Source organism: Terrabacter koreensis (genome assembly GCF_054783315.1).
The window spans coordinates 223,944-336,782 of sequence record NZ_BAAGQU010000005.1; the positions used below are offsets into that span (position 1 = coordinate 223,944).

Annotated in this window: 106 protein-coding genes (2 of these 106 running past the window's edge); 53 read left to right on the forward strand and 53 right to left on the reverse strand. The window is 72.0% G+C overall.

What is annotated here, in order from left to right:
* The 3 genes from ACYVNR_RS13320 to ACYVNR_RS13330 form a co-directional block, all read left to right on the forward strand.
* Positions 1-132, forward strand: the 3' portion of a protein-coding gene (locus tag ACYVNR_RS13320; RefSeq protein ID WP_461048503.1) for a VOC family protein. Its footprint begins 279 nt before the window's first position; the window shows 132 of its 411 coding nt (coding positions 280-411); its start codon lies beyond the left edge, outside the window; its stop codon occupies positions 130-132.
* Between the two features lie 122 nt (positions 133-254).
* Positions 255-1,376, forward strand: coding sequence for a peptidase (locus ACYVNR_RS13325; protein ID WP_461048505.1), 1,122 nt, complete (start codon positions 255-257; stop codon positions 1,374-1,376).
* 45 nt (positions 1,377-1,421) lie between these two features.
* A complete protein-coding gene (locus ACYVNR_RS13330; RefSeq protein ID WP_461048507.1) occupies positions 1,422-2,018 on the forward strand; it encodes a dihydrofolate reductase family protein in 597 nt (198 codons plus the stop codon).
* A gap of 1,027 nt (positions 2,019-3,045) precedes the next feature.
* Here ACYVNR_RS13330 and ACYVNR_RS13335 read toward each other — a convergent pair.
* Both ACYVNR_RS13335 and ACYVNR_RS13340 read right to left on the reverse strand, forming a co-directional pair.
* A complete protein-coding gene (locus ACYVNR_RS13335) occupies positions 3,046-4,032 on the reverse strand; it encodes a sugar phosphate isomerase/epimerase family protein (RefSeq protein ID WP_461048509.1) in 987 nt (328 codons plus the stop codon).
* Positions 4,033-4,098: 66 nt separating this feature from the next.
* Complete coding sequence (locus tag ACYVNR_RS13340; protein ID WP_461048511.1) at positions 4,099-5,280, reverse strand: Gfo/Idh/MocA family protein; 1,182 nt, start codon at positions 5,278-5,280, stop codon at positions 4,099-4,101.
* A gap of 137 nt (positions 5,281-5,417) precedes the next feature.
* On the opposite strand from ACYVNR_RS13340, the gene ACYVNR_RS13345 reads away from it, so the two are divergent.
* Positions 5,418-6,410: a LacI family DNA-binding transcriptional regulator gene (locus ACYVNR_RS13345; protein WP_461048513.1), complete on the forward strand. Its 993-nt coding sequence runs from the start codon at positions 5,418-5,420 to the stop codon at positions 6,408-6,410.
* Positions 6,411-6,431: 21 nt separating this feature from the next.
* Here ACYVNR_RS13345 and ACYVNR_RS13350 read toward each other — a convergent pair whose 3' ends face one another.
* The 3 genes from ACYVNR_RS13350 to ACYVNR_RS13360 form a co-directional block, all read right to left on the reverse strand.
* Complete coding sequence (locus ACYVNR_RS13350) at positions 6,432-7,286, reverse strand: alpha/beta fold hydrolase (protein ID WP_461048515.1); 855 nt, start codon at positions 7,284-7,286, stop codon at positions 6,432-6,434.
* An 85-nt stretch (positions 7,287-7,371) separates the two neighbouring features.
* On the reverse strand, positions 7,372-8,130 hold the full coding sequence (locus ACYVNR_RS13355) for an alpha/beta fold hydrolase (RefSeq protein WP_461048517.1): 759 nt from the start codon (positions 8,128-8,130) through the stop codon (positions 7,372-7,374).
* A 23-nt stretch (positions 8,131-8,153) separates the two neighbouring features.
* On the reverse strand, positions 8,154-9,182 hold the full coding sequence (locus tag ACYVNR_RS13360) for a LacI family DNA-binding transcriptional regulator (protein ID WP_461048519.1): 1,029 nt from the start codon (positions 9,180-9,182) through the stop codon (positions 8,154-8,156).
* 117 nt (positions 9,183-9,299) lie between these two features.
* Here ACYVNR_RS13360 and ACYVNR_RS13365 point away from each other — a divergent pair, with 117 nt between their 5' ends.
* Both ACYVNR_RS13365 and ACYVNR_RS13370 read left to right on the forward strand, forming a co-directional pair.
* The gene (locus tag ACYVNR_RS13365; RefSeq protein WP_461048521.1) at positions 9,300-10,331 is read left to right on the forward strand and encodes a Gfo/Idh/MocA family oxidoreductase; all 1,032 of its coding nucleotides are present in this window, start codon (positions 9,300-9,302) and stop codon (positions 10,329-10,331) included.
* Entirely contained in the window at positions 10,328-11,140 is an 813-nt protein-coding gene (locus ACYVNR_RS13370) for a TIM barrel protein (protein WP_461048523.1), read from the forward strand. The genes ACYVNR_RS13365 and ACYVNR_RS13370 overlap by 4 nt, the downstream gene beginning before the upstream one ends.
* Before the next feature lie 74 nt (positions 11,141-11,214).
* Here ACYVNR_RS13370 and ACYVNR_RS13375 read toward each other — a convergent pair whose 3' ends face one another.
* Positions 11,215-12,393, reverse strand: coding sequence for a phytanoyl-CoA dioxygenase family protein (locus ACYVNR_RS13375; protein ID WP_461048525.1), 1,179 nt, complete (start codon positions 12,391-12,393; stop codon positions 11,215-11,217).
* Positions 12,394-12,512: 119 nt separating this feature from the next.
* Here ACYVNR_RS13375 and ACYVNR_RS13380 point away from each other — a divergent pair, with 119 nt between their 5' ends.
* The gene (locus tag ACYVNR_RS13380) at positions 12,513-13,565 is read left to right on the forward strand and encodes a LacI family DNA-binding transcriptional regulator (protein ID WP_461048527.1); all 1,053 of its coding nucleotides are present in this window, start codon (positions 12,513-12,515) and stop codon (positions 13,563-13,565) included.
* Positions 13,566-13,569: 4 nt separating this feature from the next.
* On the opposite strand, the gene ACYVNR_RS13385 is transcribed toward ACYVNR_RS13380, so the two are convergent.
* The 3 genes from ACYVNR_RS13385 to ACYVNR_RS13395 all read right to left on the reverse strand — a co-directional run bounded on the left by ACYVNR_RS13385 (position 13,570) and on the right by ACYVNR_RS13395 (position 15,224).
* Complete coding sequence (locus ACYVNR_RS13385; RefSeq protein ID WP_461048529.1) at positions 13,570-13,824, reverse strand: hypothetical protein; 255 nt, start codon at positions 13,822-13,824, stop codon at positions 13,570-13,572.
* A 73-nt stretch (positions 13,825-13,897) separates the two neighbouring features.
* Complete coding sequence (locus tag ACYVNR_RS13390) at positions 13,898-14,632, reverse strand: sulfite exporter TauE/SafE family protein (protein WP_458799286.1); 735 nt, start codon at positions 14,630-14,632, stop codon at positions 13,898-13,900.
* 82 nt (positions 14,633-14,714) lie between these two features.
* Positions 14,715-15,224 (reverse strand): MarR family winged helix-turn-helix transcriptional regulator, encoded by a 510-nt coding sequence (locus ACYVNR_RS13395; RefSeq protein WP_461048532.1) that lies wholly within the window; start codon positions 15,222-15,224, stop codon positions 14,715-14,717.
* A 39-nt stretch (positions 15,225-15,263) separates the two neighbouring features.
* Here ACYVNR_RS13395 and ACYVNR_RS13400 point away from each other — a divergent pair, with 39 nt between their 5' ends.
* The 7 genes from ACYVNR_RS13400 (at position 15,264) to ACYVNR_RS13430 (ending at position 22,075) form a co-directional block, all read left to right on the forward strand.
* A complete protein-coding gene (locus tag ACYVNR_RS13400; RefSeq protein ID WP_461048534.1) occupies positions 15,264-16,373 on the forward strand; it encodes an EamA family transporter in 1,110 nt (369 codons plus the stop codon).
* Entirely contained in the window at positions 16,271-17,572 is a 1,302-nt protein-coding gene (locus ACYVNR_RS13405; RefSeq protein ID WP_461049382.1) for a dihydrolipoyl dehydrogenase family protein, read from the forward strand. The genes ACYVNR_RS13400 and ACYVNR_RS13405 overlap by 103 nt, the downstream gene beginning before the upstream one ends.
* Positions 17,573-17,716: 144 nt before the next feature.
* Entirely contained in the window at positions 17,717-18,574 is an 858-nt protein-coding gene (locus tag ACYVNR_RS13410) for an HAD family hydrolase (RefSeq protein ID WP_461048536.1), read from the forward strand.
* 20 nt (positions 18,575-18,594) lie between these two features.
* Positions 18,595-19,503 carry a hypothetical protein gene (locus tag ACYVNR_RS13415; RefSeq protein WP_052677171.1) on the forward strand — a complete coding sequence of 303 codons (909 nt, stop codon included), beginning with the start codon at positions 18,595-18,597 and terminating at the stop codon, positions 19,501-19,503.
* 65 nt (positions 19,504-19,568) lie between these two features.
* A complete protein-coding gene (locus ACYVNR_RS13420) occupies positions 19,569-20,000 on the forward strand; it encodes a YciI family protein (protein ID WP_458799561.1) in 432 nt (143 codons plus the stop codon).
* 155 nt (positions 20,001-20,155) lie between these two features.
* Positions 20,156-21,382, forward strand: a complete 1,227-nt coding sequence (locus ACYVNR_RS13425; protein ID WP_045189746.1) for a sigma-70 family RNA polymerase sigma factor — start codon at positions 20,156-20,158, stop codon at positions 21,380-21,382.
* 72 nt (positions 21,383-21,454) lie between these two features.
* A complete protein-coding gene (locus ACYVNR_RS13430) occupies positions 21,455-22,075 on the forward strand; it encodes a hypothetical protein (RefSeq protein WP_461048538.1) in 621 nt (206 codons plus the stop codon).
* 48 nt (positions 22,076-22,123) lie between these two features.
* Here ACYVNR_RS13430 and ACYVNR_RS13435 read toward each other — a convergent pair whose 3' ends face one another.
* From ACYVNR_RS13435 to ACYVNR_RS13465, 7 genes are all read right to left on the reverse strand, one after another.
* Positions 22,124-23,167, reverse strand: a complete 1,044-nt coding sequence (locus ACYVNR_RS13435) for a TerC family protein (protein ID WP_458799291.1) — start codon at positions 23,165-23,167, stop codon at positions 22,124-22,126.
* A gap of 174 nt (positions 23,168-23,341) precedes the next feature.
* On the reverse strand, positions 23,342-24,034 hold the full coding sequence (locus ACYVNR_RS13440; RefSeq protein ID WP_461048541.1) for an NADPH-dependent F420 reductase: 693 nt from the start codon (positions 24,032-24,034) through the stop codon (positions 23,342-23,344).
* A gap of 96 nt (positions 24,035-24,130) precedes the next feature.
* Entirely contained in the window at positions 24,131-25,579 is a 1,449-nt protein-coding gene (locus tag ACYVNR_RS13445) for a HAMP domain-containing sensor histidine kinase (protein ID WP_461048543.1), read from the reverse strand.
* Positions 25,576-26,322: a response regulator transcription factor gene (locus ACYVNR_RS13450; protein ID WP_461048545.1), complete on the reverse strand. Its 747-nt coding sequence runs from the start codon at positions 26,320-26,322 to the stop codon at positions 25,576-25,578. The genes ACYVNR_RS13445 and ACYVNR_RS13450 overlap by 4 nt, the downstream gene beginning before the upstream one ends.
* Before the next feature lie 35 nt (positions 26,323-26,357).
* Positions 26,358-26,846 carry a DedA family protein gene (locus ACYVNR_RS13455; protein WP_461048547.1) on the reverse strand — a complete coding sequence of 163 codons (489 nt, stop codon included), beginning with the start codon at positions 26,844-26,846 and terminating at the stop codon, positions 26,358-26,360.
* Positions 26,847-26,901: 55 nt separating this feature from the next.
* Positions 26,902-27,471 carry a cysteine hydrolase family protein gene (locus ACYVNR_RS13460; RefSeq protein WP_045189656.1) on the reverse strand — a complete coding sequence of 190 codons (570 nt, stop codon included), beginning with the start codon at positions 27,469-27,471 and terminating at the stop codon, positions 26,902-26,904.
* An 85-nt stretch (positions 27,472-27,556) separates the two neighbouring features.
* On the reverse strand, positions 27,557-27,982 hold the full coding sequence (locus tag ACYVNR_RS13465; RefSeq protein ID WP_045189655.1) for a VOC family protein: 426 nt from the start codon (positions 27,980-27,982) through the stop codon (positions 27,557-27,559).
* 83 nt (positions 27,983-28,065) lie between these two features.
* Here ACYVNR_RS13465 and ACYVNR_RS13470 point away from each other — a divergent pair, with 83 nt between their 5' ends.
* The 4 genes from ACYVNR_RS13470 to ACYVNR_RS13485 all read left to right on the forward strand — a co-directional run bounded on the left by ACYVNR_RS13470 (position 28,066) and on the right by ACYVNR_RS13485 (position 31,138).
* Positions 28,066-28,893, forward strand: coding sequence for an AraC family transcriptional regulator (locus tag ACYVNR_RS13470; RefSeq protein ID WP_461048549.1), 828 nt, complete (start codon positions 28,066-28,068; stop codon positions 28,891-28,893).
* Positions 28,894-29,055: 162 nt separating this feature from the next.
* Positions 29,056-29,484 carry a DUF2000 family protein gene (locus ACYVNR_RS13475; RefSeq protein ID WP_461048551.1) on the forward strand — a complete coding sequence of 143 codons (429 nt, stop codon included), beginning with the start codon at positions 29,056-29,058 and terminating at the stop codon, positions 29,482-29,484.
* A 30-nt stretch (positions 29,485-29,514) separates the two neighbouring features.
* The gene (locus tag ACYVNR_RS13480) at positions 29,515-30,372 is read left to right on the forward strand and encodes a TrmH family RNA methyltransferase (RefSeq protein ID WP_461048553.1); all 858 of its coding nucleotides are present in this window, start codon (positions 29,515-29,517) and stop codon (positions 30,370-30,372) included.
* A 130-nt stretch (positions 30,373-30,502) separates the two neighbouring features.
* A complete protein-coding gene (locus tag ACYVNR_RS13485) occupies positions 30,503-31,138 on the forward strand; it encodes a VOC family protein (protein ID WP_045189646.1) in 636 nt (211 codons plus the stop codon).
* A gap of 91 nt (positions 31,139-31,229) precedes the next feature.
* Here the strand turns inward: ACYVNR_RS13485 and ACYVNR_RS13490 are convergent, their stop codons facing one another.
* The 4 genes from ACYVNR_RS13490 to ACYVNR_RS13505 all read right to left on the reverse strand — a co-directional run bounded on the left by ACYVNR_RS13490 (position 31,230) and on the right by ACYVNR_RS13505 (position 34,593).
* Positions 31,230-33,584, reverse strand: coding sequence for a heavy metal translocating P-type ATPase (locus ACYVNR_RS13490; protein ID WP_461048556.1), 2,355 nt, complete (start codon positions 33,582-33,584; stop codon positions 31,230-31,232).
* On the reverse strand, positions 33,581-33,796 hold the full coding sequence (locus tag ACYVNR_RS13495) for a heavy-metal-associated domain-containing protein (RefSeq protein WP_461048558.1): 216 nt from the start codon (positions 33,794-33,796) through the stop codon (positions 33,581-33,583). The genes ACYVNR_RS13490 and ACYVNR_RS13495 overlap by 4 nt, the downstream gene beginning before the upstream one ends.
* A 40-nt stretch (positions 33,797-33,836) precedes the next feature.
* A complete protein-coding gene (locus tag ACYVNR_RS13500) occupies positions 33,837-34,118 on the reverse strand; it encodes a metal-sensitive transcriptional regulator (RefSeq protein ID WP_386054373.1) in 282 nt (93 codons plus the stop codon).
* 64 nt (positions 34,119-34,182) lie between these two features.
* Positions 34,183-34,593, reverse strand: coding sequence for an MmcQ/YjbR family DNA-binding protein (locus ACYVNR_RS13505; protein WP_461048560.1), 411 nt, complete (start codon positions 34,591-34,593; stop codon positions 34,183-34,185).
* Between the two features lie 176 nt (positions 34,594-34,769).
* On the opposite strand from ACYVNR_RS13505, the gene ACYVNR_RS13510 reads away from it, so the two are divergent.
* The 3 genes from ACYVNR_RS13510 to ACYVNR_RS13520 are packed head-to-tail and all read left to right on the forward strand — an operon-like array spanning position 34,770 to position 38,384.
* Complete coding sequence (locus ACYVNR_RS13510; RefSeq protein ID WP_461048562.1) at positions 34,770-34,988, forward strand: heavy-metal-associated domain-containing protein; 219 nt, start codon at positions 34,770-34,772, stop codon at positions 34,986-34,988.
* Positions 34,985-36,016: a hypothetical protein gene (locus ACYVNR_RS13515; protein WP_461048564.1), complete on the forward strand. Its 1,032-nt coding sequence runs from the start codon at positions 34,985-34,987 to the stop codon at positions 36,014-36,016. Before ACYVNR_RS13510 ends, ACYVNR_RS13515 begins: the two co-directional genes overlap by 4 nt.
* Positions 36,000-38,384 (forward strand): heavy metal translocating P-type ATPase, encoded by a 2,385-nt coding sequence (locus tag ACYVNR_RS13520; protein ID WP_461048566.1) that lies wholly within the window; start codon positions 36,000-36,002, stop codon positions 38,382-38,384. Before ACYVNR_RS13515 ends, ACYVNR_RS13520 begins: the two co-directional genes overlap by 17 nt.
* A gap of 112 nt (positions 38,385-38,496) precedes the next feature.
* Here the strand turns inward: ACYVNR_RS13520 and purB are convergent, their stop codons facing one another.
* The 3 genes from purB to ACYVNR_RS13535 form a co-directional block, all read right to left on the reverse strand.
* Positions 38,497-39,909: an adenylosuccinate lyase gene (gene purB, locus ACYVNR_RS13525; protein ID WP_461048568.1), complete on the reverse strand. Its 1,413-nt coding sequence runs from the start codon at positions 39,907-39,909 to the stop codon at positions 38,497-38,499.
* Positions 39,910-40,017: 108 nt separating this feature from the next.
* A complete protein-coding gene (locus ACYVNR_RS13530; protein WP_458799304.1) occupies positions 40,018-40,788 on the reverse strand; it encodes a VOC family protein in 771 nt (256 codons plus the stop codon).
* A 26-nt stretch (positions 40,789-40,814) separates the two neighbouring features.
* On the reverse strand, positions 40,815-41,369 hold the full coding sequence (locus ACYVNR_RS13535) for a low molecular weight protein-tyrosine-phosphatase (RefSeq protein ID WP_045189736.1): 555 nt from the start codon (positions 41,367-41,369) through the stop codon (positions 40,815-40,817).
* A gap of 173 nt (positions 41,370-41,542) precedes the next feature.
* Here ACYVNR_RS13535 and ACYVNR_RS13540 point away from each other — a divergent pair, with 173 nt between their 5' ends.
* The gene (locus ACYVNR_RS13540) at positions 41,543-41,959 is read left to right on the forward strand and encodes a YybH family protein (RefSeq protein ID WP_045189631.1); all 417 of its coding nucleotides are present in this window, start codon (positions 41,543-41,545) and stop codon (positions 41,957-41,959) included.
* 9 nt (positions 41,960-41,968) lie between these two features.
* Entirely contained in the window at positions 41,969-43,360 is a 1,392-nt protein-coding gene (locus ACYVNR_RS13545) for an MFS transporter (RefSeq protein WP_461048571.1), read from the forward strand.
* Between the two features lie 145 nt (positions 43,361-43,505).
* On the opposite strand, the gene galE is transcribed toward ACYVNR_RS13545, so the two are convergent.
* From galE to ACYVNR_RS13580, 7 genes are read right to left on the reverse strand one after another with little or no spacing between them, the layout of a single operon-like run.
* On the reverse strand, positions 43,506-44,522 hold the full coding sequence (gene galE / locus ACYVNR_RS13550) for a UDP-glucose 4-epimerase GalE (RefSeq protein WP_461048573.1): 1,017 nt from the start codon (positions 44,520-44,522) through the stop codon (positions 43,506-43,508).
* 32 nt (positions 44,523-44,554) lie between these two features.
* Positions 44,555-45,451, reverse strand: a complete 897-nt coding sequence (locus ACYVNR_RS13555; RefSeq protein ID WP_461048575.1) for a M56 family metallopeptidase — start codon at positions 45,449-45,451, stop codon at positions 44,555-44,557.
* Between the two features lie 3 nt (positions 45,452-45,454).
* Positions 45,455-45,868, reverse strand: coding sequence for a BlaI/MecI/CopY family transcriptional regulator (locus ACYVNR_RS13560; RefSeq protein WP_458799314.1), 414 nt, complete (start codon positions 45,866-45,868; stop codon positions 45,455-45,457).
* Between the two features lie 12 nt (positions 45,869-45,880).
* Entirely contained in the window at positions 45,881-47,680 is a 1,800-nt protein-coding gene (cydC, locus tag ACYVNR_RS13565; RefSeq protein WP_461048578.1) for a thiol reductant ABC exporter subunit CydC, read from the reverse strand.
* A complete protein-coding gene (gene cydD / locus ACYVNR_RS13570) occupies positions 47,677-49,311 on the reverse strand; it encodes a thiol reductant ABC exporter subunit CydD (protein ID WP_461048580.1) in 1,635 nt (544 codons plus the stop codon). The genes cydC and cydD overlap by 4 nt, the downstream gene beginning before the upstream one ends.
* A 19-nt stretch (positions 49,312-49,330) precedes the next feature.
* On the reverse strand, positions 49,331-50,380 hold the full coding sequence (gene cydB / locus ACYVNR_RS13575; RefSeq protein ID WP_461048582.1) for a cytochrome d ubiquinol oxidase subunit II: 1,050 nt from the start codon (positions 50,378-50,380) through the stop codon (positions 49,331-49,333).
* A gap of 16 nt (positions 50,381-50,396) precedes the next feature.
* Positions 50,397-51,872 (reverse strand): cytochrome ubiquinol oxidase subunit I, encoded by a 1,476-nt coding sequence (locus ACYVNR_RS13580; RefSeq protein WP_461048584.1) that lies wholly within the window; start codon positions 51,870-51,872, stop codon positions 50,397-50,399.
* Positions 51,873-51,988: 116 nt separating this feature from the next.
* Between ACYVNR_RS13580 and ACYVNR_RS13585 the strand changes: the two genes are divergently transcribed.
* Positions 51,989-52,369, forward strand: coding sequence for a GntR family transcriptional regulator (locus ACYVNR_RS13585; RefSeq protein ID WP_461048586.1), 381 nt, complete (start codon positions 51,989-51,991; stop codon positions 52,367-52,369).
* Positions 52,370-52,683: 314 nt separating this feature from the next.
* Positions 52,684-53,241, forward strand: a complete 558-nt coding sequence (locus ACYVNR_RS13590) for a hypothetical protein (RefSeq protein WP_461048588.1) — start codon at positions 52,684-52,686, stop codon at positions 53,239-53,241.
* 98 nt (positions 53,242-53,339) lie between these two features.
* Here the strand turns inward: ACYVNR_RS13590 and ACYVNR_RS13595 are convergent, their stop codons facing one another.
* The 5 genes from ACYVNR_RS13595 to ACYVNR_RS13615 all read right to left on the reverse strand — a co-directional run bounded on the left by ACYVNR_RS13595 (position 53,340) and on the right by ACYVNR_RS13615 (position 58,041).
* Entirely contained in the window at positions 53,340-53,789 is a 450-nt protein-coding gene (locus ACYVNR_RS13595; protein ID WP_052677169.1) for a nitroreductase/quinone reductase family protein, read from the reverse strand.
* A 117-nt stretch (positions 53,790-53,906) separates the two neighbouring features.
* Positions 53,907-55,226 carry a phenylacetate--CoA ligase PaaK gene (gene paaK / locus ACYVNR_RS13600; RefSeq protein ID WP_461048591.1) on the reverse strand — a complete coding sequence of 440 codons (1,320 nt, stop codon included), beginning with the start codon at positions 55,224-55,226 and terminating at the stop codon, positions 53,907-53,909.
* A gap of 105 nt (positions 55,227-55,331) precedes the next feature.
* Positions 55,332-56,189, reverse strand: coding sequence for an amino acid ABC transporter ATP-binding protein (locus tag ACYVNR_RS13605; RefSeq protein ID WP_461048593.1), 858 nt, complete (start codon positions 56,187-56,189; stop codon positions 55,332-55,334).
* Positions 56,189-57,142 (reverse strand): amino acid ABC transporter permease, encoded by a 954-nt coding sequence (locus ACYVNR_RS13610; protein ID WP_458799325.1) that lies wholly within the window; start codon positions 57,140-57,142, stop codon positions 56,189-56,191. The genes ACYVNR_RS13605 and ACYVNR_RS13610 overlap by 1 nt, the downstream gene beginning before the upstream one ends.
* Positions 57,139-58,041 carry an ABC transporter substrate-binding protein gene (locus ACYVNR_RS13615; protein ID WP_461048595.1) on the reverse strand — a complete coding sequence of 301 codons (903 nt, stop codon included), beginning with the start codon at positions 58,039-58,041 and terminating at the stop codon, positions 57,139-57,141. The genes ACYVNR_RS13610 and ACYVNR_RS13615 overlap by 4 nt, the downstream gene beginning before the upstream one ends.
* Positions 58,042-58,465: 424 nt before the next feature.
* Here ACYVNR_RS13615 and ACYVNR_RS13620 point away from each other — a divergent pair, with 424 nt between their 5' ends.
* Positions 58,466-60,070, forward strand: coding sequence for a DEAD/DEAH box helicase (locus ACYVNR_RS13620; protein ID WP_461048597.1), 1,605 nt, complete (start codon positions 58,466-58,468; stop codon positions 60,068-60,070).
* Between the two features lie 169 nt (positions 60,071-60,239).
* Here ACYVNR_RS13620 and paaI read toward each other — a convergent pair whose 3' ends face one another.
* Entirely contained in the window at positions 60,240-60,674 is a 435-nt protein-coding gene (gene paaI, locus ACYVNR_RS13625) for a hydroxyphenylacetyl-CoA thioesterase PaaI (protein WP_458799328.1), read from the reverse strand.
* Positions 60,671-61,903, reverse strand: coding sequence for a 3-hydroxyacyl-CoA dehydrogenase NAD-binding domain-containing protein (locus ACYVNR_RS13630; protein ID WP_461048599.1), 1,233 nt, complete (start codon positions 61,901-61,903; stop codon positions 60,671-60,673). Before ACYVNR_RS13630 ends, paaI begins: the two co-directional genes overlap by 4 nt.
* Before the next feature lie 82 nt (positions 61,904-61,985).
* Here ACYVNR_RS13630 and paaN point away from each other — a divergent pair, with 82 nt between their 5' ends.
* Positions 61,986-63,710, forward strand: a complete 1,725-nt coding sequence (gene paaN / locus ACYVNR_RS13635; protein WP_461048601.1) for a phenylacetic acid degradation protein PaaN — start codon at positions 61,986-61,988, stop codon at positions 63,708-63,710.
* Positions 63,711-63,764: 54 nt separating this feature from the next.
* Complete coding sequence (locus ACYVNR_RS13640) at positions 63,765-65,090, forward strand: MFS transporter (protein ID WP_461048603.1); 1,326 nt, start codon at positions 63,765-63,767, stop codon at positions 65,088-65,090.
* 87 nt (positions 65,091-65,177) lie between these two features.
* Here ACYVNR_RS13640 and ACYVNR_RS13645 read toward each other — a convergent pair whose 3' ends face one another.
* The 5 genes from ACYVNR_RS13645 to ACYVNR_RS13665 all read right to left on the reverse strand — a co-directional run bounded on the left by ACYVNR_RS13645 (position 65,178) and on the right by ACYVNR_RS13665 (position 71,565).
* Positions 65,178-65,558: a DUF1304 domain-containing protein gene (locus ACYVNR_RS13645; protein ID WP_461048605.1), complete on the reverse strand. Its 381-nt coding sequence runs from the start codon at positions 65,556-65,558 to the stop codon at positions 65,178-65,180.
* A 230-nt stretch (positions 65,559-65,788) separates the two neighbouring features.
* Positions 65,789-68,782 (reverse strand): AAA family ATPase, encoded by a 2,994-nt coding sequence (locus ACYVNR_RS13650; RefSeq protein WP_461048607.1) that lies wholly within the window; start codon positions 68,780-68,782, stop codon positions 65,789-65,791.
* Position 68,783: 1 nt separating this feature from the next.
* Positions 68,784-69,980, reverse strand: a complete 1,197-nt coding sequence (locus ACYVNR_RS13655) for an exonuclease SbcCD subunit D (protein WP_461048609.1) — start codon at positions 69,978-69,980, stop codon at positions 68,784-68,786.
* A gap of 114 nt (positions 69,981-70,094) precedes the next feature.
* Positions 70,095-70,472, reverse strand: coding sequence for a phage holin family protein (locus tag ACYVNR_RS13660; protein ID WP_045189596.1), 378 nt, complete (start codon positions 70,470-70,472; stop codon positions 70,095-70,097).
* A gap of 4 nt (positions 70,473-70,476) precedes the next feature.
* Complete coding sequence (locus ACYVNR_RS13665; protein WP_045189594.1) at positions 70,477-71,565, reverse strand: 6-phosphofructokinase; 1,089 nt, start codon at positions 71,563-71,565, stop codon at positions 70,477-70,479.
* Between the two features lie 147 nt (positions 71,566-71,712).
* Here ACYVNR_RS13665 and hisC point away from each other — a divergent pair, with 147 nt between their 5' ends.
* The 4 genes from hisC to ACYVNR_RS13685 all read left to right on the forward strand — a co-directional run bounded on the left by hisC (position 71,713) and on the right by ACYVNR_RS13685 (position 74,718).
* On the forward strand, positions 71,713-72,828 hold the full coding sequence (hisC, locus tag ACYVNR_RS13670; protein WP_045189591.1) for a histidinol-phosphate transaminase: 1,116 nt from the start codon (positions 71,713-71,715) through the stop codon (positions 72,826-72,828).
* Between the two features lie 63 nt (positions 72,829-72,891).
* Positions 72,892-73,569: a hypothetical protein gene (locus ACYVNR_RS13675; RefSeq protein ID WP_461048612.1), complete on the forward strand. Its 678-nt coding sequence runs from the start codon at positions 72,892-72,894 to the stop codon at positions 73,567-73,569.
* A complete protein-coding gene (locus ACYVNR_RS13680; RefSeq protein WP_461048614.1) occupies positions 73,566-74,252 on the forward strand; it encodes a hypothetical protein in 687 nt (228 codons plus the stop codon). Before ACYVNR_RS13675 ends, ACYVNR_RS13680 begins: the two co-directional genes overlap by 4 nt.
* Positions 74,253-74,310: 58 nt before the next feature.
* Complete coding sequence (locus tag ACYVNR_RS13685; RefSeq protein WP_045189583.1) at positions 74,311-74,718, forward strand: glyoxalase superfamily protein; 408 nt, start codon at positions 74,311-74,313, stop codon at positions 74,716-74,718.
* On the opposite strand, the gene ACYVNR_RS13690 is transcribed toward ACYVNR_RS13685, so the two are convergent.
* Positions 74,702-75,148, reverse strand: a complete 447-nt coding sequence (locus ACYVNR_RS13690) for a nitroreductase/quinone reductase family protein (RefSeq protein ID WP_461048616.1) — start codon at positions 75,146-75,148, stop codon at positions 74,702-74,704. The genes ACYVNR_RS13685 and ACYVNR_RS13690 overlap by 17 nt on opposite strands.
* 115 nt (positions 75,149-75,263) lie before the next feature.
* Between ACYVNR_RS13690 and ACYVNR_RS13695 the strand changes: the two genes are divergently transcribed.
* The 4 genes from ACYVNR_RS13695 (at position 75,264) to ACYVNR_RS13710 (ending at position 80,566) form a co-directional block, all read left to right on the forward strand.
* The gene (locus ACYVNR_RS13695) at positions 75,264-76,685 is read left to right on the forward strand and encodes an AAA family ATPase (protein WP_461048618.1); all 1,422 of its coding nucleotides are present in this window, start codon (positions 75,264-75,266) and stop codon (positions 76,683-76,685) included.
* A gap of 237 nt (positions 76,686-76,922) precedes the next feature.
* On the forward strand, positions 76,923-78,077 hold the full coding sequence (gene pdhA / locus ACYVNR_RS13700; protein WP_461048620.1) for a pyruvate dehydrogenase (acetyl-transferring) E1 component subunit alpha: 1,155 nt from the start codon (positions 76,923-76,925) through the stop codon (positions 78,075-78,077).
* Positions 78,077-79,063, forward strand: coding sequence for an alpha-ketoacid dehydrogenase subunit beta (locus ACYVNR_RS13705; RefSeq protein ID WP_461048622.1), 987 nt, complete (start codon positions 78,077-78,079; stop codon positions 79,061-79,063). Before pdhA ends, ACYVNR_RS13705 begins: the two co-directional genes overlap by 1 nt.
* A 15-nt stretch (positions 79,064-79,078) precedes the next feature.
* On the forward strand, positions 79,079-80,566 hold the full coding sequence (locus ACYVNR_RS13710) for a dihydrolipoamide acetyltransferase family protein (RefSeq protein ID WP_461048624.1): 1,488 nt from the start codon (positions 79,079-79,081) through the stop codon (positions 80,564-80,566).
* Positions 80,567-80,692: 126 nt separating this feature from the next.
* Here ACYVNR_RS13710 and ACYVNR_RS13715 read toward each other — a convergent pair whose 3' ends face one another.
* Positions 80,693-81,526 (reverse strand): oxidoreductase, encoded by an 834-nt coding sequence (locus tag ACYVNR_RS13715; protein WP_461048626.1) that lies wholly within the window; start codon positions 81,524-81,526, stop codon positions 80,693-80,695.
* Positions 81,527-81,553: 27 nt separating this feature from the next.
* Positions 81,554-83,677 carry an MDR family MFS transporter gene (locus ACYVNR_RS13720; RefSeq protein WP_461048628.1) on the reverse strand — a complete coding sequence of 708 codons (2,124 nt, stop codon included), beginning with the start codon at positions 83,675-83,677 and terminating at the stop codon, positions 81,554-81,556.
* Between the two features lie 74 nt (positions 83,678-83,751).
* Between ACYVNR_RS13720 and ACYVNR_RS13725 the strand changes: the two genes are divergently transcribed.
* The gene (locus ACYVNR_RS13725) at positions 83,752-84,360 is read left to right on the forward strand and encodes a TetR family transcriptional regulator (protein ID WP_045189571.1); all 609 of its coding nucleotides are present in this window, start codon (positions 83,752-83,754) and stop codon (positions 84,358-84,360) included.
* A gap of 6 nt (positions 84,361-84,366) precedes the next feature.
* Here ACYVNR_RS13725 and ACYVNR_RS13730 read toward each other — a convergent pair whose 3' ends face one another.
* The gene (locus ACYVNR_RS13730; protein ID WP_461048631.1) at positions 84,367-84,723 is read right to left on the reverse strand and encodes a helix-turn-helix transcriptional regulator; all 357 of its coding nucleotides are present in this window, start codon (positions 84,721-84,723) and stop codon (positions 84,367-84,369) included.
* Positions 84,724-85,025: 302 nt separating this feature from the next.
* On the opposite strand from ACYVNR_RS13730, the gene ACYVNR_RS13735 reads away from it, so the two are divergent.
* Complete coding sequence (locus ACYVNR_RS13735) at positions 85,026-89,765, forward strand: multicopper oxidase domain-containing protein (protein WP_461048633.1); 4,740 nt, start codon at positions 85,026-85,028, stop codon at positions 89,763-89,765.
* A 76-nt stretch (positions 89,766-89,841) separates the two neighbouring features.
* On the opposite strand, the gene ACYVNR_RS13740 is transcribed toward ACYVNR_RS13735, so the two are convergent.
* Positions 89,842-90,207 carry a TraR/DksA family transcriptional regulator gene (locus ACYVNR_RS13740; protein ID WP_461048635.1) on the reverse strand — a complete coding sequence of 122 codons (366 nt, stop codon included), beginning with the start codon at positions 90,205-90,207 and terminating at the stop codon, positions 89,842-89,844.
* Between the two features lie 38 nt (positions 90,208-90,245).
* On the opposite strand from ACYVNR_RS13740, the gene ACYVNR_RS13745 reads away from it, so the two are divergent.
* From ACYVNR_RS13745 to ACYVNR_RS13770, 6 genes are all read left to right on the forward strand, one after another.
* Positions 90,246-91,709 (forward strand): hypothetical protein, encoded by a 1,464-nt coding sequence (locus ACYVNR_RS13745; RefSeq protein WP_461048637.1) that lies wholly within the window; start codon positions 90,246-90,248, stop codon positions 91,707-91,709.
* A gap of 64 nt (positions 91,710-91,773) precedes the next feature.
* Positions 91,774-93,033 (forward strand): Nramp family divalent metal transporter, encoded by a 1,260-nt coding sequence (locus tag ACYVNR_RS13750; protein ID WP_461048639.1) that lies wholly within the window; start codon positions 91,774-91,776, stop codon positions 93,031-93,033.
* Between the two features lie 108 nt (positions 93,034-93,141).
* Positions 93,142-94,290, forward strand: coding sequence for an acyl-CoA dehydrogenase family protein (locus ACYVNR_RS13755; protein ID WP_461048641.1), 1,149 nt, complete (start codon positions 93,142-93,144; stop codon positions 94,288-94,290).
* Entirely contained in the window at positions 94,290-95,399 is a 1,110-nt protein-coding gene (locus ACYVNR_RS13760; RefSeq protein WP_458799351.1) for an acyl-CoA dehydrogenase family protein, read from the forward strand. Before ACYVNR_RS13755 ends, ACYVNR_RS13760 begins: the two co-directional genes overlap by 1 nt.
* Entirely contained in the window at positions 95,396-96,133 is a 738-nt protein-coding gene (locus ACYVNR_RS13765; protein WP_461048643.1) for an enoyl-CoA hydratase-related protein, read from the forward strand. Before ACYVNR_RS13760 ends, ACYVNR_RS13765 begins: the two co-directional genes overlap by 4 nt.
* A 93-nt stretch (positions 96,134-96,226) precedes the next feature.
* Positions 96,227-97,426, forward strand: coding sequence for an MFS transporter (locus tag ACYVNR_RS13770; RefSeq protein ID WP_045189554.1), 1,200 nt, complete (start codon positions 96,227-96,229; stop codon positions 97,424-97,426).
* A 144-nt stretch (positions 97,427-97,570) separates the two neighbouring features.
* On the opposite strand, the gene ACYVNR_RS13775 is transcribed toward ACYVNR_RS13770, so the two are convergent.
* Both ACYVNR_RS13775 and ACYVNR_RS13780 read right to left on the reverse strand, forming a co-directional pair.
* On the reverse strand, positions 97,571-99,316 hold the full coding sequence (locus ACYVNR_RS13775; RefSeq protein ID WP_461048645.1) for an MDR family MFS transporter: 1,746 nt from the start codon (positions 99,314-99,316) through the stop codon (positions 97,571-97,573).
* A 1-nt stretch (position 99,317) separates the two neighbouring features.
* Positions 99,318-99,839 carry a MarR family winged helix-turn-helix transcriptional regulator gene (locus tag ACYVNR_RS13780; protein ID WP_461048647.1) on the reverse strand — a complete coding sequence of 174 codons (522 nt, stop codon included), beginning with the start codon at positions 99,837-99,839 and terminating at the stop codon, positions 99,318-99,320.
* A gap of 260 nt (positions 99,840-100,099) precedes the next feature.
* Between ACYVNR_RS13780 and ACYVNR_RS13785 the strand changes: the two genes are divergently transcribed.
* Complete coding sequence (locus ACYVNR_RS13785; protein WP_461048649.1) at positions 100,100-100,828, forward strand: ANTAR domain-containing protein; 729 nt, start codon at positions 100,100-100,102, stop codon at positions 100,826-100,828.
* A 142-nt stretch (positions 100,829-100,970) separates the two neighbouring features.
* Here the strand turns inward: ACYVNR_RS13785 and ACYVNR_RS13790 are convergent, their stop codons facing one another.
* Positions 100,971-101,651, reverse strand: a complete 681-nt coding sequence (locus ACYVNR_RS13790; RefSeq protein WP_052677165.1) for a sigma-70 family RNA polymerase sigma factor — start codon at positions 101,649-101,651, stop codon at positions 100,971-100,973.
* 276 nt (positions 101,652-101,927) lie between these two features.
* A complete protein-coding gene (locus ACYVNR_RS13795; RefSeq protein ID WP_461048651.1) occupies positions 101,928-102,791 on the reverse strand; it encodes a maleylpyruvate isomerase family mycothiol-dependent enzyme in 864 nt (287 codons plus the stop codon).
* A 26-nt stretch (positions 102,792-102,817) separates the two neighbouring features.
* On the opposite strand from ACYVNR_RS13795, the gene ACYVNR_RS13800 reads away from it, so the two are divergent.
* Both ACYVNR_RS13800 and ACYVNR_RS13805 read left to right on the forward strand, forming a co-directional pair.
* A complete protein-coding gene (locus tag ACYVNR_RS13800) occupies positions 102,818-104,902 on the forward strand; it encodes a cytochrome c oxidase assembly protein (RefSeq protein WP_461048653.1) in 2,085 nt (694 codons plus the stop codon).
* Between the two features lie 42 nt (positions 104,903-104,944).
* Positions 104,945-105,172, forward strand: a complete 228-nt coding sequence (locus ACYVNR_RS13805; protein WP_461048655.1) for a DUF6767 domain-containing protein — start codon at positions 104,945-104,947, stop codon at positions 105,170-105,172.
* Here ACYVNR_RS13805 and ACYVNR_RS13810 read toward each other — a convergent pair.
* Positions 105,144-105,788 carry a MerR family transcriptional regulator gene (locus ACYVNR_RS13810; RefSeq protein WP_461048657.1) on the reverse strand — a complete coding sequence of 215 codons (645 nt, stop codon included), beginning with the start codon at positions 105,786-105,788 and terminating at the stop codon, positions 105,144-105,146. The two genes, ACYVNR_RS13805 and ACYVNR_RS13810, sit on opposite strands and share 29 nt — an antisense overlap.
* Positions 105,789-105,918: 130 nt before the next feature.
* Here ACYVNR_RS13810 and ACYVNR_RS13815 point away from each other — a divergent pair, with 130 nt between their 5' ends.
* From ACYVNR_RS13815 to ACYVNR_RS13840, 6 genes are all read left to right on the forward strand, one after another.
* Entirely contained in the window at positions 105,919-106,725 is an 807-nt protein-coding gene (locus tag ACYVNR_RS13815; RefSeq protein WP_461048659.1) for a carbon-nitrogen family hydrolase, read from the forward strand.
* Positions 106,722-108,584 (forward strand): NHL domain-containing thioredoxin family protein, encoded by a 1,863-nt coding sequence (locus tag ACYVNR_RS13820; RefSeq protein WP_461048661.1) that lies wholly within the window; start codon positions 106,722-106,724, stop codon positions 108,582-108,584. The genes ACYVNR_RS13815 and ACYVNR_RS13820 overlap by 4 nt, the downstream gene beginning before the upstream one ends.
* A 59-nt stretch (positions 108,585-108,643) precedes the next feature.
* Entirely contained in the window at positions 108,644-109,522 is an 879-nt protein-coding gene (locus tag ACYVNR_RS13825) for a hypothetical protein (protein ID WP_461048663.1), read from the forward strand.
* Positions 109,523-109,590: 68 nt separating this feature from the next.
* Entirely contained in the window at positions 109,591-109,884 is a 294-nt protein-coding gene (locus ACYVNR_RS13830) for a DUF6458 family protein (protein WP_045189533.1), read from the forward strand.
* Between the two features lie 82 nt (positions 109,885-109,966).
* Positions 109,967-111,340, forward strand: coding sequence for an acyltransferase family protein (locus tag ACYVNR_RS13835; protein ID WP_461048665.1), 1,374 nt, complete (start codon positions 109,967-109,969; stop codon positions 111,338-111,340).
* Positions 111,341-111,473: 133 nt separating this feature from the next.
* Entirely contained in the window at positions 111,474-112,478 is a 1,005-nt protein-coding gene (locus ACYVNR_RS13840) for a GNAT family N-acetyltransferase (protein ID WP_461048667.1), read from the forward strand.
* A 102-nt stretch (positions 112,479-112,580) separates the two neighbouring features.
* Here ACYVNR_RS13840 and ACYVNR_RS13845 read toward each other — a convergent pair whose 3' ends face one another.
* On the reverse strand, positions 112,581-112,839 hold the final stretch of the coding sequence (locus tag ACYVNR_RS13845) for an acyl-CoA dehydrogenase (RefSeq protein WP_461048669.1). The gene runs 1,604 nt beyond the window's last position; the window shows 259 of its 1,863 coding nt (coding positions 1,605-1,863); its start codon lies beyond the right edge, outside the window; it ends in the stop codon at positions 112,581-112,583.

Consider the following 112,839-nt stretch of genomic DNA (forward strand, 5'->3'; position numbering starts at 1 on the left):
CCGCCCAGCTCGCCGGACGGATCGGGTGATTTCTCGACGTCGTGGCTCACGGACCCCGACGGCTACCGCATCGAGCTGGTCCAGTGGCCGCCCGGCCACGCGGACGGCATGAGCGAAGCCGACTTTTGGTGAGCGGTTCCCGGCGCCCCGGCTGACCTGGTGCTTTTATTACTTTTGCGTATTTCGACGCGTTCGTCGGGACGATCGCTGATACTCGTGGCTCGGCAGTCAGGGACCGGTGCAACGGGGGCGTCATGCAGGAGAGCGTGGAGATGGTCCACGTGGGTCGTGCGGTGCGGTGCGCGTGCGGGGAGGACCTGCGCCCCGGCGAACGCGCTGGGCAGCTCGGCGGTCGATCCGAGCTCGTGTGCCTGTGGTGCCTTGCCGACCTGCAGGCCGGGCGCCAGCGACCTCGCGCCCGCCGCGTCGAGACGACATGGCCCGCGGCGCCCGTCGCGCACTCGCCGACCCGTCGCCGGAGACGGCGTCCTGCATCGACGAGACGGCTGCGCGGCTCCGCGGCCGCGCCCCTGGTCGTCGCCCTGCTCGTTGTGGCGGCCGCTGTGTACCTCCACCCGGCATTGTTCGGGAGGTCGGGGAGCAACGTTGCCGCGGACGGGGCGCCCATCGCTGGGGGCGACCTGCCCAGCTGGTTCAAGGGCGTGCCCATCACCGGTGGCAGCCCGGGCGACACCCGGGACATCTGGCCCCCGACGCCGCCGGATGCACGCACCAAGCCGCTCGGCACGCCCGGTCCGTCCCTCTCGTCGTCCACTGACTACGCCTTCATGCACACCATCCCCGAGCTCGGTGGCCGGCCCGTGGCCTGGGACCCCTGCCGTCCGATCCGTCTCGTCGTCAACGACGCCGCGGCGCCACCCGGGGCCGACGAGCTGCTCCGCGAAGCCGCCCGCTCGGTCAGCGCCGCGACGGGACTGCACTTCGTGATCGAGGGCCCCACGACGGAGACGCCGGCAACCCGCCGGCCCCCGATCGACAAACATCTCTACGGCAACCGGTGGTCACCCGTCCTCGTGGCGTGGACCGACCCCACGGTCGTGCCCGAGCTGGAGGGACGGGTGGCCGGAATCGCCGGACCCGCGGGGGCCCCGTACTACACCGCTTCGCAGCAGCATTGGGTCAGCGGCACCGTCAATCTCGACGGACCCCAGTTCCGCGAGGTCCTGCGGCGAGCGGACGGCTGGGCCGGTGCACGCGCGATCGTCATGCACGAGCTCGCTCATCTGACCGGCTTGAGCCATGTGCCTGTGAAGGACCAGCTCATGTTCGAGGCGAGCGTCGGGCAACGCGACTTCGGGGCCGGTGACCGCGAAGGACTCAGACAACTCGGCTTGGGCACGTGCTTCACGAGCTAGACAAGGGAAACACCGTGCCGACCCTGTGTCTGCCAGTCTCGAGGGATGGCAACAGTGGTTCTGCACGCAGTGGTGTCGGTCGACGGCTTCATCGCCGGCCAGGACGACGACCCGGGCCCGCTCTTCGACTGGTACTTCAACGGCGATCAGCCAATCGCCGACGAGGCCGGTGAACGGCAGCACGCTCGGTTCCGGGTGAGCGCCGCCTCCGCGGGGTACACCCGCGCGTTCTGGGACAGCATCGGCGCGACGATCATGGGCCGGCACCTGTTCGACCTCACCAACGGCTGGGACGCCAATCCGCCGGCGGGCGAGCACCTCGTCGTGGTGTCGAACCGGCCGAAACCCGAAGGGTGGCACCCCCAGGCCGACGTCCCCTTCTTCTCGGACGTGACCGAGGCGGTCCAGGAGTCCAAGCGCCGCGCCGGCGACCGGGTCGTCGCCATCTGCGCCGGCGACGTGGGCGGGCAGGCGCTCCAGCTCGGGCTGGTCGACGAAGTCGCCATGGACGTCGTCCCCGTGGTCATGGGCGCGGGCAAGAAGTACTTCGGCGGGCTCACCGGCCAGCACCTCCTCGAGGACCCCTCGGTCGTCATCCAGGGCGACCGGGTCCTGCACCTCCGCTACCCTGTCCGCCGCTGAGACGAAGACATCCCCGCACGACGCTACCCAAGGGGGACTCGCGGCGGATGGACGCGGTTATCTCGCTCGCGCTGGCGCGGTCTGCAGTCCGAGTCTCATCGGACTTGTCGGTGTTAAGGCGCCCTCCGAGGGCGCGGCACGTCTACTCGGTGGCGAATATGGAGACTGGTGATGCCGTGCCGCGTGGTGGGTAGGTGAGTGGCACGCCCCGGCCGTGTGACACCTCGCGCAAGGTGTCGAGTGCGGCCGGGGCGCTTTTGGTCACGGGACTGCCGTTCTGGCGGCTGCCTTGCGCTGAAATTCCTTCCGGAAAGCCGAGCGTGCTGTTCGGGGCGAACTGCATCGGCGTCGATGTTCCCGGAACGTGAGGCGGGTCGGGCCGCCTTCTATGGCGGACGCCGCCTGCGTGGGCTGGTGCTCGACCGGCAGTCATGTGTCACTGTCGCTTGCCGTCGGCGTGGGCCGCTCTGGCCCCGCTCACCCGACGGCGAGCGGGGCTGTTCGTCGCGTGGAGGCGGTGGGCGTGTGGAGAACACCCGGAAAGGCCTGCGTCGCCCTCGCGTGGGGAGGAGAATCGGGACGTGAAGATCTGGCCCCTTTCGTGCCACGTCATGGGGTGGCACCAGTTCCGCAGGAAGCCTGGGGACAAGGAGATGCTGGTCTGCCAGAGGTGCGGCAAGCAAGAGCTCGTGTGGACGAAACGCATGCGTGACAAGGCCGACAACCCCTGGTCCTGACCGTGCTGCGGGCGGCGACGGCCTCGTGCTCTCGCCGCGCAGCGCCATCATCCGCGCGAGCGCAAGGTCCGGTGCTCACCGAAGGCCCGATGCGGCATACGCGGCCTCGATCATCGCGGCATTGCCGACCGCCCCCTCGGCGTTCGTCGTGACCGCCCGGCCGTTGCGCCCGCGCTGGCGAACGCCTCGACGTGGCCGCGGCCGGCTCGACGATCGACGGGGGAGCGAGGCGTGACGCTCCGAGGACCCCGATCCGCAGTGCGGCTCTGCCACGACCTCCGCCATGGTGCTCAGATACCCCTTTCCGCCTCGACCAGGGTGTTCGCCGCGAAGCGCAGACCCTCGAGCTGGTCGAGCTCCTGGTCCTCGTGCTCGATGTTGACGGGCATGTCCGGGTCGATCTTGTGCAGGGCGCGCAGGAACTCGGTCCAGTACGCCGTGTCGTGGCCGCGCCCGACCGCGACGAAGTCCCACGACGCCGTCCTCGGCCAGCCCGACAGCGTCGAGCCGCCGCCGAGCGGCAGGTAGCCCGGCTCGCCCTCGGCGACGCGGTAGAAGCTGTCGTCGATGACGCCGTTGACCTTCGCGGCCTCGTTGATCCGGGTGTCCTTGGCCGCTGCGACGTAGACGAGCGAGCCGAGGTCGGCCACGGCGAGCACCGGGTCGATGCCCTGCCAGAAGAGGTGGCTCGGGTCCATCTCGGCCCCGACGTGCGTGGCGCCGACCTCCTCGACGAGGCGGTGCAGCGTGCGCGGGTTGAAGACGACGTTGCCCGGGTGCATCTCGATGGCGACCTTGACGTCGGCGTCGGCCGCACGCGACTGGATGTCCTTCCAGTACGGCACCGCGACGCTCCACTGGTGGTCCTGAACATCGAGGAACGGGCTCCACCACGGAAGCGGGTTCCACACGGGCACAGAGGTGCCCGGCTCACCGCCAGGCGCGCCCGACATCGTGATGACACGTGGGACGCCGAGCAGGGCGGCGAGCTCGATCGAATCGATGAGGTCCTGCGAGTGCGGGAAACCGGCTGCCGGGTGCAGCGGGTTGCCGTTGCAGTTGAGGGCCGTCAGGGTCAGGCCGCGCGAGCTGAACTCGCCGAGGTAGTCCTGTCGGGCCTGCTCGCTCGACCGGAGCTCGTCGACGGGCAGGTGGATCGGAGGCAGGAAGCCGCCTGAGTTGATCTCGACGCTGGTGAGCCCGAGGCTCGCGATCAGGTCGAGGGCCTCGGGGAGGGTCTTGTCCGCGAGGCAGGCGTTGTAGGCGCCGAGCTGCATGGTGGTGGTCCTTTCGTGACGTCGTCGTCGACGGGCTTGAGGGAAAGTCGTTGAGGGAGAGGGGGTTCAGGGTGCAACGGAGATCGTCGCGCCCCCGGCTGCGGCCGACCGCGACACGGCGTCGATGATGCGGAGGTCGCGCACCCCGTCCTCGAACGGCGCGACCGGGGGCAGGCCCTTGATGCCGGCGACCTGCTCGAGGAAGGCGCGGGCCTGGTAGCCGAAGAGGTCGCCGACCCCGTAGGAGACGCCCGGGAAGTCCATCGGCAGACCGCCCTTGACGTAGGGGTGGGCGGGCCCGGCGAGCACCTGGTTGTAGCCGTCGAAGCCGTCGTCGCGCAGCTTGCGGATGACGCTGAACTCGGCGGGTCGGTCCATGTCCCACTTGACCCCGCCGTGCTGCGCCATGATGTCGAAGGCGAGCGAGTTGGCGTGTCCGGGAGCGATGCGCGAGATCGAGAACGTGCCGACGGCCCCGCTCTCGAAGTGGGCGGTGAAGGTGGCGACGTCGTCGTTCTCGACCGGCTCGCGCACGTCGGACAGCTCGGCCTTGGCGTGGCCGTAGGTCGTGCCGAGCGGCACCGCGCGCTCTGCCACCTTCGTCGTGAACGTGCCGCCGCTGACCGAGGTCATGGGGCCGCACAGGAACTCGGACAGGTCGATGAGGTGGCTGCCGATGTCGGCGAGGGCGCCGGTGCCGGGGCCACCCTTGTAGCGCCACGCCATCGGCACCTGCGGGCTGAGCGCGTAGTCGCACCAGTAGCGCCCGTTGAAGTGCGAGATCTCGCCGAGCTCCTCGCGCAGGAGGTCGCGCGCGGCCGCGACGGCCGGCTGGCGGCGGTAGACGAAGCCGACGCCCGTCACCTGGTCGGGGTGCGCCTGCGCGGCGGCGACCATGGCCTCGGCGTCCTCGAGGCTCGCGGCGAGCGGCTTCTCCGAGAGCACGTGCTTGCCCGCGGCGAGCAGCGCCTCGGTGATCTCGCGGTGCAGGTGGTTCGCGACGACGACACTGACGACCTGCACGCCGTCATCGTCGAGCAGGTCGCGCCAGTCGGTGCTCGACCGCTCGTAGCCATAGCGGGTCGCCGCGTCTGCGGCCACGTTCGCGTCGGCGTCGACCACGGCGGCATACCGGATGGGCGGCAGCGGCGGGTCGAACAGCGTGGGTGCGGTGCGGTAGCCGGCGCAGTGTGCGCGGCCGGCCATGCCGGCGCCGATGACGGCGACGCCGATGGGGGACGTGGTCATGATGTGCCTCTCTGAACACCGTGTGCGTGCGCTAGCCTTAAAGCGCTTTAAGAGAGTGTGCTGGGCAGTCCTCCGCGCTGTCAACACTTTGTGCTGACAAACTGTCGTCACCTTCCGTCCCGAGCCCGAGGAGCCGAATGCCGTCCCGCCCGTCGCGCCCGCGTCTCGACGACGTGGCCTCCGCCGCCGGCGTCTCCACCGCCTCGGTCTCGCTCGTGCTGCGCGGCCGACCCGGTCCCTCGGAGGCGACCCGCGAGGCCGTGCTCCGAGCCGCGTCGCAGCTCGGCTACCGGCCGGACCGCACGGCCAGCCTCCTCGCCCGGAGGCGCACCCAGCTGCTCGGCGTGACGATGGACGTGAGCAGCCCCTTCCACGCCGAGCTGCTCGAGGACCTCCAGGCTGCCGCCGACGAGCGCGGCTACGACCTCGTCGTCAGCCCGCTCACCCGCACACGCGACGAGCGGCGCGCCGTCGAGATGCTCCTCGACTTCCGCTGTGAGGCGCTGCTGCTCCTCGGCCCGACGTCGTCGGAGACCGCTCTCGCCGAGCTCGCTCGCGACCACCACGTCGTCGCCCTCGGCCGGCGCGTCGACGTGCCGGGTGTCGATGTCGTGCGCGCCGCCGACGACGTCGGTGTCGGCCTGGCCGTCGAGCACCTCGCGGCGCTCGGGCATGCATCGGCCGCCTTCGTCGACGGCCCGCGCGGCGCGATCGCCACCCTGCGCAGGCAGGGGTTCCGCACGGCGACCCGGCGACTCGGCGTCACGGCATACGTCGTCGGCGGAGGAGCGACGGAGGAGGCGGGGCGGGCCGCGGTCGCCGAGCTGCCCGACGCCACCGGCCTCGTGTGCTTCAACGACCGCGCAGCGCTCGGCGTGCTCGCCGGACTGCGTGCGCAGGGTCGCGACGTGCCGGGCGACGTGTCTGTCGTCGGCTACGACGACAGCCCGGTCGCGCGGCTCGCCACCATCGACCTCACCTCGGTGAGCCAGGCCACCGAGCCGATGGCGGTCGCCGCCGTCCAGGCCGCGACGCAACGCCTCGACGAGGGGCGGGACGAGGCCGTCGACATCGTGCTCGAGCCGCACCTGGAGGTGCGCAGCACGACCGGTGCTGCACCAGCGACCTGATCCCCCGACCCCGAGTGCTCGTCAGCTGGTCAGCGCCTCCGTGACGAGGGCGGCGAAGAGCGCCGGGTCGTCGACCCACGGGAAGTGGCCGGCGCCCTTCTGGACGACGCACCGGCCGTCGCCGAAGAGGTCGGCGATCCGCCGGCCGGTCGCGGGTCCGGGCGCGAGGTCGAGCTCGCCGACGACGACCCGGACCGGTGCCTCGACCGCCCCGAGTGCGCGGTTGCCCTCGGCCGGGTCGGGCAGCCCGGCCCAGAAGGCCGCCGTGCCCTCTGCGTTGCGCTGCGCGCCGTCGGACTCGGCGTGCCGGCGTGCGGCGTCGGTCCACTCGCAGTAGAAGAACGGCGACATCGCCTGCCGGGTGGCGGGAGTGGGGCTCTCGGAGGCGAGCGCCGCGCTCGCCTCACCGAACCACGGCTCGTGCGCCCGCAGCTGCACCCGCTCGGCCCACTCGGCCTCGGTGACGTCGATGCCGCTGGCGGGTGTGACGAGTACGAGCCGGCGGACGCGCTCGGGGTGCCGCGCGGCATACAGCTGGGCGACGAGGCCGCCGGCCGAGTGGCCGAGCAGGTCGAACGTGTCGAGGCCGAGGTGCCGGCGCAGCGCCTCGAGGTCGTCCGCAAGACGCGGCGCCGCGTAGGCCGTCGGGTCGCCCGGACGGGGGGATGCGCCGGTGCCGCGTGGGTCCGGCACGACGAGCGAACGCCCGGCTCTGACGGCGAGGCCGCCGAGCGTGCCGACGGGGCCGAGGCCTTCGGGCGTGTCGAGGTAGGCGGGGTCACGGGCCGGACCGCCCGGCCAGACGACGAGCGGCTCTCCCTCCCCTTCGATGCGGTAGGCGAGCTCGGTCCCGTCGTACGACGTGTAGGTCGGCATGCGTCAACCGTGCCAGACCCACGGATCGCGCTCTCAGCCAGGGGTTTCCGCTGTCCGATGGGCTCGCTGCAGGATGCCCCCCGGGTCAGCGTGCGACGTCGGCTGCGGCGAGAACGACGAGCTCGGCGACCTCTTCGGGATGGGTGAAGAGGTTGTTGTGCGACCCGTTCAGCAGCGACGTGCGCACGCTCGGTGCCTGGCGCGCCGAGCGTGCGAGCAGGTCGAGCCAGTCGACCGGTGCGAACGCGTCGTCGACACCCGCGGTGAGCGTCAGCGGGAGACGTAGGTCGGGGATGCGCTGCTCGATGGCGTCGTGCAGCCCTGAGTGGAGCATCGCGACGATGCCCGTGCGGCCGCGGTAGAGCTCGGTGGGGTCGACCTCGTCGGGCCGGTCGTGGCGGTACGCCCGCGGCACGGCCGCCGCGAGCCGGACCAGCCGCCGTTGGTCCGGGGTGAAGGTCGGGCCGGCCATGACGAGGGCGACGTCTCGTCGGCGTGCGCTGAGAGCGAGCGCAGCAGTGAGGGCGGCCTGGGCGCCGGTCGAGTGCCCGAGCACGAGCACCGGGCGGTGTGGCGCCTGCAGCTCGATCCACCGGGCCGCGGTCATCCCGATGGCGTGGACGGTCGGACGCGTCGGCCGCGGCCGGCTGGAGCCGAACCCGGGCAGGTCGAGCACGGTGCACTTCAGACCCCGCGCTGCAACGGTTCGTGCCGTCGGCCGCGTGTAGAACGGCAGGCCGAGTCCGGGGAGGATGACGACGAGCGGACTCGTGTCCGTCAGGTGCTGGCCGAAGGCCATCGAGTGGACGATGCGCCCGCGGACGTCGGAGTGCTGGTCTCTCACGTCTGCGACGACATCGGAGGGCGTCACGAGGCCTCGCCCTGAGGAGGCGCTGCAGTGCTGCGGCGCACGACGAGCTCCGGCTCGACGACCGCGCCGTCCGGCGTGGGGCCCCCCTCCGGCCCGGTCGCACCGTCCAGTCGCGACGTGACGGCCCGAACGGCCTCGGCCCCCAGCCGCGCGGCGTCCTGGCGCACGGTCGTCAAGGCGACGTGGGGGTAGGCCGCCTGCTCGATGTCGTCGAAACCGACGACCGAGACGTCCTCGGGGACTCGTAGTCCGGCCTGCCGCACGACGTCGACGAACCCCAGCGCGCACCGGTCGTTGAAGGCGGCGACGGCGCTCGGCCGCTCGCCGCCGAGCGCGAGGAAGGCCGTGGCCGCCCGTGCCCCGTCGAGCTCGGTGAGGCCGCCGTCGAGCACGACCTCGTCCAGCCCGGGGCTGACCCGCAGTCCGCGCCGATAGCCGTGTCGCCGCTCGGCGGCGCCCGGCGCCCGGCCCCCGTCGAGCAGGGCGATCCGCTGGTGGCCGAGGCCGCGCAGGTGCTCGACGGCGAGCCGCAGCCCGAGCGCGTCGTCGGTGCGCACGACGTCGACCTGCGCCTCGCGCACGGGGCGCAGCAGGCTGACGACGGGCAGCCGTTCGCCCAGTCGCCGCAGGTCGGTCGAGGCCAGGCCGCTTCCGACCAGGACGAGCCCCTCGCACCGCTCGGCGAGCAGGGTGTCGACCGCCGCCCGGTCGTCGCGGACCGGGGTGACGCCGCTGAGCACGATCTCGTACCCTGCCGAGTCGGCTTCGGAGTAGAGGCTGCCCAGGATCTCGCCGTGGAACGCGTGCCCGACGGCGAAGGTCACACCGAGCATCCGGGTGCGCCCACGACCGAGGCGGCTCGCCCGTGTGTCGGGCCGGTAGTCGAGCTCGCGCGCCGCCTCGAGCACCCGGGCCCGCGTCTCGTCAGAGGCGCCGGTGACGCCGCGAAAGACGATCGAGACGAGCGCGCGCGAGACGCCCGCCCGCGCAGCGACGTCCTCCATCGTCACCCGTCTCCCCGTCATGGGTCCAGAGTCTAGAGCGCTCCAGAGATTCTGCGCAGAATGCTTGACGAACAGTCGGGCGAGGCTCTTCACTGGACTACTAGAGCGCTCTAGTCAGCGTGAACCGAAGGAGCTTCCATGACCACGCCCGCCCCCGTCCGCATCGGCCTCATCGGCTGCGGCCGCATCGGGACCCACCACGCCACGACCTTCTCGCTCCGGCTGTCCGAGGCCGAGCTCGTCACGGTCGCCGACCCGTTCGAAGCCAACGCCCGACGACTCGGCGACGACCTCGGCGTCGACTGGCTCACCGACCCCCAGGCCCTCATCGACGACGAGCGCATCGAGGCCGTCGCCATCACCTGCGCCAGCACTGCGCACGCCGACCTCGTCGTGGCCGCCGCGCGAGCAGGCAAGGCCGTCTTCGTCGAGAAGCCGATGGCGATGACCCTCGCAGACGCCGACCGGGCGATCGCAGCGGCCGAGGCGGCCGGCATACCTCTGCAGGTCGGTTTCAACCGGAGGTTCGCCCGGGACTTCGCGATGGCCCACGAGGCGGTCGCGGCGGGGCGCATCGGCACGCCCCAGCTGCTGCGCTCGCTCACCCGGGACCCCGGCCTCGCCGACCCCGGGGCGGTGCCGCCGTGGACGATCTTCACGCAGACGCTCATCCACGACTTCGACGCGCTCAACTGGTTCAACGCCGGCGCCCGCGCGGTCGAGGTGAGCGTCATGGCCGACGCGCTCGTCGCGCCGCACTTCAAGGACGCCGGGCTGCTCGACACCGCCGTCGTCACGATCCGCTACGACAACGGCGCCATCGCGGTCGCAGAGGCGAGCTTCTCCGCGGCCTACGGCTACGACGTGCGCGGCGAGGTCTTCGGCTCGGCCGGCATGGTGCAGGCCGGCAGCCCCGCGCACCTGACGACCTCCCTCTGGACGGCCGACGGCGTCGCCGCCCCCACCGCGCGCCAGGACACCGACCTCATGGACGACGCGTATGCCGCCGAGCTCGCCGCGTTCTGTCGCGCCGTCCGCGCGGGCGGGCCCACGCTCGTCGGCGGACAGGATGCCCGCGCTGCCCTCCGGGTCGCCCTCGCCTGCATCGAGGCCTGCGAGACCGGCTCGACGGTCGCCGTGCGCGACGCCGACCGTGAGGTCGTCGCATGAGCGCCCCTGCGCCACAGTCCGGTTCTCCCTTCACACTGGCCGTCAGCTCGGAAATGGTCTTCGTCGACCTGCCCGTCGTCGAGCGGGTGCGCCGCATCCACGAGCTCGGCTTCGCTGTCGAGATCTGGGACTGGACCACGCACGACATCGACACGCTCGTGGCATTGCGTGACGAAGGCGTCGTCTACTCGTCCATGACGGGCTACGTGCGCGGACGCCTCGCCGACCGTGAGGGCGCCGACGAGCTGCTCGCGACCGCTGCCGAGTCGGTGCCGGTCGCCCAGCGCCTCGGCATCCCGCGGCTCAACCTGCACGGCACCGGCCTCGACGGCCGCGGCCTGCCCGTCGTGCCGTCCGCCGAGGTGACCGGGCCGATGTGGCTGCGGGCCCGCGAGACGCTGGGCCGGATCGCCGAGCTGGGGGAGCGCGAAGGGGTGCAGTTCGTGCTCGAGAACCTCAACACCGAGGTCGACCACCCCGGCACGCCGTTCGCGCGGGCGACCGACTGCCTCGCGCTCGTCGAGTCGGTCGGGAGCCCGCACCTTCGCCTGATGCTCGACCTCTACCACGCCCAGATCGGCGAGGGGAACCTCATCGAGCTGTGCCGCCGGGCCCTGCCGTGGATCGGCGAGATCCAGGTCGCGGACGTGCCCGGGCGATGCGAGCCCGGCACCGGCGAGATCGCGTACCCCGCGGTCGCCCGCGCGCTCGCCGACATGGGCTACCGCGGCACCGTCGGGCTCGAGGCCTGGGCGTCCGGCGACCCGGAGCTGGCGCTCACGCGTTTCCGCGACGCCTTCACCCTCTGACCCCGCCTGCCGTTCGAGGTATCTCCGCGTCACATCTGACGCGCACATACCTCGAACGGGGCTGGGGTCGGGGGTCAGTGCGTGCGGCGCGCCTCGGCCTGGGCCTCGAGCCGTCGGTGCAGCTCGTCCGCGCACGTCCCGTCGGCCAGGGCTGCCAGCACCACGTCGGCCTGGCTCGGCGGTGCGAGGCCGCCGATCGGCTGGTCGCGGTCGAGGTTCGTCGGGAACGCGTAGCCCTCGGCGCTCGCCGCCACGACGTTCGCGACCTCCGCCCCGGTGAGGCGTCCCGCCCGGGCCGCCACCAGCGGCGGGAACACCGCCTCGACGACGCGCTGCCGGTCGACGCTCTCCATGGCGCGCCCGAACGCCGACGAGATCTGGAGCAGGTTCGCCATGCGGCGGATGTCGCGGGAGTGGTTGGAGCCGGCGGCGTGGAAGAGCGCCGGGTTGAAGAAGACGGCGTCGCCCTTGGCGAGCGGCAGCTGCACGTGGTGCTCGACGAAGTACGCCTGGAACTCGGGGCGCTGGTACGCGACGTAGCCGTGCGCGTACTTCTGGCTGTGCGGCAGGTAGAGCGTCGGCCCCGACTCGACGGGCATGTCGCAGTGGGCCACGGCTCCCTGCAGCGTCAGCACCTGTGACAGGGCGTGCACGTGCGCCGGATAGCGGGCGCACACCTCGTCGCTCTGGAAGCCGAGGTGGTAGTCGCGGTGCACGGTCTGGCCGGCGCCGCCCGGGTTGACGACGTTGACCTGCGACGTGACCTGGTAGCCGGGGCCGAGCCACGCGGTCGCCGCGAGGGCCACGACGTCGTTGGCGTAGTAGTCGACGAAGGCCTCGGGGTCGGTGACGGCGAGCTTCTCGAGCGCGTTCCAGACGCGGTCGTTGGCGCCGGGCTTGCCGAAGTGGTCACCGGACTGCATTCCGGCAGAGCGCTGCTCGGCGATCATCCCCTCGAAGGCCGCGGTGACCCGGTCGACCGTCCCGGCGGTGAAGGCGTGTTCGAAGACGACGATGCCCGGCCCGTCCGAGAGGGCGCGGGCCAGCTCCGCGAGCAGGTCACGCCGCGCTGCCGCGTCATGGCGTATGCCGTCGAGCCCGGTCATGTCGTAGACGACCACGTCGCGCTCGAGCCGGGTCGCGTGCGGGTAGTCGCCGGGTCGCGTGCGGTCTGCGAGGACCGCGAGCAGGTCCTCGAGGCGACAGTGCTCGGGGAGCAGCCAGTGCGGGCTGTGGCGGCTGGTGGTGGTCACGACGTCCTCCTCGACGGGTGCGGGCCCGGTGGTGGGCCTGCTCCCAGCATGCGAGTCAGGTGCTGGCCTGCGGTCGCGAGAACCCATCAAAAACCCATCAGGCGCCATAGCCTCGGCTCATGGCCCCACGTCCGTCCCGACCTCACCGCGTGCGCGACATCGCAGAGCAGGCGGGCCTGTCCGAGGCGACGGTCGACCGGGTGCTCAACGGCCGAGGCACCGCGAGCGTCCGCGCGGTGCGCTCCGTCGAGCAGGCGCTCCTCGACCTCGACCGGCAGCAGTCGCAGGTGCGCGTCGCGGCGAGGACCTTCATCGTCGACGTCGTGATGCAGGCGCCGGAGCGCTTCTCGGCAGCCGTCAGGGCGGCGCTCGAAGCCGAGCTGTCGGGCGCGCGGCCCGCAGTCCTGCGGGCCCGGTTCGACCTGCGCGAGAGCGCCGACCCGGCGGCAGCGGTCGCCTCGCTCGATGCCGTCGGACGCCGGGGCCGCCTCTCGCACGGCGTGCTGCTCAAGGCGCCGGACGACCCGGACGTCGCCGCCGCGGCCCGCCGGGTGGCAGCCCGTGGCATCCCCGTCGTCACTCTGGTCACCGACGTGCACGACTCCGGGAGGGCGGCCTACGTCGGGCTGGACAACGCCGCCGCGGGCCGGACGGCCGCCTACCTCGTCGCACGCTGGACCGGGCGCTCGCGCGGGACGGTGCTCGTGACGATGAGCCGGTCGTCGTTCTACGGCGAGCGCGAGCGTGTCGAGGCGTTCGTCGGTCAGCTTGCTCGGGAGGCGCCGACGCTGCGGACCACCGTCGTCAGCGACACCGACGGCCTCGACGTTACGCTCGCGCGGGCGGTCCGGGAGGCGCTCGCCCGGGATCCGCGCCTCTGCGCCGTCTACTCCGTCGGCGGCGGAAACCGAGCCATCGCAGCCGAGTTCGAGCGCATCGGTCGTGAGTGCCGGGTGTTCGTGGCGCACGACCTCGATGTCGACAACGTGGACCTGCTGGCCGGCGGGATGCTGCACGCCGTGCTGCACCACGACCTCCGCGCCGACATGCGCCGGGCCCTGCGCCAGGTGCTCCGGGCCCACCGGGTGCTTCCCGGTGCGCCGACCTCGGTGGCGGCGAACGTCGAGGTGGTGACACCGCACAACCTGCCGGCGCGTCTGCTGCCGACGTGACCGGTCAGGCCGTCCGCTCCAGGGCGACCGCGACGCGTTGGGCGGCCTCGCGCCAGTGCTCGTCGCTCCACACGGCGCTCGTCGAGTGGCCGTCGCACACGCCACACGGCTCGCCGCCGACCTCGCCTCGTCGGGGCGGCTCGGGCACGACGCGGGGCGCCGGCGCCCGGGACGCGAGTGGTGGTGCCCACGGCAGCGTGTCGAAGCTCGTCGGCGCGAGGCTGCTCGTCGGGACGGTGGTCTCGATGTCGTTGCCCATGCCTCGAGCATCGCGCCGGGCGCACGAGCCGCACTTGATCGTTCTCGCCCTCTCGCAGACCCGGCGCGAGGGCTCAGCGGACGACGAGGGCGATGGCAGAGACGACGGTGGCGGCGAGCACCGCCTGGTCGAACCGGCTCTGGCTGAGGCGCCGCGCCGTGTGCAGCCCCAGCCAGGTCCCCACGAGCACGAAGGGAACCAGCAGGGCGGTGCGCCGCACCGTGTCGGCATCGAACAGCCCGAGCCCGGCGCTGAAGGGGAGCTTGCACAGGTTGACGCCGAAGAAGAAGAGCGCGCTCGTGCCGAGGAACCGCAGCTTCTCGACCCCCTGTGCGACGAGGTAGAGCGTCATCACCGGCCCCGCGGCGTTCGCCGTCATCGTGGCGAACCCGGCCGCGGCCCCCGTGCCGATGGCCGCGGCGCGTGAGGCGCCCACCCTCGAGGTGTCGGTCGAGCGCCAGGTGAGCACGAGCTGCAGGGCGGCGAGCACGAGCAGGAGCACCCCGATCGAGCGCCGCAACATCGTGTCGTCCACCCAAGCGAGGAAGAGGGCGCCCAGCGCGAGCCCGGGCAGCACGGCGGGCACGAGCTGCCGGATGAGCCGCCAGTCGGCGTCGTGTCGGTAGTGCCACACCGCGACGGCGTCGCCGACGATGAGCAGCAGCAGGATCGCGGCGGTCGACTCCCGCGTGGGCAGCACGAACGCGAAGATCGCGACCGCGATGCTGGCGACGCCCCCGATCGCGGTCTTGGCGAAGCCCACGAGCAGCGCGGCCACCGCGAGCAGCACCAGCGCCGACACCGTCATGGCACGCGAGCGTATGCCGCCCTGCCGTCCTCGTGCGGCGCCGTCCACCCCTGGAGGCGGCCTTGCGGCGACGGTCCGGACGTCACACCCCGAGCGGTGCGCCGAGCTTGGCGAGCAGCCTCGCCAGCGTCTTGCGCTCGGTCTCGGTGAGGGGCTCGAGCAGGCGGGCCTCGTTCGCGAAGTGCTCGGGCGCGGCCCGGTCGATGAGCTCGCGGCCCTTGTCGGTGAGCACGACGATGCGGCTGCGCCGGTCGTCCTGGGCGACCCGCCGCGAGACGAGGCCGGCGCCCTCGAGCCGGTCGAGCCGCTTGGTCACGGCGCCGGAGGTCACCATGGTCTGGTCCATGAGCCCGGACGGGGTGAGCTCGTACGGCTCGCCAGTGCGCCTCAGGGTCGCGAGCACGTCGAAGTCGCCCTCGCCGAGGCCGTGCGCGTTGTAGACCTTCACGAGCTCGGTGGTCAGGGCTAGTGCCACCCGGTGGAGCCGCCCGATGACGAGGACCGGGCTCGCGTCGAGGTCGGGCCGCACCGCCGCCCACTGATCGACGACGTGCTGGGCGTGGTCCGCGGCGGGTGGGGCTGTGGCTCGCATGGCTGGAATATATCTTCTCTGGAAGGTATTTTATCTTCCATGGAAGACAGTCGCGTGGGCTGGGGCACCGTCGCCCTCACCGCCCTGCCCGCCGCCATCTGGGGCTCGACGTATGCCGTCACACAGCAGTGGCTGCCGCCGGGACGCCCGCTCTTCGCCGCGACGGTGCGAGCGCTCCCGGTCGGTCTGCTCATGCTCGTGTGGCTGCGCCGCCTGCCCCGCCGGGACTGGTGGTGGCGCTCGCTCGTGCTCGGCTCGCTCAACATCGGCCTCTTCTACGCGCTGCTGTTCGTCGCCGCCTACCGCCTCCCGAGCGGTCTGGGCGCGACGCTCGTCGCCACCGCCCCCATGGTCACCATGGCGGTCGCCCGGCTCGTGCTGGCCAGCCGTCCGGCGCGGATCTCGTTGGCCGCCGGTCTCGTCGGGCTGTTCGGTGTGGCGCTGCTCGTCCTGCAGAACGGCCTCGACAGACCGCTCGACCCGGTGGGGCTCGCAGCCGGACTGCTCGCCGTCGTGCTCTCGTCGTTCGGCTTCGTCCTGACGAAGAAGTGGGCGCCGCCGGCCGACGTCGTGACGGTGACCTCGTGGCAGCTCGTCGGGGGCGGACTCGTGCTGCTGCCCATCGGACTCGCGGTCGAGGGCGCGCCACCGGCACTCGACCTCGCTGCGGTCGGCGCGCTGCTCTACCTCGGGCTCGTCGGCAGCGGGCTCGCCTACGTGCTGTGGTTCCGCGGCCTGACCGTCCTCGGTCCGACCGCAGCCTCGATCATCGGCCTCGTCAACCCCGTCGTCGGTGTGCTGCTCGGCGTCGTGCTGCTCGGTGAGCACTTCGGTGCCGTCCACCTCGGCGGGTTGGTGCTCGTCGTCGCCAGCGTCGTCGCCGCCCAGGACCCCGTGAGGGCCCGCCTCGCCCGCCTGGCGCACCGACCGGCATACGGCCGGGGACTGGCCAGCGCGACACGACCGGGTAAGGCTGAGGCATGGCCACGGACTCCGACCACACCTTCGACGTCATCGTCATCGGCCTCGGCCCCGGTGGTGAACACGTGGCAGGCACCCTGGCCCAACGCGGCCAGCGGGTGCTCGGCGTCGACAACCGCCTCGTGGGCGGTGAGTGCCCCTACTGGGGCTGCATCCCGTCGAAGATGATCATCCGGGCCGCCGACGCGCTGGCGGAGGCCCGGCGGGTCGACGGCCTCGCCGGCACCGTGGGCGCGGTCGCCCCCGACTGGTCGGTGGTCGCGACCCGCATCCGCGACGAGGCCACCGACGACTGGGACGACCAGGTCGCGGTCGACCGGCTCACCGGCAAGGGCGCGACCTTCGTCCGTGGCACCGGCACCATCGCCGGCCCCGGTCGGGTCGATGTCGACGGCACGACCTACACCGCCACCCGCGGCATCGTCGTCAACACCGGCACGAAGACGGCCCTCCCGCCGGTCGAAGGGCTGGCCGAGACTCCCTACTGGAGCAACCACGAGATCATCGAGGCCAAGGAGCTGCCGGGCTCGCTCGTGATCCTCGGTGGCGGCGCCGTCGGCTGCGAGCTCGGCCAGGCCGTGGCCCGCTTCGGCGTCGAGGTCACGATCGTCGAGGCCGCCGACCGCATCGTCGCCCGTGAGGAGCCCGAGGCGTCGGAGGCGCTGCGCCAGGCGCTCGAGGCAGACGGGGTCACGGTCCGCGAGGGTGTCGGCGCCGAGAAGGTCACCCACGACGGGTCGACGTTCACCCTCACACTCGCCGACGGCTCGACCCTCACGTCGGACGAGCTGCTCGTGGCCGCCGGCCGGAGCGCCGACCCCGCCGCCGTCGGTCTTGACCGCGTCGGCGTCGCGAAGGACGCGCGCACCGCACCCGTCGACGACCGCTGTCGCGTCGCCGACGGGGTCTGGGCCGTCGGCGACATCACGGGCAAGGGCGCGTTCACACACGTCTCGATGTACCAGGCCGGAGTCGTCATCCGTGACGTCCTGGGGGAGGGCGGACCCCCCGCCGAGTACGCGGCTCTTCCGCGCGTCACGTTCACCGACCCCGAGGTGGGCGCCGTCGGCCTGACGGAGGCGCAGGCCCGTGACGAGCTCTCGAACGTCGAGGTCGGGCTGACCCCACTCGGCGAGACCACGCGCGGCTGGATCGCCAAGGCCGACGGGCTGATCAAGGTCGTGGCCGACGCCGACCGCGGAGTGCTCGTCGGCGCGACGGTCGTGGGTCCGGCCGGCGGCGAGGTGCTCGGCGCGCTGGCCGTCGCCGTGCACGGGCAGGTGCCGATCGACCGGCTGCGCTCGATGATCTACGCCTACCCGACCCTGCACCGTGGCATCGAGGACGCCCTCGGGCGCCTGGCCTGACGGCGCACGCCACGTCACTGTCGCGCCCGACGGAACGGTGACGCGGTGTCCGGCGCGTGACGTGTCGGTGCCGGCGGGTGGCGGGCGGGTGACGAGGGCCCCCGGGCCGTGAGAGCGCCACGAACCGGGCGATACGGTGAGCGCATGGCTCAGCGACTGCTCGCCCTCGACCTCGACGGCACCACCCTCAACCACATGGGCGAGCTGTCCGACCGTGTGCGTGACGCGGTGCGCGCCCTGCCCGACGACGTCGCGGTCGTCGTCGCCACCGGCCGCTCGATCATCGCGACCACCCCGGTGCTGGAGGCGCTCGGCCTGCGCCAGGGCTACGCCGTCTGCTCCAACGGCGCGCTGACCCTCCAGCTCGATCCCTCATCGCCGCAGGGCTACTCGATCATCGACATGGTGACCTTCGACCCCCGCGCGGTGCTCGAGAAGATGCGCGTCGCACTGCCCGACGCGCTCATCGCCGTCGAGGAGCCCGGCGTCGGCTTCAAGGTGAGCAAGCACTTCCCCGACGGCGAGCTGATGGGCGAGTCCCGTGAGGTCGACTGGGACGAGCTGATCGCGCACCCCGTCACCCGCGTCACGCTGCGCCAGCCCGAGGCGACCGCCGAGGAGTTCATGGAGCTCGTCGAGCGCGCCGGCCTGCACGGGGTGTCCTACGCCGTCGGATGGTCCGCGTGGCTCGACATCAACCCCGAGGGCGTCTCCAAGGCCAGTGCCCTCGAGCTCGTGCGGCGGCACCTGCAGGTCGAGCCGATCCACACCGTCGCCTGCGGAGACCAGCGCAACGACCTCGAGATGCTCCACTGGGCCGCGTGGGGCGTCGCCATGGGCAACGCCCCCGACCAGGTCAAGGCGATCGCCGACGAGGTCGCCGGACACGTCGACGACGACGGTCTGGTGCCGGTCCTCGAGGACGTCGCGCAGGCCGCCCGCGATGGCGTGCCGTTCCGCGAGGGCGTCCAGTCGGCCGCCACGGCCCGGCTCGAGCTCTAGCCCGGCGGGAGTACGCGCTCGTGCCGATCGTCTTCGTCCACGGTGTCGCCGTGCGCGACGTCGACGAGCAGCCGCCCGAGCTCGCCCGCGCCACCAGGGCATTCGGTGAGGTGGCCTGGCCCACGATCCAGGGCCACCTCCGCGAGCACGTGGCGCCGGCGATCTCCAGCGACCCTGCCGGCGTGCCGATCATGCGCGTCTACTGGGGCGACCTCGGCGCGCAGTTCGCCTTCGGCGGCCGGTCCCTCGTCTCGCGCCCCCAGGACCTGCCGGACGCCGCGGTGGAGGCGGTCGAGGAGGGGCTCGAGGCGGTTGCCGGGAACGAGCCACGCGGCATCCGTCGCCTGCGCGACATGGCCACGACGCTGCGTCGCCCCGTGGAGGACTTCGTCCCGGTCTTCCTCGGCGACGTCATGACCTACGTCGCGACGCGCGGCACGGCGCAGGCCCCCGGGCCCATCGTCGAGCGCGTCCTCGCCGGGCTCGAGGCCGCAGCGTTCGCCGCCGAGAGCCGCGAGGAGCCCCTCGTCGTGCTGACGCACAGCATGGGCGGGCAGGTCGTCTACGACATCGTCACCCACTTCCTGCCGCGGATGCCCGAGCACCACGGCGTGCGCATCGACTTCTGGTGTGCGGCGGCGTCGCAGGTCGGCTACTTCGAGGAGCTCGGGCTCTTCCTCGAGAGCGCGACCGACCGCGGACCCGGCCCGACGGCCTACCCGCCCTCGCAGCACCTCGGCGGCTGGTGGAACGTGTGGGACCACGCCGACCTGCTCAGCTTCCGCGCCGAGGGCATCATCGAGGGTGTCGACGACTCGGCCTTCTTCGCGGCGGGCACCCTGGCGACCGACCACTACCGCTACCTGCGGAACGTCGACTTCTATCGCACCCTCGCGGGAAAGCTGAGAGCCGTGTCGAAGCAGGGCTGAGCCGTTCGACGTAGGGGTGACGCGGGAATGGTCCCGCACCGACGGAGGAGTACACCGTGCGCTTCATGATCATCGTCCCGTCCAACGGCGAGACCGAGCAGGGCCTCAGCGGGTCCGAGCAGCAGTTCGCCGACATGCAGGCCTACAACGAGGAGATGCTCAAGGCCGGCGTCTTCGTCGACGGGCAGGGACTGCACCCGTCGGCCAAGGGTGCCCGGGTCACCTACGAGGACGGGGACTGGGTCGTCACCGACGGGCCGTTCGCCGAGGCCAAGGAGCTCATCGCCGGCTTCACGATCATCGACGTCAGCTCGCGCGAGGAGGCGCTCGAGTGGCTCAAGAAGTGGCCCGTCTCGTGCGCTCCCGACGCGGGGCAGGCGCTCGAGCTGCGCCAGGTCTACGCCCCCGAGGACTTCGCCGACGTGCTCACGCCCGAGATGATCGAGCGCGAGGAGCAGATGCGCGCCGAGGCGGCCCGCAACGCCGCCGCCGGCTGAACGAGGCGACCCGCCACCCCGGCGCTCACGAGGCGTGCCAGAGTGGCGGGGTGTCGACCGAGGCCATCCCTGACGACCCCTCCGCGCCCACCGAGGCGAAGGCGTACGCCGTCTCTCCCGACGACGTGCAGCGCACGCTCGCCGCTGTCTGGCGCATGGAGGCGGCCAAGGTGACGGCCGTCGTCGCCCGCGTCGTCGGAGACGTGGGCCTGGCTGAGGACCTCGCGCAGGACGCCTTCGTGCAGGCCCTCGAGCAGTGGCCGCGCGACGGCATCCCGAGCAAGCCCGGCGCCTGGCTCACGTCGACGGCGCGGCGGCGGGCCATCGACCGCATCCGTCGCGACGTCAACCTCGCGAGCAAGCTGCAGCAGGTGGGGCACATGGAGGAGCTGAGGGTCGCCGACCTGGCCGAGGCCGACTTCGACGCTGCCCTCGAGGACATCGACGACGACGTGCTCGGTCTCGTCTTCGCCGCCTGCCACCCCGCGCTGACGGCCCAGGCGCGGATCTCGTTGACGCTGAGGATGATCGGCGGACTCACCACCCGTGAGATCGCCAGGGCGTTCCTCACGAGCGAGCCGACGATCGGGCAGCGCATCTCGCGGGCGAAGAAGACGCTGAGTCAGGACGGCGTCACCATCGAGGTGCCGTCCGGCGCCGACCTCGCGCCCCGCCTGGCCTCGGTGCTCGAGGTCGTCTACCTCATCTTCAACGAGGGCTATGCCGCCACGTCGGGCCGCGACTGGGTGCGCGGCGACCTGATGGAGGAGGCGATCCGCCTCGGTCGGGTGCTGGCCGCGCTCGCGCCCGGCGAGCCGGAGGTGCACGGGCTGCTCGCGCTCATGGAGATCCAGGCGTCACGCACGCGTGCCCGCATCGGGCGCGACGGCGAGCCGGTGCTGCTCCTCGACCAGGACCGCACGAGGTGGGACTGGGGACTCATCCGGCACGCCCTCGCGGCCCTCGACCGCGCGTCGTCGCTCGTCGCCGCAGCCGGGTCGGCCCCCGGCCCGTACCTGCTCCAGGCGGCCATCGCGGCGGTGCACGCCCGCGCTCGCACCGCCGAGGAGACCGACTGGTCGCAGATCGTGGCGCTCTACGAGCGGCTCGGCACGGTGCGACCCTCGCCCGTCGTCGACCTCAACCGCGCGGTGGCGATGTCGTATGCCGACGGACCGGCCGACGCGCTCGTCGTCGTCGATGCGCTGGTCGCGGCCAACGCCCTCGAGGGCTACCACCTGCTGCCGAGCGTGCGCGGCGACCTGCTCGCGCGGCTCGGGCGTGACGAGGAGGCCCGGGCCGAGTTCGCCCGGGCCGCAGAGATGGCCCAGAACGACGCGGAGAAGGCGCTGCTGCTGAGGAGGGCTGCCGGCGAGGCCTGACGGAGCGGGCCCGAACACGATCCGAACACGACCCGGACCGGGCCTTCACCTGCGTGCGCGAGCGTAGGCGTCATGAACACCGACATCCGCCGGACCACCGGCCTCAAGCGTTCCACCACCGCCCTCGGTGCGGCCGTCCTCGTGCTCGCGAGCCTGGCGCTCGGTGCGTGCTCGAAGACCGACGCCACCGGCACGGCGAGCAGCGCCATCGGTGCGGCGGTCGAGCCCGGCGCGGCACCTGCCGGCCAGGCGGCCGCCGACGGCGACACCATCGACCTCGTCAGCGCCACGCTCGAGACCCCGGCGACGACAGACGGTGCCCGGGCTTCGGGCGACCGGAAGGGTCTGCGCGCCAAGCTCCTTCGCGCCCTCCACGCCAGCTGGGTGACGGACGGGGCGAGCGGTCCCGTCACGCACCAGGCCGTGCGGGGTGAGGTCACCGCGGTCTCCCCGACCTCGATCACGGTCAAGGCGAAGGACGGCTTCTCCCTCACGTACTCGGTCACCAAGGACACTGTCGTGCGCGAACGGGCGAAGGGCCACGGGTCGGCGTCGTCGATCGGTGGCGTGAAGGTGGGCGCCAAGGCCCTCGTCGCCGGTGTCGGTGCGACGAACCCGGCGGCACGCGTCGTCGTCTTCAGGAGTACGACCGCCACGCCCGCCGCGTCCCCCACCCCGAGCGCGACGAGCTGAGGCCGCCGCACCCGGCCCGTGACGGGCCGGGTGCGGGTCGCTGGGCGTTCAGTGGCTCGTGACCTCGGCGGGCTCGTCGTCGTGGTCGCCGGAACCGTCGCTTCGCCGGTTCGAGACGAGGCTCGTCACCGTCACGACGGCGAGGATGCCGACGATGACTCCCAGCGAGAGCAACGTCGGGATCTCCGGCACGCCCGGCCAGACGCCGTGCGCCCAGTGCAGCACGAGCTTGACGCCGATGAACGCGAGGATGAGCGACAGGCCGTGGCCGAGGTGCACGAGCTTGGCGAGCGCGCCCTCGAGCACGAAGTAGAGCGCCCGCAGGCCGAGCAGGGCGAACGCGTTGGTCGCGAAGACGAGGTACGGGTCTCCGGTGATGCCGTAGACCGCGGGCACCGAGTCGATGGCGAAGACGATGTCGGTGCCGAGGATGGCCACGGCGACGAGCGCCAGCGGGGTCAGGGCCCGCCGACCGTCACGCTGGACGGTGAGGTTCGTGCCGGCATACGCGTCGGTGACGGGGTAGAAGCGGCGGATCAGCGTGACGCTGCGCAGCCGGTCGACGTCGATGCTGTGGTCGGCGTGCGAGAGCGCGTCGCGGCCGACCTTGATCGCCGTGGCGAGCAGGATCGCGCCGAAGAGCAGGAACGTCCAGGAGAAGCTGGCGATCATCTGCGCGCCGAGGGCGATGAAGATGCCACGCAGCACCAGGGCCCCGGCGACGCCGATGAGCAGCACCCGCTGGCGCAGCTCGCGCGGCACGGCGAACGCCGACAGCAGGATGATGAAGACGAAGAGGTTGTCGACCGAGAGTGACTTCTCGACGATGTAGCCGGTGTAGTACTCGACTCCCTGCTGCGAGCCGTACTGCCACCAGAGCCAGCCGCCGAAGAGCAGGGGGATGGCGATGTAGAAGGCCGACCACCCGAGCGCCTCGCGCATGCTCGGGTCGTGCGGGCGGCGGGTGATGAGGAAGTCGACGACGAAGAGGGCGAGCACGCCGGCGATCGTCGCGATCCAGAGGGTGGGTGAGCCGATGGACTCGGTGGGGGCCACGGGTGCAGTGGCGGCGGGCGCCAGGGCAGTGAGCATGGGTCTCCTCAGAACGATGAACGTCTGAGGTCTCCTTCACCGGCGATGCCGGCCGCGGACCGGGGCAGCCATGGGACCGCCGTACTGACCGGAACGCGCGAGGAAGTACTCCCCTCGTCTCCCAGTGTAGGTGCCCTCCGGCCGGCGCCCAAATACCTTGTCCAGGGTGGTCGCTCAGGCCCCGCGGGTGGCCTGCGCAGCGAGCCCGGCGAGCTCGTCCCCTGCCACCCGGCGTGCGCCGGCGGCCCAGTCGTTCGCGTCGAGGGCGTACTGCGTGCCGTACGCCGGCTGCCCGGGCTGCGTGCGCCATCCCTCGGCGAGCGGGCCGAGGTCGAGCGTGTCGTAGCCGAGCGCGTCGAGCGCTCTGCGCACGGTGTCCTTGGCGGCGGCGTCGTCGCCCGCGACCGCGAGGGTGCTGCGCTCGTCGGAGCCCGCCGCATCCCCGGGTCGGGCGAGGTCGCGCAGGTGCTGGAAGAAGATGTTGTTGAAGCCCTTGACCACGTGCGAGTCCGGCAGGTGGGCCTGGAGCAGCTCGGAGCTCGTGGTGGAGCCGTCGTCGAGGGCGTCGATGTGGCCGTCGCGCTGCGGGTAGTAGTTCATCGTGTCGACGACGACCTTGCCGGCGAGCTCCTCGACGGGCACCTCGCGGTAGGCCTTGAGCGGGATCGTCACGACGACGATGTCGCCGGCGCTCGCCGCCTCTCGCGCTGTCGCGGCCCTGGCGCCGGGGCCGAGCTCTGCGACGAGGTCGGCGAGGGTCTCGGGGCCACGGCTGTTGCTGAGCACGACGTCGTGTCCGGCCGCGACCGCGAGCCGGGCGACGGTGCTGCCGATGTTGCCGCTTCCGATGAATCCCCAGGTGGTCATGGGGTCGTCAACCGTCGAGGCGTGGTCGACATTCCGCGGGATCGGCCGGAGGGCCTTCTGGCGTATGCCGTCTGCCGCGTCCGCGACGGTGAGCCGTCAGAGGGTGGTCGGGTGGGGGAGGCGCAGGGTGAAACGGGCGCCGCCCTCGGCTGCGTGCCCAGCCTCGACGGTGCCGCCGAGCACCTCGGCCAGCCGACCGACGATGGCGAGGCCGAGCCCGGTGCCGACCGGCCGCACCCCGCGGTAGCGCTCGTGCAGCACCGACGGCTCGAAGGCGACGGCGAGGTCGTCGTCGGTGAGGCCCGGGCCCCCGTCGCGCACCTCGACGACGTCGGCCTGCGGTTCGGCCCGCACCTCGACGACGATCGGCCGTCCGGTCGGGGTGACACGCAGGGAGTTCTCGAGCAGGCCGTCGACGAGCTGGCGCACGCGTGCAGGGTCGGTGACGGTCCAGACGGCGGGGGCGCCGGCGACGAGGGTGAACGGCACCCCGACGGCGCCGCACCGGCGCCCCCAGACCGACTCGACCTCACGCCCGAGGGCGACGAGGTCGGTGCGCTCCGGGGCCACGCTCGGCTGGTCCGCGCCGAGGCGGGCGAGGTCGAGCAGGTCGCCGACCAGCCGCTCGAGCCGCTTCGCCTCGGTGAGCACCACGCCGCCGACCCTGGCCGTGTCGTCGGGCGGGACGACCCCGCTCGCGAGCGACTCCGCGTAGCCGCTGATGCCGGTGAGCGGCGTGCGCAGGTCGTGCGAGACGGAGAGGAGGAAGTCGCGCTGCCGGGCCTCGGAACGCGACAGCGACCCGGACAGGGTGTTGAGGGCGCTCGCGACCTCTGCGACCTCGTCCGGGCCCTCGACCGGCACCCGGACCTCTCGCTGCCCGGCGGCCAGGGCGTGGGCGGCGTCGGCGGTGCGCCGCAGTGGCCTCGACAGGCGCCGCGCGATGGCGACGCTGACCACGACGGCGACGACCACGGCGATGACGAGGGCCAGGAGCACCCGACGCACGAGCCGGTCGGAGTCGGCGGTGGCGTCGCTGCGCCGCTGGACGAGCACGATCCCGCCGGCGTCGGTCGGCCGGCCTTCGACGAGGACGGCCGTGCCGTCGATGTCGTCGCGAGCCGACACCCGCCCCCGTGCGAGGAGCTGCTGCTGCCGGGCCGGTGTCAGCGCCTGCCTGGCGATCCGGCTGGTCGAGGTGACGGCTCCACCGCGCCCGACGCTCGCCGACTCGATGCCGAGGACTCCGAGGGTGCGCACCGTGCGGGTCTGCGAGGTGCGCGCCACGACACCGGCGTCGGCGCGGTCGGCAGCGGCGTCGGCGATCTGTGCCAGCGTGCGCCGGGCGCTGTCGTCGGCCGACGTGCGCGTGAGCCCCACGGCCAGCAGGCCCGCGAGCAAAGCCGTGAGGACGGCGATCCCCACCGCCAGCAGGACGATCCGCCGCGACAGCGACCCGCCGGGCCGCCCGGGCCGCCCGGGCCGCCCGGGCCGCTCGGGCCGCCCGGGCTGTCCGGACCGCCCGAGCTGTGCGTGGATGCTCACGACGTGCCCGACGGGGCACCCGGGCCACCGTCCCGGGGTGGCCGCTCGGCGGCATACCCGACGGAGCGGACGGTGCGGATCGGGCTGGCGTCGCCGAGCTTGGCGCGGACCTGCGCGACGTGGACGTCGACGGTGCGCCCACCCGCGGTGGCGGCATAGCCCCACACGTCGCTGAGCAGCTGCTCGCGCGTGAAGACGACGCCCGGCCGGCGCATCAGGTGTGCGAGCAGGTCGAACTCCGTGGCGGTCAGGGCGATCTCTCGACCGGCGGCGCGCACCTCGTGGCTGGTGAGGTCGACGGTGAGGTCACCTGTTCGAAGCACGTCCGGCGCACCGGCATCCCCTCGCGTCCGCCTGAGGACGCCGCCCAGTCGGGCCACGAGCTCACGCGGCGAGAACGGCTTCGTGACGTAGTCGTCGGCGCCGAGCTCGAGGCCGAGGATGCGGTCGACCTCGTCGTCGCGGGCCGTCACGAAGAGCACCGGGGTCCAGTCGCCGCGGCCCCGCAGCTGCCGGCACACCTCGATGCCGTCGAGGGTCGGCAGGCCGATGTCGAGCACGAGGGCGCTCGGCCGGAGGGTGCGGGTCGCCTCGAGCGCGGCGGCCCCGTCACCGACGACCTCGACGCCGTAGCCGGCGGCGCGCAGGTTGAGGCGCAGCACGTCGGCGATCGCGGGCTCGTCCTCGACGACGAGCACGAGGCCGCGGCCGGGATCGGCGCTCGGGCCGGGCACGCTGGGCACGTCTCGCAGCGTAGTGAGGCGGACCTCTCGCCGAGTCACACCGGCGTCACGCGCACGTCAGGATCGTGTGAGGACGCGCGCCGGCGCCGGACCGCGACCCAGACGACCACACCGACGAGTGCGAGCGCGACCAGCGCGACGCCCCACCACGAGCCCGCCTCGGCCGCGAGCCAGGCCTGCACGACGGCCAGCCCGACCGTCGCGTAGAGCACCGCCCACACGACGGAACCGACGACCGCCGCCGGCACGTACCAACGCAGCGGCATCCGCATGACGCCGGCCGTCAGGTGGATCGCGGTCTGGATGCCGACGGTGAGGTAGGAGAGGGTGACCGCGGCCGGCCCGAGCCGGCGCAGCAACGCCTCGGCGCGCGCCGTCGGCTCGCCGTGCGCGCCGCGGTAGCGCCGCCAGCTCGCGATCGCGCCACGGCCGACCCAGTGGGTGCCGTTGGAGCGCACCATGGCGCTCGCGAACAGCGCGAGGAACGCCTGCCAGAAGGGCAGCTCGGCCAGCCTGTCGAGCATGCCCACACCCTAGGCCGGACCGTTCACCCGTCGGGCACCGAGGTGCCTGCCTCGCTCATCCGCCCCGACGCGTACCGAAGTCGACCTCGGCCGCCGGCGTCACGTCGCCCTTGCGACCGGGAGCCTCGGACCAGCTCCAGTACGTGTTGGTGTGCGCGATGACCTGCTCGGGGCTGACGGGCACGCCCCACTGCCGGAGGTCCTCGGTGGTGTGAGCGTCCTCGACGAGCGTCGCGTCGTAGCCCCGGACGAGCGCGCCGTGCAGCGTCGAGCGGATGCAGGCGTCGGTCTGCGCCCCGGTGACGACGACGCGGCCGACCTCGTGCCGCGCGAGCAGCGACTCGAGGTCGGTGTCCTCGAACGAGTCACCGAAGCGCTTGTGCACGACCGGCTCGGACTCCTCGCGTGCCAGCTCGGGGACGTACTGCCAGCCGTCGGAGTCGACGGGCATGTTCTCGTCGGAGTGCTGCACCCAGATGACGGGCACGTGCTCGTTGCGCGCCTTGTCGACGAGCGAGCCGATGCGGGCGATGACGCCGTCGCGGTCCCACGCGTCGGCGACGACCTGGTTCTGCACGTCGATGACGAGGAGCGCGGTGTTGGGTCGTCCTTCGAGGGTCGTCATGGTCCGACGCTACGCCGCGGCACCGACACCGCGGCGGCGCAGCAAACCGAGGGTTCAGCGGGCGCCGGGTCAGCGAGTGCCGGGTTCAGCCGGCGACGAGCAGGCAGAACGGGTGCCCCGCCGGGTCGGCGAGCACGACGAGTGCCTCGTCGGGGTCAGCCGTGCGGTCGAGCCGCAGCTCGGCGCCCAGGGCCAGCGCCCGGTCGCGGTGCCGCTCGAGCTCGGCGAAGGTCGGCACCGCGTAGTCGACGTGCAGCTGCATCGGCACGTCGTGCGCGGGCCACGTCGCGCGTGGCAGCGGTGCGTCGACCTGCTGGAACGCCAGCCGTCGCACCCCGTCGGCGTCGAGCAGCACCAGCCAGTCCGAGTCGTCGTCGCTGCCGTCGGGCGGCGGCTCGTCGCCCGGCCGGTAGTGCAGCCCGAGCAGCTCGCGGTAGAACTCCGCCAGGCCACGGGCGTCCTCGGTGTCGAGCGCCGTGTGCATGAGCCGTGGGTAGCCCTCTTCGGTCATCGACGCTCCTCGCTCGAGCCGGCCGTACGCGGACGCGTCCAGCCTAGGAGCCCGTACCGGCTCGACCGGGTTACCGTGCCGTTGTGGAGCCCCTGACCGACCGCACGGTCTCGTGGCGGCCCGCGGTCGCGGGCGTCGCGGAGGTCTTCCACGCGCAGTGGCACGACCACGCCTACCCGGGTCACACCCACGACACGTGGACGCTGCTCGTCGTCGACGACGGCGTCATCGGCTACGACCTCGACCGGCACGACCACACCGCGGTCCGCTCGGGTGTCACGCTGCTGCCACCGCACGTGGTGCACGACGGCCGGGCCCTGACCGCGGGCGGCTTCCGCAAGCGCGTCGTCTACCTCGAGGAGGACGTCATCGCACCGGCCCTCGTGGGCCGCGCCGTCGACGCGCCGCTCGTGCCGGTCGCCGACCTGCGGCACGGGGTGTCGCTGCTCGACCGGGCCCTCGTCGCCCGCGACGACCTCGAGGCCGAGTCGCGCCTGGCCCTCGTCGTCGAGCGGCTCACCACCCATCTCGTATGCCGGGCGCCTGAGCCTGCGTCCCCCGCGGCGTCCCTCTCGGCGTCCGCGCGCGGCGCGCGTACCGGCCGCGTGGCGGCACTCGCGCGAGAGGCGTTCGACGCCGACCCGGTGGGCACCGACGGTGTGGCAGCCGTGGCTGCCTCCCTCGGGGTCACGACAGCACACCTCGTGCGCTCCTTCGTGAACGCGTACGGCATCGCACCGCACCAGTACGTCGTCGGCCGCCGACTCGACCTCGCACGTCGCCGGCTGCGCGACGGGGTGCCCGCGGCCCTCGTCGCGACCGAGGCCGGCTTCTACGACCAGGCCCATCTGACGCGCCACTTCAAACGGTTCCTCGGCACGACGCCGGCCCGCTACCAACGCAGCGCCTGACGCCACGGGCGTCGAGGACCCTGCCGTGCGGCTTACGGGCTCGGGCGTGTGATCGGGCGCTCGCTGGCGTGAGACGACTCCACCTGCGCGATCTCGTGACCGATCTGGCATGACATCAACGACGTACAAGACGCGACCCTGCCCCGGCCGGACGATCGAGGCATGAGTGACCTGCTGACCCCGCCGTTCGACACCAAGATCGCCGTCCTCGTGCGCGACGACCTCGAGGCCTGGCAGCGCCTCAACGTCTCCGCGTTCCTCGTCAGCGGCGTGACGGCGGCGCACCCCGAGCTCGTCGGCGAGCCGTACGCCGACGCCGACGGCCGCACCTACCTGCCCCTGCTCGGCATGCCGGTGCTCGTCTTCGGGGGCGACGCCGCAGCCGTCACCGCCTCGCACGAGCGGGCCCTGCGCCGCGGCACCCCGGTGGCCGTCTACACGCGCGACATGTTCGCCACCGGCCACGACGCGGACAACCGCGCGGCCGTCGCCGCCGTGCCGACCGCCCACCTCGACCTCGTGGGCCTCGCGCTGCACGGCCCGAGGAACGCCGTCGACCGCATCCTCAAGGGCTCGCGCCTGCACCCCTGACGTGCGGGCGGATGCGATGCTGGGCCTGCCATGACGAACCCGACCCACCCCTCCCGCGAGCTGACCATCACGTCGGCCGCCAACCCCCGCCTCAAGGGCCTGCTCGGCCTGCGCCGCCGCCGCACCCGCGAGGAGACGGGGCAGACCCTCGTCGAGGGCTACGAGGAGATCGGCCTCGCCCTGTCGGCAGGGGTGCGACCGGGCACCGTCTACGTCTGCGAGGAGCTCTTCAGCCCCGCGGGCCGCGCCGGCAGCCAGGACATCGGTCACCAGACCGACCTGCTCGCCCGGCTGCGAGACGACCGCGTCGAGGTCGTGCACCTGAGCCGTGGCGCCTTCGAGAAGGTCAGCTACCGCGAGGGGCCCGACGGTCTGCTCGCCGTGGTCGACCGCGTCGGCGTCACGCTCGACGACCTGCGTGTCGACGGACCCGACCACCTCACCCTGCTCAGCCAGGGCGTCGAGAAGCCCGGCAACCTTGGCGCCATGCTCCGCACCGCCGACGCTGCCGGGGTCGACGCCGTCGTTGCGGCCGACCCCGTCACCGACTGGGGCAACCCCAACGTCGTGCGCGCGAGCAAGGGAACGGTCTTCGCCGTGCCCGCCGCGAGCGCGACGACCGCCGACGCCCTCGCATGGCTCGAGGTCAACGACATCCGCCTCGTCGTCACGACCCCCGAGACCGACCTGCTCCACACCGACGTCGACTACACGGGCCGCGTCGCGGTCGCCGTCGGCAGCGAGAAGCACGGCGCCGACCGCACCCTCCTCGAGGCTGCCACGCACCGGGTGCGGATCCCCATGCACGGCAAGGCCAACAGCCTCAACGTCGCAGCCTCCGCCGCCATCGTGCTCTACGAGGCGGTGCGCCAGCGCGACCTGCGCTGACCCTCCCGAGGTGGCGTGACGGCGTACGCGATGACGGCCGGGTTACGCGCGTGTGACGCGTGAGGTGGGCGTCGAGGGGCAGGGGAGGGGTGGTCAAGAGCACCCCTTGGCGTGTGTCACGATGTCTTGTATGCGAGTTGACCACGTCTCCTATGCAGCAGAGGCCGGTGGCCTCAAGGCCACCGCCGACCGGCTGTCGAAGCTCATCGGCGTCCCCGCGGTCGACGGCGGGGTGCACCCCCGTTTCGGCACGCGCAACGTGATCTTCCCCCTGGCCAAGGACCACTACCTCGAGGTCGTCGAGGTGCTCGACCACCCGGCGTCCGACAAGGCCCCGTTCGGCCAGGCCGTGCGCGCCGCGTCCGAGGCCGGCGGCGGCTGGCTCGGGTGGGTCGTCGCGGTCGACGACATCTCCGTCGTCGAGCAGCGCCTCGGCCGCGAGTCGGTCCCGGGCAACCGGCACCGCCCCGACGGCACCGAGCTCAAGTGGCGCCAGCTCGGCATCAAGGGCCTCATGGCCGACCCGCAGGTGCCCTACTTCATCGAGTGGGACGACATGACGGTCCACCCGTCGGCGGGTGCCGACACGGCCGTCTCGATCGACAACCTCCAGATTGCCGGTGACCCCAAGCGCGTGCGCGAGTGGCTCGGCCCTGAGGACACCTTCGACAAGGGCGGCATCGACTTCACGTTCGTCGCGCCGCACGGCACGCCCGGCCTGCTGTCGGTCACCTTCGACACCCCCGACGGCAAGGTCACCATCTGACCCAGCCCCTCAGCTCGCACGCGACGGCGGTCACCCCACGGGGGTGGCCGCCGTTGGTCGTTGCGAGACGACCCGGCAGGGCGTACGCCGGTCAGCGGGGCCAGCGCTTGAGGCGCAGCGAGTTCGTGACGACCAGGACGGACGAGAGGGCCATCGCAGCGCCGGCGACCATCGGGTTGAGCAGCCCGAAGGCGGCGAGCGGGATCGCAGCCGTGTTGTAGCCGAACGCCCAGGCGAGGTTCTGCTTGATGACGCGCAGCGTCTGCCGCGAGAGACCGATGGCGTCTGCGACCGCGTCGAGGTCGGTGCGAACGAGCACGATGTCGGCGGAGTCCATCGCGACGTCGGTGCCCGAGCCCATCGCGAGCCCGAGGTCGGCCTGCGCGAGCGCGGCGGCGTCGTTGACGCCGTCGCCGACCATCGCGACCACCCGGTGCTGCTGCTGCAGCTCGGTGACGATCCGGTGCTTGTCGGCGGGCATCACGTCGGAGCGCACGTGGGAGGACGGGATGCCGACCTGCTCGGCGACGCTGCGCGCGTTGGAGGCGCTGTCGCCGGTGAGCAGGTAGGGGGTCAGGCCGAGCGCGCGCAGGCGGTCGATGGCGGCCTTCGACGTGTCGCGCACGGTGTCCTCGACCGTGAGGGCGGCCTGGGCGACGCCGTCCCAGCCGACGAAGACGGTGGTGCCGGCCTGGCGCGAGGCGTGCTCGACGAGGGCGGGGTCGACGCTCTCGAAGAGTGCTGCCTTGCCCACCGTCACCTCGGTGTCCTTGATGCGTGCGCTCGCGCCCTCGCCGGGGTTGGACTGGAAGTCGCGGATGCGCGGCAGGTCGATGCGGGCCAGTGCCGCGCCGTCGACGATCGCCCGGGCGATGGGGTGCTCGCTGCCCTGCTCGACCGCCGCCGCAGCAGTGAGGGCAGCCTTCTTCGAGAGCCGGCCGCGCACCGCGATGCGGCGCAGCCGCAGCTCGCCGGTGGTGACGGTGCCCGTCTTGTCGAGCACGACCGTGTCGACGCGGCGGGTGTCCTCGAGCACCTGGGGACCCTTGATGAGGGTGCCGAGCTGCGCGCCGCGGCCGGTGCCGACGAGCAGCGCGGTCGGCGTCGCGAGCCCGAGCGCGCAGGGGCAGGCGATGATGAGCACGGTCACGGCGACGGCGAGCGACCGCGAGAGGTCGTGGCCGGTCGCCAGCCAGGCGACGAACGTGACGAGCGCGATGGCGAGGACGGCCGGGACGAAGACGGCCGACACGCGGTCGGCGAGCCGCTGCACCTTGGCCTTGCCCGTCTGCGCGGTCTCGACGAGCCGCTGGATGCCGGCGAGCATCGTCTCGGAACCGACCCGGCGGGCCTCGACGACGATGCGCCCGGTGGTGTTGACGGAACCGCCCGTGACGGCGTCGCCCGGGCCGACGTCGACGGGGGTGGACTCGCCCGTGACCAGGCTGGCGTCGACGGCGCTGGACCCGTCGAGCACGACACCGTCGGTCGCGACCTTCTCGCCGGGGCGCACGATGAACTGGTCGCCGACGACGAGCTGCTCGACGGGCACCCGGGTCTCGCTCGTGGTGCGGGTCTGCGGGTCGATGCGCAGCACCGCGACGTCCTTGGCGCCGAGGTCGAGCAGCGAGCGCAGGGCGTCCTTGCCGGAGTCCTTGGCGCGCGCCTCGAGGAAGCGGCCGGCGAGCAGGAACGTCGTCACGACGGCAGCCACCTCGAAGTAGAGGTGCGTCTCGTCGCCGGTGCCCGTCAGCAGCTCGACGACGGAGTAGCCGTAGGCCGCCGCGACCCCGAGCGACACCAGGGTGTCCATCGTCGAGGCAAGGTGGCGGGCGTTGACGGCGGCGGCGCGGTGGAACGGCCAGGCGCACCAGAGCACCACCGGCGTCGACAGGAGCAGCTGCAGCCACGGGCTCGCGGCGAGCGAGGGCAGGAAGGTCGCGAGCACCAGCACCGGAACGGTGAGCGCCACCGCGGCGACGAGGCGCGGCCGGATGACGTCCTGGGCCGGGGTGTGCTCGAGGTGGTCGGCGGGGTCTTGCGCGTCGTGCCGCTCGTGCCGCTCGTGCCCGTCGTGGTCGTGGCGGACCTTCTGCCGCGCCAGCTCCTGGGCGCGCAGCTTCTCGAGCAAGGCACCCGCCGCTGGGCGCGCGGTCTCGGACGGGGCGGCATACGGGCTCGGGGACGTGGCGGCACCGACGACGGTGGCGCCGTAGCCGGTCTTCTGCACCTCGGCGACGATCTGGTCGACGGTGACCGGTGCCGAGAAGGAGACGAGGGCCTTCTCGGTGGCGAGGTTGACGGTCGCGGACTCGACGCCGGCGACCTTGGACAGCTTGCGCTCGATGCGCGCGGAGCAGGAGGCGCAGGTCATGCCGGTGATGGCGAGCCGGACCTCCTCAGGGGGCCGCTCGTCGGGCGTCACCGGTGCCCGCCCCTCGGTCATCGGACGCTGTAACCCGCCTCGGCGACGGCGTCGGCGACGACCACCGGGTCGAGGGGGGCCTCGCTCGTGATGGTGACGGGAGAGTCCTCGCCGGGGTGCAGGTCGACCGCGACCGCCACGACGCCGGGCAGGGCCGACAGCTCCTGGCTGACCGCTGCGCTGCAGTGCCCGCACGTCATGCCTGCGACGGTGATCTCGGTCTGGGTGCTCATCGGGTGCCTCCTCGGCGGTCGGGCTCGGTTCTGGGGTGCCTCAGCTGCGGACGAGGCGGGCGATGGCGTCGGCGGCCTCTCGCACCTTCTCCTGGGCGGCCTCGTCGGACTCGCGGGCGGCGTCGACGACGCAGTGGGACACGTGGTCCTCGAGCAGGCCGAGGCTGACGGCCTGGAGGGCCTTGGTGATGGCGCTGACCTGGGTCAGGATGTCGATGCAGTACGTGTCGGTGTCGACCATCTTCTGCACGCCGCGCACCTGCCCCTCGATGCGGCGCAGCCGCTTCAGGTAGTCGTCCTTGCTGCCGGTGTATCCGGGCACGTCGCCACCTCCTCTCCGTCGACAACAGCATACCCAGGTGGGGTATTCCGCACCACGTCGCGACTCACCTCTGCTCCTCGGTGAGGGTGGCGGCGAGCCGCTTCGGCGCCTTGGTGAGCCAGGCGTCCGTGAGCACCTCGCGCAGCTCGGCCACGGTCACCTGCGGCAGGTCGCGCTCGAGGAGGAGCACGGCGTTGTAGCCGTTCCAGTGCGCGGTCGTGAACCACGGGCTCGCGTCGTCACCGACCATGGCCTCCTTGTCCTCCGCCGTGCACGAGAAGGCCAGCACGTCGTCGTAGAGCTCGCCGGTCTCGGGGTCGAAGGCGTCCTTGCGGGGGCCTCTGGCGAACGCGAACGTCCTGCCCCTGACCTGGTATGCCGGCCGGCCGCCCTTGGGTGGGTCGCGCGTGACCTCGGGCAGGGAGAGGGCGATCTCGTCGAGATCGGCCAACTGGGCCCTGCGGGATGGCGCCATGCCACAGCACGGTAGCCGGGAGCGCACGCGCGCGACAGGAGCGACGCGGCCTGCCGTCGGGCCGAAGGCCCTCGGATACCCCTGGCGGGTATGCGCGGCATCGGTTATGGTGACATCGAGATACCCCCCGCGGGTATCGACACAGAAACCTCACTGCAGCCGGAAGGACCACCACCATGAGCCAGACCACCAGCACCTGGACCGTCGTCGGGATGACGTGCGGCCACTGCGTCTCGTCCGTCTCGGAGGAGGTCGGTGCTCTCGCCGGGGTCGAGCGCGTCGAGGTCGACCTCGAGACCGGCCGGCTCACCCTGACCTCCGCCGGCGTCGTCGACGAGGCGGACGTGCGCGCCGCCGTCGAGGAGGCCGGCTACGAGCTCGCGGGTGCGTCATGAGCGTCGGCGAGCGAGTCGCCCGGCTGGGCACGCCGTCCCGGGTCGCCGGCTTCGTGCTCGGCCTGGGCGCGCTCTTCGGCGGGGCCCTTGCGGTCGGCTCGGCCGTCGGGCCCACCGATGCCACGACTACTGCTGCTCCCCATGCAGCGGGCGGGCACGGCGCCGCCTCGACCACCGGTCACGGCTCGGCCGGCTCCGAGCCCGGGTCGCCGGTCTCGTCCGCGCTGCCCGGCGGGCTCACCGTCGCCCAGGACGGCTACGCGCTGCGCCTGGCCTCCGCGACTGCCGTCGCGGGCCGGGCCGTCCCCGTGTCTTTCACCGTGACGGGGCCGGGCGGGACCGCGGTCACGGCGTTCGACGTCCAGCACGAGAAGCGGCTGCACCTCATCGCGGTGCGCCGCGACCAGAGCGGCTTCCAGCACGTCCACCCCACGCTCGCCGCCGACGGCACGTGGACGACGGCCCTCGACCTGACCCCGGGCACGTGGCGGCTCTTCGCGGACTTCAAGGCCTCGGGCGGGCAGGCCCTCACCCTCGGCAGCGACCTGTCCGTGGCCGGCGCCTTCACGCCGGTCAGCGCGGCGCCGGTCTCTCGCACCGCCGTCGTCGACGGCTACACCGTCACGCTGACCGGTGACCTCGTCGCGGGCCGCGACGCCCGCCTCGGCCTCGCCGTCACCAAGGACGGCCGCCCGGTCACCGACCTCGACCCCTACCTCGGCGCGTACGGCCACCTCGTCGCCCTCCGCGACGGCGACCTCGCCTACCTGCACGTCCACCCGGACGGCGAGCCCGGCGACGGTCGCACCACCGCCGGCCCCGCGGTCGTCTTCCACACGACGGTGCCGAGCGCCGGCGGCTACCGCCTCCACCTCGACTTCCAGCACCACGGCGTGGTGCGCACCGCTTCGTTCGTCGTGTCGGCCGCCGAGGCCGCCGAGGCCTCCGAGGCCCCCGCGCCCGAGCCGGCGACCGACCCCACCTCCGAGCCGACGCAGACAGGAGACTCCGATGGCCACGGCCACTGACCCGACGCCCGTCCTGGGCTCGCTGCGCCTCCCCGACGCCACCGGGGCTCCTGGCACGCCGACCCTGCCCGGCGCGACGGTCGAGCTCGACGTCACGGGCATGACCTGCGCCTCGTGTGCCAACCGCATCGAGCGCAAGCTCAACAAGCTCGAGGGCGTCACCGCGACGGTCAACTACGCGACCGAGAAGGCGCGCGTCACGGTGCCCGACACCGTCTCGGTGGCCGACCTCGTCCGCACCGTCGAGGCGGCCGGCTACGGCGCGACGGTGCCGGCGCCGCCGGCGACCACGTCGCAGGGGCAGGGCGACGAGGCCGGCGTGGGCGCCGAGGGGAACGACCCGGCATACGACCGCGCGCGTCGGCTGCGCGAGCGCCTCCTCGTGTCCACGGTGCTCACCGTTCCGGTCATCGCGATGTCGATGGCGCCGGCGCTGCAGTTCACCTACTGGCAGTGGGCCTCGCTGACGCTTGCGGCGCCCGTTGTCGTCTGGGGAGCGTGGCCGTTCCACCGCGCGGCCTGGACGAACCTGCGGCACGGCACCACGACGATGGACACGCTCGTGTCGATGGGCACGATCGCGGCGTTCGGCTGGTCGCTGTGGGCCCTCTTCCTCGGCGAGGCCGGCGTGCCCGGCATGGTGCACCCGTTCGAGCTGACGGTGGCGCGTTCCGACGGCTCGGGCAACCTCTACCTCGAGGTCGCGGCCGGTGTCACGACGTTCCTGCTCGCCGGACGCTACGCGGAGGCACGCTCGAAGCGGCAGGCCGGCGCGGCCCTGCGGGCCCTGCTCGAGATGGGCGCCAAGGACGTCGCGGTCCTGCGGCCGGGTCTCGACGGACGTGAGGTGGAGGAGCGCGTGCCGGTCGGGTCCCTCACCGCCGGAACGCGGTTCGTCGTCCGGCCGGGTGAGAAGGTCGCGACCGACGGCGTCGTCGAGGACGGCTCGTCGGCGGTCGACGCGTCGATGCTCACGGGCGAGTCGGTGCCCGTCGACGTCGGCCCCGGAGACGCCGTCGTCGGCGCCACCGTCAACGCCGGCGGCCGCATCGTCGTGCGCGCCACCCGGGTGGGGGCCGACACCCAGCTCGCCCAGATGGCCCGCCTCGTCGAGGACGCCCAGAACGGCAAGGCCCAGGTGCAGCGGCTCGCCGACCGGGTGTCGGGCATCTTCGTGCCGGTGGTCATCGCGATCGCCGTCGCGACGCTCGGCTACTGGCTCGGCACGGGGAACGGGACCGCGACCGCCTTCACCGCAGCCGTCGCGGTTCTCATCATCGCCTGCCCGTGCGCCCTGGGCCTCGCGACGCCGACGGCGCTCATGGTCGGCACCGGCCGCGGGGCCCAGCTGGGCATCCTCATCAAGGGGCCCGAGGTGCTGGAGTCGACGCGCCGGGTCGACACCGTCGTGCTCGACAAGACGGGCACGGTGACGACCGGCCGGATGCAGCTGCGGGACGTCGTGCCGACCGGGGGCGCGTCGGCCGACGAGGTGCTGCTGCTCGCGGGCGCCGTCGAGGACGCGTCCGAGCACCCCGTGGCCCGGGCCGTCGCGTCGGGCGCCCGCGACCGGCTGGACGGGTCGGCGGCCCTGCCGACCGTGACGGACTTCGCGAACAGCGAGGGCCTCGGGGTCCGGGGCGTCGTGACCGTGGACGAGGCGGCTCACGAGGTCGTCGTGGGGCGCGCGTCGTTCGTGGAGCAGCGCGGCGTCGACATGCCGGTCGAGCTGGCCACCGCGATGCGGCGGGCCGAGGAGTCGGGTGGCACGGCGGTCGTCGTCGCCTGGGACGGGACGGCGCAGGGCGTGCTCGTCGTCGCCGACACGGTCAAGCCGACGTCGGCGGAGGCGATCAGCCGGCTGCGCGGGCTGGGCCTGCGGCCCGTGCTGCTCACGGGCGACAACGCGGCGACCGCGCGCGCCGTCGCCGCCGAGGTCGGGATCGCCCCGGAGGACGTCGTCGCCGAGGTGCTGCCTGCCGGCAAGGTCGACGTCGTCAAGCAGCTGCAGGACGAAGGCCGGGTCGTCGCCATGGTGGGCGACGGCGTGAACGACGCCGCGGCGCTCGCCCAGGCCGACCTCGGCCTCGCGATGGGCACCGGCACGGACGTGGCGATCGAGGCCGGCGACCTGACGCTCGTGCGTGGCGACCTGCGCGTGGCCGCCGACGCGATCCGGCTCTCGCGGCGCACGCTGGCGACCATCAAGGGCAACCTGTTCTGGGCCTTCGCCTACAACGTCGCCGCCCTGCCGCTGGCCGCGGCCGGTCTGCTCAACCCGATGCTCGCGGGCGCGGCGATGGCGTTCTCGTCGGTCTTCGTCGTGACGAACAGCCTGCGCCTGCGCGGCTTCCGCCCCGGCGCCTGAACGGGGATCCCCCCGTCGATGCACGAACCCCGCCTCCCGGTGGGCCACCCTGCGTGGGTGGTTCGCTCGGGGCGGGGTTCGTGCGTCCGGCCGGGAACCGGGGCGCAGGCCGTCAGGCGAGGTGGTCGTCGACGAGGCGGCTCGCCAGCGCGGTGTAGGTCTGCGGAGTCAGCGCGACGAAGCGGGCCTCGACGTCTGCCGGCAGCCCGAGGCCGCGCACGAACTCGCGCACCTCGTCGCCGCCGACGCGGCGGCCACGGGTCAGCTCCTTGAGCCGCTCGTAGGGCTCCTCCATGCCCGGAACGCCCTGCGCGCCAAGGGCCCTCATGGCCGACTGGATCGGCTCGCCGAGCACCTCCCAGTTGGCCTCGAGGTCGGCGGCCATGCGCTCGGGCACGGCGTCGAGCCCGGCGAGGCCACGCGCCACGTTGTCGAGAGCGAGCATCGAGTGCCCGAACGCAGTGCCGATGTTGCGCTGCATCGACGAGTCGGTGAGGTCGCGCTGCAGACGGCTCTGGACCAGCGTGCCGCCGAGCACGTCGAGCAGCGCGTTGCTCACCTCGAGGTTGGCCTCGGCGTTCTCGAAGCGGATCGGGTTGACCTTGTGGGGCATCGTCGAGCTGCCGACCGTGCCCTGGCCGCGCACCTGGGCGAAGTAGCCCATCGAGATGTAGGTCCACACGTCGGTGCAGAGGTTGTGCAGGATGCGGTTGAAGCGCGCGACGTCGGCGTAGAGCTCGGCCTGCCAGTCGTGGCTCTCGATCTGGGTCGTCAGCGGGTTCCACGTGAGGCCGAGGCCCTCGACGAAGGCGCGCGACACGGCGGGCCAGTCGACATCGGGCAGCGCGAGCGCGTGGGCGCCGAACGTGCCGGTGGCGCCGTTGAACTTGCCGAGGTACTCCTGCTTGTCGATGCGCCGCAGCTGACGGCCGAGACGGTGCGCGAGGACGGCGAGCTCCTTGCCCATCGTCGTCGGCGTGGCCGGCTGGCCGTGGGTGTGGGCGAGCAGCGGGACGTCCTTGAGCTCGCGCGCCATCTGCGACACCTGCTCGACGAGCGACTGCGCCTGGGGCCGCCACACCTGCTCGACGGCGCCCTTGACCATGAGGGCGTAGGAGAGGTTGTTGATGTCCTCGCTCGTGCAGCCGAAGTGGATGAGCTCGGCGAGGCCCTTGTCGGCCTCGGCCGGGGCGATCTCGGCGAGGCGCTTCTTGAGGAAGTACTCGACCGCCTTGACGTCGTGCACCGTGACCCGCTCGATCTCGCCGAGCTCGGCCACCTCGTCGGGTCCGAAGTCCTCGACGACCGCGCGCAGCGCCGCCACCTCGTCGTCGCTCAGCTTGCGCACACCCGGCACGACGCCGTTGGTCGTCTGGTGCACGAGCCACTCGACCTCGACGTGCACGCGCTGCCGGTTGAGGGCCGCCTCGGAGAGGTGGTCGACGAGGGGCGCGACGGCGGCGCGGTAGCGGCCGTCGAGCGCCCCGAGCGCGATGGGCGGGGTTGCGTCAGCAAGCGAAGCCATGCCGACATCCTCCCAGAGCGGGAGGAGTGGTTCGTATGCCGTCCGCCGCGCTCGGGAGGCGACGTGCAGTCCCGGCCACACGGCATACGCCACCGGTCTGTGCGAGCGTCAGTCCAGGTCGGGCACGAGGAGTGAGAAGACCTCTCCCTCCGGCCCGCTCAGCACGGCACCGAGCCCGAACGGCCCGTCGAACGGCGGCTGCAGCACGGTGGCGCCGTTGACGAGGGCCCGTTCCAGCGAACGGTCCACGTCGTGCGTGGCGAACGACGCGACCCAGTGGGAGGGGATCGTCGCCGGCCAGTCGTCGCTGATCTCGGAGAGGCCGTATGCCGGGTTGCCGTCGCCCGTGTGCGCGGTCGACCAGCGCGGGCCGTCGGGCTCGGTCTCGTCGGTGAACTCGTGGCCGAAGACGGCGTGCTGGAACGCCTGCACCTGGTCGTAGGCGCGGGTCAGCAGCTCGTTCCACGTCAGCGACCCGGGCTCGTCGAGGAGGCCGCTGCCGGGCAGGTCGCGCGGCTGCCACACCCCGAAGTACGTGCCACCGGGGTCGACGGCGATGAGGGTGCTCGCCAGGGCGCCGAGGGGGACGGGCCGACCGATCGTGCGGCCGCCGTAGGTGTTGATGGCCTGCGCGGCGACGTCGATGTCACCGACGCGCAGGTAGGTGGTCCACTGGCTGGGGATCGGGGCGTTGTCGGGCTTGCGGCTGATCCCGGCGACGGGGTGGCCGTCGAGCAACGCCATCGTGTAGCCGCCGGTGGCGGCGTCGCCGGCGATCCACTGCCAACCGAAGAGCTCGGTGTAGAAGCGTTTCGCCTGGGGGACGTCGCTGACGAGCAGGTCGACCCAGCAAGGGGATCCATAGGGATAGTCGGGCACAGTCAGGCTCGGGTCTCGCGTCGGGGTCAGGGCCGACCGGTCTCAGGCCGGTCGTCGAGGACGCCCGGTCGACCGTCCAGCCGGCGGTCCAGCTGGTCCCTGACGTGGTGAAGGATGCCACGGCAGGCCGCCTCCACCTCAACGAAACACCGGGCGAAGTGGTCCTCGCCGCCGTACCAGGGGTCGCCGGTCTCGAGGGTGCCCGCCGCGACCGCCTCGGGGTCGAACTCGCGCACGAGCCGGATCTTGCGGCGGTTGGCCTCCGTGCGGGCCAGCCGCTGGAGCGTGCGCACGTGTCCCTCGTCGGACGCCAGGACGAGGTCGACGTCGTCGAACTCGGCAGGGTCGAACTCGCGAGCGCGGTGCCGGCTGCCGTCGTAGCCGTGCCGGGCCAGCTCGGCGACGGTGCGGGGGTCGGCGTGCTCGCCGACGTGCCAGTCACCGGTGCCGCTCGAGCTGACCGTCACGTGCTCGCGCAGACCGGCGTCGTCGACCATCCGCTGGAGGATCACGTGACCCATGGGCGACCTGCAGATGTTGCCGCTGCACACGAACGTGACGTGGACGGGGCGAGGCGACATGATCCCCATTGAACACCGCGAACGTCGGCGGGAAGGCCGAAGCGATCCGACTCGTCGACCGGACATTCCGGACAGTCGTGCACGGCCCGGTGGCGGGGTGGCTGCGCGCCCCGTCGCAGTGGCGGACGAGCGGTGTCGGGGCCGGTGTCGGTGGGGGATGACATGGTCCTCGCATGACGACGACACCGCAGGCGGCACAGGGGGCGGGCGCCCCGGAGGCGCTCGAGGCCCGTTTCGTCGAGCTCGCGCTGGCCCGTGACCTCGACGGCATCGTCGGGCTGTATGCCGCCGACGCCGTCGTGAGCCTGCCGCTGGGCCGCGAGGCGGCCGGGCACGAGGCGATCCGCGCAGCCTTCGCCGCGGCGCTCGCGGCCGAGGCCCTCGGGCCGTTCGACGGCGCGGTCCTGTCGCGGGCCGTCGTCGCGGGTGACCTCGCGATGACCACGTCGTCGTGCAGCGACGGCTCGGTGCGCACCCAGGTCGCGCGTCGCACGTCCGACGGGCGGTGGGTGTGGGTGCGCGACGGCTCGCGGCTGCGCGGCGTCCCGGCGTGCCTGCCCGTCGACTCGGCGCCCCTCGCCGTGGCGTAGCGTCGCTCTGTGACTGACGCCTCCCCCGGACCGGACACCCGTGTCGAGGCCGCCGCACCCGGGCGCCGGTCACACCTCATCGACCTCACCCCGCTGCGTGTCAGCCCCGCCTTCGCGCGGCTGTGGTTCGGCAACACCCTCGCCGGCATCGGCACCTTCGTCACCAACACCGCCGTCGGCCTGCACATCTACGACCTGACGCGCTCGACCTTCATGGTCTCGCTCGTGGCGTGGTTCTCCCTGCTCCCGATGGTCGTCGCCGGGCTCTACGGCGGGGCGATCGCCGACCGTTTCGACCGGCGCACCGTCGCGTTGTCCGCGTCGACCGTGGCCTGGGCCTCGACCGTGGTCCTCGCGACGGTCGCGTGGCTCGGGGCCGAGCACGTCTGGATGTTCTACGTCATTACGACGGTCAACGCCGTCGCCGCGACGATCGCGTCAGCGACGCGGCAGGCGATCACCCCACGGCTGCTGCCCAAGGAGCAGCTGCCGAAAGCCGCTGCGCTGCTTGGTATCTCGGCGGGCGTGATGGTGACGGTCGGGCCGGGTGTCGCGGGGGTGCTCGTCGCCCGCGCCGGCTACGCCTGGACCTACACGATCGACGTCATCCTCTTCCTCGCCGGGTTCTTCGGCCTCTGGACGCTGCCCCGCATCCGGCCCGAGGGCGACCGGCCGGCGGCCGGGGGGTTCCGGTCGGTCGTCGACGGGCTCGCGCACCTGCGCCGGGCGCCGAACGTCCGCATGAGCTTCGTCGTCGACATCATCGCGATGACCTTCGGGCAGCCCATGGTGCTCTTCCCGGCGGTCGGCGCCATCGTCATCGGCGGCGGCTCGGTGACGGCCGGCATCCTCCTCGCGTCGTTCGCCGTCGGCGGCATCCTCTCCAGCCTCGGCTCGGGGCGGGTGACCGGGCTGCGCTGGCAGGGCAGGGCGATCCGCGACTCGATCGTCGCGTACGGCCTCGGCATCCTCGGCTTCGGCACCGTGCTCGCGGTCACGACCCTCAGTGGCTCCGCCGTCGCGTCGATGGACTTCGGCGACGTCAACCGGTGGGCGCTCGCCGGCGCGGCCCTGTGCCTCGCCGTCTCGGGGGGGCGCCGACAACATCAGCGCGATCTTCCGCCAGTCGATCCTGCAGTCGGCCGTGCCAGACCAGCTGCGGGGGCGCACTCAGGGCGTCTTCACCGTCGTCGTCACCGGCGGGCCACGGTTGGGCCAGATGTTCGCCGGCACGGTGGCCACCCTGACGGCGACGTGGGTGCCGTCCGTCGTCGGCGGCGTCCTCGTCGTGGTGCTCGTCGTCGTCACGGTCGCCCGGGTCCCGTCGTTCCGCGACTACGACGCCCTCGACCCGCGTCCCTGACGCGGCGCCCCGGCGTGGGGCTCGGCGTCCCGACGTGAGTGCCGCCATGGATTGCTCGGTTCCCGACGCCATCAGCGCATCGAGTGCTCGGTTCGTGACGCGGAGCGTGGCGGGAAGTGAGCACTCGACGGGCGGCCTGGCGCTCGGGGTCGGCAGCCGCGTACGGCCTCGGGACCGGAGGGGTCAGGCGTCGGGGTAGCCGGTGGGGTTGGCCTGCTGCCAGCGCCACGTGTCGGCGCACATGTCGTCGATGGTGCGGGTCGCGACCCAGCCGAGCTCGCGGTTCGCCTTGGCCGGGTCGGCGAAGGAGACGGCGACGTCACCGGGGCGGCGCTCGACGACGCGGTAGGGCAGCTCGCGGCCGACGGCCCGCTCGAAGGCGTGCAGCATCTCGAGCACCGAGGTGCCGTGGCCGGTGCCGAGGTTCCAGGTGCCGACCGGCTCGTCCATCGTCTCGAGCCGGTTGAGCGCGGCGAGGTGGCCGGCGGCGAGGTCCTCGACGTGGATGTAGTCGCGCTGGCCGGTGCCGTCGGGCGTCGGGTAGTCGTCGCCGTAGACCGAGAGGTACTCGCGGCGGCCCACCGCGACCTGCGCGATGTAGGGGACGAGGTTGTTCGGGATGCCCTGCGGGTCCTCGCCGATGGTGCCCGACGCGTGGGCCCCGATCGGGTTGAAGTAGCGCAGCAGTGCGATGCGCATCGACGGGTCGGCGACGGCGACGTCGCGCAGGATCTGCTCCTGCATCACCTTGGTCCAGCCGTAGGGGTTGGTCGCGAAGGTGCGGCGCTCCTCGGTCGCGGCCTCCTGGTCGGTGCCGTAGACGGTGGCCGACGAGCTGAAGACGAGCTTGGTCACGCCGTGGCGGCGCATCGCGCGCACGAGCGAGAAGGTCGAGCCGAGGTTGTTCTCGTAGTACTCGAGGGGCAGCTCGACGCTCTCGCCGACGGCCTTGAGGCCCGCGAAGTGGATCACCGCGTCGATGGGCTCGTTGGCGAAGAGGTGCTCGGTCTTGTCGTGGTCGGTGAGGTCGAACGAGTGCACCGGCAGGTGCCGCCCGGTGAGCGCCTCGAGCCGGTTGACGACGCTCGGCTTGCTGTTGCCGAAGTTGTCGACGATGAGCACGTCGTGCCCTGCCGCGACGAGCTGGACCACCGTGTGCGAGCCGATGTAACCGGCTCCGCCGCTGACGAGTACGCGCATGCGCCCACCCTATCGAGGGGGTGCCGGGGGCGTCAGACGAGCGACAGCTCGGCGATCGCGAGGCCGTAGAGCGCGAGCGGGACGGCCACGAGGACGGCCGAGGCGGCATACATGGTCGCGGCGACCACGCCCACCGGGAGGCCGGCGATGCGGTCGGCGTCGAGCAGCTGGATGCGGGCGCTCGCGACGCGGGTGCTGTCGGCCATCGCCATCGCGCCCACTGGCTTGGGGCCCCCGGCCATCGCCACGATGGCGCGCCCGGTGTTGACGGCGCCGGCACGGCGCACGGCGGCGCGGTCGGCGAGCACCTCGATGAGCAGGTGCACCTCGCGCAGCGCCGCCTCGGAGCGCAGCCACGGCGGCATCGCCTCGTGCACGACGGTGAAGAACTCCATGACGAGGTCGTGCCGGGCGGCGAGGTGGGCGCGTTCGTGGGCGAGGACGGCGGTGAGCTCGTCGGGGCCGAGCCGGTCGAGAGTGCCCTGGGTGAGCACGACGCGGCGCCGCACGCCGGGCACGCAGTATGCCGTCGGGGTCGTGTGCTCGAGCACCCGCATGTGGCGGTCGGTCCCCTCACCGGGCGTGCCGAGCAGGTCGACGAGGTCGCGGTGGCGGCGTCGCGCCGCGCGCAGGTTGCGCCCGACCCGGTCGCCCGAGAGCAGCAGCCGCACCGCGACGACGGCGCTGAGGAGGGCGGCGACGGTGACGGTGGGCCAGCTCTGCGACAGGCGCACCTCGCGCCCGAGCAGCGCCGGCAGGGCTGCAGGTGCGGCGAGCAGGGCGGCGAGCACCGCCGCCACGGCCGTCGACTGCCACAGGACGAGCGCCGCGCGCGGGGCACGACGGAGGCTGGTCACCCGGGCGAGGGCGCGGGGGACCGGCCAGGCGAGGAGGACCGCCAGGGCGACGAGTCCCGCGACGACGAGCACAGGTCAGGCTCTGCGCTGGTCGGGTCGGCGCGCCTCGAGCTCGGCGAGGGCGGCCTTCAGCTCGTCGATCTCCTCGGGGGTCGACTCGTCGAGGAAGTGCAGCAGGGCCGATCGGCGCGTGTCGCCGGCGAGCTCGCCGAGGGTGTGGTGCAGCGACTCGGACGTCAGCTCGGCGCGGCTCGACGCGGGCGTGTAGCGCCAGGCGCGGCCGTCGCGCTCGCGCTGGACGAGGTCCTTCTTCGCCATGCGGTCGAGCACCGTCATGAGGGTCGTGTAGGCGAGGCCGCGCTCGACGCCGATGGAGTCGTGGACCTCACGCACCGTGCGGCCCTCGGGGTGGGCGTCGGCGGTGCGCCAGAGCTCTTCCATGACGGCGCGCTCGAGGTCGCCGAGGCGGTTGCGGGGTGTGCTGGGCATGGCGGTTCCAATCTATCGGCCGGTGCGGCCGCTTCCGTGCGTGCGGTCGCCCGGCTGGGTGACCGCGGTGGGTGCCATCGTCGCCGATGGCCGGCGCCGCACCTCGACGACACGGTCGAACAGGTCGGCGCCGTCGTCGCGGTGGGTCACCATGATGATCGTCCGGGGAGTGCCGTGGGCGCCCGGCCGGTTCGTGAGGGACGTGAGGTCCTCGACGACGGCACGGGCCGTGGGCGGGTCGAGGTGGGCGACCGGCTCGTCGAGCAGCACGAGCGGCCGCTCGCTGAGGTGGGCCCGCGCGATGCCGAGGCGGGCGCGCTCGCCGCCCGAGAGGCCGCGTCCCCCGGCGCCGAGGGTCGTGTCGAGGCCGTCGGGGAGGCTCGTGCGGAGGGCGGTGAGGCCGGCGGCCGCCAGGGCGGCGTCGACGGCGTCGTCGGTGGCGTCCGGACGGGCCAGCACGAGGTTGTTGCGCAGGCTCGTCGCGAGCACGTGGGTCTCGTCGTCGACGACGGCGACCTGCGAACGAGTCTGTGCCAGAGGGAGGTCGAGCGCGTCGACGCCGTCGAGGTGGTAGGTGCCGCTCGTCGGGTCGAGGTGCCGGGCGAGCACGGCGAGCAGGGTCGACTTGCCGCTGCCGTTCGCGCCAGTGACGGCCACCGACGTGCCGGGCTCGACGACGAGGTCGGTCGGGGCGAGGTCGGTGCGTTCACCGGTCCACGACGCCGTGACGTCGCGCAACTCGACGCCACCGCGTCCGTATGCCGTCGCGCCGGGTCGGGCGGCCACGGTGACGTCGGTGTCGGCGGCGGTGTCGCGCACGGTGTCGGCCGCGGTGTCGGCCGCGGTGTCGGCCGCGGTGTCGGTGGTGCGGTCGACGACGGCGGGGGAGAGGCCGAGCAGGGCGTCGACGCGGCGCTCGCTGCCGCGGGCCCGGGCCAGCGCGCGCATGGCGTCGACGAGCGGGGTGACGGCGTCCGAGACCGCGACCGGCGTGAGCACGAGCAGCGCCTTGACCGGCGTGGCGACGTCGAGGTCGCGCGTGATGACGGCCGCCACCGCCACGGCCGCGCCCACGGCCACGAGGTAGAGCGACGCAGCGAGCGAGCGACCCGCGCTGATGCGCCGGGTGCTGCGGGCCAGGGTGGCGTGGGCCCGGTCGAGCCAGGTCATGGCGGTCGCCCAGCCCCCGACGGCCCGCAGCTCACCGGACTGGCTCGCGACGAGCTCGCTGACCCGGGTGACCTCGGCGCGTGCAGCCAGCAGCTCGGGGAGAGAACGGGACTCGAGCGCGGCGGCGAGCGCGCTGACGAGGACCACGACGCACCCGAGCGCGAGCATCACCAGTCCGACCGGCATCGAGAGGGCCATGGCCAGGGCGACGACGATGCCTCCGGCGACCGCCGTCGACAGGACGGGCACGGTGACGCGCACCTGCGCGTCGACGGCGTCGGTGAGGTCGTCGACGACGCCGGTCAGCACGTCCGCGCGGCGCCGTCGGCCGAGCCTCGCCGGGGTGAGGGGGATGAGGCCCTCGTAGGCCCGGGTGCGACGGTCGGCGAGCAGCCGCAGCGCGGCGTCGTGGCTGACGAGCCTCTCCCAGTAGCGGAACACGGGCCGGGCCATGCCGAACGCGCGCACCATGACGATGGCGGTGAGCAGGGTGAGGATGACCGGCCGCTCGGCCGCCCGGACGATGAGCCAACCGGACGTCGCGGTCAGGGCCATGCCCGAGGCGGTCGCGATGCCGCCGAGGAGCCCACCTCGCAGGGTGCCGGCGGTGGGCCACCAGACGGGCCGGGTGTCAGCGCTCATCGGACGGACTCCTCGGTGTCGAGCAGGGAGCCTGCGGCGTCGGGGCGCCTCACCACGACGTGCTGGTCGGCGTGGGCGAGCAGCTCGTCGCGGTGCGTGACCGCGATGACGACGCGTCGCTCGGCGAGGTCGGCGACGACCTGGGCGAGGTGCGCCGCCCCGTCGGGGTCCAGGTGCGCGGTCGGCTCGTCGAGGAGTAGCACCGTCTCGGGGGCGAGCCAGGCCCGGGCGAGCGCGAGGCGCTGTCGCTGGCCCGCGGAGAGGCCGAAGCCGTCGTCGCCGAGGTCGGCCGAGAGCCCGCCGGGGAGAGAGGCGACGACCCCGTCGACGCCGACCGCGCGGAGCGACTCCCACAGCTGCTCGTCGGTCGCAGGGTGTCCGATGGTGAGCGCCTCGCGCACCGAGCCGGTCGCGAGGAACGGCCGCTGCGTGACGTAGTGCGCACGCGGTGCGGCGACGGTGCCCGCGGTGGGCACCCGCAGCCCCGCGACGAGGTCGAGCAGCGTCGACTTGCCGCCGCCGGAGGGCCCGGTGACGACGGTCAGCCCGGGCCCGGCCACGAGCGAGAGGTCCCGGGTGACGGGGACGGGCGAGCCGGCATACGCGTAGGTGACCCTCTCGAGTCGCACCTCCCCACCCACCCCGAACGCTGCGTTCGGCGAGCAATGGGTGGCAGGGGAGGGGGAGGACGGCTGGGCGTGGTCGAGCTCGGCGAGGATGGCGTCGAGGGCGACGGCGCCGTCGGCGGCGGAGTGGTACTCGGCACCGACCCGGCGCACCGGCCAGTACGCCTCGGGCGCGAGGAGGATCGCGACGAGCCCGGCGCCGAGGGCCATCGAGCCGTGCGAGAGCCGCAGGCCGACGGTCACGGCGACGATGGCGACCGAGATCGTCGCCAGCAGCTCCAGGGCGGCCGACGAGAGGAAGGCGATGCGCAGCGTCTCCATCGTGGCGCGGCGGTGCCGGTCGCTCACCGCACGCACGGTCTCGACCTGGCGTCGTGCCCGCCCGTAGGTGACGAGCGTCGGCAGGCCGCGGACGACGTCGAGGAAGTGACCGGAGAGCGCGGCCAGCGCGGACCAACGCCGCTGCGTCGACTCCTCCGTGGCGCGGCCGATGAGGGCGGCGAAGAGCGGGAGCAACGGCAGCGTCAGCACCACGACGAGGGCGCTCGGCCAGTCGACGACGACGAGCGTGCCGACGGCGAGGGCCGGCACGACGGCGGCGTGCACGAGCGTCGGGAGGTAGCGGGCGGCATACGGCTCGACGGCGGCGGCGCCGGAGGTCGCGAGCGACACCGCGGTGCCGGGGTCGGGCCGCGAGTCGGCGTCACGGGTGCCCCACGCGCGCAGCAGCGACGCCCGCAGGGCCGACGACACCGAGACCCCGGCCCACGCCCCCACCCACTCGGTGGTGGCGGCGAGGGCGGCTCGCGCGACGAAGAGCGCGAGCAGCCAGCCGAGGGGCTGCGTGAGGTCGCCGCGCTCGACCACCGCCACGACCACCGCCGACAGCGCGAACGCCGTGGCGATGGTCGCGACACCCGTCAGCACACCTGTGGCGGCGAGCACGCCGACGGGCCTCCGGGCGGCCGGGACCGCCCGGAGGAGTCGTGGGTCGAAGGGCTTCATCGGCTGGCCTCGGGCATCGTCAGTGGTGGGCGGTCTCGAGCGGCGCGTCGTCGGGAATGTGCTTGGTGCCCAGACGCTTCCGGAACACCCAGTACGTCCAGCCCTGGTAGAGCAGCACGATCGGGGTGAAGACGAGCGCGACGACCGTCATGACCGCGAGCGTGTACTCCGTGCTCGAGGCGTTGTCGACGGTGAGGCTCCACGCGGGGTTCGTCGACGACGGCATGACGTTCGGGAAAAGGGTCAGGAAGTACGTCGCGACGGCCATGGCGATGGTGACGGCGGTGCCGATGAACGCCCAGCCCTCGCGCCCGGCCCGGTTGGCGGCGAGGCCACCGAGCAGGGCGACCGCGGCGACGACGGTGGTCACCCAGGACGCGGCCTTGCCGTCGGTGAACCCGAGCCAGAGCAGCAGGGCCACGGCGAGCACGGCGGCGAGGCTGCCCACCCGCTCGGCGATCGAGCGGGCCTCCTGCCGGATGCGGCCCTCCGTCTTCAGCGCGACGAAGATCGCACCGTGCGTGAGGAAGAGGGCGACGAAGACGAAGCCACCGAGCAGGCCGGCCGGGTTGAGCAAGGTGAAGACGGTGCCGGTGAACTCCTTGCTCGCGTCGATCGGCACACCGCGCACGATGTTGGTCAGCGCCACACCCCAGAGGAAGGCCGGAACCAGCGAACCCCAGAAGATCGCGAGGTCCCAGCGCGCCTTCCACTGCGCCTCGGGCCGCTTGTGGCGGTACTCGAAGCCGAGGTTGCGCAGGATGAGCGCGACGAGGATGACGAGCAGCGGCAGGTAGAAGCCGCTGAAGAGCGTTGCGTACCAGTGCGGGAAGGCGGCGAAGGTCGCGCCGCCGGCCGTGAGCACCCACACCTCGTTGCCGTCCCAGACCGGCCCGATCGTGTTGAGCAGCACGCGGCGGCGCTTCTCGGCGTCGGCGGCGTCGGTGGCGTACCTCTTGCCGCCGAGGACGGGAAGCAGCATACCGACGCCGAAGTCGAAGCCCTCGAGGACGAAGTAGCCCGTCCACAGGATGCCGAGGACGATGAACCAGAAGGTTGCGAGATCCATTGCGGTCCAGTGCCTTTCAGTAGGCGAAGGCGAGGGGGGCGTCCTCGTCACGGTCGGCGGGGTCCTGCGGCTGCTCGAAGGGCTCGGCACCCTTGCGCACGTAGTGCAGGAAGAGCTTGATCTCGACGACGGCGAGAGCGCCGTAGAGGAGCGTGAAGACGGTCATCGAGGTGATGACCTCGCCGATCGAGACGCCGGGCGAGACGCCGGTCGCCGTGGTCATGAGGCCGAAGACGAGCCAGGGCTGGCGGCCCATCTCGGTGAAGATCCAGCCGAAGCTGTTGGCGAAGATCGGCAGGAACGGCGTGAGGATCGCCGCCCAGAGCAGCCAGCGGTGGGTCGGCGTGCGGCCCTTCCGGGTCAGCCAGAGCACGGCGATGGAGACGGCCGCGCCGGCCAGTCCGAGACCGATCATGAGACGGAAGGTCCAGTACGTGGTCGGGATGTTCGGCGCGTAGCCCGTCGCCGACGCCACGAGCGGGTTGCCGCTCGCCCCGTACGTGTCGGCATACAGGGCCTTGAGGTCGTTGATGCCCTCGACCGCGCCGCCGAAGTTGCCGGTCGCGAGGAAGCTGAGCAGGCCGGGCACCTCGATGATGGCGTTCGCATGGGAGCCGTCGAGCGAGCCGACCGACAGCACCGAGAAGGGTGCGCCCTCGCCGGCAGGCACCGACTCGTAGAGGGCCTCGGCGGCCGCCATCTTCATCGGCTGCACCTCGGTCATGATCTTGCCCTGCACGTCGCCGGTGAGGGAGACACCGAGGGCGGCGACGAGGGTCACGACGGCGCCGATGCGGGTGGCGCGGCGATACATCGGGGCGTCGCTCTGCGCAAGGTCCTCACCGGCGTCCGTGGCGCGCAGCGCCTCTCGTCGCATGCACCAGAGCGCGACGCCCATCACGACGGCGCCTCCGGCCATGTAGGCGGCGAAGATGACGTGCGGGAAGGTGACGAGCTGAACCTTGTTGGTCAGCACCGCGAAGAAGTCGGTGAGCTCGGCACGCCCGGTCGCCTTGTTGTACGTGTAGCCGACGGGGTGCTGCATGAACGAGTTGGCCGACAGGATGAAGTACGCGGACAGCACCGTGCCGACGTGGACGATCCACATCGTCGCCGCGTGGAGCTTCTCGGGGATGCGGCCCCAGCCGAAGATCCAGAGGCCGAGGAAGGTCGACTCGAGGAAGAAGGCGAGCAGCGCCTCGACGGCGAGCGGGGCGCCGAAGATGTCACCGACGAAGCGTGAGTAGTCGCTCCAGTTCATGCCGAACTGGAACTCCTGCACGATGCCGGTCACGAGGCCGAGCGCGAAGTTGATGAGGAAGAGCTTGCCGAAGAACTTCGCCAGTCGGAGCCACTGCTCGTTGTGCGTGCGCACCCAGGCGGTGTGGAAGAAGGCGACGATCGCGGACATGCCGATCGTGATCGGCACGAAGAGGAAGTGGTACACGGTGGTGATCGCGAACTGCCACCGTGCCAGGTCCGTTGCATCCATCAAGGCTCCCCGGAGGGTCAGCGGAACTACAGGTCGTAGTAGATACTACACGTCGTAGTTGATGCCCTGGTTCGGGTCGGGAGCGGGCCGCATTGACACGCGCGCAGGCTCGATGGGTGAATCTCGGGATGGCCGACCTCGCGCTCGACGTGGACCACGCATCGCACACCGCACCGTTCGAGCAGGTACGCGCCCAGCTCGAGGCGCTCATCCGTGACGGCCGCCTGCTGCCGGGTGACAAGCTGCCGACCGTGCGAGGTCTGGCCGGCCAGCTCGGTCTCGCCGCCAACACGGTGGCGCGCGCCTACAAGCTTCTCGAGACGGCTGGTCTCGTCGAGACGCACAGCCGCGCCGGCACGAGCGTCGCCTCAGGTGCGCACGCGGCGGAGGCGGCCCTCGCCGCTCTCGCCACGCGCTTCGCCGCCGAGTGTCGTCAGGCCGGTCTCGACGACGCGGCCGCGCTCGAGCTCGTCCGCGAGGCCCAGCGCGCCGGCTGAAGCATGGTGGTGAGGCGGCGGCGCGAGCGGTCGCGCCGCGTCTGACGGGCGGTGGACGACGGCCGGGGCCCCGATGGCGCCAGACCGGTCGACGGCGACTGTAGCGACGGCGCCGACTGTGCCGTCCAGGTGCCGACGAGGCGAGCGGCGTGCGGAGGGATGCCCATGGTGTGCTCCTGCTGCTTTGGGGATGCTCGGGCCGTGGGCCCTGTGGGTCAGAGCCCGTCGTCGGGCCGCTGATACGTGACACCACGCGCCAGGCCGGTCGGCGCAGTACCGTGCAGTGGCAACCAGCCGGTCGGGGAGGGGTGTCGGTGAGCGTCGTGGCTGCGCAGCGCGTGATGGCGGGCGTCGGTGCGTGCCTGCTGCTCGGTGGGGCGCTCGCGGCGTGCACGGCCGGGACCCCGGCGCCGTCCCCGAGGGTCTCGGTCGACGGGCCCGACATGACTACCGTCCCCGAGGGTGGCGCCGCCGTGACGGCCGACCGCCTCGGGCTGCCGCCACGGTCCGAGGACGAGGTGTCGCGCATGCAGGTGCGCGACGCCCAGGGCCTCTTCTGGAACGGGTCGCAGGAGACCGGGCAGCTCACGAGGAAGGGCCAGCGCTACCGGATCGCCGGGCGCTGCCTGCCGGCCACCACGGGTGGCAGGCTCGTCGTCGACGTGCTGGGCCCGCCCGAGGGTGGCGCCGTCGACGGGGCGCCGTCGGAGCCGATGTCGGGCGATCCGGTGGCGACGATCACGGTGCCCTGCGACGGCACCGAGGCGTCCCTCGTGCTCGACACGCTCCCCGCGTCGTCAGGAGCCCTCATGGTGGCCGAGGCCACGCGCCAGGTCTCGGTCGGCTGGGTCGTGCTCACCCGCATCGCCTGACCCGCCGGCACCCGCTGACCGCGCGGCCGGTGAATGCGACCCCGTGGAGGTTTCCTGCCGTCCTGGCAACGCGAACCCTCCACGATCCCGGCCGGACGTCAGGTGGTGGACCCGGGCCCGGCCGGGGTGAGCTTCGCGACCGCGATGCGGCGCCCCGACTTCGTCTCGTAGTCCGCGAAGAAGGGTGCCGTCGCGACGACGAGATCGGTCCAGACGGAGTCGCGTTCCGTGCCCCTCAGGATCTCGACGGTGACCGGGCTGCTCTCGCGGCCGATCTGGACCGTCGCCGTCGAGCTGGCCCGGAGGTTGCGGATCCACTGCGGCTCCTTGGGCTGCCCGCCGGCGGATGCCGCGAGGTAGTAGGAGCCGTCGCGCTCGAAGTAGCCGACCGGCGTCGTGTGCGCCACGCCGGTCCTGCGCCCGGGCACGGTGAGCAGCAGCACGGGCACGCCGCGCACCCGCCCGCCGACCTTCCCGCCGGTGCGGCGGTAGAGCCAGACCGACGCCGTGTTGCCCGCCTTCCAGAGGCGCTGACCGATCGATGCCACGAGGCCCTCCTCACCACCGACGCGCCCGGTGAGGCCCGGACGCGCTCCTGCTCCCGAGTCAAGCACGCACGAACCGGAGATGGCCGCGGAACGGCCGAGACGGCATACGGGGCGGGCTCAGGCCCTGGGGCGCTCGTCGACGATGCGGCGGGCCTTGCCGATGGAGCGCTCGATCGAGCCGGGACCCCGCACCTCCACGCGGCACGACGTGCCGATGCGCCGCTTGATCGTCGCCTCGAGAGTGCGGGCGATCTGGTCGGCCTCACCGGCGCCCAGCGGGGCGAGCGGCTCGACGAGAACGGTGAGCTCGACCATGCGACCGGGCTGCGTCAGCACGCACTGGAAGTAGGGGGAGAGGCGCGGCTCGGCGAGCACGTGCTCCTCGATCTGGGTGGGGAAGACGTTGACGCCGCGGATGATCATCATGTCGTCGGTGCGGCCGGTCACCTTCTCCATGCGGCGCATCGACGGGACCGCGGTGCCGGGGAGCAGGCGGGTGAGATCCCTGGTGCGGTAACGGATCACAGGCATCGCCTGCTTGGTGAGCGAGGTGAAGACGAGCTCGCCCGGCTCGCCGTCGGGCAGCACCTCCTCGGTCACCGGGTCGATGACCTCGGGGTAGAAGTGGTCCTCCCAGATGTGCAGGCCGTCCTTGGTCGTCGCCGCCTCCTGCGCGACACCCGGGCCCATCACCTCGGAGAGGCCGTAGATGTCGACGGCGTCCATGCCGGTGCGCCGCTCGATCTCCTGGCGCATCGACTCGGTCCATGGCTCGGCGCCGAAGATGCCCACCCGCAAGGTCGTCGAGGCGGGGTCGACGCCCGAGCGCTCCATCTCGTCGAGCAGGCTGAGGAAGTAGGAGGGCGTCACCATGATGACGCGCGGGCCGAAGTCCTGGATGAGCTGCACCTGCCGCTCGGTCATGCCGCCGCTGACCGGCACCACGGTCGCGCCGAGCCGCTCGACGCCGTAGTGCGCGCCGAGACCGCCGGTGAACAGGCCGTAGCCGTACGCCACGTGCACGATGTCACCCGGGTGGCCGCCGGCGAGGCGGATCGAGCGGGCCATGAGGTCGGCCCACGTGTCGATGTCGTCCTTCGTGTAGCCCACCACGGTCGGACGTCCGGTGGTGCCCGAGCTCGCGTGGATGCGGACGACCTGCTCGCGGGGCACGGCGAACATGCCGAACGGGTAGTTGGCGCGGAGGTCCGCCTTGGTCGTGAACGGCAGACGGGCGACGTCGTCGAGCGACTGCAGGTAGTCCGGGTGGAAACCCTTGGCCTCGAAGGCTGCCCGATAGTGAGGGACGTTGTCGTATGCCGCCCGCACCGTCCGCTGGAGGCGCTCGAGCTGGGTGGCGCGCAGCTCGTCGACCTCGAAGGTCGGGATCTCGTGGTCGGGCAGTGCCGGGCGGCCCGAGGGTGACTCCGTCGTCATGGCCCCCATTCTGCCCACGTCGGCCCTGAGCAACACACCCGGTAACAGTCAACGCGTCACGGGTGCAACCGTGACGCGTTGACTGTTACCGGGTGTGTCTGGGGCTCAGGGCTGCTGGGTGTCGGTGGCCTCTTCGGCGTCCTCGGTGCGCATGCGCGCGAGGAACGACTTCGTACGCTCGTGCTGCGGGTTGCGGATGACGTCCTTCGGCTTGCCCTCCTCGACGACGACACCGCCGTCCATGAAGACGACGTGGTCGGCGACGTCGCGTGCGAAACCCATCTCGTGCGTCACGACGATCATCGTCATGCCCTGCCGGGCGAGCTCGCGCATCACGCGCAGCACCTCGCCGACGAGCTCGGGGTCGAGGGCCGAGGTCGGCTCGTCGAAGAGCATCAGCTTCGGGTCCATGGCCAGCGCGCGGGCGATGGCGACGCGCTGCTGCTGTCCGCCCGAGAGCTGCGCCGGGTAGGCGTTCGGCTTGTCGGCCAGACCGACCTGCTCGAGCAGCTCGAGCCCCCGCGCACGCGCCTGCTTCTTGCCGACGCCCTTGACCTGGACCGGCGCCTCCATGACGTTCTCGAGCGCCGTCATGTGCGGGAAGAGGTTGAAGCGCTGGAACACCATGCCGATCTCGCGGCGCTGGGTGGCCACCTGCTTGTCGGTGAGGTGGTGCAGGTGCCCGCCCTCGTCCCGGTAGCCGACGAGGTCGCCGTCGACCCAGATGCGGCCACCGTCGATGGCCTCGAGCTGGTTGATGCAGCGCAGGAACGTCGTCTTGCCCGACCCCGACGGGCCCAGGAGACAGACGACCTCACCGCGGTGCACGTCGAGGTCGATGCCCTTGAGCACCTCGTTGCCGTGGAAGCTCTTCATGACGTTGACCGCGTGGACGAGCGGCTGCTCCTCACCCGTGCGGGTGCGGGCCGCCGCGGTGGACGCAGTGCTGGTGGTCTCCGACATCAGGCGCCTCCTGCTCCGGCGGGACGGGCGAACCGCTTGTTGCTCGGGGTGCCGAAGCCGCGCCCGAACCGCTTCTCGAGGAAGTACTGCCCGACCATGAGCACCGACCCGACGATGAGGTACCAGGCGGTGACCGCGACGAAGGCCGGCATGATGAGCAGCGTCCGGTTGCCGATGGCGCTGGTCTGGTAGAAGAGCTCGGTGATGACCGGGATGGCCGAGAGCAGCGAGGTGTCCTTGACCATCGCGATCGTCTCGTTGCCGGTCGGGGGCACGATGACGCGCATCGCCTGCGGCAGCACGATGCGGCGCATCGCCTGCCCGCGGTTCATGCCCAGCGCGGCGGCCGCCTCACCCTGCCCGCGGTCGACCGAGAGGATGCCCGCTCGAGCGATCTCGGCCATGTATGCCGCCTCGGAGAGGCCCAGGCCGATGATGCCCGCGATCAGCGTGCTCGAGAACTGGTTGACGTTGAGGGTGAAGAAGGTGAAGTCGCTCGACAGACCCATGAACGAGGCGAGCTGCTGCCCGAACGGGAGCCCGAAGTCGACCCGGTTGTAGAGGAAGCCGATGCCGCTGCCGATCATCGCGAGCAGCACGAGGCGCGGGATGCCGCGGAAGAACCACGTGTAGACGAACGACACCCCGCGCAGGACGGGATTCTCCGACAGGCGGAGCACCGCGATGATGATGCCGCCGACGATGCCGATCACCATCGAGCCGATGGTGCCGATGATGGTGCCCTTCCAGAGGCCCTCCAGCACCGGCGTCTGCTGCATGATCTCGAACGCCTTGGGGAAGTTCCAGCGCTCGTTGGTCACGAACGAGCTGACCAGCATCCCGAGCAGCACGAGGATGACGGCCAGCGCCACCCAGCGGCCGGGGTGCCGGACCGGCCGGGCGTCGATGACACCCGGCCGGTCGGTGGTCGTGTCGGTCACCGCGTGGCTCACGGGTTGAGGGCGAAGGTGTCGATGGCGCCGGCCTCGACCGAGTACTTCTTGAGAGCCGCCTCGTAGGAGCCGTCCGCCTTGGCGGCCTTGAGGGCCTCGACGAGGAGGTTGGCGAAGTCCGTCTGGTTCTTCGGCACGACGTAGCCGTAGGGGGCCGAGTCGTAGATCTCACCGAGCGCCTCGAGCGTGCCCGTCTGCTTGACGGCATACAGCCCGACCGGCGAGTCGGCGAGCATGGCGACCGTCTTGCCGCTCGCGACATCGGCCGTGACCTGGTCCTGACCGGTCTGGATGACCTGCGTGATGGCCGGCTTGCCGGCGTCGGTGCACTTCTTGCTGCGGGCGGCGAGGTCCTCGGCCTGGACGGTGTCCTTCTGGGCGCCGACGCTCTTGCCGCAGACGTCGTCGATGTTGACCTTCTCGGGATTGCCCTTCGCGACGACCCACTGGGTGCCGGCGCTGTAGTAGCTCACCATGTTGACCTGCTTCTTGCGCTCGGGGTTGATGGTGAAGCTGGAGACGCCGACGTCGTACTTGCCGCTCGTGACGCCGAGGATGATCGTGCCGAACCCGGCCGGGACGTACTCGGTCTTCAGGCCGAGCTTGGCCGCGACCGCGTTGAAGACGTCGACGTCGAAGCCCTCGACGGTCTTGCCGTCGGTCGCCAGCATCTCGTTGGGCGAATACGTCGGGTCGGTGCCGACGACGATCTTGCCGGCCGTCTTGAGCTTCGCGGGCACCTTGGCCGCGAGGGCCTGGTCGACACCGCCGCCTGCGCCGGTCGAGCCCGACCCGGCGGAGGTGTTGCCCGCTCCGGGCGAGGTGGACAGAGAGTCCGACCCGCAGGCCGAGAGGGTGAGGCCGAGGGCGACGGCGCCGCTGACGGCGACGATGGACATGCGACGCATGTTGCTTGGTCCTTCCGGGCGTTCAAACGATCGGGGCGCGACGGTGCGCCGGCTGATTGGCCGATCCTGCCACCTTTCCCCGCGGCAGCCCACGGCAACCGCCGAACCGTTAGCGAGGTGTGCCCATGGCGTGGCCGGCCCGTGGCTGCAGGGGTGGCCGCGGGTCCGGCAGGAGTCCGGCAGGGGTCCGGCAGGGCTCGTTGCCAGGGTGTCCCGGTGGCCCCGGTTAGGGGATGAGCAGGTCGCTCCGGTAGTCTGGTCAGCAGCGGTCCGCCCAGTTCTGCCTCGGGCCGCCTCTTCTTGGCCTGGCGCCTGTTCGCCGGCCCCGTCGATTCGCTCTTGCGCCGCGACCCTCACCGTTGAGGCCCCTCGCGCCGGGCAGAACGACCACCCACTTTTTCTGGAGTACCCACCTGTGTCCACTGACACGAACTTCGCCGTGCTCGGCGTGCCCGCCCACCTCGTCCGCGTGCTCGACGACCTCGGCATCACGATCCCGACCCCCATCCAGGCGGCCACGCTGCCCGACTCGATCGCCGGTCGCGACGTGCTCGGCCGTGGCCGCACCGGCTCCGGCAAGACGTACGCGTTCCTGCTGCCGCTGCTGACGCGGCTGTCCCAGTCGGGCGGTCGCCGTCAGGCGCGCCGTCCGCGCGCCCTCATCCTCGCCCCGACGCGTGAGCTGGTCGCCCAGATCGACACGGCCATGGCGCCGCTCGCCAAGGCGCTCGGCCTCACCTCGCAGACGATCTTCGGCGGCGTCGGCCAGAACCCCCAGGTCCAGGCCCTGCGGGCGGGCGTCGACGTCATCGTCGCCTGCCCGGGGCGCCTCGAGGACCTCATGCAGCAGGGCCATGTCTTCCTCGACGGCATCGAGGTGACGATCCTCGACGAGGCCGACCACATGGCCGACCTCGGCTTCCTGCCCGGCGTGCGCCGCATCATGGACAAGACGCCGCGCGACAGCCAGCGGCTGCTCTTCTCGGCGACGCTCGACGGTGCCATCAACGTCCTCGTCAAGCGTTTCCTCACGAATCCCGTGACGCACGAGGCCGACTCGGCCCAGTCGCCCGTCGCGACGATGAGCCACCACGTGCTCCACGTCGACAACGGCTCGCACCTTCCCGTCATCCTCGACCTCACCGCGGCGCCCGGCCGCAAGGTCGTCTTCACGCGCACGAAGCACCGCGCGAAGAAGCTCGCCAAGCAGCTCAACGCCTCGGGAGTTCCGGCCGTCGAGCTGCACGGCAACCTCAGCCAGAACGCGCGCACGCGCAACATGGACGACTTCCACTCGGGCCGCGCGCAGACGCTCGTCGCGACCGACATCGCCGCCCGCGGCATCCACGTCGACGACGTCGCGCTCGTGATCCACGCCGACCCGCCCGTCGAGCACAAGGCGTACCTGCACCGTTCGGGCCGCACGGCCCGCGCAGGCAACGAGGGCACCGTTGTCACGATGATGCTCGACGACCAGGTGCGCGACGTGCGCGACCTGACCCGCAAGGCCGGCATCAAGCCGACGACCACCCGCGTCGCCCTGGGCCACCCGCTGCTCAGCGAGCTCGCACCCGGCCAGCGGTCGTATGCCGGTGGGCTCGTCCGCGAGGCTGTCCCCGCGGGCGCCGGGAACCGGGGTGGCTCCGGTGACGGGGCCGGCTCGGCAGGGTCGACGTCCGGTGGCGCGGGCCGCGGTCGCGGCCGCGGCCGGGGTCGCGGTGGTCAGCGTCCCGAGGCTGCCGGCGGCGCGGGTGGCTCGGGCACCCGCGGGTCCGGTCGCTCCGGCGGCCGTGGATCCGGAAGTGCTGCCGGTCGCTCCGGTCAGGGTGGCGACGGGCAGCCCGCCGGTCGCCGCAGCGACGGCGCGGGCTCGCGTCGTCGCGGCGGCGCCACGGGCTCCGGCTCCGGCCGTCGGGGTGCCGGCTCGGGCGGTTCCTCGACCGTCTACTCGACGAGCAGCGGCAGCAGCGCCGCGGCGTTCTCCGCCGGCACCCGTGCCGGCGCGCGCCGCTCCCGCTGACGCACCCTCCCCACCCCGTCGAGTGCTCACTTCGTCGCGAAGCGTTCGTGTCGGGAAGGCTGCACTCGACGCGTAGGGCCGGTCGAGCGCTCATTTCCTGACGCGCATCGTGGGTCGCGAACTGAGCACTCGGGGCTGAACCCGCATCGAGTGCTCAGTTCCTCAGGGTTCAGGGGCGCTTGAGGGAGCGGCTGCGGCCGCGGAACTCGGCGATGATCTGACCGTCGGACTCCCGCCTGACCGTCACGTCGGTGATGCCACTGCGTCCGAACGCCGAGCGCACCCGTGCCTCGGCGACGAGCACGTCACCGAGTCTGCCCGGTGCGGTGAAGGAGATGTCGGCCCCGGCCGCCACCGTGAGGCGCCCCCGCGAATTGCAGGCGAGCGCGAAGCACGAGTCGGCCAGGGTGAAGATGTAGCCGCCGTGGCAGATGGCGTGGCCGTTGACCATGTCGTCGCGGATCTCCATCCGCACCACGGCGTGGTCCTGCTCGACGACCGTGGCGTCCATGCCGAGGCGGCGGGAGGCCTGGTCGTCGGCCCACATCTGCCGTGCGAAGGCGACGCCCTCGTCGCTCGACGCGGTCTCCCCGGTGTCGGTCACGACAGGCTCCCGTCGGTCAGCGCCGGGCTTGGCCGGTAGCGGCCTCCGGGGTAGGCGGCGTCGAGCGCGGTCAGCTGGGCGGCCACGACGTCGAAGCCGATCTCACGCCCCCACTCGACGGGGCCGCGGGGGTAGCGGGTGCCGAGCCGCATCGCCGTGTCGACGTCGTCGGCCCCGGCCTCGCCTCGGGCCACGAGGTCGACGGCCTCGTTGACGAGCATGGCGAGCGTGCGGGCCAGCGGGTCGGTCTCGACCGGCCCACCGACGAGCCGGGCGGCGAGCTCGAGGTCGGGCTCGGCCCCCTCCACCGTGCCGTCGGCGGCATACGCGTAGACGCCCGAGCCGGTCTTGCGACCCAGCCGCCCCGCCTCGACGAGGCCACGCTGGAAGTCGGTGGGCGCGTACCGCTCGTCGTGGTCGGTCTGCTCCCACACCGACGTGCCGACGGCGAGGTTGACGTCCTGTCCGATGAAGTCGGTGAGCTCGAGCGGTCCCATCGGGAAGCCGCCCTTCTCGCGCAGGATCCAGTCGACCGTCGCCGGGTCGGCGATCCCGGCCTCGACGATGCGCTGCGCCTCGCCGTAGAACGGGCGCGCCACCCGGTTGACGATGAAGCCCGGCGTCGAGCTGCAGCGCACCGGGGTCTTGCCCCAGGCCTCCATGAGCGCGATCGCGTGCTCGACGTACGCCTGCGCGGTGCGCTTGCCGTGCACGACCTCGACGAGCGCCATGACGGGTGGCGGGTTGAAGAAGTGCAGACCGAGCACGCGCTCGGGGTCGGCGACGTCGTCGGCGATCGCGTCGATGTCGATGCTCGAGGTGTTCGTCGCGAGCACCGTCGTCGGTGGCTGGCGTTCGGCGAGCTCGGCGAAGATGCCCTGCTTGACGGCGAGGTTCTCGGGCACCGCCTCGATGACGAGCCCGCACTCGGGCAGCTCGTCGAGCGACCGGGCGGGCGTGATGCGGGCGAGGGCCGCCGACGCGGCGTCCTGGGACAGGCGTCCCTTCTCGACGAGGCGGGCCAGCGCCGAACCGATCTTCTCGACGGCAGCGACCGCGGCTCCCTCGACGAGGTCGACGAGCGTCACCCGGTGGCCGGCCGTCGCCGCCACCTGCGCGATGCCGGCCCCCATCGCGCCCGCTCCGACGACGCCGACGGGGCCGAACGTCGCTCCGACCGCGCCCTCGTCGTCGCGTGCAGCACCGGCCTCGGGGGTGTCCGTGTCCATGTCCGCCATCCTGCCGGGTCGGGGCGGTCGCGTGCTCACCGGGCGGTCAGGCAGCCCCCGTGGCCGGGGCTAGCATCGCCTTGTGACTGCACCGGCAACGACGCCCACCCACGCACTCCTCGACACGCACGCCGGGGTCCTCGACGAGATCCGTCAGGCCCTGACCACGCGCTCCTGGTACTCCCGCTACCCCGAGTCTCCCAGTCCCCGTGTCTACGGCGAGACCGCCGCGGCGGAGGGCCTGACGGCCTACGAGGCCCACCTCGGGCAGCCGTATGCCGCCCTGTCGAGCCAGCCGACCGACGGCACCTTCGTGGGCAGTGAGGTGTCGCCCTACGGGCCGACGCTCGGCACGACCTACCCGGCGCTCGACGTCGACGCCGCGTTCGAGGCGGCCAGGGCAGCGATCCCCGCCTGGCGCGACGCCGCGCCACAGGTGCGCGCGGCGGTGTGCGTCGAGATCGTCGACCGCATCAACAAGCGCAGCTTCGAGATCGCCAACGCGGTGATGCACACGTCGGGGCAGCCGTTCGTCATGTCCTTCCAGGCCGGTGGTCCGCACGCGCAGGACCGTGCCGTCGAGGCTGTCGCGGCGGGGCTCGTCGAGCAGGAGCGCGTGCCGGCCTCCGTCGTGTGGGAGAAGCCCGGCCGTGACCGCGAGGGCAACCCGGCGCCGACGCGCATGCAGAAGGACTACCGCATCGTCCCGCGCGGCATCGCGCTCGTCATCGGCTGCAACACGTTCCCGACGTGGAACGCCTACCCCGGCATCTTCGCCTCGCTCGTCACCGGCAACCCGGTCGTCGTCAAGCCGCACCCGCGGGCCGTGCTGCCGCTCGCGATCTCGGTCGAGGTCGCGCGCGAGGTGCTGGCCGAGGCCGGCTTCGACGCCGCTCTCGTGCAGCTTGCCGCCGAGGCCGACGGCCAGGGGCTCGCCAAGACGCTCGCCGAGCGCGACGACGTCGCGATCATCGACTACACGGGCGGGCCGACGTTCGGCGCCTGGCTCGAGGAGACCGCCGGCGCCCACGGCGCGCTCGTCTACACCGAGAAGGCCGGCATCAACTCGATCGTCATCGACTCGACCGACAACCTCAAGGGCATGCTCGGCAACCTCGCCTTCAGCCTCACCCTCTACTCCGGGCAGATGTGCACCGCCCCGCAGAACCTCTACGTGCCTGCCGACGGCATCGACACCGACGAGGGCCACCTGTCGTTCGACGAGTTCGGCGACAAGCTCGCGGGGGCGGTGGGGCGTCTCACCGGTGACGACGCGAAGGCGGTCGAGCTGCTCGGCGCGACGGTCAACGACCAGGTGCGTGCCAACGCCGACTCGCTGCCGCAGCTCGCGTCGGACTCCGACGGCCGGGTCGTGCTCGACTCACGTCGCGTGACGCACCCGGCGTACGCCGACGCGGTCGTCCGCGCCCCCGGCCTCGTCGCGCTCGACGTCGCCCGCGAGGACGTCTACACGCAGGAGTGCTTCGGGCCCGTCGGCTTCCTCATCCGCACCGCCTCGACCGACCAGTCGCTCGCCCAGCTCGCCGACACCGTGCACGAGCACGGCGCGATGACGGCCGCCGTCTACTCGACCAGCGAGGACGTGCTCGACGCGGCTCGCGACGCGGCGGCCGCGGGCGGGGTCGCCCTCTCCGAGAACCTCACCGGCCAGATCTTCGTCAACCAGACGGCGGCGTTCTCCGACCTGCACGGCACCGGCGCCAACCCCGCCGCCAACGCGGCCTACACGGACGCCGCATTCGTCGCGAACCGCTTCCGCGTCATCACGTCACGCCGGCACGTCTGACGTCTCGTGGTTCTGGCTCCAGCGTCGATCGACCGGGATGCCCTGCAGCGCAGGGTGATTCGCACTCTGGTGGGCTCGCAGGTGCTCGGGGGAGTCGGCATGGCCTGCGGCATCGCCGTGGGCGCGCTGCTCGCCGAGGACCTCAGCGGCACCGAGGCGCTCGCCGGCGTCGGCACCACGGCACAGGTGCTCGGCACGGCCCTCATCACCATCCCGGTGGCGAGGGCGACGGCCGCGCGCGGCAGGCGGCTCGGGCTGCGCCTCGGCCTCGCCCTCGCCTTCGTCGGCGCGGCAGTGGTCCTCGTCGCCGCCGTGCTGCGCTCGTTCCCGCTCTTCGTCGTCGGCATGTTCCTCTTCGGCGGTGGCACCACTGCCAACAACCAGACGAGGTATGCCGCCGCCGACCTCGCGCTTCCGGCGCGCCGGGGGCGTGACCTGAGCATCGTCGTCTGGGCGACGACCATCGGGTCGGTGGCCGGGCCCAACCTCGTCGGGCCGGGCAAGGCCGTGGCGCACGCCGTCGGGGTGCCGGAGCTGTCAGGCGTCTTCGTCTTCTCACTCGCGGGGTTCGTGCTGGCGTGGCTCGTCGTCGACCGGCTGCTGCGCCCCGACCCGCTGCTCGCGGCGCGGACGCTCGATGCCCAGGCGCGTCGGGCCGTCGCCGAGATGGTCCGGGCAGACGCGGTCGTCGCGGGCGTGGGCGGCGACGACCCGACCTCGGGTTCGGTCGCCGACGCCTCGCAGCACGACGGCCCGAACCACGACGGCTCGATGCGGCGTGGCCTCGCCGTGCTGCGCGCCAACCCGGCAGCACTCCAGGGGATGCTCATCATGGCCCTCGGCCACCTCGTGATGGTGAGCGTCATGGTGATGACACCGATCCACATGAAGCACGGCCACGCCGAGCTCGAGGTCATCGGCTTCGTCATCTCCATGCACATCCTGGGCATGTTCGCGCTGTCGCCGCTCGTCGGCATGGCCGTCGACCGCTGGGGCGGCCCGGCCGTGGCGACAACCGGCGGCGCGGTGCTGGCGTTCGCCGCCGTGCTGGCGTCGCGCTCGCACGCCGGCTGGTCGGGGCTGCTGCTCGTCGCCCTCTTCCTGCTCGGGGTCGGGTGGTCGTGCACGCTCGTGTCGGGCTCGACCCTGCTCACCTCGGCGGTCTCCACCGACGAGCGGCCGGCGGCCCAGGGCCTGGCCGACGTGCTCATGGGCCTCGCGGGTGCCTTCGGCGGTGTGGCGGCGGGTGTCGTCGTGGGGTCCGCCGGCTACGGGATGCTCGCCCTCGGCTCCGCCGTGGTCGGTGTCGTCGTGCTCGTCATCGGCGCGACGCGCGGGCCCCGCCGGCGTGGAGACGCGGACGTCCCGACCCCCGCCTGACCCCGCCTGGCTCCACCGAGTGCTCACCTTCCGACCGAGCCCGCGTCGGGAATCAAGCACTCGAGCGGAGGTGGGGTCCTGGCCAGGTCAGATGAAGAGGGTCAGCACGAAGCCGATGAGGGGGATCGTGCCCTGCGACAGCGCGGCCCGCAGGTAGCTCTTGCCGGTCGTGATGAGCACCGTCGCGGCGGCCACCATCGATCCGGCGCAGAAGAGCATGAGGGTCTTGCCGACCTCGTGGTGGCCGGTCCACCACAGCACGATGCCCAGCGCGGCGCCGATGCCGAGGAAGAGGTTGTAGAAGCCCTGGTTGTACGCCATCGGCCGGGTCACGTCGGCGGCCGTCTGGTCGGCGACCCCGAACCGACGCCAGATGTCGGGACGGGTCCAGGCGACGCTCTCCATCCAGAAGATGTAGGCGTGGAGCAGGGCGGCCAGACCGACGAACACGCTCGCGACGACGCTCATGCTCGCGATCGTAGAGCGGCCCGCCCGCCGACGCCGTGCACCGAACCGGACGGATCGCTTTCTCGATCGCTGGCCTCCGCCCGCCACCGCCGCAGTCGAGAGAACGCTTTGTCACTCGCGGCACGTGACGGAGCGTTCTTTCGATTGGGTGGGGGAACGCGGGGGCGCGGCGAACGGCGGGCCCGGGTCGTGTGACGGAGTGCTCTCTCGGTCGGAGAGGAGCGAGCCGGTCAGGCGGTGATGCGGAGGGTGCTCGTGCGGTCGGGGCGGACGAGCACCTCGATGCGGTCGGCGACGCGGGACTTCAGCTCGGTGACGTGGCTGACGATGCCGACCGTGCGACCACCCTCGCGCAGCCCTTCGAGGGTGTGCATCACGTCGTCGAGCACGTCGGGGTCGAGGGTGCCGAAGCCCTCGTCGACGAAGAGGGTGCCGAGGTCGACGCCACCGGACTCGGCGCGCACGACCTCGGCGAGGGCGAGCGCGAGCGACAGGGACACGTAGAAGGTCTCGCCGCCCGAGAGCGTGCCGACCTCGCGCACCTGGTTGGTGTGCATGTCGTGGACCCGCACCCCGAGGCCCGACTTGGCGTTGCCCTTCTTCGCGTCGGTGTGCTCGAGCGTGTAGCGACCGCCGGAGAAGCGGCCGAGCTCCGTGTTGGCGGCCGAGAGCACCTCGGTGAAGCGGCGGATGAGGACGTACTTGGCCAGGTCGAGGTTGAGCTGGTTGTCGCCGTTGCCGGCGACGAGCTGACCGACCCGGACGGCGTCGGCGGTCTCGGCGATCACCGCGGCGTTGCGCGACAGGGCTTCGCGGATGTCGGCCACGCGCCGCTTGGTGCGGGCGACCTGGTCGCGCAGGCTGCCGTGCTCGTGGGCGGCGGCCTCCATGTCTTTCTTGGCGGCGACGGCGAGGGCTTCGAGCTGCTCGATGTCGTCGAAGAGCGCATCGAGCTGGACGTCGGCGAGCTCAGGACCGGTGAGCCCCGCCCGCACCTGTGTGCAGGCGCGCTCGAAGTCGTCGATCTCCTTGGTGCGGGCGCTGATCCACTCGGCGCTGCGGTCGGCCGCCATCCACTCGGCGACGTCGGCGAAGCCGAACTGGGCGAGGTCGGAGTCGCGGACGGCGGTGTCCTCGGCGACGGCCGCGGCGGCGACGTCGCGCTGGCCGATGGCGTCGACGAGCGCGTCGATGCGACCGGCGGCCGCCACGAGGTCGCTTCGTCGGGCGGCGACGCTGGGGTGGCCGTCGCGTGCCTGCTCGACGAGGGTGGTCTCCTCGGCGATGCGCGTGTCGAGGTCAGTGACGGCCTGCTCGGAGCGAGCGAGCTCGGCGGCCAGTCGCGCGGCCTGCGCCGACAGGGTGTCGACACGGTCGCGCAGCTCGCGGAGTCGCGCCGCACCGGCCTCGACGTCGGAGCGGGCACGGACCGACTCGGCCAGGTCGCGGCCGGCGGCCTCGGCCCGGGCGCGGGCGGTGTCGACGTCCAGTCCGTCTGCGCGAGCCGCGAGCTCGCGCACCTCGGAGCGCAGGGCCCCGAGGACGTCGGCGGCGTGCGTCGCGCGTCGCCGCAGGTCCACGACGCGGGTCTCTTCGGCGTCGATCTGCTCGGGCGTGACGGCGTCGAGGGTCGGGTGCGCCGGGGAGGGGTGTTCGGTCGACCCGCACACGGGGCACGGGTCGCCGTCGACGAGGGAGAGGCCGAGCTCGCCGGCGATGCCCTCGATGCGGGCGCGACGCAGCCCGGCGAGCCCGGTCTCGGCAGCTGCCACGACAGACAACGCCTCGGCCGCCGCGGCCTCGCACCCGGGGACCCGTCCCGCGGCAGCGGCGTGCGCGAGCGCCGCCTCGAGCCGCTCCTTGGCGCGGGACCCCTCTGCCGTGCGTCCGTCGACGAGGGCGGCCAGCCGCCGTGCCTCGGTGAGCGCCTCCTCGTGGGTGCCGATGGTCACCGGCAGGGCCTCGAGCTCGGTGGTGACCGCGGCGACGGAGCGCCGGATGCCGTCTCGGTGCTCGGCCAGTCGTCGTTGCTCGGACAACCGTGAGGCGAGGGCGGTCTCGACCGCGATCGCGCCGGTGAGCGAGCCGACGACCTCGCGAGCCCGGGCAGCTGCCTCGCGCAGGGCGGCTGGACCGTGGTCGCGCAGGGCCGGCTCCACCTGCTCGCGCGCCTTGGCCAGCGCCGCGGCCGCGCGCTTGAGGGCGGCCTCGGACAGCGCCAGGGTGCGCACCGCGCCGGCGACGGGCCGAGCCTGCTGCGCGCGTGCCACCTCCTCGCGCAGCTCGGTGAAGCGCACCGCCTGCTTGCCGAGGTCGTGCTCCTGCTGCTGCAGCGCCAGCAGGCGCTCGCGGCGCTGCATGCGCAGCCTGGCGTCGCTGACCATGTCGGCCATCTGCTTGTGGCTCTCGATGGCCTCGCGGCTGGCCTTGCCGGCGTGGCGCTCGCGCGTGGTCAGCTCGTCGACGACCTGCGACAGCTCGGCCTCGAGGGCATCCGGCGCCGTGCGGCTCAGGGCCTCGAGCACGTCGCGGCGCTCGGTCTCCAGACCTGCCGACACCGCGAGCGCGTGCACGGCCAGGCGGATCTCGTCGACCGCCGACTGCCGGCGCGCCTGGGCGGCCTTGCCGGCCTCGACGATCTCGTCCTGCACACGGCGGAAGAACGCCGTGCCGAACACCTTCTCGAGGAGCTTGCCCTTGTCTTCGGACCGGGCCCGCAGGAAGGTGGCGAACTCACCCTGCGGCAGGATCACGGTCTGCACGAACTGGTCGCGGGTGAGACCGACCGCCCGGGTGATCTCGTCGTCGCAGTCGCCGATGTTGGTCGAGAGCAGCTCGCCGCCCGTCAGGTCGTCGGGGGTCTGCAGGCGCCACAGCTTGATCGTCGGTTGCTGCACGGTCGAGCCGGTGCCGCGCGACTTCGGCCGCTCGAAGCGGGGTGTGCGCTGCACCCGGTAGAGGCCCGACTGGGTCTCGAAGACGAGGACGACGACCGGCACCGTGCGCGGGTCGGCGTGGTGCGAGTGGATGCGCTCGACGTCGGCGGAGGCCTGGGCGACCTTGCCGTAGAGCGCGAAGGTGATGGCGTCGATGATGGTCGACTTGCCGGATCCCGTCGGTCCCTCGAGCAGGAAGAGCCCGGCCCGACCCACGGTGGTGAAATCGATGACCTCGGTGCCGGCATACGGCCCGATCGCCGTCATGGAGAGGTGGTGCAGCTGCACGTCACGCCACCTCCTGCGCCTCGGCCTTGTGCTGGGCGACGACGGCGGCCTCGTAGCCGGCTGCGAAGACGTCGACCTCGCCGTCGCTCGCCTCGGTCTTGGTGACGTAGGCGATGAAGTCGGAGCCGAGCTCGCGCGGGTCGCGCTCGCTCACGACGGTGGTGCCGCCCCGGGTGCGCTCGACCGCCCCCTCGGGGTCGTGGAAGACCTGGAGGGCGTGCGGGAAGCGTGACTTGAGGCGGTCCATGAGCGAGTCGGGCCGCACGCGGTCGGTGACCGTGACCCGCACCCACGCGCTCTCGGCATGCGTGTGCTCGGGTGCCTCGAGCAGCTCGTCGAGTCGGCCCCGGAGCGTCGCCATCGGGCGAGGCTGGGAGATCTCGACCGGAGTCACGCGAGCCGGGCCGGTCTCGTCGAGGTCGACGAGCAGCACGACCTTCTCGTGGTCCTGCTCGGAGAACGAGTAGCGCAGCGGCGACCCGGAGTAGCGCACCACCGACCCGTCGGCCGAGTCGGGGGCCTGGGGTCCGTGGACGTGCCCGAGCGCCGCGTAGTCGATGCCGGCGAAGACGGTGCCGGCCACCCGGTCGACGCCGCCGACCATGATCGAGCGCTCGGAGTCGCTCGGCTCGGCGCCTGCGACGAACGCGTGGGCCAGCACGACCGAGCGCACGCCGGGGCGGTCGGCGAGGTCGGCCCGGATGCGCTCGACGGCGGCGCCGACGACGGCCTGGTGCGACCTCGGCAGCGGCTCACCACCACCGGCCAGCGCAACTCGCGCGTGGTCGGGGTCGAGGTAGGGGATGCCGTAGATCGCGCCCCGCACGCCGTCGCTGCCCTCGAGCAGGACCGGTAGGTCGAGCTGCCCGAGGTCGGTGACCATGCGGATGCGGTCGCGGAAGAGGCCCGAGCCGTAGCCGAGGCGGATGGCGGAGTCGTGGTTGCCCGAGGTCACGACGACGGTGGTGACGGCGGACAGTCGCGACAGCGTCCACTCGAACAGCTGCACCGACTCGACGGGCGGGACGCCGCGGTCGTACACGTCGCCTGCGACGAGCACCGCGTCGACGGGGATGCCGTCGGGCGGCGACTCGACGAGCTCGCAGATGCGCTCCAGGACAGCCGTCTGGGCCTCGTGGAGGTTCACGCCGTGGAGCGTGCGCCCGAGGTGCCAGTCGGAGGTGTGGAGCAACCGCATGCCCCGACGGTAGGACTCCGCGCCGACAGCCCCGAAACCGACACCCCGGTATGCCGTGAGCCCACCTCCCCGGAGGGAAGCGGGCTCACGGCATACCGGGGTGTCTGGTGGTGGTCAGTCGCGCTTGGCGAAGCTGAGGATCATCGACACGAAGGTGACGATGAGCGCCCCGAAGACGGCGTCCCAGAAGAAGTGGTCGATGTGGAACGCGAGGTTGAGCTTGCCGGCGAGCCACGAGGTGAGCTCGAGCATCAGCGCGTTGACGATGAAGACGAACAGTCCCAGCGTCAGGATGATGAACGGCATCGACAGCAGCTTCGCCACGGGCCGGATGAGGGCGTTGACGACGCCGAAGATCAGGGCGACGAGGACGACCGTCCAGAAGATGTTGCCCGTGCGGCCCTCGCCGAACGTGATGCCCGGGATGGCCCACGCGGCGATCCACAGGGCGACGGCGTTGATGACCGTCTGCAGCGCGAAGTTGATGAGCATGCGCTCAGTGTTCCACGGCGGCAGGCGAATCGTCGGGCAGGCCGGGGTGCTCGTCGCCGGGGATGCGCGGCTGGAACATGGCGTTGAGGCGCAGCAGGTCGGGCTCGACCATCTTGAGCGAGCCGATGGCCTCGGCCACGGGCACGCGCTCGATGTGCCCGTTCTGCAGGGCCACCATCTGGCCCCAGGCGCCGTCGAGGGCCGCCTCGACCGCGGCGACGCCGAACCGGGTGCCGAGCACGCGGTCGAACGCCACGGGCGAGCCACCGCGCTGGATGTGGCCGAGCGCCGTCATGCGGCTCTCGATGCCGGTGCGGCCCTGGATCTCGCGGGCGAGGATCGAGCCGATGCCGCCGAGGATCTGGTGGCCGTACTTGTCGACCTCGGGCGCCGGGATCTCGATCGTGCCCTCCTTGGGGAGGGCGCCCTCGGCGACGACGACGATCGTCGCGAAGCGGCCCTTCTTGTGGCGGTGGACGATGCGCTCGCACACCTCGTCGATGTCGAACGGCTCCTCGGGCACGAGGGTGATGGCGGCGCCGCCGGCGAGGCCCGACCAGATGGCGATGTGCCCGACGTGCCGGCCCATCACCTCGACGACGAGCACCCGGTGGTGCGACTCGGCGGTGGTGTGGAGGCGGTCGATGGCGTCGGTGCAGATCTGCACGGCCGTCTGGAAGCCGAAGGTCATCTCGGTGAGGGAGATGTCGTTGTCGATCGTCTTCGGCACGCCGATGACGGGGAACCCGTTCTCGTGCAGGCGGTTGACGACGCCCATGGAGCCTTCGCCGCCGATGCCGATGATCGCGTCGAGGCCGTGCCGGTCGTATGCCTTGCGCACGCGCTTGAGGCCGTCCTCGTGGGCGAACGGCTGGTCGCGGGACGTGCCGAGGATGGTGCCGCCGAGCGGGAGGATGCCGCGGCAGCGGTCGACGTCGAGGATCTCGTAGTCGTTGTCCATGACACCGCGCCACGCGTTGCGGAAGCCGATGACGGTGCTGTCGTAGGTGACCTCGGCGGCGCGGGTCGCGCCGCGGATGACGGCGTTGAGGCCGGGACAGTCCCCGCCCCCGGTGAGAATGCCGATGCGCATTGAGTGGACTTTCGGAGAGTGGGCAGCAAACAGGGTGTCGTGGCGGCGCTGACGCGACGATGTGAGCCTAGCCACAGAGCGGGCGCCGCGTCAGTCCTGCGTCCATGGGGCGGTCGCCGCCGTGGACACTGCCTCTACAGTTCGGGTATGAGCGACGCGGCCGAGCACCCCTCCCAGCACCCCGACGTGAACCCCGGCGTCAGGCTCCGTGAGGTCCTCGCGCAGATGCCGGACTACAAGCCGGGCAAGCCGGCGGCGGCGCCCGCCGGCGTGACGGCCTACAAGCTGTCGTCCAACGAGAACCCGTACGGCCCGCTCCCGTCGGTGCTCTCGGCGATCGACGGCGCTGCGGCGTCGGTGAACCGCTACCCCGACATGGCAGTCACCGCCCTCACGCAGCGTCTCGCCAAGGCGCTCGACGTGCCGACCGAGTGCATCGCGACGGGCACCGGCTCGGTCGCCGTACTGGCGCAGATCGTCAACGCCGCCTGCGACGCCGGCGACGAGGTCGTCTTCGCATGGCGCTCCTTCGAGGCCTACCCGATCGTCACGCAGCTCGCCGGCGCCACGCCCGTCATGGTGGGTCTCGACGAGCAGGCCCGCCACCGGCTCGACGCCATGTTCGCCGCGATCACCGAGCGCACCCGCGTCGTGCTCGTCTGCACGCCGAACAACCCGACGGGTCCCTGCGTGCACCAGGCCGAGCTCGAGGCATTCCTCGACAAGGTGCCGAGCGACGTCATCGTCGTGGTCGACGAGGCGTACGTCGAGTTCGTCCGCGACCCCGAGGCCGTACGCGGTCTCGACGTCTGGCGCCACCGTCCCAACGTCGTCGTCCTCCGCACCTTCTCGAAGGCGTACGGCCTCGCCGGCCTGCGCGTCGGGTATGCCGTCGCGCACCCTCCGGTCGCCGCTGCGCTCCGCAAGACGGCCACGCCGTTCGGCGTGAACTCGATCGCGCAGGCGGCCGCGATCGCCTCGCTCGACGCGTTCGACGAGCTGACCGAGCGGGTCGAGACGATCGTCGCCGAGCGGGACCGCGTGGTGCGGGCGCTCGCCGACCAGGGCTGGAAGCTGCCGCAGTCCGACGCCAACTTCGTGTGGTTCCCGCTGGGGGCCGACTCGACCGCGTTCTCGCAGGCGTGCGAGGAGGCCGGCCTGATGGTGCGGCAGTACGGCGACGACGGCGTGCGGGTCACGATCGGCGAACCCGAGGCGAACACGCGCCTCGTCGAGGTGGCGGGGCGTTTCGGGGCGCGCTGATCGAGGCGAGAATGGACTGGCCGCCCGGAGTGGTGCGGCACAGCTCTCCTTCGGAGGTCGCCCATGGACACGCAGGGCACCCGGCGCGCCGCCCGCTGGTCGAGCGGCGGCCTCGCCCTGGTCGGAGTGCTGCTGCTCCTGCCGTCGTTCGTCGAACCGACGAGGACCATGTCGGTCTCGGACCGCGAGCGCGGGGCCCTGCTCAAGACCGAGTCCGACTGGCGCTGGGGCAGGGTCCGGGTCACCGGGGTCGAGAACGTCGAGCTGCAGGACACCTGGAGCTGGCTGGGGCTCGTCGTGTTCGGTCTCCTCGCGGCCGGCGCGACGGTGTGCGTGGTGCTGTGGCTGCTGCACCGGCCGCTCGCCTCGGCGGCCGCCCCCGCCGGCGTGGGACTGCTCGCCGGTAGCGCCCTCACGACCGTGGCATCACGGGTGAACGCCTCGCTCACCGAGGTCGACCAAGGCGTGGCCGGGCTCACCGTGCGCACCCAGATGACGCTTCCCGGGACGCTCGAGACGGCATCGGTCGTCGTGCTGCTCGGCGCGGTCGTCGCGATGGTGCTCACCTCGAGACTCGACCGTGCAGAGGTGCCGGCGGCGCACGAGGAGCCGCAGCCCGGTCGCACGCCGGGCCGGGTGCTCCCGGGCCGCCCGGTTGCACTGGAGAGGGGCGCCCTGCGGCCCGCGGGCGAGCACCTCTCCGGGCCGCCCGTCGAGCTCGTGGAGGACGATCGGGGGTGAGGACGAGCGGGGGTGAGGGCGTGACCGGGCGGCGCGGTGGACGGGTCGTTCGCGCGGCCCCGGTGGCCGCGGCGACGCTGGGGGGCCTCGGCCTCGTGCTCGCTGGGACGACGACGGTCTGGCCCACGCTGGTCCTCTCGGTGCGGATGCCCAGGAGCGGCGACCCGACGCGTGGGTCGGAGCAGCGTTTCTGGGCGTGGGGTCGCGACGTCGTCAGCTACACCTCCGACGGGCTCGTGCTCGACGACGACATCGGGCCGCACCCGGTCCCGCGCCTGCTGCTCCTCGTGGCGGTCCTGGTGCTCGCCGCGGTCGCGCTCGTCGCCGTCGCCGTGCGGCCCGGGCGGCGGACCGAGCAGCTCGCCGCGGTCTGCACGGCGCTGGCGCTCGGCACCGTGGCCTCGTCGACCGTCGCGCGGTGGTCCTTCGACGACAGGACGGCGATGCTCCAGCCCTCGGTGCGCACCGTGACGACCGCTGCCGGTTGGTCGGAGTCCCTGGCCCTTGTCCTACTGCTCGTCGCCCTGGCGCTGCTGCTCGGACCGTCCGCGGCCTCGAGGGTCCGCGGGACCGTCGCGGCGTGGGTCCGTGCCGGGGGCCGGAGACCGTCGCCCGAGCCCGACGAGGCGAAGGACCGCGCGCAGGTCGGGTTCACCGACGACCGCGACGCCGGACGGCCCTGACCCGCATTCGTGGCTGCTCGGGCCCCGCAGCGTCGGTGGTCGGGGCTAGCGTGCCGTCATGGACATGAAGCTCGAGCTGGTGGCCGTCCCCGTGACCGATGTCGACCGGGCCAAGGAGTTCTACGTCGACCGGGTGGGTTTCAACGCCGACCACGACTACACCGTGAGTGACGAGGTCCGTTTCGTGCAGCTGACGCCCCCGGGCTCGGCCTGCTCGATCGCCATCGGCAAGGGCCTGACCCAGATGGTCCCCGGTGGCCTGGACAACCTCCAGATGGTCGTCGCCGACGTCGACGCGCTGCGCGCCGAGCTCGTCGGCCGCGGTGTCGAGGCGTCCGAGGTCGACGAGCAGGCGTGGGGGCGCTTCGTCTACTTCTCCGACCCCGACGGCAACCGCTGGTCGCTGCAGCAGCTCCCGGCCTGGTCGGCCGGGGCCGGTGGCGACGGGGTCAACCCGCAGGACTGACGTCGACCGGCCGCAGCACGGCAACCGGGATGATGCGGCCCGCCTTCGCCTCGTACTTCGCGACACCCGGGACGGCTGCCAGCACGACCTCCCGCCAGACGCGGTCGCGCTCGGTGCCGGCCAGTACGTGTGGCACGACCTCGACCGGGGTCGTGCCGATCTCGACGCGTGCACGCGAGGCGCGGCGCAGGTTGCGGAACCAGTCCGGCTCGGTGGGTGAGCCGCTCCCGGTGCCCCAGACGAGGAACCCGCCTTCGTACTCGAGGAAGCGCACCATGACCGACCGGGGGAGGCCGGTGCGTCGACCGGGGGCGCAGAGCATCAGCACCTTCTGGTCGCCGAAGGCGTCGAGCCGCCCCTTGAGGGCTCGATGAAGGAACAGCCCGATCGCGTTTCCGTTCCGGGTCATCTGATGCTTGAAGGTCGCCACCGAACCCTCCTCCGGATGACTCCAGAATCCCGCTTCCCGTTCGACGGCGTCAACGCGCGCGGGCGGGCGAAGGCGGCAGACGCGCGGTGTCGGCGCCGCGGCATACGGTCGGGTCATGCTCACCGCCGTCGCCGTCTCGGGCTACCGGTCGCTGCGCGACGTCGTCGTGCCGCTCCACGGGCTCGACGTCGTCACCGGCGCCAACGGCAGCGGCAAGTCGAGCCTCTACCGCTCCCTCCGGCTGCTCGCCGGCTGTGGTCGGGGCGACGTCATCGGCACGCTCGCGCGCGAGGGCGGGCTCCAGTCGGCGCTCTGGGCCGGGCCCGCGACCCTCGGTGGTGCACGCGACCGGGGCCATGCCGTCCAGGGCACACGGCGCAAGGGGCCGGTCAGCCTGCAGCTGGGATTCGCGTCCGACGACTTCGGCTACCTCGTCGACCTCGGCCTGCCGCAACAGGCCTCCGGGGTGGACGCCGGGTCGGCCTCCGCGTTCCTGCGAGACCCCGAGATCAAGCGCGAGGTCGTGTGGTCCGGGCCGGTCATGCGTCCCGGTTCGGTGCTCGTGCGTCGCCGGTGGGGCGTCGTCGAGACCCGCGCGACCTCCGGCAGCGACGACGACTGGGACGCCGGCTGGGGCGGCAGCGAGGGTGAGGACGAGTCCGAGTGGGAGTCCGACCCCGTGGAGGCGCCCGGCTCACGCACCGGGTCGGGCGCCGCCTACCGTGACCCCGCGCCCTCCGGCGGGCCGGACGCCCGGTCCGCCGGTGGCAGCCGACGCGGTCGGCCGGGCTGGACCGAGCTGACCCGGTCGCTGCGGCCGTGGGAGAGCATGCTCACCGAGCTCGCCGACCCCGAGCGGGCTCCAGAGCTGCTGCGCGTGCGCCGGATGATGCGCGGCTGGCGCTTCTACGACGGCTTCCGGGCCGACGCCGGCGCGCCGGCCCGTACGCCGCAGGTCGGCACCCGCACACCGGTGCTCGCCGACGACGGCCGCGACCTCGCCGCGGCGCTCCAGACCATCCGCGAGCAGGGCGACCGCGCGCTCGACCACGCCGTCGCCGACGCCTTCGACGGGGCGATCCTCGACGTCACCGTCGAGGGCGGCCGCTTCGACGTGGCGCTGCACCAGCCGGGCATGCTGCGACCGCTGTCGGGCGCCGAGCTCTCCGACGGCACCCTGCGCTACCTGCTGCTCGTCGCGGCGCTGCTCACCCCCGACCCGCCGCCGCTCATGGTGCTCAACGAGCCCGAGACCTCGCTCCATCCGCAGCTGCTGCCGCCCCTCGCGCGCCTCATCCGCGCGGCCGCCGAGCGCAGCCAGGTCATGGTCGTCTCCCACTCCCGGGCCCTCATCGACGAGCTCGGCGTCGTCGACCTCGACGACGACGCCGACCAGGACGAGGACGAGGACGACACCCGCGTCGGTCTCGGCTCACCGGCCCGGGGCATCACCCTGGCCAAGGACCTCGGTGAGACTTTCGTGCAGGGCCAGGGTCTGCTCACGACGCCCGCCTGGTCGTGGGGCACCCGCCGCTGACCGCACCCGACGCCCGCACCCGACGCGACGGCATACCTGCTCGGGAACGTCCACGACGGTCGCCTAGCCGTCCCGCATTGTGAGATTCGCAGGGCTCTCCGGTAAGTTCCGGGTCGAGGACCAAGCACGTGTCCGTCGTCACGAACGGCGGCTCTGCGCCCCCCAGAAGCCGACAGCGGGTGACCCCCGTATGCGGGCCGAACGAGTAGGCCGGTCTCACCGGCAAAGGAGCCCCACGTGAGCGACAAGGTTGTCGCCGAGCTGCACGAGCCGACCCCCGCGGTCGGCGACGGTGGCCCGGACATGATCCAGTTGCTGACCCCCGAAGGTCAGCGCGTGTCCCACCCCGACTACGACAAGTACGTCGCGGACCTGACACCCGAGGACCTGCGGAGCTTCTACCGCGACCTCGTCCTGATCCGTCGTCTCGACGCCGAGGGCTACGCGCTCCAGCGTCAGGGCGAGCTCGGCCTGTGGCCCAGCCTGCTCGGCCAGGAGGCCGCCCAGGTCGGCTCCGGCCGCGCGCTCAAGCCGCACGACTTCGTCTTCCCGACCTACCGCGAGCACGGCGTCGGTTTCGTGCGCGGCATGGACCCGCAGAGCTCGCTGCAGCTCTTCCGCGGCGTCAGCCAGGGCGGCTGGGACCCGCAGGAGAACAACTTCCACCTCTACACGATCGTCATCGGCGCGCAGGCGCTGCACGCCACCGGCTACGCCATGGGTGTGCGCATGGACGGCAACGTCGGCACCGGCGACCCCGACCGCGACACCGCCGTCATCTGCTATTTCGGTGACGGCGCCAGCTCGCAGGGTGACGTCAACGAGGCGTTCGTCTACGCGGCGAGCTTCGATGCCCCGGTCGTCTTCTTCTGCCAGAACAACCAGTGGGCCATCTCCGAGCCCGTCGAGAAGCAGACCCGCATCCCGCTCTTCCAGCGCGCCCGCGGCTTCGGCTTCCCGGGCGTGCGCGTCGACGGCAACGACATCCTCGCCACGTATGCCGTGACGCAGCACTGTCTCGACGAGGCCCGCAACGGCAACGGCCCCCTGCTCATCGAGGCCTACACCTACCGCATGGGTGCGCACACCACGGCCGACGACCCGACGAAGTACCGCGTCTCGGCCGAGGTCGAGGAGTGGAAGTTCCGCGACCCGATCCTGCGCCTCAAGACCCTCCTCGCCCACGAGGGCATGGCCGACGAGGAGTTCTTCGCCGGCGTCGACGAGGAGGCCGACCGCTTCGCCGCGGAGCTGCGCGACGGCTGCGTCAACATGGAGACGATGGCCGGCGAGACGATGTGGGACCACATCTACGCCGAGGACCACCCCGTCATGGAGGCGGAGCGTTCCGCCTACCTTGCCTACAAGGCGAGCTTCGAGGAGGCGAACTGATGGCGCTCGAGAAGGTCACCCTCGGCAAGAGCATCACCAACGGCCTGCGCAAGGCCATGGAGGCCGACCCCAAGGTCGTGCTCATCGGTGAGGACATCGGCAAGCTCGGCGGCGTCTTCCGCATCACGGAGGGCCTGCAGAAGGACTTCGGCGAGGAGCGCGTCATCGACTCGCCGCTCGCCGAGTCGGGCATCGTCGGCACCGCGGTCGGCATGGCGCTGCGCGGCTACCGGCCCGTCTGCGAGATCCAGTTCGACGGCTTCGTCTACCCGGCGTTCGACCAGATCGTCAGCCAGGTCGCGAAGATGCGGGCCCGCTCGCTCGGCGCGATCAAGATGCCGATGGTCATCCGCATCCCGTTCGGCGGCGGCATCGGCAGCCCGGAGCACCACTCCGAGAGCCCCGAGGCGTACTTCGCGCACACCGCCGGCCTTCGCGTCGTCGCGTGCAGCAACCCCGAGGACGCGCACTGGATGATCCAGCAGGCCATCGAGTGCGACGACCCGGTGATGTTCTTCGAGCCGAAGCGGCGCTACCACGACCGCGCCGAGTACGACACGGCAGCGACGTCAGCGCCCCGCAGCCTCTTCGAGGCTGCCGTGCTGCGCGAGGGCACCGACGTGACGCTCCTCGGCTACGGCCCCGTCGTCAAGACGATGATGGAGTCCGCCGCGGCCGCCGAGGCGGAGGGTACGAGCATCGAGGTCATCGACGTGCGCTCGCTGTCGCCGCTGCCGATCGACACCATCGTGGCGTCGGTGCGCAAGACGGGCCGTCTCGTCATCGTGCACGAGGCGAGCAGCTTCCTCGGCATGGCGTCGGAGATCTCCGCCCAGGTGACCGAGCAGTGCTTCTACGAGCTCGAGGCACCGGTCATCCGCGTCAACGGTGCGAACATCCCCTACCCGCCGAGCCGGATGGAGGAGGAGTTCCTCCCCGACCTCGACCGCATCCTCGACGGCGTCGACCGCGCGCTCGCGTACTGAGAAGGGCTGCGACACATGGCAATCAAGACGTTCAACCTGCCCGACCCCGGCGAGGGCCTCGTCGAGGCCGAGATCGTCGAGTGGAAGGTCGCGCCCGGCGACTCCGTCAAGGTCAACGACATGGTGCTCGAGATCGAGACGGCCAAGTCGCTCGTCGAGCTGCCCATCCCGTGGGCGGGCACCGTCAAGGAGCTGCTCGTCGAGGTCGGCCAGACCATCGACGTCGGCACACCGATCATCTCGATCGACGACGGCAAGGGTGGCGATGAGACCCCGGCCGCACCCGCCGCAGACAAGGCCGACGGTGCGTCGGGTGGTGCCGGCGAGGCGATCCTCGTCGGCTACGGCGCCAAGGCGGGCGCGACCGCGCGTCGCCCGCGCAAGGCCGCCGCCCCGTCCGGGTCCGCTTCCGCGCCCGTGGCATCCGCCGCCGTGGCCTCGGCCCCGACCGAGACCGAGCAGGTCGCCGCGGCCGCACCGGTCGCCGAGCATGTCGCCCCGGCGCCGCGCACCGAGTCCCCGGCCCCCGCGGTCGCCGAGCCCGTCTCTCGCGAGGGCCGCCCGAAGGCGAAGCCCCCGGTGCGCAAGCTCGCCAAGGACCTCGGGGTCGACCTCTGGTCCGTCCAGGGGTCCGGCACTGACGGCATCATCACCCGTGACGACGTGCACGCCTTCGTGTCCGGCTCGGGTTCCGCTGCGGCGCAGGCCGTCTCGGCCCCGGCCGCAGCCGGCGTCAACGGTGCGGCGGCACCGGGCGGCACGGCATACGCCCCCTTCGGCTCGGGCCCGCGCGAGGAGCGCACCCCGATCAAGGGCGTGCGCAAGATGACCGCGCAGGCGATGGTCGGCTCGGCGTTCACCGCCCCGCACGTCACCGAGTGGATCACGATCGACGTCACGAAGACGATGGAGCTCGTCGACCGCCTCAAGGGCAGCCGCGAGTTCAAGGACGTCAAGGTCACGCCGCTGCTCGTGCTCGCCAAGGCGCTCGTCCTCGCGGTGAAGCGCAACCCGGGCATGAACGCGACGTGGGACGAGGCCGCCCAGGAGATCGTCCAGAAGAACTACGTCAACCTCGGCATCGCCGCGGCGACCCCGCGGGGCCTGATCGTCCCGAACATCAAGGACGCCCACGGCATGTCGATGCTCGAGCTGGCGCAGGCCATCGGCGCGCTCACGGCGACGGCCCGCGAGGGTCGCACCCAGCCGGCCGAGATGTCGGGCGGCACGATGACGATCACCAACGTCGGCGTCTTCGGCGTCGACAGCGGCACGCCGATCATCAACCCGGGCGAGTCGGCCATCGTCTGCTTCGGCGCCATCCGCAAGCAGCCGTGGGTCGTCACCGACGCCGACGGCAACGACGAGATCGCGATCCGCCACGTCACGCAGCTGGCGGTCAGCTTCGACCACCGCCTCATCGACGGCGAGCTCGGGTCGAGGTTCCTCAGCGACCTCGCGGCGATCCTGGCCGACCCCGCCCAGGCCCTCGTCTGGGGCTGACCGCCGAGCCCCACCCCCCGCACCAACCGAACGCCGCGTTCAGTCTCGGACTCAGTGTTCCAACACGCAGCTCGAGACCGAACGCGGCGTTCGCGCGTTGTGGGGGACGGCAGGGGAGGCAGGGGGTCAGCCTCCCGCGACGCGCTTCAGGACGACGTCCATGAGGCGGTCTGGGAGCAGGCGTCGCGCCGCGAGGATCGTGCGGGCACCACGCCCGGCCGGGTAGCGCGCCGCCGGGTTCGCCGCCTCGAGCGCGACGAGCACCTTCTCGGCGACCGCGTCCGGACTCGAGATGCGCCTCGGGTCGTAGGTGTGCTCGTAGGCTGCGGCCATCCGCATCGCCGCCTTCTCGTAGTCCGTGCCACGCGACCAGGCGAGCATGCTCTCGCGGGCGATGCCGTCCCACTCCGAGACGATCGGGCCGGGCTGGATGAGCACGACGTCGATGCCGAACGGTGCGAGCTCGAGGCGCAGGCTGTCGCTGAACCCCTCGACCGCGAACTTCGTCGCGTGGTACCAGGCGCCGAGCGGCTCGTAGATGCGTCCGCCGATGCTCGAGATGTTGACGATGGTCCCCGACCGCTGCCGCCGCAGCTGCGGGATGAGGAGCTGCGTGAGGCGGGCCAGCCCGAAGACGTTGACCTCGAACTGCCGGCGCGCCTCCTCGAGCGGGACGGTCTCGACGGGGCCGTAGGAGCCGTAGCCCGCGTTGTTGACGAGGGCGTCGATGCGGCCCTGCTCGTCGATGACGCGGCGCACGCCAGCCGCCATCGAGCCGTCGTCGGTGACGTCCATGGCGAAGGTCGTGACGCCGCGCGACGCCAGGCCGGCCATCCGGTCGACGCGCCGCGCGACGGCATACACGGTCCACCCCGCCTCGACGAGGTGGACCGCGATGGACTCGCCGATGCCGGCGGAGGCGCCCGTCACGAGGGCGACCTTCTTCGTCCCGTCAGTCATGCCGCCACCGTATGCGGCCCGGTGGCGTCAGCGGGCGGCGACTGCCTCCTGCTCGGCGACGCGGGCGTTCTGCCGGTCGACGAGGTAGGCGGCGCCGAGGTCGTCGCCGACGGACGACAGCATCCGGATGTCGACGGCCTCGTGCCGCTCGGCGACGGTCGGCTCGACCGTCGTCATCACCGTGCGGGCGTCACGCTCTGCCACGGCGGTCGCGAGCTCGCGCTTGAGAGCGTCGTCGAGCACGCCGCCCAGCGCCTTGGCACGGGCCCCGACCTCGACGGCGAAGCGCTCGGTCTCGGCCGCGAGGGCGAGGTCCTCGGTGGTGAGCATCCGGGCCGTGCGGTGGAGCAGTGCCGCGCCGGCGTCGAGGTCGCCGTCGCCGAGCCGGGTCACGGCCCGCGTCAGCAGCGGACGGTCGCCGCGCAGCGCCGAGTCGGCGAGCAGGCCCAGACGCAGTCCGAGCAGACGCTCGTGCGTACGCGTGTTGCCGGCCTCGCGGCCGAGCGGCACCTTGAGCTCGTCGTCGGGGGCCGACTGCGACAGGGTGTCGAGCATCTCGATGCCGGCCTCGTCGGGCGTGTGCACGGTGTCGCGCAGCGGCAGCTCCTTGATGAAGAGCGCGGCGAGCAGCGCGAGGGCGAAGGGCACGAGTCCCCAGACGAAGACCGTGTGGAGCGAGTCGGCGAGACCCTGCTGGACGCCGGTGGCGACCTGGGGCGGCAGCTTCGCGAGAGCGGACGGGTCGAGCACCGAGCCGGCGCTGACCTGCTGTCCGGACGCCTGCATCTGCTGCACGACCGAGGCCGGCAGGTGCGAGGCGATGTTGCCGGCGAGGCCGCTCGTCATGATCGTGCCGAAGACCGCGGTGCCGACGGTCGAGCCGACGTTGCGGAAGAACTGCGTCGACGCGGTGGCGACACCGAGGTCCTTGCGCTGCGCGGAGTTCTGGATGATCAGGGTGAAGACCTGCAGGGCCATGCCGAGGCCGACACCGAAGACGATCATCGAGAGCGTCAGCTCGGTCTGGCTCGAGCCGTAGTGCAGCTGGGTCAGCAGCCAGAAGCCGACGCCCATGATGAGGATGCCCGCGATGGTCTGCAGCTTGTAGCGGCCGGTCTTCGTGATGACCAGACCCGACACGATCGAGAGGCCGATCATGGCGACCGACATCGGCATGAGGATGAGGCCCGAGTTGGTCGCCGAGGCGCCGAGCACGCCCTGCGCGTAGACGGGCAGGTAGATCATCGCGCCGAACATCATGACCGAGACCATGAACGCCGCGATGTTGGAGAGCGTGAAGAGCGGGCTCCTGAAGAGGCGCAGCGGCAGCACCGGCTCGACGGTCCGGCGCTCGATCGCGATGAAGGCGCCGAGCGCGACGACGCCCGCGGCATACATGCCGATGATGGCGGGGGAGCCCCAGGCGAGCGTCGTGCCACCGAGCGAGGTGGGCACGAGCAGGAGGATCAGGGTCAGCGACAGGACGCCGATGCCTGCCTTGTCGACGACGGACTCGCGGGGCGTGTGCTCGAGGTGCAGGAAGCGGCTGATGCCGAAGAAGGCGAAGACGCCGACGGGCAGCGTGATGAAGAAGAGGTAGCGCCAGCCCCAGTTGTCGGTGACGAAGCCACCGACGAGCGGGCCGAGGATCGAGGCGAGTCCGAAGACGCCGCCCATGAGGCCCTGGTACTTGCCCCGCTGACGCGGCGGGATGATGTCGCCGATGATCGTCTGCGAGAGCGGCATGAGCGTGCCCATGCCGGCGCCCTGAATGGCGCGGGCAGCGATGAGCCACCAGAAGTTCTGGGCGAAGCCGGAGAGGATCGAGCCGGCCATGAAGACGACGAGGCCGCCGAGGTAGAAGCCGCGGCGACCGTAGAGGTCGCTCATCTTGCCGACGATCGGCACCGTGATTGCGCTGACGAGCATCGCGGCCGTCGCGAGCCACGAGTAGTGGTCGATGCCGCCGAGCTCGGCGACGATGCGCGGCATGGCCGGCCCGACGATGGTCTGGCTGATCGACGCCACGAGCATGCCGAGCATGAGCGCGATGAAGATGTTGCGGGTCGAGCGGTCGAGGCCGGCGGCCTTGGCGGGGCCGGCGGCGGCGGTCGCGGAGGTCGTGTCTACCCCCTGGGTCGTCTGTGGCATGCCGACCACGGTACGCCGATTGTGCAGTCACTGCAAAATTGCAGTCCATGCAGTGAACGTGACACCATGAGGACATGAGCACGACCACGCCGACCGACGACGGCTGCGGCCTGCGCGAGCGCAAGAAGCGCGAGACCCGGCGCGCCATCAACCTCGCCGCGCTCGACCTCGTCGAGGAGAAGGGCTTCGCGTCGGTCACCACCGACGAGATCGCCACCCGCGCCGGGGTCAGCGCCCGCACCTTCTTCAACTACTTCCCCTCGAAGGAAGCCGCCGTCATCGGCACCACTCCCGAGGAGCTGGAGGCGTATGCCGCCTCGCTCGAGCAGGCGACGCCGGGCGAGTCCCCGGTCGACTCCCTCCGCCGCATCATCGCCGAGATGCTCGCGCCCGGCACCATCGACAAGCAGCTGCGGGCCAAGCGCCGCCGCATCCTGCTCGGAGAGCCGTCGCTCGCGCCGGCGCTCGTCGGCAACAACATCCGCATCGAGAACGCCCTCACGGCTGCCCTCGAGCGACGCCTCGGCGTCGCACCGGGCGCTTCGCTCGAGCCGCGGCTCACGGTCGCCGTCGCGCTCGCCGCCGTGCGCGCGTGCATCGAGCACCAGCAGCAGGGTGGGTCAGGCCGCCTCGAGCGCAACATCGACCAGGCGTTCGACAGCATCGCTGCCGGTCTGCGCTGAGCTCCCTCAGAGCGCGTCGCGCTCGAGGTCGTCGGCGTCGCCAGACGGGCGACCCCACGGCCGCGTCAACTGACGCAGGCGCGGGCGCCGTCGCGTCATGTCGAGGAACTCGCCGACCCGCAGTCCCGCCTCGAGCGGGTGCCTGAACCGCACGTCTCGACGCACCATGTAACGGTTGCGGCGCCCCTCCTTGTGCCGCGTGATCACCTGGGCGCCCTCGAGATCGGCGATGATCTGCTGCACCGCGCGCTCGGTGATGCCGATGCTGGCCGCCATGTCCTTGAGCCGCATGTCCGGGTCGTCGGCGAGGCAGACCAGCACGTGTCCGTGGTTGGAGAGGAAGGTCCATCCTTTCCTTCTCATACTTCGAGGCTAGAGCGCCTGTCAGCGGGATCGGGCCAAACACGAAGAGGGCTTCGTCACATGCCCGAGGGAGTATGCCGTCTTTGCCTGCTGGCGTCCGACGAGAGTGTCGCGAATGTCCGTTTGTGCAGGTCAGAGGCCTATTGAGAATGGCCGAAACGCAATTCGTCATTTCTCTATCGCGCAAAAGATGTCTGCTTTTCGATTCCTTGTTTCCCTGACCTCGGGGCTTTCTCGGGTGCTTAGTTTCTAGGAAGGGCACTCAATTTGGGGGGTGCTCCATCGAAGGCAGGTGGGGGTAGATGTCACGCAGCAGTTCCACACGATGGTTCACGGCCGCGGTGGCCGGCGTCGCTACGGCGCTGGCCCTCGGCTTACAGGCGGGGGTCGTGCCTGCGACGGTCGCCACGGCCTTGCCGGCCGGTCCCACGGACGAGAGCAAGGTCCCGCACTACTTCGGGCCCTGGCCCAACTGGGCCAACAGCCCGCTCACCCTCTCGAAGGCCCAGGTGACCATCACCGGCGCCGGCGCGGGGGCAGCGGCGGTCGCGCAGGTCGATCCAGCGACAGGCGGCATCAAGAGCATCGATGTCACCTCACCCGGGCATGACTACGACGCCACCACCACGGTGACCGTCACCGGCGGCACCACGGACGCAACGGCGACCGCGGCCGTCAGCACCTCTGGCGTCGTGGTCGGCTTCACCAACGTCGTCGGCGGCGCCGGTTACACCGCTTTCAGCGTCGTGCTGTCAGGCGGCGGAGGCAGCAGTGCCACGGCCATCGGCTCCGGTGGGGTGGACGCCGTCATCATCAGCGACGGCGGCAGCGGATACACCATGCCGACGGTCGACTTCGATCTCCCGGACAGCCCGGACGGCACTGTTGCCAAGGGCCACGTGCCGATGATCGCCAACGGCGACCCCGTCGACGGCATGGACGCCAACGGCACCGTCACCCAGGTCATCGTCGACGACCCGGGCTCCGGCTACACGACGGCCCCGGCTGTCGCCATTCACAACGGCACCCAGTTCGACCCCATCAACTTCCCTGCCGGTGGTGGACCGGCCACTGTCAGTGCGACCTTGGAGCTGTCGGCGGTCAACGTCGACGCCTTGGGCAGCGGCTACACGAGCGCGCCGTCGGTGGCGATCACCGACCCGAGCGGCGCGGGTACCGGCGCGAGCGCGACGGCGCTGAGTGACGCGGGGGCGATCACAGGCATCACGGTCGACCCAGCGAACCCGGGCGCCGGCTTCCTGACGCAGGGCATGAAGAAGTTCGTCGACAAGCTACCTGGGACGTGCACCCCGCCGGCGTGCCCGACGGACGGCTCGAAGTTCATCCCGAACGCGGTGCCGGTCGAGAAGGACTACAACGGCGTGAAGGCCGACGAATACGTCATCGGCCTGGTCCAGTACCGCACGAATTTCTCCTCCGACCTGCCCGGGTCGGGCACCCTCGTGCGCGGCTACGTCCAGCTCTGGACACCCGACCTGGCCGCCAAGGGAATCGCCGCCGGCGTGCCACTCGCCAACGCGATGATGACCGGCCCTGACGTGCCCGTCGCCAGCGGCTACACCGGGGTCACCGCGCCTCAGTATCTCGGGCCCTTCATCGGTGCCACCAAGGACAAGCCGGTCCGGATCGTCTTCCGCAACCTGCTGCCCACCGGGACCGCGGGTGACCTGTTCCTGCCCACCGACAGCACCATGATGGGTTCCGGCATGGGCCCCATGGGCATGGCCGCTCCTGCCGACCAGTCCTCCGTGATGGACGGTGTGCGCAACCCGGCCTGCACCGAGTCGCCCAAGTCGGACATGTGCTTCAAGGACAACCGGGCCACCCTGCACCTGCACGGTGGCGTCACGCCGTGGATCAGTGACGGCACGCCGCACCAGTGGATCACCCCCGCGGGTGAGAGCACCGCGTGGCCGCAGGGCGTCAGCGTCCAGAACGTGCCGGACATGAAGGTGGACCCGGCGGACCCCGCCAGCGCCACCACCTGTGAGGCCAACAATGACGGCTGCTCCACGTTCTTCTACAGCAACCAGCAGAGCGCGCGGCTGATGTTCTACCACGACCACTCGTGGGGCATCACGCGACTCAACGTCTATGCCGGCGAAGCCGCTGGCTACGCCATCACCGACGACACGGAGAAGAAGCTCATCGCCGACGGCGTCATCCCGGCCGCTGCCGAGACGATTCCGCTGATCGTCCAGGACAAGACCTTCGTCCCCGGCGCCGAGCAGCTCTACGACACGAAGTCCGGGACCGAGACGACCCGCTACGGGCAGGACCCGACGTGGGACGCCCAGCGCTGGGGTGGTCCGGGCAGCCTCTGGTACCACCACGTCTACATGCCGGCCCAGAACCCGGGTGACCCGTCGGGCATGAGCGCCTACGGGCGGTGGATGTACGGGCCGTGGTTCTGGCCCCCGGCGTCCAACACGACGCACGGGACCATCGCCAACCCGTACTACGACCCGAACTGCAAGCTGGACGTGCCATCGACCTGGAAGTACCAGACCGACCCGTTCTGTGAGCCCGAGCAGATCCCGGGCACGCCGAACATCTCGGCCGGCATGGAGCAGTTCAACGACACGCCCGTCGTCAACGGCGTCGCCTACCCCAAGGTGACGTTGGAGCCGAAGGCCTACCGCTTGCGGTTGCTCAACGCCGCGAACGACAGGTTCTTCAACTTCCAGTGGTACACGGCTGACACGGACCCGGCCAACGGTGGTGCTCTGGGGACCGAGGTCGCGCTGAAGCCGGCGGAGCTTGCCGCAGCCCAGACCGACCCGAACGTCTCGCCGACTCCCGTGGGCGCGAACAACAATGCGGCCGGACCCGACTGGGTGCAGATCGGAACCGAGGGCGGCTTCCTGCCGGCCCCGACCGTGGTGGACGGCCAGCAGCCGACCACGTGGATCACCGACCCGACCCGGTTCGACGTCGGCAACGTCGACAAGCACTCGCTGCTGCTGGCGCCTGCCGAGCGGGCCGACACCATCGTCGACTTCTCGAAGTTCGCGGGGAAGACACTGATCCTCTACAACGACGCTCCAGCAGCCTTCCCGGCTCGCGTGCCGTCGTACGACTACTACACCGGTGGCCCTGACCTGAGCCCGACCGGCGCACCCACCGTGCTGCCCGGCTACGGACCGAACACCCGCACGGTCATGCAGGTGACGATCGGGGCGGCCACTCCTGCGCCGGCCTTCAACCTGACGAAGCTGCAGGCAGCCTTCCGGCACAACACTGCCGGCACAGGTGTCTTCGAGTCCGGCCAGAACCCCGTCATCGTCGGCCAGGCGGCGTACAACAGCGCGTACGGGTCGAGCTTCGCCGCGAGCAGCAACTGCAACGCGCCGAACAGCACTGTGACGCGGTGCGACGGTCTGGTGCGCGTCAACGACACCACGACGTTCGGCTTCAACACCCTGAAGGCGCCGAACGCCAAGATGTCCATGCAACTGGGGCCGAAGGCCCTGCACGACGAGATGAACTCGACGACGTTCGACGAGTTCGGCCGCATGCAGGCCACCATGGGCATCGAGGCGCAACCCCCGTCGCCCGGTCTGCAGAACGTGACGCTCTACCCGTACATCAACCCGGCGACGGAGCTGATCGACGGCACCAACCTCCCCAAGGCCGACGTCAAGCTGGACGCCGGAGGCCTGCCGGCAGGCGACGTGAAGGTGTCACCGATCAGCACGGCTGCGGACGGCACGCAGATCTGGCGCTTCACGCACAACGGCGTGGACACCCACCCGATCCACTTCCACCTGTACGACGTGCAGATCGTGAACCGGGTGACGTGGGACAACATCATCATTCCCACGGAGCCCAGCGAGCTGGGCTGGAAGGACACCGTGCGCATGAGTCCGCTCGAGGACACGATCGTCGCGCTGCGGCCGATCATCCCGAAGGTCCCCTTCGAGGTGCCGAACGCCGTGCGGCCGCTCAACCCGATGATGCCGATAGGTGACCAGAGCGGGTTCAACAACATCGACCCGCAGGGCAACCCGACCGGTGCCATCGTCAACTCCCTCGTCAACATGGGCTGGGAGTACGTCATCCACTGCCACATCCTCAGCCACGAGGAGATGGACATGATGCGTCCGGTCAGCGTCGCCCTGCCGCCGGTCAAGGTCGGCACGATCGCCGCGTCCGTCAACGGCAACGGTGCCAACCGAAAGGTCACCCTGACCTGGACGGACAACTCGATCACGGAGACGTCCTACCTGATCCAACGCTCGACCAATGGGACCACGTGGACGACGTCCGGGACACTGCCGGTCACCCTCGCTGTGAACAACACGACGGGAAGTACGCGGACGTTCACCGACCCCAACTCGGTCGGGACAACGCCTTACCTCTACCGCGTCATCGCGCAGAACACCGTGGGATATGGGGGCGCCTACCCGAGCATGACCGTCGGGTCCACGCCCACCACTGTCGCTGTCAACGGTCCTGCTGCTCCGACCACCCTGACGGCGACCCTGCAGGCGGGCCCTGCAGTCAGTCTGACGTGGCGTGACAACGCGTCGAACGAGACCGGCTTCGTGGTCGAGAGGTCGACCAACAAGGGGCCGTTCTCACAGATCGCCACGCCGGCCGCCCGCGGCGGCACGGGAAACGTGACGTTCGTGGACAACACGGTGACGGTCGGCAACACGTACGACTACCGAGTCGCCGCGGTCAACATCGCAGGGGTGTCGGCCGTGTCCAACACGGCGTCGATCAGCGTGGACACTCCCGGAACGCCAGCCATTCTGACCGGCTCGGCTGCGCGGGTCGGCGCCAACGAGCGGGTCACGGTCACCTGGGCTGACGTGTCCAACGAGTCGAGCTACGTCGTCCAGTGGAGTGCGAACGGCTTCGTGACGATCTCGGGTCAGTCCGGATCGCTGTCGGCCGGCTCGACGACCTTCACGACGGGCAACATCCCCCGGCAGGCCTATGGCTTCAGGGTTGTTGCCGTGAACGTCCTCGGGACGTCGCCATCCCCGTCGTTCGCGGTGCCGATCGCTCCGTGACGAAGCAGGAAGGTCATTGCTAGACCGGTGAGGGTCCGCAGCCAGCGGACCCTCACCGGTCTCTCGCGCGTGTCGGTTACCGCGCTCCGGGGCGCGAGTGCCCGGCGTGCTGGACGCAGGTGCGTGCGGTCGGCCGGGCCTCGAGACGCTCCGTCCGGATCGCCGACCCGCACACCTCGCACCGCCCGTACGTGCCGGCCTCCAGCCGTGCCAGGGCTGCGTCGACCTCACCCAGGTGCTCGCGGGTCTGCTCGACGAGCGCGCCCAGCTGCGAGCGCTCGTAGGCGATGGTCGAGCCCTCCGGGTCGTGCTCGTCGTCGGCGTTGGACCCCTCGGTGGCGTCGACGACGAGGTCGTAGCCGCGTCGCAGTGCCTCGAGGCGTTCGACGGTGGTCGCGCGGTCGTCCTCGAGCCTGTCGCGCACCTCGGCCTGCTCTCCCATGAAGCCATTGTCCGGCCGGGCTCCGACATGATGGGCGCATGAGCGAGCCCACCGGAGTGGTCTTTCCCCTCGACCCGGCGTCCGGACGACGCAGCACCACCGCGACCGGCCGAGCCGTCGTGGCCGATGCGCTGCGTCGCGTCGACGCCGTCGGGGCCGCTTCGGCCGAGCGTGAGACCAACTGGCGCCAGGGCTACCTCCCGCACTTCCGGCGACTCGTGGAGGCCGGGCTCACGTCGCCCGAGGCCGCCCGCACGATCGCAGAGGACGGCCTGGCGTCCCTGCACACCCGTATGCGGTGGGCGGCCCACGACGGTGACCACCCGCTCGAGGACGCCTTCTCCGACGAGCGCAGGGCCCACACGCTCGGCTCCGAGACCATCCGGGGTGAGGGCGCCCACGACCGCACGCTCTCCGTCCCGTATGCCGGCGAGCGCCTCTCGGGGGACGCGCTGCGTCGTCGTCTGGAGGCCTGGGTCGAAGCAGGCACCGTCGAGCCCACCTGTGCCGAGGCGGTCGGTCTCGTCATCGACAACCCGGACTGGCTCGACCTGTCCGACCGCACCGTCGTCGTGCTCGGCGCCGCCGCCGAGATGGGCCCGCTGCGCTCGCTGCTGCGGTGGGGCGCCGACGTCGCGGCCGTCGACCTGCCGCGAAAAGATCTGTGGGACAGGCTGATCGGCGACACGCGTCGGTTCGCCGGATCGATCACCGTGCCCGTGCGCGACGGGAGCGAGCCGCTGAGTCATCGGGCAGGCGGCGACCTCGTCCACGACCTCGCCGCGGTCACCCGCTGGGTCGCCGGGCTGGAGGGGCGGCTCGTCATCGGCAACTACGTCTACGCCGACGGTGAGACCAACGTGCGCGTCTCGATGGCGGTCGACGCGCTGACTCGGCGGGTCGTCGCGGAGAGGGGGCGCGACGAGGTCGGCCTCGCCTTCCTCGCGACCCCCACCGACGTCTTCGCCGTGCCCGGAGCGGCCGTCGCGCACTCGGTCGACAGCTATGCCCGCCGACGGACCTCGAAGGTGCTGCGCGTCCCGCTCCGCACCATCAGCGGGGGCCGGCTGCTCCGCCGCAACTACGTGCCCGGACAGGACCCGGGCATCAACGACAGCGTGGTGCTGCAGCAGGGACCGAACTACCTGCTCGCCAAGCGGCTCCAGCGGTGGCGCGCGACGGCATACCGCGGCGAGGGAGGGCTCGTGTCGTTCAAGGTGGCACCACCCACGCGCACGCGCTCGGTCGTCAAGAACCGCGCCCTCGCGGCGGCCTACGCGGGTGCGCACCGGTTCGGCATCGAGGTCTTCGACCCCGGCACCGCCAACACGCTCATGGCCGCGCTCCTCGTGCACGACCTGCGCACCGGCTCGCCCGCCCGGCCGGCGCCGTGGCAGGACGAGGCGTATGCCGCGGCGCACGGCGGTCTGTGGACGTCGGCGTACGACCCGCGCAGCGCCCTGGGCCTCGCTGCCCTGCTCGGTCTCGCGTCGGCTCGCTGAGGCTTCGGTCTCAATCCGGTCGCGGACTTGGCCGCGACGGGTCCGAGGCTCGATGCTGTGTCCCATGGAAGAGCAGGTCGCGCAGCGACCGCGGGTGAGCGACCGGTCCCCGGAGCGTGGCCTCGGCGGCACCATCAGCGCGCCACGCACGCTCGTGCCGGCGCTGCTGGCCGCCATCGCCTACGTCGATCCGGGCAACTTCGGCGTCAACATCACGTCGGGCGCCGAGCACGGCTACGCGCTGGTGTGGGTCGTCGTCTTCGCGAGCTGCTCGGCGATGGTCATCCAGTACATCGCGGCCAAGCTCGGCATGGTCACCGGCAAGAGCCTGGCCGAGCACAGCGCCGAGCGGTTCCCGGGTGTCGGCCGCCTGCTGCTCTGGGCCCAGGCCGAGCTCGTCGTCATCATGACCGACCTCGCCGAGATCGTCGGTGGCGCCATCGCCCTCCGGCTCCTCTTCGGTATGCCGCTCATGGCCGGCGCCGTGTGCGTCACGCTCTTCAGCCTCGTCGTCCTCGCGCTCAAGGTGCGCGGCCGCAGCCACTTCGAGTCGGTCGTCCTCGTGCTGCTCACCGTCATCATCGCCTCGCTCGTGTGGCAGGTGTTCATCGCGGACGTCGACCGGGTGGAGCTCCTGCGCTCGGTGGTGCCGAGCCCGCTGGACTCGTCGGCCGCGCTGCTCGCGGTCGGCATCGTCGGCGCGACGGTCATGCCGCACGCCCTCCACTTCCACTCCGCCGCCTCCCGCGGGCACGACGACGGCACGGTCGAGGTGAGCCAGGCCGAGCGCCTGCGCGCCGGGCGCCGCACCGTGCGCAGCGTCGTCATCGCGATGACGGTTGCCGGGGTCGCCAACGTCAGCCTCGTCGTCTTCTCCGCAGCCCTGCCGTCCGAGGCTGGCGCGAGCATCGAGACCGCGTATGCCGCCCTGGGGGCGAACGCGGGCCAGGTCGCCGCGACGATGCTGGCCGTCGCGCTCCTCGCGTCGGGCCTCGCCTCGACCCTCGTCGGGGTGCAGACGGGTGACGTCGTCATGCAGGGCTTCGGTCGCCGGCCCATCGCGCCGCTGCTCCGGCGCATGGTCGCTGTCGTGCCCGCCCTCCTGATCCTCGGCATCGGCGTCGAGCCGACGAACGCGCTGGTCTGGAGCCAGGTCGTGCTGTCCTTCGCGCTGCCGGGCACGCTCGTGCCGCTGCTGCTCTTCACGCGGGACCGCCACCTCATGGGCGCCCTGGTGAACCACCGCATCACGACGGCCGCGGCCTCGGTCATCACCGCGGTCATCGTCGGCCTCTGCGCCTACCTCGTGCTCACCGGCCTCTGACGTCTCCGCGGGGCCGCGCGCCAGCCGCGACGACCGCGCGAGGGCGGGCCGGGGTGGTGTGGAAGAGTGGCGCACGAACCGCTGCGACGTCGCACGAGGAAGGTGAGCATGTCGCCCCGTCTCGTCCCGCCGGGAGCCCGCGAGCTGCCTGCCCTGACCGAGCTGCGCCTCGAGGTGCGTGCCTTCCTCGCCGAGCAGGTCGCCGCCGGCGCCTTCGTGCCGCACGTCGACACCTGGCTCACCCGCTGGGACCGCGACTTCACTCGTGAGCTCGGCCGTCGCGGCTGGCTCGGCATGGTCGTCCCGACGGCATACGGCGGCCAGGGGCGCACCTACCTCGAGCGCTTCGTCGTCACCGAGGAGCTCCTCGTCGTCGGCGCGCCGGTCGCCGCGCACTGGGTCGCCGAGCGGCAGATCGGGCCGTCGCTGCTCCGCTACGGCACCGAGGAGCAGAAGCAGGCCTACCTGCCGGGCATCAGCCGGGGCGAGGTCGTCTTCGGCATCGGCATGAGCGAGCCCGACTCCGGGTCCGACCTCGCGAGCGTGCGCACCCGCGCCGAGCGGGTCGACGGCGGCTGGCGCCTCACCGGCACCAAGGTGTGGACCAGCGGTGCCCACGAGGCCGACGCGTTCTTCGCCCTCGCCCGGTCGGCCCCGCTCGACCCGGAGCACCGCCACGCCGGCCTCACCCAGTTCATCGTCGACCTGCGGGCACCTGGGGTGACGATCCGGCCGATCCTGTCGATGGGCGGCGACCACCACTTCAACGAGGTGCACCTCGACGGCGTGCTCATCCCCGACGACCGCGTGCTCGGCGAGGTGGGCGAGGGCTGGACCCAGGTCACCTCAGAGCTCGCCTACGAGCGGAGTGGGCCCGAGCGCGTGCTGTCCACGTTCCAGCTCCTGGCCGCGGCGGCCCAGGCCATGGACGACGGCAGGCTGCCCCTCGACCCCGGTCTGGGGCGCCACGTGGCCCGCGTCGCCGCCCTGCACCACATGTCGTTCGCCGTCTCGGCTGCACTCGAGAAGCACGAGGACGCCGACACCGCCGCTGCCGTGGTCAAGGTGCTCGGCACCACCGAGGAGGGCGACATCGCCGACTACGTCGACACGCTGACCGCGACCGGCTGGGCGCTCGACGAGGAGCTCGACACCCTGCTGCACGCCGCGATCCTCCAGCGCCCCGGCTTCACGCTGCGCGGGGGCACCAACGAGATCCTGCGCGGCGTCATCGCCCGCGGGTTGGGACTGCGCTGATGACCGGCCCCCAGGACGCCACCGGCGCCGACCGCCTCGCGGCCCCCACCGCGCCCGACCCCGACCTCGTCGAGGTGCTCGGCGACCTCTTCGCCGACTACCGCGCCACCCGCGCGACCCCCACCGCCGTCGTCGACCTCGACCGCGGCCTGTGGCAACGGCTCGAGGACCTCGGCATGACCCGTCTCACGGGCTCCGAGTCCGCAGGCGGCAGCGGTGGAAGCTGGGTCGACGCCGCCGCCCTGCTCGGCCTCGCGGCAGCAGTGGCGGCGCCCGTGCCACTCGCCGAGCACGACGTCCTCGGGGGCTGGCTGCTCGAGGCCGCCGGCCTGCCCAACGACGGGGGCCTGCGCACCGTATGCCGTCCCGACCCCTCCGGTGTCGCGCTCAACGTCACGTGGGCACGAGACGCGAGCCGCGTCGTGGCCCTCTGGGAGGACCGCGACGAGTGGCGCGTGGCTGACGTGCCGGCCGACCGGATCGGCATCGAGGAGCGCCGCAACCTCGCCGGTGAGCCCAGCGACACGGTCGAGTTCGACGTCGACGACCTCGAGGCGGGCACCCTCGTGCCGCACGAGATCGGTGAGCAGTTCCACCTGCGCGGCGCCCTGGCCCGGTCGGCCCAGGTCGTCGGGGCGATGGAGCGGATCCTCGAGATCGTGCTGGTGCACGTGCGCGAGCGTCACCAGTTCGGCCGTCCGATCGGCCGGTTCCAGGCGGTGCAGCACCTCGTCGCGGACATCGCCTCCGAGACCGCCCTCGCCCGCGCCGCCACCGACGCCGCCGTCGCCCGCGCCGCCGCCTCCGACTGGCAGGACCCCGGCATGCTCTTCGCCGTCGGGGTCACCAAGTCGTGCGTGGGCCACGCCGCGTCGGTCGTCGTGCGCAGCTCGCACCAGGTGCTCGGAGCCATCGGCACGACGCTGGAGCACGAGCTGCACACCCTCACCAAACCGATCCTCGCCCGCCGCAGCGAGTACGGGTCGCTGCAGGACTGGGACGAGACCCTGACCACCCTCGCCGCATCGGCCGGCCACGACCGCCTCTGGACCCTCGTCACCACCGGCCGCGCCAAGCCGTCCCACGACCACAGGAGCCACGCACCATGACCGAGGTCCGCTACGACGTCGACGACGGCGTCGCCCTCATCACCCTCGACGCCCCCGACCGACGCAACGCCCTCTCAGTCGAGATGGCCCGCCAGCTCGTCGACGCCGCCCGCGCGGCCGAGTCCGACGACTCGGTGGGGGCGGTCGTCGTCACCGGCGGCCGGCACTTCTGCGCGGGCGCGGTGCGCAGCGTCCTCGCCGACACGGGGCGCGACCCGGTCGAGGACGAGGCCTACCGCAACCTCGAGACCGTCTACGCCGCCTTCACGACGATCGGGTCGATCGGGCTCCCCACCGTCGCGGCCGTGCGCGGCGCAGCCGTCGGGGCCGGCCTCAACCTCGCCCTGGCGACCGACCTCCGCATCGTCTCGCGCACGGCCCGGCTGCTGCCCGGCTTCGCCCAGATCGGCATCCACCCCGGCGGTGGCCACTTCACGCTGCTCAACCGTGTCGCCGGCCGCGAGGCCGCCGCCGCCCTCGGTCTCTTCGGCGACGAGGTCGACGGCGACCGGGCCGTGGCCCTGGGACTGGCGTGGGCGGCATACGACGACGAACACGTCGAGTCCCAGGCGAAGGCGCTCGCCGCCCGCGTCGCGAAGGACCCCGCGCTGGCCCGCCGCCTCGTCACCAGCTTCCGCCGTGAGACCGCTCCCGGGGGCGTCCCGTGGGACGTCGCCGTCGAGCTCGAGCGCTCGCCACAGATGTGGTCGCTGAGGCGCAAGCACGACGCCTGAGGGGCGCCGGCCGACCCTCGACGATTTCCGTTCCCCGGGGGACGTGGTGCAAGGATGGGTAGGTTGGCCGTCCCCGATCGACAAGGAGCAGTCGTGCTCGCGACCTACCGACCTCTCTTCGAGGTACCGGGGGCGCGCACCTTCATCGCAGGGGGGATGGTGGCCCGCACCGCGGGCTCGATGTTCGGTGTGGCCGTCGTCGCGATGGTCGCTGCGCGGTCCGGCTCGTACGAGCTGGCGGGTGCCGTCGTCGCCGTCGGCATGGTGGCCCTCGCGCTCTTCGCGCCCTTCCTGGGCCGCCTCGTCGACCGTTACGGCCAGCGGCGCATCGCCATCCCGTTCTTCCTCTGGTCGGGCGTCTGGGCGGTGCTGACGGTCGTCACGTCGGTCAAGGGCTGGCCCTCGTGGCTGCTCTTCATCACCTTCCCGATGTGCGGGGCGATCCCCAACATGGGCACGATGGCCCGGGCGCGGTGGACGCACATCTTCGCCCACGACCCGCGGTCGCTGCACTCGGCGATGTCGTTCGAGCAGGTCATGGAGGAGCTCACCTTCGTCATCGGCCCGGTCGTCGCGATCTGGCTCGCCACCGCATGGTTCCCCGAGGCCGGCTTCGTCGTCGCCACCGTCGCCTACGGCATCGGTGTGCTCGTCTTCCTCTCGGCCCGCTCCACCGAGCCGCCGGTCGTGCCGCATCACGAGCGCCCCGAGGGCCACGCGCACCACAACCCGGGCCTCATCCCGCTCGCGTTCATCATGGTGATGACCGGGGCGATCTTCGGCGTCAACGAGGTCGTCACCCTCGCCGTCGCGCAGGACCACGGCGCGCAGGGCGCGGCCGGCGCCATCCTCGCCCTGTATGCCGTCGGGTCGGGTCTCGCCGGACTCGTCTTCGGCCACGTCTCGCACGGGCGCAACCTCGTCAAGCTGCTCATCGTGGGCACGCTGGGCATGGGGCTGCTCGAGGCGCCGCTCCTCTTCGCGCCCAACCTGTGGGCGCTCGCCGGCCTCATGGTCGTCGCCGGCATGGCCACCGCGCCGACCCTCATCACGACGATGAACCTCATCGAGCGCATCGTCCCTAAGGCCCAGCTCAACGAGGGCATGACGATCGTGCTGACGGGCCTCATCATCGGCATCGCCGCCGGGTCGGCGGTCTCGGGCGCGGTCGTCGACCGGGTCGGCGCGCAGCACGGCTACTGGGTCGCGGTCATCGCCGGCGGCTTCGCGTTCGTCATGGCCCTGGGCACGCGCGCCTTCCTCAGCAAGCGCGAGCTGCACAACCTCCGCTGACGGCGCCCTCTGGCCCCCGCAACACACCCGGAAACGGTCAACGCCCCACGGAAGCAACCGTGGGGCGTTGACCGTTTCCGGGTGTGTTGCGGCTGGAGCGGGGTGGGTCCGCATCGGGCCCACCCGCGCCTGGCTGTCGGAACCTCAGTGGCCGGCGGCAGCGACCGGGGCACCCTCGGAGTCGCCCTGCTGCGCGCCCGGCCGGCCCGGCTGGCCCGGCTTGGGGCCGAGGTCGACGTGCGGCAGGAAGAACGTCGCGACGACCGCGAGCACCATCACCGCAGCCGCCGCGAGGAAGACGACCGACATCGAGTCCGCGAAGCCCACGAGGAACGGCCGGGCGAGGCGCGGGTCGAGCTGCTGGATGAACGAGCTGTCCTGCAGCGCCGAGCTGCCCGCCCCGTTGCCGCCCGCCTGGGCCTGAGCCTGCAGGCCCTCGATGAACGACTTGTTCGTCGCGGGGTCGCCGCCGGTCGGGTTGCGCAGGGCTGCCCGGAAGTCCGGCGTCGAGGCGGCCCGCTGGAACGCCTCGCCGATCCTCGTGCCGGCTTGCGAGAAGAGGATCGACAGGAAGACGGCCGTGCCGAGCGTGCCACCGATCTGGCGGGTGAAGGTCGCCGACGACGTGGCCACACCCATGTCGCGGCGGTCGACGGCGTTCTGCACGGCGAGCGTCAGCGGCTGGAAGTTGAAGCCGAGACCCAGGCCGAAGAAGTACATGCCGACCATGACGAGCCACAGCGCCGTGTCGACGGTGATGTAGTGGAACCCGAAGAGCGAGAGAACAAGCAGGAACGCGCCGATGATCGGGAAGTGGCGGTAGCGGCCGGTGCGCGAGATGAGCTGGCCCGAGATGATCGAGCCGCTCATGATGCCGAGGGTCATCGGCAGCAGCATGAGGCCGGCCTCGGTCGGCGTCGCGCCCTGGACGATCTGCAGGTAGAGCGGCAGCGCGGCGAGGCCGCCGAACATGCCCATGCCGATGAAGATCGAGGCCACCGAGGCCGCGCCGACGGTGCGGTTGCGGAAGAGGCGCAGCGGCAGCAGCGCCTCCTCGCCCATGGCGCGCTCGATGATGAAGAACGCCACGAGCCCGACGGCGCCGATGACGTAGCAGAGGATCGAGGTGCCCGAGCCCCAGCCCCACTCGCGGCCCTGCTCGGCGACGATGAGCAGCGGCACGAGGGCCACGGCGAGCGACACGGCGCCCCAGTAGTCGATGCGGTGGTCGAGGCGGTGGTGGCGCAGGTGCAGCGTGCGCGTCACGACGACGAGCGCCGCGACGGCGATCGGCACGTTGACCAGGAAGACCCAGCGCCAGCCGGTGACGCCGAGAAGGGTGTCCTGGCCGGCGAAGAAGCCGCCGATGACGGGGCCGAGCACGCTCGACGTGCCGAAGACGGCGAGGAAGTAGCCCTGGTACTTGGCACGCTCACGCGGCGGCACGATGTCGCCGATGATCGCGAGCGACAGCGAGAAGAGGCCGCCGGCGCCGATGCCCTGCACGGCACGGAAGGCCGCGAGCGACGGGATCGACCACGCGAGGGTGCACAGCATCGAGCCGATCGTGAAGATCGAGATGGCGAAGAGGAAGAACTTCTTGCGCCCGTAGATGTCCGAGAGCTTGCCGTAGAGCGGCGTCGCGATGGTGCTCGTGATCAGGTATGCCGTCGTGACCCACGCCTGGCCGGCGAGGTCCTTAAGGTCGTCGGCGATGACCCGCATCGCGCTCGCGACGATGGTCTGGTCGAGCGCCGCGAGGAACATCCCCATCATGAGCCCGACGAGGATCGTGACGATCTCGCGGTGCGACAGCGGCGGGTGGTCGGCTGTCGGTGCCCCCGGCGCTGCGCTTCGCGCGCCGTTCGGCTCGGCCGTGGTGTCGGACATGTCAGTCCTCTTTCTGGGTCTGGTCCTGAAGGAGCCTGCTGGTGTGGAAGGGCATCGGGGGCGGCGCTGCACCCCGGGCCCGGAGGTTGGCGTCGAGCGCGTCGCCGAGCTCGTGCAGTCGTTCGACGAACGCGGCCGTCTCGGGGCTCTCCCAGTCGGAGAGCAGCCCCTGGAACCACTCGGCCCGTGAGGCCTGGATGCGGTCGAGGGCCGCGCGTCCTCGCTCGGTGAGTGACACGACGGATGCGCGGCCGTCGTTCGGGTCGGCGCTCTTCTCGAGCAGCTCGAGGCCGACGAGCGAGCTGACCTGCCGGCTGACCGTGGACACGTCGTTGTGGAGCGTCGTCGCGATGTCGGAGATGCGCGCCGTGCCGGCCCCGGCGACGACGAAGAGCACGGGGTATGCCGTCACGTCGACGCCGTCCTCGAGGCGCGGGGCGGTGTTGCGAGCCGCCACGAGCAGCTTCTGGACGCGGAGCAGCCCGAGGAAGACGTCGTTCGCCTCGTCCTTGCTGACCGCCACCGGCCGCCTCCTTCGCCCGAATACTTGCTTGCAGCATGCAAGTATTTGTCCGAGTCCGCGCCGTGTCAATCGACCTGTCCAACGTTGCCGGCCCCGCGCTGGCGTCAGGCCTCGCCGGGGCGACTGTGGGGCCGTTGCGTGCCGCCCCGTCTCGTCGTGTGGTTTTCTGTGGTCCTCGCACCTCCAGCAGGTGTGAGAATGACTCACGCGTAGAGCCGTCCGACCGCGGGCGGTAGGCGCACGTCCGTGAAGGGAGTGCCATGAGCCTCGATGTCCCCGTCGACCCGACGATCAACGACGTCTTCCGGCAGATGTCGGCGCTCATCTACGCCGGCGCGGACTCCGGCTCGATCCACCAGGCGCTCGTCGACGCCGCCCCCCGGCTCGTCGAGGGCTGCACCCGGGCATCGCTGCTCGTGCGCGCCCGTGACCGCTTCGTCACCGCCGCGAGCACCGACGACATCGCAAGGCGCATCGACCAGATCGAGCTCGAGGTCGGCGAGGGCCCGTGCGTCGACGCGATCGTCGCCGAGGCGTACCAGCACGATGCCGACCTCACCGACGGCACGTCGCCCTGGCCGCGGTTCTGCGAGCGCATCGTGGCCGAGACGCCGGTGCGCTCCGCCATCGGCTACCGCCTGCTCCTCGACGGCGACAAGATCGGCGCGCTCAACCTCTTCGCCGACGTGCCCGGGGGTCTCACCGAGAGGTCGGCCGACACGGGTGCCGTCATCGCCTCGTTCGCGTCGGTCGCCCTGATGGCCATCCGCGCCCGCGAGGAGGCGGCGACGCTGCGCCAGGGGCTCAGCAGCAACCGCGAGATCGGCAAGGCCGTCGGCCTGCTCATGGCGGCGCACCACATCAGCGGCCAGGAGGCCTTCGAGCTGCTGCGCCACACCTCGCAGGAGCTCAACATGAAGCTGGCGCAGGTGGCCTCGCAGGTCATCGAGGGCCAGGAGTCGCAGTTCACCGGCAACGGCCGCGGCTGAACCGCCACCGCCGGGTGAGTGGGTCGGTCGACCCGCTCCGGATGACGTGCCCCGAACGCCGGGCCGCGAGAAGGGACCCAGAAGGTGCGGTCCCGACGCGCCTGGGGGGTGCACGTCGGGACCGCTGGGGTCGCCCCTGGGATCAGGCGGAGGCCATGCCCTCCGCGGTGAGCTGACGTCGCAGCTCGTCGAGGGTGCGCCGCAACAGGCGGCTGACCTGCATCGCGCTGAGCCCCATGGACTCGGCGATCTCGGCCTGGGTCATGTCGCTGCCGTAGCGCAGCTCGACGAGCTGCTGGTCGCGAGCGGGCAGCCGCTCGAGGGCGCTGCGCACGACGATGCCTTCGTCGAGTGCAGGATCGCCGCTGGGGTCGCCTCGTGCGTCGAGCAGGTCGAGCACCGGCCGGGCGCCGTCGCTCGTCGTCGAGTCGAGCGAGGCGGGGCGCAGGTTCGTCGCGGCGACCTGGGCCTCCTTGACGGACTCGAGGCTGATGTCGAGCTCGTGCGCGAGCTCGCCGGCGTCGGGGTCGTGGCCGAGGCGCTGCTCGAGCCGGCCCCTGGTCTCGGTGACGAGCTGGCGACGTTCCTGCAGCTCGCGCGGCGGGCGGACGAGCCAGCCGTGGTCGCGGAAGTGGCGGCGCAGCTCGCCCGTGATGGTCGGCGTCGCGTAGGCGCCGAACTCGGTGGGCTTGTCGAGGTCGAAGCGCTGGATGGCTTTGAGGAGGGCGAGGAACGCGACCTGCTCGAGGTCATCGCGGTCGAGGCCCTTGCCGGAGTAGCGGTGGGCGAGGGAGCGTGCGAGCGGCATGTGCAGCAGCGTCACGGCCTCGAGGGCATTGGCACGTTCGGTTTCTGACTCCGCCGTGCGAAGGGTGTGGATGAGCTGTCTGGTTCGCGCATCCCTGCGCGGACCCGCGGACGGGTCGGTCATTGTTTCTCCGATGATCGGAAATCCCCGATGCGGCACTGGCTTGACCGACTACCTATGACGCTAGGCCGTTGCCCACACATACACAAGGTGGGCGTACTTACCGTAGGGGTGCCTCGAGGTGTATAAGGGCCGGCGTTCCCGGGACCGTGAGAACGCGGCGAGAAGACGTCAATGCGTGACGACGACGAGGGCCTCGAGCACCCGTCGTGCGGTGTCCTCGTCGCCCGTCACCGTGAAGCGGATCTCGTCGACCGGGCGACGGCCCGCGGCCCGTCGGGTGAGCGCCTCGGTGGTGAGGTGGATCGACGTCACGTCGAGCTGCTCCTCGCCGTGGGGTCGGTCGTGGCCGCTGAAGAGCGTTTCGCCGTAAGGCCGCCCGTCCTCGCCGGTCACGACCCGCACGCCGTCCCGGGCGACGACCGGGCCCGTCACGTCGATGACGACGGCGTGTCCGGCGCCGACCCCGGCGGTGCGCGCGGCGATGCGGGGGAGGGCGGCGAGGATGTCGGCGGTGAAGAGCGCCGCGCCCGGCGAGTCGAGGTTGCCGGGTCGGTCGAGGGCTGACCGGAGGTCCTGCTCGTGCACCCAGGCATCGATGATGCGGCGGCGCAGGTGCTGCCCGAAGGTCGTGTCGGGCCCGAAGAAACCGCCGACGACCGTGTCGACGTCGGCCTCGGACTCGCGCAGCTCGGCCATGCGTCGCGGGTGGAAGTCGGCCAGCTCGGCAACGACCTCACGACCGGTGAGCCCGCGACGGGCCTCGACGTCGATCTCGACGAAGCGGGCGAAGTCGCTCTTCACGTGGGGGTAGTCGGGCACCGGGACCTCGACCCGCGGCAGCCCGGCGAACGACTTCTCGGAGCCGACGACGTGCGCGATCTGGTCCTTGACGGTCCAGCCCGGACACTCCGTCTGGAGCTCGAAGTCCGCGTCGCGGCACGAGAACCCCAGGTCGATGATCGACTGGACGGACTGGTCGAACGCGTCGATCAGACCGGTGCGGTCATCAGGAGCGGAGGGGTGCATGGGCATGTGGTCAGACTACTTACCCTTGACGCATGCCAACCCAGCAGCGAGCCGGTCTCGCCGACCCTCGCGCGGCTGCCCAGTCTGCCTCCTCCTGGGGCCCCGCGGCCGCCGTCACAGGGGCCGTCGTCGTCGGCCTGTTCGCGACGCTCGTGGCCGCGCGCTACTCGGGAGCGGTGGAGCCCCCGCCTGGCGGCATCACCGACGCGGGCCCGGTCGTGCGCTGGGCGCTGCCGCTCGTGCGTGTCGTGCACGACGTCGCGGCGTCGCTGACGATCGGGTCGCTGCTGCTCGCGGCCACGATGGTCCCGGGGCGCACGCGCGAGGAGAGCGCCTCGCTGGACGAGCCGCGTCGGGCGGCGGCCTTCAGGATCGCCACGTCGGCGGCCTTCGTCTGGGCGATCGCGGGCGCCGTCGGTGTCGTGCTCACCTATGCCGACGCCGCCGGGCTCCCGCTCGGCGACCCGACCTTCGGCTCCAGCCTCACGGGCAACGTCTGGGGCATCGAGACGCTCCGGGTCGGTGTGCTCAGCGCGGTGGCGGCCTTCGCCGTCGCCTCGGTGGCCTCCGTGGCGCGAGCCCGGTCCGTCGCCGTCGCGCTCACGGTGGTGGCGGCGTTCGGCCTGCTCGTGCTGGGGCTCGCGGGCCACGCCGGCGGATCGTCCGACCACGAGACGGCCGTCAACGCCATCGCCGCGCACCTGCTCGGGGCGGGGGTCTGGGTCGGTGGCCTGCTCTCGCTCGTCCTCCTCCGTCGTCAGCTGGGTGATGCGCTCGGGGCCGTGGCACGGCGCTACTCCTCCGTGGCGCTGTGGTGCTTCGTCACGCTCGGCGTCTCGGGGGTCATGTCGGCCACGACGCGGCTCGCGGGATGGTCCGACCTCGCGACGGCATACGGCGTGCTCGTGCTCGTCAAGGTGCTCGCCTTCGTCGCCCTCGGGGTGGCCGGCGTGTGGCACCGCCGCATCACCCTCGACCGCATCGACGACGCGACCTCGGCCGGCGACCGGGGAGGCCGCGGCCGGCTGTTCGCCCGGCTCGCCGTCGTCGAGACGCTCGTCATGGGTCTCGCCTTCGGGGTCGCTGCCGCCCTCTCGCGCACGGCGCCGCCCGTTCCCGAGACGGTGTCGGACCCGTCTCCGGCGCTCGCGCTCACCGGCTTCCCCGCGCCGCCCGCGCCCACCGCACTGTCCTGGCTGACCGCCTGGCGGGTCGAGTGGCTCTTCCTCGCGACCGGGCTGCTGGCGATCGGCGCCTACGTCGTCGGGGTCGTGCGGCTGCGCCGACGTGGCGACGCGTGGCCGGTCCTGCGCACCGTCGCCTGGGTGGCCGGGTGGCTGCTCTTCCTCTACGCGACCAACGGCGTGCTCGGCATCTACGGTCGGGTCGCCTTCTCGTGGCACATGATGCTGCACATGACCGAGGCCATGGTCATCCCGATCCTGCTCGTCCTCGGGGCGCCGGTCACGCTCGCGTTGCGCACCCTGCGTCCGCGGCGTGACGGCACGCTCGGCCCGCGCGAGCTGCTGCTGGGCCTGGTCCACTCGCGCTTCCTCGCGGTGCTCGGCAACCCGGCCGTGGCAGCCACCCTCTTCTTCTCGAGCCTCGTCGTCTTCTACTGGACCGGCCTCTTCCAGCTCGCGCTGCAGACGCACACCGGCCACCTGCTCATGACGGCCCACTTCGTGCTGACCGGCTACCTCTTCGCCTGGGTGCTCATCGGGGTCGACCCGGGCCCGAAGAAGTGGAGCCCGGCCCTGCGCCTCGTGGTGCTCTTCGCGACGATCGCCTTCCACGCGTTCTTCGGCGTCGCGATGATCAGCGGCACGGCCCTGCTCGGCGGCGACTTCTTCCAGACGATCCAGATCCCGTGGGTCGGCACGACCGATGCGGCCCGCCTCGCCGACCAGCGCTACGGCGGCGGGGTCGCGTGGGCCATCGGCGAGCTGCCGGCCCTCATGCTGGCCCTGATCGTCGCGCTCCAGTGGTCGCGCAGCGACCGCGCGGAGTCGAGGCGGTCCGACCGCCGGGCCGACCGCGACGGCGACGCCGAGCTCGCCGCCTACAACGAGCGCCTCGCGGCCCTGGCCCGGCGCGACGACGGCGCCCCGCGCTGAGCCATCTACTACGTGAGGTAGTATTCGGGGCAGGAGGTATCGATGTCCCGCAGGTCACCCACCCCGATGTGCCCGATCCGGCTCGGCGAGCCGTGCACGCTGTGCGTCCCTGGAGCCACCGGACCGCAGGACTGCGGACTCGTCTACCTCGTCCAGAGCGACCCCGAGCTGCGCGAGCAGCTCGCCGCCCGGCGCAGCGCGCACTCCGCCGCCCGGGGCCGCGCCACGGTCGGCGGCGAGGTCAGCGCACCGGCTGCTGCAGCTCGGTGACCCACGCGTCCTGGTCGCCCATCGGCGTCTCGAGGTAGACCTCGCGGCACGGGCCGTACGCCGTGAGCCCCTGGGCGTCGACCGTCGTCGCCAGCGCCTGCCAGGTGTCGCCGATCGTCGCCATCGAGCCGCGGTGGATGACGGTCAGGGCGCGCTCGCAGGCCGGGAGCGCGCTGACCGCGGCGCCCTCGACGTCCACCGACTCGAGCGCCGTCGGGAAGCCGACGCCCCACGTCGTGCCCTCGGTGTCGCCGTCGTACCACGCGACCGAGGGGGACTGCAGCGTCACTCCCGACGCGGTGAGTCCCCCGACGAGGCGGTCGAAGGCGGGCCCGATCTGCCGCCCCAGCTCGCTCGTGTCGGCGACCCGGCCGGTCATCTGTACCAGCCGCATCTCCGGCAGCGGCTTCTCGACGTACTCCAGCTCGGGCATGTCGCCCTCCTTCTCGATGGTCCGGAGCCTCGCCTCGATCTCGGTGAGCCGGTCGCGGTCGGCCGAGCGGTAGCCCGTGACCGGGTCCACGAGGGCCGGCACGAGCAGGTCGAGGGTGTCGTAGTGGCGCAACATGCGCACGGTGACCCCCGCGAGCCGGGCGAAGTCTCCGATGGTGAACATGACGACCATGGTCTACGGCCTGACACGGTGTGAGGGTCAAGACCCGGGCGGGCAGAGGGCGTATGCCGTCCGCCGCCCGCTTGCCGAACGCGCCCCTCCGTCGCCGGGTGGGTCGTGTGAGCATGGGGGCATGAAGGTTGCGCTCATCCAGCTCGCCTACGGCGACGACGAGTCCGTCGCGGACCGCACCGCCCGGGTCGCCGACCTCGTGCGCGCCCAGGCCGGGCACGACCTCGTGGTCCTGCCAGAGCTCTGGCCGGCCGGCGGTTTCGACTACAGGCACTGGGACGAGCGAGCCGAGCCGGTGGACGGCCCCGTGGCGCAGGCTCTCTCGGCTGCAGCACGCGACGCGGGCGTCACGCTCCACGGCGGCTCGATCGTCGAGCGCGGTGCCCCGGTCGCCGACGGCGACCACGGCGTGTGGAACACGAGCCTCGTCTTCTCGCCGTCGGGTGACCTTGTCGCGACGTACCGCAAGGTGCACCGCTTCGGCTTCGGCGAGGGGGAGCCGAGCCTCATGGACGCGGGCGAGGAGCTCGTGGTCATCGACGTCCCGGTGGCGGGCGGCGACCCGGTGCCGGTCGGGCTGTCCACCTGCTACGACCTGCGCTTCCCCGAGCTCTACCGACGGCTGCTCGACCGGGGCGCCGAGGTCTTCGTCATCCCCGCGGCGTGGCCGGCCGGGCGGGTCGGGCACTGGACGCTGCTGGGTCAGGCCCGTGCCGTCGAGGACCAGTGCGTCGTGCTGCAGTGCAACACCGCCGGCACCCACGCCCGACACGAGATGGGTGGCCGATCACAGGTCGTCGACGCCACCGGGAAGGTTCTCGCCTCGGCCGGCCTTGACGAAGAGGTGCTGAGCATCGACATCGACACCGCGGCCACGCTCGAGTGGCGGCGCGACTTCCCCGTGCTGACCGACCGGAGGCTGTCGTGAGCGCCGACACCGCCACCCTGCGCTCGCGCGTCCGGGTGCGGGCTGCCGATCTCGTCGGCCGCGGGTGGCTCAACACCGGCGGCCGCTCGCTGTCGCTGGCCGAGCTGCGCGGTCGTGTGGTCGTGCTCGACTTCTGGACCTTCTGCTGCGTCAACTGCCTCCACGTGCTCGACGAGCTGCGGCCGGTCGAGCAGCAGTTCCCGGACGCCCTGACGATCATCGGCGTGCACTCGCCGAAGTTCGAGCACGAGGCCGACGCCGACGCGCTCGCCGCCGCCGTCGAGCGGTATGCCGTGCACCACCCCGTGCTCGACGACCCCGAGCTCGTCACGTGGCGCGCGTATGCCGCTCGGGCGTGGCCCACGCTCGTCGTCGTCGACCCCGAGGGCTACGTCGTCGCCTCGATGTCGGGGGAGGGTCACGGGCCCGGACTCGCCTCCCTCGTGGCCGAGCTCATCGAGGAGCACCGGGCAAAAGGCACTCTCCAGCCGGGCGACGACCCCTACGTGCCGCCGCCTGCGCCGGAGACCGCGCTGCGCTTCCCCGGCAAGGCCGTGGCGCTGCCGGACGGTTCCTTCCTCGTCTCCGACACCGCGAACCACCAGGTCGTCCATCTCGAGGAGGACCTCGAGACCGAGCGCGCACGCTGGGGCGGAGCCGGAGAGCTCAACGAGCCCCAGGGGGTCCTGCCCGTGCACCCCGGGGTGGCCGAACGTCTGGGCATCGACCTGCTGGTCGCCGACTCGGTGAACCACCAGCTCAAGGGAATTCGGTTCTCCGACGGGTCGATTCACGTGGTTGCCGGCACCGGCAGTCAGCTGAGGGAGCGCACCGGCGGCGGCCCGGCGCTCCAGCAGGCGCTGTCGACGCCGTGGGACCTCGCCTGGCTGGGCGGCCGCGTGGTCATCGCCATGGCCGGCACCCACCAGCTGTGGGCCTGGACCCCCGGTCAGAGCCTCGAGGACGGCACGGTGGAGGTCGTCGCAGGCACGTCCAACGAGGGGCTGGTCGACGGGCCTGCGCCCGAGGCGTGGTTCGCCCAGCCCTCGGGCCTGACCACTTCGGCGTCGGGAGACCGCGTCTGGATCGCCGACTCCGAGACGTCCGCCCTGCGGTCGGTGCGCGTCGGCTCCGACGGGGCCCTGGTGGTCGAGACCCATGTCGGCACCGGCCTTTTCGACTTCGGTCACCGCGACGGCGACGCTGCCGAGGCCCTGCTCCAGCACCCGCTCGGGGTCACCGAGCTGCCGGACGGGTCGGTCGCCGTCAGCGACACGTACAACGGCGCGATCCGCCGGTTCGACCCCGCCACCCGCCAGGTGTCGACGCTGGCGCAGGGTCTGGCCGAGCCGAGCGACGCCGTCGTCGAGGTCGACCCCGGGACGGGCGAGACGCGCCTTGTCGTCGTCGAGTCGGCGGCGCACCGACTGACCCGCGTCGCCCTTCCTCGCGACGCCCAGCGGGTCGACGGACCGGCCCACCGCACCCAGCGCCCTTCGACACCGCTCCCGGCGGGCGAGGTCGCCCTCGAGGTCACCTTCGTGCCGCCCGCGGGCCAGAAGCTCGACCACCGCTGGGGCGACCCGACCCGGCTCGACGTCTCGGCCACGCCGGGTGCGCTGCTCGTCGAGGGCGCGGGCCGGGCGGAGGGCCTGACCCGCCGTCTCGTGCTGCGCGGCGACGTCGGCACCGGCACCCTGCACATCTCGGTGCAGGCCGCGTCGTGCGACGGCGACCCGGTCACCGGCGAGGTGCCCGAGCACGCCGCCTGCCACCTCTTCCAGCAGGACTGGGGCATCCCCGTCGTCATCGACCCGGACGCCCCTGCGACACTGGCTCTCGACCTCCGGGGGGTCTAGCGAGGTCTGCAGCGCGTCCGGGAGCCTCCCGGACGCCGACGATCGGACAGGTGGCAGGCGTGGCACGACAGCGATCCGGCAGCACCGGACCCTCCTTCCTCTCCGGCCTCTGCGGCCTGCTCGCCGTGGTGCTCCTGCCCGTCGCGCTGGTGGGCTTCTGGGCGTCGGTCATGCTCACGCGCACCGACGTCTTCGTCGACGAGCTGCGTCCCGTCGTGAGCAAGCCGCAGGTCCAGGAGGCCCTCACCGACGGCATCGTCGACGGCGTGCTCGGCGCCGTGCAGCTCGCCCCCGCGGTCGAGAAGACGCTCGAGGCGCCGATCCGCACCGAGGCCGCGACGATCGTCGCCAGCCCACAGGTCGCGTCCGCGTGGGCCACCGGCATCCGCGCGGTGCACACCCAGTTCATCGCGGTGATGACGGGCCGCGGCGACACCGAGCTGGACTCTCAGGGTCGGGTCGCGGTCCGCCTCACCATCCCCGTCCCGGCCCTCACGTCGACCCTGGAGCAGGCCGGCGTCAACGGGGCGAGCTCGTTCGCCCCGGTGGTGACGATCCCGCTCGCCAGGGCGAGCGACCTGCAGAAGGCGCAGCAGGCGTACCGGGTCGCCGACGCGTGGGGTCCGTGGGCCCCGGTCATCGTCGCCGCGCTGGGGCTGCTCGCGATCTTCCTCGCCCGCCGGTGGCGTACGGCGACGACGCTCGTGGCGCTCGGGTGGATCGTGACGTCGCTCGCGCTGGCGCTCGTCGTCATGGTCGCGCGCGAGCCGCTGCTGCGACGCGTCGACCCCGCCGTCGCCCGCACCGTCGCCGACGCCGCCTACGGGCTGGCGGCCCGCAACCTCTACTACGAGATCGCGATCGCCGTCGGCGTCGGGGTCGTGATGCTCGTGGTCTCGGCGGTCACGCTGGCGTTCGGGCGGCGTCGCACCGCCTGACGACCGCCCTCGCCGGGTATGTGCTGGCCAGGCACGCGCTGTGGCGTGCCCCAGACCAAGGAGACCTCATGGGTATCGGACTCGGGATCGTGCTGCTCGTGATCGGTGCGATCTTCTACTTCACGACCGTCGACTCGAGCGTGCTCAACATGAGCAGCGGCACGGGCAACACCATCGGGATCATCCTCATGGTCGCCGGTGCGCTCGCGGTCATCCTCGCGCTCGTCATGAACGCCCAGCGCGCCCGCACCCAGCACACCGTCGTCACGGAGCGTCGAGGCGCGCCCGACGTGGTCGAGCGCCGCGTCGACGGTGACGAGGTCGTCGAGCGGCGCACCGAGCGTCGCGACGGGACGATCTGACCCCTCACCACCCAGCCTTCCCGACGGCGGCCTGAGCAGGAGAACTCACCTGCTCGGGCCGCCGTCCGTGCTTCGATGAGACGTGAGCCAGACCCGTCCCCGAGCGGCACGCCGCACGGCGTCCTCGATCGACGCCGCGACCCCCGCCGACCGCGACCGCTGGGTCGACACCCTGCGCGTCGGCTCGCTGCTCGTCGTCGTGCTCGGCCACTGGCTCATGGTCGCCATCACGCCCGACGGCCACATCACCAACGCCCTCGCGGTCGTGCCGGCCCTGCAGCCGCTCACCTGGCTGCTCCAGGTGATGCCGCTCTTCTTCCTCGTCGGCGGGGTCGCCCACGCCCACACGCTGGCCTCTCTGGAACGCCGCCACCCGAACGGACCCGGCCGGTATGCCGTCTTCTTCCGGGCGAGGGCACGCCGGCTCCTGCGGCCCACCCTCGCCTTCCTGCTGGCCTGGGTGGCGCTCGGCGTCGTGGCGCACCTCAGCGGGCTGACCGCGCGAGAGGGCGACGCCGGCCGTCTCGCCCGCGACGCCCTCGTCATGGTGCCCCAGCTGCTGTGGTTCGTCGGCATCTACCTCGGCGCCTGCGCGTTCGCGCCGCTCATGCGCCGCCTGCACGAGCGGTTCGGACTGCGGGTGGTAGGGGTGCTCGTCGTGCTCGCCGTGATCGTCGACGTGGTGCGGTTCTCCGGCGGCCCGGGACTCGTCGGCAACCTGAACTTCGCCGTCGTGTGGCTGGCGCTGCACCAGCTCGGGTTCGCCTGGTGTGACGGGCTGCTCACCAGTTCTCGTGGCTGGCTGATGGCGGTGGTCGGCTACGGCGCGATGGCCCTAGCGGTCGCCTTCGGTCCCTACCCGGTGTCGATGGTGGGGCTCCCCGGCGAGGCGGTGTCCAACATGGCTCCGCCGACGGCCGCGCTGCTGGTTCAGGGCATCGGCATCTGCGGCCTCGCCGTCGTGCTGCGCCCGGTCATGGGGCGCGTGCTCGCCAGGCCGCGGGTGTGGCGCGTCGTCGTCGCCGTCGCGCCGTTCGCGATGACAGCGTTCCTCTGGCACCTCACGGCGCTCATGACGGTGCTGCTCGGGCTGCGCGGTCTGGGGCTCGAGCAGCCCGCGATCGGGTCGTGGTCCTGGTGGCTCACGCGTCCGGTCCTCTTCGCCGTTCTGGCGGTCGTCACGACCGGCCTCGTCGCGGTCTTCGTGCGCTTCGACCGGGGCGCGCGGCAGGCCGAGGCGGTCTCCGCGGAGCGGCGCCGATGGGTCGACCCCGTCGCAGCCGTCTCCGCCGGGGTGCTCTTCTTCGGCATCCTCATCGTCTCGATCGTCGGCGTCGACGTGCTGGGCAACCGCCCCGTCTTCTTCCTCGTCGGCGACGTGGTGCCGGCGGTCGGCTTCGGGGTGCTCGCCCTCGGACTCCTCCTGCTCCGCGCCACCCGCCCGCGCCGCCCCTGACCCGATCGAGAGAACGCTCCGTCACGAGCACGCCCGATCGAGAGAACGCTCCGTCGCGGCGACACGGCATACGTCCTCGGGGTGCCCGGAAACTCGATGGCACGGCTCGGACGTGCGCCCCTACGGTCGGTGCATGGAGACGAGGCTCATCGACGTGCGCGACGACGAGGTGTGCGCCAGGGCGTACGAGGTCATCGTCGCGAGCAAGGACCACGAACGCCCCTGGCACGAGCCGCCCTCTCTCGCAGAGACACTCGTCGAGTGGCGGCACGTCGACGAGGCTGAGCCCATGGAGATGTGGGGAGCCTGGGACGGGGACGAGCTGGTCGGGGTCGCCACGATCTGGCTGCCGATGAGCGACAACACCTCGATGGTCTGGCACGACGTGCAGGTCCACCCGACCCACCGTCGGCGCGCCGCGGGCTCGGCACTCGTCGAGCGCATCGTCCATCGGGCCGGCGAGGAGGGACGGCCGACACTGGTGACCGACCTCATGGTGCCGCCCGAGTCGGAGGACCACCCGTACCGCCGGTTCGCCGAGAGGCACGGCTTCCACCTGAGCAACACCGAGATCATCCGGCACCTGCAGCTGCCCGTCGCGGAGGACGTGCTCGGCAGGCAGGCCGAGCACGCACGGGCCCGGTGGGAGGGGGAGTACCGCCTCGAGACCCACGTCGGCGGTGTGCCCCCCGAGCTCCAGCCGTCGCTGTGCGCCCTCATGAACCAGCTCGCCGTCGACGCCCCCACCGGTGACATCGACTTCGAGGAGGAGACCCTCACGCCCGAACGGTACGAGGAGTACCTCGCGCTGTTCCGTCGGCAGGGCAGGGTGCGCCTGACGACGGTCGCGGTCCACGAGGCCACGGGCGACGTCGTGGCCTACACCGACCTCATGCTGCCGTCAGGTGCGCCGTCGGTCGCGTGGCAGTGGGGGACCTTGGTGCACAAGGCCCACCGTGGTCGGCGGCTCGGCATGGCGGTCAAGGTCGAGAACCTGCGGCGCCTTCAGGACGACCACCCGGAGCGTCAGCGGGTGGTGACCGGGAACGACGACACGAATGCGTGGATGGTCTCGATCAACGAGGACCTCGGCTTCCGCATCGTCGAGCTGTGCCCCGCCTACCAGCGCAGGCTCTGACACCCGCCCCCTGAATCGAAAGAACAGTTCGTCCCACCCACACGTGGGACGAACTGTTCTCCCGACCGGTCACCGGGGTGACGGAACGTTCTCTCGATCGGGTCAGAAGGCGGACTCGGGGACGTCCATGAGGTCGTTGTCGGTCGCCTCGGCCATGGCGCGCTCGGCCGCGATCTTGGGCAGCACGTTCTTGGCGTAGAACGAGGCCGCCGCCACCTTGCCGCGGTAGAAGTCGGCGTCCTTGCCGGAGGCGCCGCCGTCGAGGGCTGCCTGCGCGACCTCGGCCTGGCGCAGCAGCAGCCAGCCGACGACGAGGTCACCGGCCGAGAGCAGCAGGCGCGTGGTGTTCTGGCCGACCTTG

Bases quoted from the DNA above. Each gene is read 5' to 3' on its own strand.
- ACYVNR_RS13515 (WP_461048564.1), top strand. From the start codon at position 34,985: ATGAGCGTCGGCGAGCGAGTCGCCCGGCTGGGCACGCCGTCCCGGGTC.
- ACYVNR_RS13430 (WP_461048538.1), top strand. From the start codon at position 21,455: ATGAACACCGACATCCGCCGGACCACCGGCCTCAAGCGTTCCACCACC.
- ACYVNR_RS13560 (WP_458799314.1), bottom strand. From the start codon at position 45,868: ATGCCCAGCACACCCCGCAACCGCCTCGGCGACCTCGAGCGCGCCGTC.
- ACYVNR_RS13645 (WP_461048605.1), bottom strand. From the start codon at position 65,558: ATGAGCGTCGTCGCGAGCGTGTTCGTCGGTCTGGCCGCCCTGCTCCAC.
- ACYVNR_RS13420 (WP_458799561.1), top strand. From the start codon at position 19,569: ATGATCATCGTCCCGTCCAACGGCGAGACCGAGCAGGGCCTCAGCGGG.
- ACYVNR_RS13740 (WP_461048635.1), bottom strand. From the start codon at position 90,207: ATGGGAGAGCAGGCCGAGGTGCGCGACAGGCTCGAGGACGACCGCGCG.
- hisC (WP_045189591.1), top strand. From the start codon at position 71,713: ATGAGCGACGCGGCCGAGCACCCCTCCCAGCACCCCGACGTGAACCCC.
- galE (WP_461048573.1), bottom strand. From the start codon at position 44,522: ATGCGCGTACTCGTCAGCGGCGGAGCCGGTTACATCGGCTCGCACACG.
- ACYVNR_RS13505 (WP_461048560.1), bottom strand. From the start codon at position 34,593: ATGGCGCCATCCCGCAGGGCCCAGTTGGCCGATCTCGACGAGATCGCC.
- cydD (WP_461048580.1), bottom strand. From the start codon at position 49,311: ATGAAGCCCTTCGACCCACGACTCCTCCGGGCGGTCCCGGCCGCCCGG.
- ACYVNR_RS13330 (WP_461048507.1), top strand. From the start codon at position 1,422: ATGGCAACAGTGGTTCTGCACGCAGTGGTGTCGGTCGACGGCTTCATC.
- ACYVNR_RS13350 (WP_461048515.1), bottom strand. From the start codon at position 7,286: ATGCCGACCTACACGTCGTACGACGGGACCGAGCTCGCCTACCGCATC.
- ACYVNR_RS13335 (WP_461048509.1), bottom strand. From the start codon at position 4,032: ATGCAGCTCGGCGCCTACAACGCCTGCCTCGCGGACAAGACCCTCCCC.
- ACYVNR_RS13655 (WP_461048609.1), bottom strand. From the start codon at position 69,980: ATGCGGTTGCTCCACACCTCCGACTGGCACCTCGGGCGCACGCTCCAC.
- ACYVNR_RS13630 (WP_461048599.1), bottom strand. From the start codon at position 61,903: ATGGACACGGACACCCCCGAGGCCGGTGCTGCACGCGACGACGAGGGC.
- ACYVNR_RS13665 (WP_045189594.1), bottom strand. From the start codon at position 71,565: ATGCGCATCGGCATTCTCACCGGGGGCGGGGACTGTCCCGGCCTCAAC.
- ACYVNR_RS13715 (WP_461048626.1), bottom strand. From the start codon at position 81,526: ATGACTGACGGGACGAAGAAGGTCGCCCTCGTGACGGGCGCCTCCGCC.
- ACYVNR_RS13735 (WP_461048633.1), top strand. From the start codon at position 85,026: ATGTCACGCAGCAGTTCCACACGATGGTTCACGGCCGCGGTGGCCGGC.
- ACYVNR_RS13390 (WP_458799286.1), bottom strand. From the start codon at position 14,632: ATGACGGTGTCGGCGCTGGTGCTGCTCGCGGTGGCCGCGCTGCTCGTG.
- ACYVNR_RS13760 (WP_458799351.1), top strand. From the start codon at position 94,290: ATGACCGGCCCCCAGGACGCCACCGGCGCCGACCGCCTCGCGGCCCCC.
- ACYVNR_RS13685 (WP_045189583.1), top strand. From the start codon at position 74,311: ATGGACATGAAGCTCGAGCTGGTGGCCGTCCCCGTGACCGATGTCGAC.
- ACYVNR_RS13730 (WP_461048631.1), bottom strand. From the start codon at position 84,723: ATGAGAAGGAAAGGATGGACCTTCCTCTCCAACCACGGACACGTGCTG.
- ACYVNR_RS13750 (WP_461048639.1), top strand. From the start codon at position 91,774: ATGGAAGAGCAGGTCGCGCAGCGACCGCGGGTGAGCGACCGGTCCCCG.
- ACYVNR_RS13345 (WP_461048513.1), top strand. From the start codon at position 5,418: ATGCCGTCCCGCCCGTCGCGCCCGCGTCTCGACGACGTGGCCTCCGCC.
- ACYVNR_RS13340 (WP_461048511.1), bottom strand. From the start codon at position 5,280: ATGACCACGTCCCCCATCGGCGTCGCCGTCATCGGCGCCGGCATGGCC.
- ACYVNR_RS13460 (WP_045189656.1), bottom strand. From the start codon at position 27,471: ATGACGACCCTCGAAGGACGACCCAACACCGCGCTCCTCGTCATCGAC.
- ACYVNR_RS13580 (WP_461048584.1), bottom strand. From the start codon at position 51,872: ATGGATGCAACGGACCTGGCACGGTGGCAGTTCGCGATCACCACCGTG.
- ACYVNR_RS13695 (WP_461048618.1), top strand. From the start codon at position 75,264: ATGCTCACCGCCGTCGCCGTCTCGGGCTACCGGTCGCTGCGCGACGTC.
- ACYVNR_RS13800 (WP_461048653.1), top strand. From the start codon at position 102,818: ATGCCAACCCAGCAGCGAGCCGGTCTCGCCGACCCTCGCGCGGCTGCC.
- ACYVNR_RS13830 (WP_045189533.1), top strand. From the start codon at position 109,591: ATGGGTATCGGACTCGGGATCGTGCTGCTCGTGATCGGTGCGATCTTC.
- ACYVNR_RS13615 (WP_461048595.1), bottom strand. From the start codon at position 58,041: ATGTCCATCGTCGCCGTCAGCGGCGCCGTCGCCCTCGGCCTCACCCTC.
- ACYVNR_RS13325 (WP_461048505.1), top strand. From the start codon at position 255: ATGCAGGAGAGCGTGGAGATGGTCCACGTGGGTCGTGCGGTGCGGTGC.
- ACYVNR_RS13540 (WP_045189631.1), top strand. From the start codon at position 41,543: ATGACGACGACACCGCAGGCGGCACAGGGGGCGGGCGCCCCGGAGGCG.
- ACYVNR_RS13395 (WP_461048532.1), bottom strand. From the start codon at position 15,224: ATGCGAGCCACAGCCCCACCCGCCGCGGACCACGCCCAGCACGTCGTC.
- ACYVNR_RS13705 (WP_461048622.1), top strand. From the start codon at position 78,077: ATGGCGCTCGAGAAGGTCACCCTCGGCAAGAGCATCACCAACGGCCTG.
- ACYVNR_RS13495 (WP_461048558.1), bottom strand. From the start codon at position 33,796: ATGAGCACCCAGACCGAGATCACCGTCGCAGGCATGACGTGCGGGCAC.
- ACYVNR_RS13675 (WP_461048612.1), top strand. From the start codon at position 72,892: ATGGACACGCAGGGCACCCGGCGCGCCGCCCGCTGGTCGAGCGGCGGC.
- ACYVNR_RS13660 (WP_045189596.1), bottom strand. From the start codon at position 70,472: ATGCTCATCAACTTCGCGCTGCAGACGGTCATCAACGCCGTCGCCCTG.
- ACYVNR_RS13440 (WP_461048541.1), bottom strand. From the start codon at position 24,034: ATGACCACCTGGGGATTCATCGGAAGCGGCAACATCGGCAGCACCGTC.
- ACYVNR_RS13400 (WP_461048534.1), top strand. From the start codon at position 15,264: ATGGAAGACAGTCGCGTGGGCTGGGGCACCGTCGCCCTCACCGCCCTG.
- ACYVNR_RS13385 (WP_461048529.1), bottom strand. From the start codon at position 13,824: ATGGGCAACGACATCGAGACCACCGTCCCGACGAGCAGCCTCGCGCCG.
- ACYVNR_RS13475 (WP_461048551.1), top strand. From the start codon at position 29,056: ATGAGTGACCTGCTGACCCCGCCGTTCGACACCAAGATCGCCGTCCTC.
- ACYVNR_RS13365 (WP_461048521.1), top strand. From the start codon at position 9,300: ATGACCACGCCCGCCCCCGTCCGCATCGGCCTCATCGGCTGCGGCCGC.
- ACYVNR_RS13745 (WP_461048637.1), top strand. From the start codon at position 90,246: ATGAGCGAGCCCACCGGAGTGGTCTTTCCCCTCGACCCGGCGTCCGGA.
- purB (WP_461048568.1), bottom strand. From the start codon at position 39,909: ATGGCTTCGCTTGCTGACGCAACCCCGCCCATCGCGCTCGGGGCGCTC.
- ACYVNR_RS13710 (WP_461048624.1), top strand. From the start codon at position 79,079: ATGGCAATCAAGACGTTCAACCTGCCCGACCCCGGCGAGGGCCTCGTC.
- ACYVNR_RS13785 (WP_461048649.1), top strand. From the start codon at position 100,100: ATGAGCCTCGATGTCCCCGTCGACCCGACGATCAACGACGTCTTCCGG.
- ACYVNR_RS13485 (WP_045189646.1), top strand. From the start codon at position 30,503: ATGCGAGTTGACCACGTCTCCTATGCAGCAGAGGCCGGTGGCCTCAAG.
- ACYVNR_RS13410 (WP_461048536.1), top strand. From the start codon at position 17,717: ATGGCTCAGCGACTGCTCGCCCTCGACCTCGACGGCACCACCCTCAAC.
- ACYVNR_RS13465 (WP_045189655.1), bottom strand. From the start codon at position 27,982: ATGACCGAAGAGGGCTACCCACGGCTCATGCACACGGCGCTCGACACC.
- ACYVNR_RS13370 (WP_461048523.1), top strand. From the start codon at position 10,328: ATGAGCGCCCCTGCGCCACAGTCCGGTTCTCCCTTCACACTGGCCGTC.
- ACYVNR_RS13520 (WP_461048566.1), top strand. From the start codon at position 36,000: ATGGCCACGGCCACTGACCCGACGCCCGTCCTGGGCTCGCTGCGCCTC.
- ACYVNR_RS13815 (WP_461048659.1), top strand. From the start codon at position 105,919: ATGAAGGTTGCGCTCATCCAGCTCGCCTACGGCGACGACGAGTCCGTC.
- ACYVNR_RS13605 (WP_461048593.1), bottom strand. From the start codon at position 56,189: ATGTCGGAGACCACCAGCACTGCGTCCACCGCGGCGGCCCGCACCCGC.
- ACYVNR_RS13425 (WP_045189746.1), top strand. From the start codon at position 20,156: ATGGAGGCGGCCAAGGTGACGGCCGTCGTCGCCCGCGTCGTCGGAGAC.
- ACYVNR_RS13765 (WP_461048643.1), top strand. From the start codon at position 95,396: ATGACCGAGGTCCGCTACGACGTCGACGACGGCGTCGCCCTCATCACC.
- ACYVNR_RS13775 (WP_461048645.1), bottom strand. From the start codon at position 99,316: ATGTCCGACACCACGGCCGAGCCGAACGGCGCGCGAAGCGCAGCGCCG.
- ACYVNR_RS13490 (WP_461048556.1), bottom strand. From the start codon at position 33,584: ATGACCGAGGGGCGGGCACCGGTGACGCCCGACGAGCGGCCCCCTGAG.
- ACYVNR_RS13380 (WP_461048527.1), top strand. From the start codon at position 12,513: ATGGCCCCACGTCCGTCCCGACCTCACCGCGTGCGCGACATCGCAGAG.
- ACYVNR_RS13755 (WP_461048641.1), top strand. From the start codon at position 93,142: ATGTCGCCCCGTCTCGTCCCGCCGGGAGCCCGCGAGCTGCCTGCCCTG.
- paaK (WP_461048591.1), bottom strand. From the start codon at position 55,226: ATGACGACGGAGTCACCCTCGGGCCGCCCGGCACTGCCCGACCACGAG.
- ACYVNR_RS13720 (WP_461048628.1), bottom strand. From the start codon at position 83,677: ATGCCACAGACGACCCAGGGGGTAGACACGACCTCCGCGACCGCCGCC.
- ACYVNR_RS13360 (WP_461048519.1), bottom strand. From the start codon at position 9,182: ATGACGGGGAGACGGGTGACGATGGAGGACGTCGCTGCGCGGGCGGGC.
- ACYVNR_RS13805 (WP_461048655.1), top strand. From the start codon at position 104,945: ATGTCCCGCAGGTCACCCACCCCGATGTGCCCGATCCGGCTCGGCGAG.
- ACYVNR_RS13810 (WP_461048657.1), bottom strand. From the start codon at position 105,788: ATGTTCACCATCGGAGACTTCGCCCGGCTCGCGGGGGTCACCGTGCGC.
- ACYVNR_RS13455 (WP_461048547.1), bottom strand. From the start codon at position 26,846: ATGCTCGACAGGCTGGCCGAGCTGCCCTTCTGGCAGGCGTTCCTCGCG.
- ACYVNR_RS13510 (WP_461048562.1), top strand. From the start codon at position 34,770: ATGAGCCAGACCACCAGCACCTGGACCGTCGTCGGGATGACGTGCGGC.
- ACYVNR_RS13795 (WP_461048651.1), bottom strand. From the start codon at position 102,791: ATGCCCATGCACCCCTCCGCTCCTGATGACCGCACCGGTCTGATCGAC.
- ACYVNR_RS13480 (WP_461048553.1), top strand. From the start codon at position 29,515: ATGACGAACCCGACCCACCCCTCCCGCGAGCTGACCATCACGTCGGCC.
- cydC (WP_461048578.1), bottom strand. From the start codon at position 47,680: ATGAGCGCTGACACCCGGCCCGTCTGGTGGCCCACCGCCGGCACCCTG.
- cydB (WP_461048582.1), bottom strand. From the start codon at position 50,380: ATGGATCTCGCAACCTTCTGGTTCATCGTCCTCGGCATCCTGTGGACG.
- ACYVNR_RS13725 (WP_045189571.1), top strand. From the start codon at position 83,752: ATGAGCACGACCACGCCGACCGACGACGGCTGCGGCCTGCGCGAGCGC.
- ACYVNR_RS13840 (WP_461048667.1), top strand. From the start codon at position 111,474: ATGGAGACGAGGCTCATCGACGTGCGCGACGACGAGGTGTGCGCCAGG.
- ACYVNR_RS13535 (WP_045189736.1), bottom strand. From the start codon at position 41,369: ATGTCGCCTCGCCCCGTCCACGTCACGTTCGTGTGCAGCGGCAACATC.
- ACYVNR_RS13435 (WP_458799291.1), bottom strand. From the start codon at position 23,167: ATGCTCACTGCCCTGGCGCCCGCCGCCACTGCACCCGTGGCCCCCACC.